Source organism: Erythrobacter sp. (assembly GCA_019739335.1).
Taxonomy (GTDB): domain Bacteria; phylum Pseudomonadota; class Alphaproteobacteria; order Sphingomonadales; family Sphingomonadaceae; genus Alteraurantiacibacter.
This window is the reverse complement of record CP073261.1, coordinates 340,139-455,481: the sequence shown is the minus strand read 5'-3', so window position 1 is coordinate 455,481 and position 115,343 is coordinate 340,139. Positions and strand designations below refer to the sequence as shown.

105 protein-coding genes and 1 tRNA gene (1 of these 106 cut by a window edge) are annotated in these 115,343 nt (G+C 64.1%); 61 read left to right on the top strand and 45 right to left on the bottom strand.

Features of this window, described 5'->3' with window-relative positions:
- From JY451_02250 to JY451_02110, 29 genes are all read left to right on the top strand, one after another.
- Positions 1-108, top strand: the 3' end of a protein-coding gene (locus JY451_02250; protein ID QZH75461.1) for an ABC transporter. The gene continues 636 nt to the left of window position 1, outside the view; the window shows 108 of its 744 coding nt (coding positions 637-744); the start codon falls outside the window, past its left edge; the stop codon is at positions 106-108.
- A gap of 201 nt (positions 109-309) precedes the next feature.
- Positions 310-813: a division/cell wall cluster transcriptional repressor MraZ gene (locus tag JY451_02245; GenBank protein ID QZH75460.1), complete on the top strand. Its 504-nt coding sequence runs from the start codon at positions 310-312 to the stop codon at positions 811-813.
- Entirely contained in the window at positions 810-1,760 is a 951-nt protein-coding gene (gene rsmH, locus JY451_02240; protein QZH75459.1) for a 16S rRNA (cytosine(1402)-N(4))-methyltransferase RsmH, read from the top strand. The genes JY451_02245 and rsmH overlap by 4 nt, the downstream gene beginning before the upstream one ends.
- Positions 1,757-2,311 (top strand): hypothetical protein, encoded by a 555-nt coding sequence (locus JY451_02235; GenBank protein ID QZH75458.1) that lies wholly within the window; start codon positions 1,757-1,759, stop codon positions 2,309-2,311. Before rsmH ends, JY451_02235 begins: the two co-directional genes overlap by 4 nt.
- Positions 2,308-4,071 carry a penicillin-binding protein 2 gene (locus JY451_02230; protein ID QZH75457.1) on the top strand — a complete coding sequence of 588 codons (1,764 nt, stop codon included), beginning with the start codon at positions 2,308-2,310 and terminating at the stop codon, positions 4,069-4,071. Before JY451_02235 ends, JY451_02230 begins: the two co-directional genes overlap by 4 nt.
- Positions 4,071-5,543: a UDP-N-acetylmuramoyl-L-alanyl-D-glutamate--2,6-diaminopimelate ligase gene (locus JY451_02225; GenBank protein QZH75456.1), complete on the top strand. Its 1,473-nt coding sequence runs from the start codon at positions 4,071-4,073 to the stop codon at positions 5,541-5,543. The genes JY451_02230 and JY451_02225 overlap by 1 nt, the downstream gene beginning before the upstream one ends.
- Positions 5,540-6,997, top strand: coding sequence for a UDP-N-acetylmuramoyl-tripeptide--D-alanyl-D-alanine ligase (locus JY451_02220; protein QZH75455.1), 1,458 nt, complete (start codon positions 5,540-5,542; stop codon positions 6,995-6,997). Before JY451_02225 ends, JY451_02220 begins: the two co-directional genes overlap by 4 nt.
- A gap of 24 nt (positions 6,998-7,021) precedes the next feature.
- A complete protein-coding gene (locus JY451_02215; GenBank protein QZH75454.1) occupies positions 7,022-8,092 on the top strand; it encodes a phospho-N-acetylmuramoyl-pentapeptide-transferase in 1,071 nt (356 codons plus the stop codon).
- A 100-nt stretch (positions 8,093-8,192) separates the two neighbouring features.
- The gene (locus tag JY451_02210; GenBank protein ID QZH75453.1) at positions 8,193-9,497 is read left to right on the top strand and encodes a UDP-N-acetylmuramoyl-L-alanine--D-glutamate ligase; all 1,305 of its coding nucleotides are present in this window, start codon (positions 8,193-8,195) and stop codon (positions 9,495-9,497) included.
- A complete protein-coding gene (locus JY451_02205) occupies positions 9,494-10,726 on the top strand; it encodes an FtsW/RodA/SpoVE family cell cycle protein (GenBank protein QZH75452.1) in 1,233 nt (410 codons plus the stop codon). The genes JY451_02210 and JY451_02205 overlap by 4 nt, the downstream gene beginning before the upstream one ends.
- Positions 10,723-11,916 carry an undecaprenyldiphospho-muramoylpentapeptide beta-N-acetylglucosaminyltransferase gene (gene murG / locus JY451_02200; GenBank protein QZH75451.1) on the top strand — a complete coding sequence of 398 codons (1,194 nt, stop codon included), beginning with the start codon at positions 10,723-10,725 and terminating at the stop codon, positions 11,914-11,916. The genes JY451_02205 and murG overlap by 4 nt, the downstream gene beginning before the upstream one ends.
- Positions 11,913-13,346 carry a UDP-N-acetylmuramate--L-alanine ligase gene (locus JY451_02195; GenBank protein QZH75450.1) on the top strand — a complete coding sequence of 478 codons (1,434 nt, stop codon included), beginning with the start codon at positions 11,913-11,915 and terminating at the stop codon, positions 13,344-13,346. The genes murG and JY451_02195 overlap by 4 nt, the downstream gene beginning before the upstream one ends.
- A 17-nt stretch (positions 13,347-13,363) precedes the next feature.
- The gene (gene murB / locus JY451_02190; protein ID QZH76510.1) at positions 13,364-14,299 is read left to right on the top strand and encodes a UDP-N-acetylmuramate dehydrogenase; all 936 of its coding nucleotides are present in this window, start codon (positions 13,364-13,366) and stop codon (positions 14,297-14,299) included.
- The gene (locus tag JY451_02185; protein ID QZH75449.1) at positions 14,299-15,261 is read left to right on the top strand and encodes a D-alanine--D-alanine ligase; all 963 of its coding nucleotides are present in this window, start codon (positions 14,299-14,301) and stop codon (positions 15,259-15,261) included. The genes murB and JY451_02185 overlap by 1 nt, the downstream gene beginning before the upstream one ends.
- Entirely contained in the window at positions 15,261-16,172 is a 912-nt protein-coding gene (locus JY451_02180; protein QZH75448.1) for an FtsQ-type POTRA domain-containing protein, read from the top strand. The genes JY451_02185 and JY451_02180 overlap by 1 nt, the downstream gene beginning before the upstream one ends.
- Positions 16,172-17,473: a cell division protein FtsA gene (gene ftsA, locus JY451_02175; protein ID QZH75447.1), complete on the top strand. Its 1,302-nt coding sequence runs from the start codon at positions 16,172-16,174 to the stop codon at positions 17,471-17,473. The genes JY451_02180 and ftsA overlap by 1 nt, the downstream gene beginning before the upstream one ends.
- Positions 17,474-17,570: 97 nt before the next feature.
- Positions 17,571-19,229, top strand: coding sequence for a cell division protein FtsZ (gene ftsZ, locus JY451_02170; GenBank protein QZH75446.1), 1,659 nt, complete (start codon positions 17,571-17,573; stop codon positions 19,227-19,229).
- A 127-nt stretch (positions 19,230-19,356) separates the two neighbouring features.
- Entirely contained in the window at positions 19,357-20,895 is a 1,539-nt protein-coding gene (locus JY451_02165; protein QZH75445.1) for a tetratricopeptide repeat protein, read from the top strand.
- A gap of 169 nt (positions 20,896-21,064) precedes the next feature.
- Positions 21,065-21,571 carry a YbjN domain-containing protein gene (locus tag JY451_02160; protein ID QZH75444.1) on the top strand — a complete coding sequence of 169 codons (507 nt, stop codon included), beginning with the start codon at positions 21,065-21,067 and terminating at the stop codon, positions 21,569-21,571.
- A 10-nt stretch (positions 21,572-21,581) separates the two neighbouring features.
- Positions 21,582-22,382, top strand: coding sequence for a pyrroline-5-carboxylate reductase (locus JY451_02155; GenBank protein QZH75443.1), 801 nt, complete (start codon positions 21,582-21,584; stop codon positions 22,380-22,382).
- A 128-nt stretch (positions 22,383-22,510) separates the two neighbouring features.
- A complete protein-coding gene (locus tag JY451_02150) occupies positions 22,511-23,287 on the top strand; it encodes a Bax inhibitor-1/YccA family protein (protein ID QZH75442.1) in 777 nt (258 codons plus the stop codon).
- Positions 23,288-23,449: 162 nt separating this feature from the next.
- Positions 23,450-24,349, top strand: coding sequence for a hypothetical protein (locus tag JY451_02145; protein QZH75441.1), 900 nt, complete (start codon positions 23,450-23,452; stop codon positions 24,347-24,349).
- 116 nt (positions 24,350-24,465) lie between these two features.
- A tRNA-Ala gene (locus tag JY451_02140) sits at positions 24,466-24,541 on the top strand.
- Between the two features lie 348 nt (positions 24,542-24,889).
- Positions 24,890-25,960 carry a GTPase ObgE gene (gene obgE, locus JY451_02135; GenBank protein QZH75440.1) on the top strand — a complete coding sequence of 357 codons (1,071 nt, stop codon included), beginning with the start codon at positions 24,890-24,892 and terminating at the stop codon, positions 25,958-25,960.
- A 56-nt stretch (positions 25,961-26,016) separates the two neighbouring features.
- Positions 26,017-27,150 carry a glutamate 5-kinase gene (locus tag JY451_02130; GenBank protein ID QZH75439.1) on the top strand — a complete coding sequence of 378 codons (1,134 nt, stop codon included), beginning with the start codon at positions 26,017-26,019 and terminating at the stop codon, positions 27,148-27,150.
- A complete protein-coding gene (locus JY451_02125) occupies positions 27,147-28,052 on the top strand; it encodes an NAD(P)H-binding protein (GenBank protein ID QZH75438.1) in 906 nt (301 codons plus the stop codon). Before JY451_02130 ends, JY451_02125 begins: the two co-directional genes overlap by 4 nt.
- A gap of 104 nt (positions 28,053-28,156) precedes the next feature.
- Positions 28,157-28,549 (top strand): hypothetical protein, encoded by a 393-nt coding sequence (locus JY451_02120; protein ID QZH75437.1) that lies wholly within the window; start codon positions 28,157-28,159, stop codon positions 28,547-28,549.
- A gap of 213 nt (positions 28,550-28,762) precedes the next feature.
- The gene (locus tag JY451_02115) at positions 28,763-29,359 is read left to right on the top strand and encodes a hypothetical protein (GenBank protein QZH75436.1); all 597 of its coding nucleotides are present in this window, start codon (positions 28,763-28,765) and stop codon (positions 29,357-29,359) included.
- A gap of 100 nt (positions 29,360-29,459) precedes the next feature.
- Positions 29,460-30,644, top strand: a complete 1,185-nt coding sequence (locus JY451_02110; GenBank protein QZH75435.1) for a hypothetical protein — start codon at positions 29,460-29,462, stop codon at positions 30,642-30,644.
- A 539-nt stretch (positions 30,645-31,183) separates the two neighbouring features.
- Here the strand turns inward: JY451_02110 and JY451_02105 are convergent.
- From JY451_02105 to JY451_02065, 9 genes are all read right to left on the bottom strand, one after another.
- The gene (locus JY451_02105; protein QZH75434.1) at positions 31,184-31,969 is read right to left on the bottom strand and encodes a phosphoadenylyl-sulfate reductase; all 786 of its coding nucleotides are present in this window, start codon (positions 31,967-31,969) and stop codon (positions 31,184-31,186) included.
- Entirely contained in the window at positions 31,962-32,414 is a 453-nt protein-coding gene (locus tag JY451_02100; GenBank protein QZH75433.1) for a DUF934 domain-containing protein, read from the bottom strand. The genes JY451_02105 and JY451_02100 overlap by 8 nt, the downstream gene beginning before the upstream one ends.
- Positions 32,407-34,041 carry a nitrite/sulfite reductase gene (locus JY451_02095; protein QZH75432.1) on the bottom strand — a complete coding sequence of 545 codons (1,635 nt, stop codon included), beginning with the start codon at positions 34,039-34,041 and terminating at the stop codon, positions 32,407-32,409. Before JY451_02095 ends, JY451_02100 begins: the two co-directional genes overlap by 8 nt.
- Positions 34,041-34,337: a DUF2849 domain-containing protein gene (locus JY451_02090; protein QZH75431.1), complete on the bottom strand. Its 297-nt coding sequence runs from the start codon at positions 34,335-34,337 to the stop codon at positions 34,041-34,043. The genes JY451_02095 and JY451_02090 overlap by 1 nt, the downstream gene beginning before the upstream one ends.
- Entirely contained in the window at positions 34,334-35,089 is a 756-nt protein-coding gene (gene cobA / locus JY451_02085) for a uroporphyrinogen-III C-methyltransferase (GenBank protein QZH75430.1), read from the bottom strand. Before cobA ends, JY451_02090 begins: the two co-directional genes overlap by 4 nt.
- Positions 35,090-35,170: 81 nt before the next feature.
- Complete coding sequence (locus JY451_02080; protein QZH75429.1) at positions 35,171-36,268, bottom strand: mechanosensitive ion channel; 1,098 nt, start codon at positions 36,266-36,268, stop codon at positions 35,171-35,173.
- Complete coding sequence (gene metC / locus JY451_02075; GenBank protein QZH75428.1) at positions 36,265-37,479, bottom strand: cystathionine beta-lyase; 1,215 nt, start codon at positions 37,477-37,479, stop codon at positions 36,265-36,267. Before metC ends, JY451_02080 begins: the two co-directional genes overlap by 4 nt.
- Complete coding sequence (locus JY451_02070; protein ID QZH76509.1) at positions 37,476-38,318, bottom strand: sulfurtransferase; 843 nt, start codon at positions 38,316-38,318, stop codon at positions 37,476-37,478. The genes metC and JY451_02070 overlap by 4 nt, the downstream gene beginning before the upstream one ends.
- A gap of 74 nt (positions 38,319-38,392) precedes the next feature.
- The gene (locus JY451_02065; GenBank protein QZH75427.1) at positions 38,393-38,914 is read right to left on the bottom strand and encodes a hypothetical protein; all 522 of its coding nucleotides are present in this window, start codon (positions 38,912-38,914) and stop codon (positions 38,393-38,395) included.
- A 78-nt stretch (positions 38,915-38,992) separates the two neighbouring features.
- Here JY451_02065 and queF point away from each other — a divergent pair, with 78 nt between their 5' ends.
- The 3 genes from queF (at position 38,993) to JY451_02050 (ending at position 42,346) form a co-directional block, all read left to right on the top strand.
- The gene (queF, locus tag JY451_02060) at positions 38,993-39,460 is read left to right on the top strand and encodes an NADPH-dependent 7-cyano-7-deazaguanine reductase QueF (GenBank protein QZH75426.1); all 468 of its coding nucleotides are present in this window, start codon (positions 38,993-38,995) and stop codon (positions 39,458-39,460) included.
- Between the two features lie 114 nt (positions 39,461-39,574).
- The gene (locus JY451_02055) at positions 39,575-40,879 is read left to right on the top strand and encodes a UDP-glucose/GDP-mannose dehydrogenase family protein (GenBank protein ID QZH75425.1); all 1,305 of its coding nucleotides are present in this window, start codon (positions 39,575-39,577) and stop codon (positions 40,877-40,879) included.
- 63 nt (positions 40,880-40,942) lie between these two features.
- Positions 40,943-42,346, top strand: a complete 1,404-nt coding sequence (locus JY451_02050; protein QZH75424.1) for a class I SAM-dependent methyltransferase — start codon at positions 40,943-40,945, stop codon at positions 42,344-42,346.
- Between the two features lie 4 nt (positions 42,347-42,350).
- Here JY451_02050 and JY451_02045 read toward each other — a convergent pair whose 3' ends face one another.
- The gene (locus tag JY451_02045) at positions 42,351-44,192 is read right to left on the bottom strand and encodes an ABC-F family ATP-binding cassette domain-containing protein (protein QZH75423.1); all 1,842 of its coding nucleotides are present in this window, start codon (positions 44,190-44,192) and stop codon (positions 42,351-42,353) included.
- A 75-nt stretch (positions 44,193-44,267) separates the two neighbouring features.
- Between JY451_02045 and JY451_02040 the strand changes: the two genes are divergently transcribed.
- The 3 genes from JY451_02040 to JY451_02030 all read left to right on the top strand — a co-directional run bounded on the left by JY451_02040 (position 44,268) and on the right by JY451_02030 (position 47,456).
- The gene (locus JY451_02040; GenBank protein ID QZH75422.1) at positions 44,268-44,528 is read left to right on the top strand and encodes a hypothetical protein; all 261 of its coding nucleotides are present in this window, start codon (positions 44,268-44,270) and stop codon (positions 44,526-44,528) included.
- Between the two features lie 171 nt (positions 44,529-44,699).
- Entirely contained in the window at positions 44,700-46,544 is a 1,845-nt protein-coding gene (locus tag JY451_02035) for a DEAD/DEAH box helicase (protein QZH75421.1), read from the top strand.
- A 309-nt stretch (positions 46,545-46,853) separates the two neighbouring features.
- Positions 46,854-47,456 carry an SGNH/GDSL hydrolase family protein gene (locus tag JY451_02030; protein QZH75420.1) on the top strand — a complete coding sequence of 201 codons (603 nt, stop codon included), beginning with the start codon at positions 46,854-46,856 and terminating at the stop codon, positions 47,454-47,456.
- Positions 47,457-47,641: 185 nt separating this feature from the next.
- Here the strand turns inward: JY451_02030 and JY451_02025 are convergent, their stop codons facing one another.
- On the bottom strand, positions 47,642-49,633 hold the full coding sequence (locus JY451_02025) for a response regulator (protein QZH75419.1): 1,992 nt from the start codon (positions 49,631-49,633) through the stop codon (positions 47,642-47,644).
- Positions 49,630-54,435 (bottom strand): HAMP domain-containing protein, encoded by a 4,806-nt coding sequence (locus JY451_02020; protein ID QZH75418.1) that lies wholly within the window; start codon positions 54,433-54,435, stop codon positions 49,630-49,632. The genes JY451_02025 and JY451_02020 overlap by 4 nt, the downstream gene beginning before the upstream one ends.
- Before the next feature lie 199 nt (positions 54,436-54,634).
- Between JY451_02020 and JY451_02015 the strand changes: the two genes are divergently transcribed.
- The 4 genes from JY451_02015 (at position 54,635) to JY451_02000 (ending at position 58,336) form a co-directional block, all read left to right on the top strand.
- On the top strand, positions 54,635-55,009 hold the full coding sequence (locus JY451_02015) for a hypothetical protein (protein QZH75417.1): 375 nt from the start codon (positions 54,635-54,637) through the stop codon (positions 55,007-55,009).
- Between the two features lie 2 nt (positions 55,010-55,011).
- Entirely contained in the window at positions 55,012-55,287 is a 276-nt protein-coding gene (locus JY451_02010; protein ID QZH76508.1) for a hypothetical protein, read from the top strand.
- An 822-nt stretch (positions 55,288-56,109) separates the two neighbouring features.
- Positions 56,110-57,651 carry a PAS domain S-box protein gene (locus JY451_02005; GenBank protein QZH75416.1) on the top strand — a complete coding sequence of 514 codons (1,542 nt, stop codon included), beginning with the start codon at positions 56,110-56,112 and terminating at the stop codon, positions 57,649-57,651.
- Complete coding sequence (locus JY451_02000; GenBank protein ID QZH75415.1) at positions 57,644-58,336, top strand: response regulator transcription factor; 693 nt, start codon at positions 57,644-57,646, stop codon at positions 58,334-58,336. The genes JY451_02005 and JY451_02000 overlap by 8 nt, the downstream gene beginning before the upstream one ends.
- Before the next feature lie 83 nt (positions 58,337-58,419).
- Here the strand turns inward: JY451_02000 and JY451_01995 are convergent, their stop codons facing one another.
- The 3 genes from JY451_01995 to JY451_01985 all read right to left on the bottom strand — a co-directional run bounded on the left by JY451_01995 (position 58,420) and on the right by JY451_01985 (position 60,596).
- Positions 58,420-58,947, bottom strand: coding sequence for a hypothetical protein (locus tag JY451_01995; protein ID QZH76507.1), 528 nt, complete (start codon positions 58,945-58,947; stop codon positions 58,420-58,422).
- A gap of 106 nt (positions 58,948-59,053) precedes the next feature.
- The gene (locus JY451_01990) at positions 59,054-59,845 is read right to left on the bottom strand and encodes a universal stress protein (protein QZH75414.1); all 792 of its coding nucleotides are present in this window, start codon (positions 59,843-59,845) and stop codon (positions 59,054-59,056) included.
- Positions 59,846-60,113: 268 nt separating this feature from the next.
- Positions 60,114-60,596 (bottom strand): Hsp20/alpha crystallin family protein, encoded by a 483-nt coding sequence (locus tag JY451_01985; GenBank protein QZH75413.1) that lies wholly within the window; start codon positions 60,594-60,596, stop codon positions 60,114-60,116.
- A 3,958-nt stretch (positions 60,597-64,554) separates the two neighbouring features.
- On the opposite strand from JY451_01985, the gene JY451_01980 reads away from it, so the two are divergent.
- From JY451_01980 to JY451_01965, 4 genes are all read left to right on the top strand, one after another.
- Positions 64,555-65,268, top strand: coding sequence for an OmpA family protein (locus tag JY451_01980; GenBank protein ID QZH76506.1), 714 nt, complete (start codon positions 64,555-64,557; stop codon positions 65,266-65,268).
- 504 nt (positions 65,269-65,772) lie between these two features.
- Positions 65,773-65,997, top strand: a complete 225-nt coding sequence (locus JY451_01975; protein ID QZH76505.1) for a hypothetical protein — start codon at positions 65,773-65,775, stop codon at positions 65,995-65,997.
- 149 nt (positions 65,998-66,146) lie between these two features.
- The gene (trxB, locus tag JY451_01970; protein ID QZH75412.1) at positions 66,147-67,118 is read left to right on the top strand and encodes a thioredoxin-disulfide reductase; all 972 of its coding nucleotides are present in this window, start codon (positions 66,147-66,149) and stop codon (positions 67,116-67,118) included.
- A gap of 2 nt (positions 67,119-67,120) precedes the next feature.
- A complete protein-coding gene (locus JY451_01965) occupies positions 67,121-67,573 on the top strand; it encodes a MaoC family dehydratase (protein QZH75411.1) in 453 nt (150 codons plus the stop codon).
- Positions 67,574-67,576: 3 nt separating this feature from the next.
- Here the strand turns inward: JY451_01965 and JY451_01960 are convergent, their stop codons facing one another.
- From JY451_01960 to JY451_01950, 3 genes are read right to left on the bottom strand one after another with little or no spacing between them, the layout of a single operon-like run.
- Positions 67,577-68,341 carry an enoyl-CoA hydratase/isomerase family protein gene (locus JY451_01960; protein ID QZH75410.1) on the bottom strand — a complete coding sequence of 255 codons (765 nt, stop codon included), beginning with the start codon at positions 68,339-68,341 and terminating at the stop codon, positions 67,577-67,579.
- An 11-nt stretch (positions 68,342-68,352) separates the two neighbouring features.
- Complete coding sequence (locus JY451_01955; GenBank protein QZH75409.1) at positions 68,353-69,264, bottom strand: prephenate/arogenate dehydrogenase family protein; 912 nt, start codon at positions 69,262-69,264, stop codon at positions 68,353-68,355.
- Positions 69,261-70,364: a histidinol-phosphate transaminase gene (locus JY451_01950; GenBank protein QZH75408.1), complete on the bottom strand. Its 1,104-nt coding sequence runs from the start codon at positions 70,362-70,364 to the stop codon at positions 69,261-69,263. Before JY451_01950 ends, JY451_01955 begins: the two co-directional genes overlap by 4 nt.
- Before the next feature lie 102 nt (positions 70,365-70,466).
- On the opposite strand from JY451_01950, the gene JY451_01945 reads away from it, so the two are divergent.
- Entirely contained in the window at positions 70,467-71,570 is a 1,104-nt protein-coding gene (locus JY451_01945) for a homoserine O-acetyltransferase (protein QZH75407.1), read from the top strand.
- The gene (metW, locus tag JY451_01940; GenBank protein ID QZH75406.1) at positions 71,567-72,157 is read left to right on the top strand and encodes a methionine biosynthesis protein MetW; all 591 of its coding nucleotides are present in this window, start codon (positions 71,567-71,569) and stop codon (positions 72,155-72,157) included. Before JY451_01945 ends, metW begins: the two co-directional genes overlap by 4 nt.
- On the opposite strand, the gene JY451_01935 is transcribed toward metW, so the two are convergent.
- The 14 genes from JY451_01935 to JY451_01870 form a co-directional block, all read right to left on the bottom strand.
- On the bottom strand, positions 72,154-72,597 hold the full coding sequence (locus JY451_01935) for a VTT domain-containing protein (protein ID QZH75405.1): 444 nt from the start codon (positions 72,595-72,597) through the stop codon (positions 72,154-72,156). The genes metW and JY451_01935 overlap by 4 nt on opposite strands.
- 142 nt (positions 72,598-72,739) lie before the next feature.
- Positions 72,740-73,510 (bottom strand): formate dehydrogenase accessory sulfurtransferase FdhD, encoded by a 771-nt coding sequence (fdhD, locus tag JY451_01930; GenBank protein QZH75404.1) that lies wholly within the window; start codon positions 73,508-73,510, stop codon positions 72,740-72,742.
- A 156-nt stretch (positions 73,511-73,666) separates the two neighbouring features.
- A complete protein-coding gene (locus JY451_01925) occupies positions 73,667-73,966 on the bottom strand; it encodes a formate dehydrogenase subunit delta (protein QZH75403.1) in 300 nt (99 codons plus the stop codon).
- Positions 73,963-76,851, bottom strand: coding sequence for a formate dehydrogenase subunit alpha (fdhF, locus tag JY451_01920; protein ID QZH75402.1), 2,889 nt, complete (start codon positions 76,849-76,851; stop codon positions 73,963-73,965). Before fdhF ends, JY451_01925 begins: the two co-directional genes overlap by 4 nt.
- Before the next feature lie 2 nt (positions 76,852-76,853).
- Positions 76,854-77,372, bottom strand: a complete 519-nt coding sequence (locus JY451_01915) for a molybdenum cofactor guanylyltransferase (protein ID QZH75401.1) — start codon at positions 77,370-77,372, stop codon at positions 76,854-76,856.
- Positions 77,372-78,916, bottom strand: a complete 1,545-nt coding sequence (locus JY451_01910) for a formate dehydrogenase (protein QZH75400.1) — start codon at positions 78,914-78,916, stop codon at positions 77,372-77,374. Before JY451_01910 ends, JY451_01915 begins: the two co-directional genes overlap by 1 nt.
- Entirely contained in the window at positions 78,913-79,341 is a 429-nt protein-coding gene (locus tag JY451_01905) for an NAD(P)H-dependent oxidoreductase subunit E (protein QZH75399.1), read from the bottom strand. Before JY451_01905 ends, JY451_01910 begins: the two co-directional genes overlap by 4 nt.
- On the bottom strand, positions 79,338-80,177 hold the full coding sequence (gene fghA, locus JY451_01900; GenBank protein QZH75398.1) for an S-formylglutathione hydrolase: 840 nt from the start codon (positions 80,175-80,177) through the stop codon (positions 79,338-79,340). Before fghA ends, JY451_01905 begins: the two co-directional genes overlap by 4 nt.
- A 7-nt stretch (positions 80,178-80,184) precedes the next feature.
- Positions 80,185-80,565: a VOC family protein gene (locus tag JY451_01895; protein ID QZH75397.1), complete on the bottom strand. Its 381-nt coding sequence runs from the start codon at positions 80,563-80,565 to the stop codon at positions 80,185-80,187.
- Between the two features lie 13 nt (positions 80,566-80,578).
- Positions 80,579-80,962, bottom strand: a complete 384-nt coding sequence (locus tag JY451_01890; protein ID QZH76504.1) for a VOC family protein — start codon at positions 80,960-80,962, stop codon at positions 80,579-80,581.
- A 5-nt stretch (positions 80,963-80,967) separates the two neighbouring features.
- On the bottom strand, positions 80,968-81,354 hold the full coding sequence (locus JY451_01885; GenBank protein QZH75396.1) for a VOC family protein: 387 nt from the start codon (positions 81,352-81,354) through the stop codon (positions 80,968-80,970).
- A gap of 206 nt (positions 81,355-81,560) precedes the next feature.
- Positions 81,561-82,673 carry an S-(hydroxymethyl)glutathione dehydrogenase/class III alcohol dehydrogenase gene (locus tag JY451_01880; protein ID QZH75395.1) on the bottom strand — a complete coding sequence of 371 codons (1,113 nt, stop codon included), beginning with the start codon at positions 82,671-82,673 and terminating at the stop codon, positions 81,561-81,563.
- Between the two features lie 23 nt (positions 82,674-82,696).
- A complete protein-coding gene (locus tag JY451_01875; protein QZH75394.1) occupies positions 82,697-84,049 on the bottom strand; it encodes an MFS transporter in 1,353 nt (450 codons plus the stop codon).
- Between the two features lie 29 nt (positions 84,050-84,078).
- Entirely contained in the window at positions 84,079-84,570 is a 492-nt protein-coding gene (locus JY451_01870) for a MarR family transcriptional regulator (GenBank protein QZH75393.1), read from the bottom strand.
- A 67-nt stretch (positions 84,571-84,637) separates the two neighbouring features.
- Here JY451_01870 and JY451_01865 point away from each other — a divergent pair, with 67 nt between their 5' ends.
- Genes JY451_01865 through JY451_01855 form a run of 3 tightly spaced genes read left to right on the top strand, consistent with a single transcriptional unit; the run spans position 84,638 to position 87,872 of the window.
- On the top strand, positions 84,638-86,128 hold the full coding sequence (locus JY451_01865; GenBank protein ID QZH75392.1) for a carotenoid oxygenase family protein: 1,491 nt from the start codon (positions 84,638-84,640) through the stop codon (positions 86,126-86,128).
- The gene (locus tag JY451_01860; protein ID QZH75391.1) at positions 86,128-87,402 is read left to right on the top strand and encodes a serine hydrolase; all 1,275 of its coding nucleotides are present in this window, start codon (positions 86,128-86,130) and stop codon (positions 87,400-87,402) included. The genes JY451_01865 and JY451_01860 overlap by 1 nt, the downstream gene beginning before the upstream one ends.
- On the top strand, positions 87,399-87,872 hold the full coding sequence (locus JY451_01855) for a DUF3237 domain-containing protein (protein QZH75390.1): 474 nt from the start codon (positions 87,399-87,401) through the stop codon (positions 87,870-87,872). Before JY451_01860 ends, JY451_01855 begins: the two co-directional genes overlap by 4 nt.
- On the opposite strand, the gene mdlC is transcribed toward JY451_01855, so the two are convergent.
- The 7 genes from mdlC to JY451_01820 form a co-directional block, all read right to left on the bottom strand.
- Positions 87,865-89,427, bottom strand: coding sequence for a benzoylformate decarboxylase (gene mdlC, locus JY451_01850; protein ID QZH75389.1), 1,563 nt, complete (start codon positions 89,425-89,427; stop codon positions 87,865-87,867). The two genes, JY451_01855 and mdlC, sit on opposite strands and share 8 nt — an antisense overlap.
- The gene (locus JY451_01845) at positions 89,424-91,067 is read right to left on the bottom strand and encodes an MFS transporter (GenBank protein ID QZH76503.1); all 1,644 of its coding nucleotides are present in this window, start codon (positions 91,065-91,067) and stop codon (positions 89,424-89,426) included. The genes mdlC and JY451_01845 overlap by 4 nt, the downstream gene beginning before the upstream one ends.
- Position 91,068: 1 nt before the next feature.
- Positions 91,069-91,929: an SDR family oxidoreductase gene (locus tag JY451_01840; protein QZH75388.1), complete on the bottom strand. Its 861-nt coding sequence runs from the start codon at positions 91,927-91,929 to the stop codon at positions 91,069-91,071.
- Positions 91,930-92,062: 133 nt separating this feature from the next.
- Positions 92,063-93,118 (bottom strand): amidohydrolase, encoded by a 1,056-nt coding sequence (locus tag JY451_01835; protein ID QZH75387.1) that lies wholly within the window; start codon positions 93,116-93,118, stop codon positions 92,063-92,065.
- The gene (locus JY451_01830) at positions 93,115-94,680 is read right to left on the bottom strand and encodes an FAD-binding oxidoreductase (protein ID QZH75386.1); all 1,566 of its coding nucleotides are present in this window, start codon (positions 94,678-94,680) and stop codon (positions 93,115-93,117) included. The genes JY451_01835 and JY451_01830 overlap by 4 nt, the downstream gene beginning before the upstream one ends.
- 37 nt (positions 94,681-94,717) lie before the next feature.
- Positions 94,718-96,148 carry an NAD-dependent succinate-semialdehyde dehydrogenase gene (locus JY451_01825; protein ID QZH75385.1) on the bottom strand — a complete coding sequence of 477 codons (1,431 nt, stop codon included), beginning with the start codon at positions 96,146-96,148 and terminating at the stop codon, positions 94,718-94,720.
- A gap of 52 nt (positions 96,149-96,200) precedes the next feature.
- On the bottom strand, positions 96,201-96,941 hold the full coding sequence (locus tag JY451_01820; protein ID QZH75384.1) for a nuclear transport factor 2 family protein: 741 nt from the start codon (positions 96,939-96,941) through the stop codon (positions 96,201-96,203).
- Positions 96,942-97,121: 180 nt separating this feature from the next.
- On the opposite strand from JY451_01820, the gene JY451_01815 reads away from it, so the two are divergent.
- The 5 genes from JY451_01815 to JY451_01795 all read left to right on the top strand — a co-directional run bounded on the left by JY451_01815 (position 97,122) and on the right by JY451_01795 (position 101,503).
- Positions 97,122-97,454, top strand: coding sequence for a hypothetical protein (locus JY451_01815; GenBank protein QZH76502.1), 333 nt, complete (start codon positions 97,122-97,124; stop codon positions 97,452-97,454).
- A gap of 73 nt (positions 97,455-97,527) precedes the next feature.
- On the top strand, positions 97,528-97,962 hold the full coding sequence (locus JY451_01810) for a hypothetical protein (GenBank protein ID QZH75383.1): 435 nt from the start codon (positions 97,528-97,530) through the stop codon (positions 97,960-97,962).
- Between the two features lie 59 nt (positions 97,963-98,021).
- Positions 98,022-98,693 carry a glutathione S-transferase family protein gene (locus tag JY451_01805; GenBank protein ID QZH75382.1) on the top strand — a complete coding sequence of 224 codons (672 nt, stop codon included), beginning with the start codon at positions 98,022-98,024 and terminating at the stop codon, positions 98,691-98,693.
- Between the two features lie 124 nt (positions 98,694-98,817).
- On the top strand, positions 98,818-99,228 hold the full coding sequence (msrB, locus tag JY451_01800; protein ID QZH75381.1) for a peptide-methionine (R)-S-oxide reductase MsrB: 411 nt from the start codon (positions 98,818-98,820) through the stop codon (positions 99,226-99,228).
- Positions 99,229-99,331: 103 nt separating this feature from the next.
- A complete protein-coding gene (locus tag JY451_01795) occupies positions 99,332-101,503 on the top strand; it encodes a PBP1A family penicillin-binding protein (GenBank protein QZH75380.1) in 2,172 nt (723 codons plus the stop codon).
- 72 nt (positions 101,504-101,575) lie between these two features.
- On the opposite strand, the gene JY451_01790 is transcribed toward JY451_01795, so the two are convergent.
- From JY451_01790 to JY451_01780, 3 genes are all read right to left on the bottom strand, one after another.
- Positions 101,576-103,123 (bottom strand): Do family serine endopeptidase, encoded by a 1,548-nt coding sequence (locus tag JY451_01790; GenBank protein ID QZH76501.1) that lies wholly within the window; start codon positions 103,121-103,123, stop codon positions 101,576-101,578.
- Positions 103,124-103,253: 130 nt separating this feature from the next.
- Positions 103,254-104,114 carry a protease modulator HflC gene (locus tag JY451_01785; protein QZH75379.1) on the bottom strand — a complete coding sequence of 287 codons (861 nt, stop codon included), beginning with the start codon at positions 104,112-104,114 and terminating at the stop codon, positions 103,254-103,256.
- Position 104,115: 1 nt separating this feature from the next.
- Complete coding sequence (locus JY451_01780) at positions 104,116-105,261, bottom strand: protease modulator HflK (protein ID QZH76500.1); 1,146 nt, start codon at positions 105,259-105,261, stop codon at positions 104,116-104,118.
- A gap of 136 nt (positions 105,262-105,397) precedes the next feature.
- Between JY451_01780 and JY451_01775 the strand changes: the two genes are divergently transcribed.
- Genes JY451_01775 through JY451_01760 form a run of 4 tightly spaced genes read left to right on the top strand, consistent with a single transcriptional unit; the run spans position 105,398 to position 110,266 of the window.
- The gene (locus JY451_01775) at positions 105,398-106,363 is read left to right on the top strand and encodes an Mrp/NBP35 family ATP-binding protein (GenBank protein QZH75378.1); all 966 of its coding nucleotides are present in this window, start codon (positions 105,398-105,400) and stop codon (positions 106,361-106,363) included.
- Positions 106,360-108,636, top strand: a complete 2,277-nt coding sequence (locus JY451_01770; GenBank protein QZH75377.1) for a xanthine dehydrogenase family protein molybdopterin-binding subunit — start codon at positions 106,360-106,362, stop codon at positions 108,634-108,636. Before JY451_01775 ends, JY451_01770 begins: the two co-directional genes overlap by 4 nt.
- Positions 108,633-109,667 (top strand): ferrochelatase, encoded by a 1,035-nt coding sequence (locus tag JY451_01765; GenBank protein QZH75376.1) that lies wholly within the window; start codon positions 108,633-108,635, stop codon positions 109,665-109,667. Before JY451_01770 ends, JY451_01765 begins: the two co-directional genes overlap by 4 nt.
- 11 nt (positions 109,668-109,678) lie before the next feature.
- Positions 109,679-110,266, top strand: coding sequence for a hypothetical protein (locus JY451_01760; GenBank protein ID QZH76499.1), 588 nt, complete (start codon positions 109,679-109,681; stop codon positions 110,264-110,266).
- On the opposite strand, the gene JY451_01755 is transcribed toward JY451_01760, so the two are convergent.
- Complete coding sequence (locus tag JY451_01755; protein ID QZH75375.1) at positions 110,263-110,418, bottom strand: DUF1674 domain-containing protein; 156 nt, start codon at positions 110,416-110,418, stop codon at positions 110,263-110,265. The genes JY451_01760 and JY451_01755 overlap by 4 nt on opposite strands.
- A 57-nt stretch (positions 110,419-110,475) precedes the next feature.
- Here JY451_01755 and JY451_01750 point away from each other — a divergent pair, with 57 nt between their 5' ends.
- Complete coding sequence (locus JY451_01750) at positions 110,476-111,705, top strand: methyltransferase domain-containing protein (protein ID QZH75374.1); 1,230 nt, start codon at positions 110,476-110,478, stop codon at positions 111,703-111,705.
- Between the two features lie 98 nt (positions 111,706-111,803).
- Here JY451_01750 and msrA read toward each other — a convergent pair whose 3' ends face one another.
- On the bottom strand, positions 111,804-112,337 hold the full coding sequence (gene msrA / locus JY451_01745; protein QZH75373.1) for a peptide-methionine (S)-S-oxide reductase MsrA: 534 nt from the start codon (positions 112,335-112,337) through the stop codon (positions 111,804-111,806).
- 100 nt (positions 112,338-112,437) lie between these two features.
- Between msrA and JY451_01740 the strand changes: the two genes are divergently transcribed.
- The 3 genes from JY451_01740 to folK are packed head-to-tail and all read left to right on the top strand — an operon-like array spanning position 112,438 to position 114,684.
- The gene (locus tag JY451_01740; GenBank protein QZH75372.1) at positions 112,438-113,277 is read left to right on the top strand and encodes a class I SAM-dependent methyltransferase; all 840 of its coding nucleotides are present in this window, start codon (positions 112,438-112,440) and stop codon (positions 113,275-113,277) included.
- A 13-nt stretch (positions 113,278-113,290) separates the two neighbouring features.
- The gene (gene aguB / locus JY451_01735) at positions 113,291-114,154 is read left to right on the top strand and encodes an N-carbamoylputrescine amidase (GenBank protein QZH75371.1); all 864 of its coding nucleotides are present in this window, start codon (positions 113,291-113,293) and stop codon (positions 114,152-114,154) included.
- Between the two features lie 2 nt (positions 114,155-114,156).
- Positions 114,157-114,684: a 2-amino-4-hydroxy-6-hydroxymethyldihydropteridine diphosphokinase gene (gene folK / locus JY451_01730; GenBank protein ID QZH76498.1), complete on the top strand. Its 528-nt coding sequence runs from the start codon at positions 114,157-114,159 to the stop codon at positions 114,682-114,684.
- Here the strand turns inward: folK and JY451_01725 are convergent.
- On the bottom strand, positions 114,674-115,297 hold the full coding sequence (locus JY451_01725) for a hypothetical protein (GenBank protein QZH75370.1): 624 nt from the start codon (positions 115,295-115,297) through the stop codon (positions 114,674-114,676). The genes folK and JY451_01725 overlap by 11 nt on opposite strands.
- Positions 115,298-115,343: the final 46 nt, after the last annotated feature.

The following is a 115,343-nucleotide window of genomic DNA, read 5'->3' as shown; positions in this document are numbered from 1 at the left end:
ATTGCTGTTGAGGCATCCGCACAACCCACGGAAAACCGCCGTTTTCCTGCTTCAGAGGGGAACGACGGACGCCATCATGGAACTGCCGGAGAAGAGACTTCGTCCTAGCGAAAACAGTTATTTATCGCGTTGTCCCACAATTTCCCGCAATTTCCCCTTCCATCCCGCGTCTGCACGGGTTATTCCCCGATTCCATCGACAAGCTGATCGAGTCCCCGCCTCGTGTTCGAGGTTGTCCGGCTGCGCCTGTGCGCTTCCGGAGGAGAGAAAGGCTTGTCGATCGGGAAACCGTTTTGAGGGGTTTGGCAGGTGTCGCAGCGACCGGCAGGATACAGGGGGCAGGGCTTTTCGCTTCGCGGCGAGAAGAACCGCTTCGTCCTGCCGCCTTCGTTCCGCAAGGTGTTTGCCGACAACAATGACGAGAACGTGCTGTGCCTGATCCCGCACGATCGCTACCCCTGCCTGAGCGCATTCGGATTATCACGCACCGACAGCTTTGCCGACCTGCTCGACAAGGAAGAGGAAAACGCGGTCCGTCGCGGCGAGGCGTTTGACCGGGATCTCCGCTCGATGCAGCTGTGGGGCTTTGCCGAAGCCAGCTTCGACCAGAGCGGGCGCTTCATCCTGCCCGATCACTTGCCCGGCTTGGTGAACATCAGCGACAACATCTGCTTCCTCGGCGGCGGCGAATTCATCACCCTGTGGGATCTCGACAAGCTGGGATCGATGGGCGCGCCGTTTGCCGGTCCCTATGCCGCTTGCAAGGCAATGGCCGCTGATGCGCGCGCGAAGGCAAAGGGGAAAGGCAAGTGACCGCTCCCGCTCCCCACATTCCCGTTCTGCTCGCCGAAGTGCTTGAAGCGCTGGCCCCGCAGCCGGGCGATGTCATTATCGACGCGACTTTCGGCGCGGGCGGCTACACCCGCGCGCTGCTTGATGCGGGCGCAACCGTCCATGCTTTCGACCGCGATCCCGATGCGATTGCAGCGGGCAGCGCCTGGCCCGAGACGCAGGGGGGTAGTCCGCGCCTCGTGCTCCACCCGCGCCGCTTCTCCGAAATGGTCGCCGGGATGGCCGAGGTGGGTATTGCGCAGGTGGACGGGATCGCGATGGATATCGGGGTCTCCTCGATGCAGCTCGACCAGGCCGATCGCGGCTTTGCCTTTTCCAGCAATGGCCCGCTCGACATGACGATGAGCCGCGCCGGGCCGACCGCCGCCGATTTCGTCAATACGGCCGAAGCCGACGAAATTGCTGACGTGCTCTACCGCTACGGCGAGGAGCGCCAGTCGCGCCGGGTTGCCCGCGCCATCGTCGCCGCGCGCCCGCTGACGACCACTGGCGAACTGGCCCAGGTGGTGCGCAAGGCGCTGGGATACCGCGCGGGTGCGGGCAAGGATCCGGCCACCCGCAGCTTCCAGGCCATCCGCATCCATGTGAATGGTGAGCTGGACGAACTGGAGCAGGGCCTTTCCGCTGCCGAAGCCCTGCTGCGCGAAGGCGGGCGGCTGGCCGTGGTCAGCTTCCACAGCCTCGAAGACCGGATGGTCAAAACCTTTCTCCGCGATGCCGCGAACATGACCCCTCGCAGCTCGCGCCACCTGCCCGAAGCGCGCGTCGTTCCCCTTCCGCGCTTCGGGCCTTTACCCAAGGCAGTGCGCCCGTCTGCTGCCGAGATCGAGCGCAATCCGCGCGCCCGGTCCGCCACCCTGCGCTCCGCCATTCGCACCAATGCCCCCGCACGGGAGAACGCCGCATGACCCATTCCGGACTCCAGGGCCCATCGCGCCTGCGTCGTATCGGCTGGCTCGCCGCGCTCGGCCTCTGCGCGGCTCTCTATGTGCTGCTGCATATCAAGGTGACCGCTGTCCACGCCGACGTGGTGCAGGCGGAGCGGCGCATTGTCGCGCTGGAAGAACAGAAGCTGCTGCTCGAGACGGAATTCCTCACCCGCGCCAACCAGGTGCAGCTGGCCGCGTGGAACCGGGTCGACTTCGGTTTCACTTCTCCTACTGCAGACCAGTTCATCGCCGGCCCGCGCGAGCTTGCGCAATTCGGTGGGCCGCCCGCAGTCGGTGCGCCGCCGCCGATCCGTCTGGCCGGACTGCGTTCGGGCGAAGATGTGCCCGAGTTTCCGCGGCTGGTATCCCCGCTGACCGGCGAACCTGTCGATGCCGACCTTCTGGGCGGAGCCGAATCGGATAGCGATGGCATTGGCACGATAGCTGTGGCCGGAGGGCCGCTTCGGATGCCGATCGCTGGACTTCCGCAGGCCGTCACCGCCAGCGCGGCCGGATTCACGCAAAGGTGAGTTCGCTCGCAGCCCCGCGCGCGATCATTGCCGGGCAGACCGGGCTGGTAGACCACCGCCGCCGGGCACTGCTGGTCGCCCGCCTGCGCCTGCTGCTGGTGATCTTGGTGTTCACGCTCGTGGCTCTGGCGGCGCTGGTCAAGCTGGCCTTCATTGGCGTGGTGCAGCCAGGGCCAGCGCAGCAGAGCATGGCGGATGCACTGCTGCCCCCGCGCGGCGAGATCACCGATCGCAACGGTGTGCCGCTGGCGCGCGCCTTCCCGGCTTATGCGCTGTGGTACAATCCCGATGCGATGGCCGAAGGCGGCGACGGCGGCCCGCCGCTGGTCGCCTCGCCCGCCGAAGTGGCGGCCGGGCTGAAGGCGATCTTCCCCGATCTCGATGCCTACGAGGTCGAGCAGCAGCTCGCTTCGGGCCGTCCCGGTTATATCCGTCGCCGCGTTTTGCCTGAAGATGCCAACCGGGTTATGGCTTTGGGCGAACTGGCGCTGGAACTGCCGCAGGAGGAAGACCGCCACTATCCGCAGGGGTCGATGGCGGCGCACGTGCTCGGCTATGTCGCGGCGGACGGGCATGGCCGCGTGGGCATGGAGCAGGTGCTCGACGAACAACTGATGAACCCCGCCACCCGCGGCACTCCGGTGGCGCTGTCGATCGACATGCGGGTGCAGGGCGCGCTGGAAGACGAATTGCGCAGCGGGATGCTGGCGGTCAACGCGGTGGGCGCGGCAGGGATCGTGCTCGATGTCGATACCGGCGAAGTGCTCGCGCTTGCCTCGATGCCGGAATTCGATCCCAACCAGGTCGTGACCGAGGACGTGGTGCTGCCCGAATCCCGCACGGCGGCGGGAGAAATGCCCGCTTCGTTCAACCGCATGACCAACCAGGTTTACGAACTCGGTTCCACCTTCAAGCCGCTGACCGTGGCTATGGCGATCGATGCCGGGGAAATCACCGATCTGGGGCGCACCTGGCCCGCCGATAGGCCGTTGATCGTGGGGGGCAATCCGATCCGCGACAGCCACACCATCGGCGCGCGGCTCAACGTGCCGCAGACGCTGATGCACTCCTCCAACATCACTTCGGCGCAGATTGCGCAGGAAGTGGGCGGGGCGCGGATGCTCGAATATCTCACCCAGCTCGGCATGGCGGAGCCCGCCTATATCGAGCTGCCGGCGCGCGGCGCGCCGCTGGGGATGCGCGGCGACTGGAACGCTTCCAAGGCCGCCTATGCCGGGTTTGGCCACGGTATCGCGGTGACGCCGCTGCATCTCGCCTCCGCTTATGCGGCAATGGTCAATGGCGGCATCTGGCGCCCGGCGACGCTGCACCGGATCGAGCCGGGGCAGGCCCCCCGCGGCCGCCGGGTGTTCCGCGCCAGCACCAGCGCGCGGATGAACCAGCTGATGCGGATGATCGCGGTCTATGGCACCGGGCGCAATGCCAATGCGCCGGGCTTCCGCGTGGGTGGCAAGACGGGCAGTGCGGAAAAGCCGGGCGCGGGTGGCTATCGCCGCAGCACGCTGGTTTCCACTTTCGCCGCCGCCTTCCCGATGGATCGCCCGCGTTTCGTCATCATCGCCATGCTCGATGAGCCGCAGGGTACTATTGCCAGCTCGTTCCAGCGCACGGCTGCATGGAACGCCGCCCCGATCGTCGGGCGGCTGGTTCCGCGCATCGGGCCTCAATTGGGCGTGATGCCCGACGCGACCCGTGACATCGACCTGTCCGACTTGTTGCCGCTGGTAGGGGAACACTGATGCGGCTGGGCGAACTTGCCCTCGCCGCCGGGATCGATGCGGGAACTGCGGGCGAAGCCACGATCACCGGTTTTGCCATCGATCACCGCAAGATTGCGCCCGGCAATGTCTTCGGCGCGTTCGAAGGCACGGTAGTGAACGGGGAGGACTTCATTCCTGCCGCCATTGCATCGGGAGCTGTAGCCATAGTCGCCCGACCCGGAGCCAAGGTCGAGGGCGCGCTGCATATCCCCGATACCATCCCGCGCCGCCTGTTCGCGCAACTGGCCGCGCGCTATTTCCGCCCGACACCCGAAGTGGTGGTGGCGGTGACGGGCACCAATGGCAAGACCTCCACGGTCGAGATGACCCGGCAGATATGGCGCATGTGCGGCCACCGCGCCGCCAGCATAGGCACGCTGGGCGTGACCACGCCGGACGAAAGCGTTTCCACCGGACTCACCACGCCTGATATTGTCACTTTCCTCGGCAACATGACCGGGCTGGCGCGCGAAGGCGTCACCCATGTCGCCTACGAAGCGAGCAGCCACGGGCTGAGCCAGTATCGCAACGAGGGACTGCCGGTAAAAGCCGGGGCATTCACTAACCTGTCTCGCGACCACCTCGATTACCATGCCGACATGGACGACTATTTCGCTGCGAAGATGCGCCTGTTCACCGAAGTGGTGGACAAGGACGGCTCGGCAGTGATCTGGGCCGATGATGCTTGGTCCGCGCGTGCAATAAGCACTGCGCGGGAAGCGGGCCTACGGGTCTTCACCGTTGGCTCGGAAGGCGAGCAGCTGCGGCTGGTCTCGCGCACGCCGACGCAACTCGGGCAAGACCTGCTCGTCAGCTACGGCCCTACAACGCAGAAGCTGCGGCTGCCGCTGATCGGCGCCTATCAGGTCGCCAACGCGCTCACCGCCGCAGGGCTCGTACTGGCAACAGGCGGCGATCCGGCGCAGGTGCTCGACGCGCTCTCGCGCTTGCAACCCGTGCGCGGGCGGCTCGAACGCGCGGTCATCGCGCAGAGCGGCGCGCCGGTCTATGTCGACTACGCGCACACGCCCGACGCGCTGACCGCCGCGATTGCCGCGCTGCGTCCGCATGTGGCGGGCCGCCTCATAACCGTGTTCGGCGCGGGCGGGGACCGGGACCGGGGCAAGCGCGTGCCGATGGGCGAAGCGGCAATGGCCGGTAGTGACCTTGTCATTATCACCGACGATAATCCGCGCGGAGAAGATGCCGCAACGATCCGCGCCGAAGTATTGGCCGGAGCGCAAGGCGCGCGCGAAGTCGGCGGGCGGCGCGATGCCATTGCCGCCGCTATCGCCGAAGCGGGCAAGGACGATATCGTGCTGATCGCGGGCAAGGGCCACGAACAGGGACAGATTGTGGGATCGGGAGAGAATATGCGCGTGCTGCCCTTCGATGACGTGACCGTGGCGCGCGAATGCGCTGCTGCACTGGCCGGGGGCGACGGACGATGAGCGCGCTCGCCCAGACCCTGCGCTGGCCGCGCCTGAAGACCGACGCGCTGCGGCTCGCGCTGTGGACCGCGCAGGAGATCGCCGAAGCGACCGGCGGGACTGCAAGTGAGGACTTCCAGGTCAGCGGTGTCGAAATGGACAGCCGCGATGTGGTGGCTGGCGATCTGTTCGTTCCGCTCAAGGGCGAAGCGATGGATGGCCACCGCTTCCTCGACGCCGCCTTCCGCAACGGTGCGGCAGCCACGATTGTCGATCGCCCGGTCGATTATCCGCACGTGCTGGTGGCCGATACCACCGCCGCGCTGCACGCGCTGGCTAAGGCGGCGCGCGCCCGCACTTCGGCGCGCATCGTCGGCGTCACCGGATCGGTCGGCAAGACCGGGGTGAAGGAAGCGATCTTCTCCGCGCTCGAACGCGCCAGCCGGGGCGCCTCGCACCGCTCGATCCGCAGCTACAACAACCACGTCGGAGTGCCGCTCAGCCTGTCACGGATGGCGGCGCGCAGCCGCTTCGGCGTGTTCGAAATGGGGATGAATCACGCGGGCGAAATCGCCGGACTGACCGCGCAGGTGCGCCCGCATGTCGCCGTCGTGACCACGATTGCCCCCGCGCATATCGAGAACCTCGGCAACATGGAGGCCATCGCGGCGGCCAAGGCGGAAATTTTCGCCGGGCTGGAAAAGGGCGGCACGGCTGTCATCCCCGCCGACAGCGAGCATTTCGAACAATTGCGCGATGCCGCAGTGGCCCAAGGGGCCAAGGTGCTTTCCTTCGGCCGCAGCCGCCATGCCGACATGCGCCTGCTCGATGCCATCCCGCAGGGCGATGGCGGCTCGCTCGTCACTGCCTGCATGGGCGCCATCGGGCTGGTCTATACCGTTGCCGAACCGGGCGAGCACTGGATCGACAATTCGCTCTGCGTGATGGCTGCGGTCCATGCCGCCGGGGGCGACCTTGGCGCGGCGGGCTTGGCGCTGGCGGAAATGGGCGGGCTCAAGGGCCGGGGCGCGCGGCTGCGGGTGAAAGTGCCCGGCGGCCATGCGCTGCTGATCGACGAGAGCTACAATGCCAATCCGGCCTCGATGCGCGCCACGCTTGCGCAACTGGGGCAGACGCCTGCCAGCCGCCGGGTGGCCGTGCTCGGCAGCATGAAGGAACTGGGCGACTTTGCCGCCGGCTTCCATGCGCAACTTGCCGCTCCCATTGTCGAGGCCGGGGTCGATTTCGCCGTGCTGGTCGGCCCGGAAATGCTTGCCCTCGCGCGGGAGATGGGGAAACTTCCGCGCGATACGCTTGGCAACGCCTTGCGCTTTGCCCATTGCGACAATGCGGGCGAGGCGATCGCGGCGTTGCAGGAATTCGGACTGGCGGGCGGAGACGCGGTGCTGGTCAAGGGTTCCAATTCTGTGGGGCTTGCGCGCGTGGTCGAACATTTCGCCGCCAAAGAGACCTGACACGGAAGGCTGACGCGCACCCCCATGCTGTATTTCTTCGCCCAGATGTTTGAGTTCGAAGGCCTGCTGAACCTGATCCGGTATCAGACCTTCCGCGCCGGTGCTGCGATGATGACCGCGCTGCTGATCGGGCTGGTGATCGGGCCGCGCTTCATCAATATGCTGCGCGTGCGGCAGGGCAAGGGCCAACCGATCCGCAGCGACGGCCCGCAGAGCCACCAGGCCAAGGTCGGCACGCCGACGATGGGCGGGCTGATGATCCTGACTTCGCTCACCATTTCGATGCTGTTGTGGATGGATCTTGCCAGCCCGTTCGTCTGGGCCTGCCTCGCCGTCACCGTCGGTTTCGGGCTGATCGGCTTCCTCGACGATTACGACAAGGTGACCAAGCGCAGCCACAAGGGCGTCTCGGCGAAGGTGCGGCTGCTGGCCGAATTCGTTGTGGCAGGGGTGGCGAGCTGGCTGATCGTCAGCGAAATCAATACCAATCTGTACGTGCCGTTCGTGTTCAATGAATATGTGCCGCTGGGCTGGTTCTATTACGTGTTTGCCGCCTTCGTGATCGTTGGCGCGGGCAATGCGGTGAACCTGACCGACGGGCTGGACGGGCTGGCGACCATGCCGGTGGTGATCGCCGCAGGGGCGTTCCTGCTGATCTGCTACCTGGTGGGGCGCGCCGACTTTTCCGAATATCTGGGCATTCCGCACGTGCCGGGCGCGGGCGAACTGGCGATCATGTGCGCGGCCATCATGGGCGCCGGGCTCGCCTTCCTGTGGTTCAACGCGCCGCCAGCAGCGGTGTTCATGGGCGATACCGGTTCGCTGGCGCTCGGCGGCGGACTGGGCGCGATCGCAGTGGCCAGCCATCACGAGATCGTGCTCGGCATCGTTGGCGGGCTGTTCGTGCTCGAAGCCGTCAGCGTCATCATCCAGGTGTTCTGGTTCAAGCGGACCGGGCGGCGGGTGTTCCGCATGGCCCCGATCCACCACCATTTCGAACAGCTCGGCTGGAAGGAAAGCACCGTGGTGATCCGCTTCTGGATCATCGCCATCGTCCTTGCCGTGATCGGCCTTTCGACGCTGAAGCTGCGGTGATGCAGGTTCGCCGGTCCTCACTGATTCCCCGCGCAGGCGGGGATCTCGTGCCTCCAGGCGCGGAGACCCCCGCCTTCGCGGGGGCTCGGATGGGGCGGAAATGATCACTTCGCGCGCCTTTGCCGGGAGACGCTACTGCGTGATGGGGCTGGCGCGCTCGGGCATGGCGGCGGTCGAGAGCCTGCTGGCGAGCGGGGCGCAGGTGACCGCGTGGGACCGGCGCGAGGAACCGCGCGAGGAGCTGGCGGGCAGGGTGACGCTGGGCGATCCGATGGAAATCGACCTGTCGGGGTTCGAGGCGATCGTGGTTTCCCCCGGCGTGCCGCTCAACACCCACCCGCTGGTGCCCCGCGCGCGGGCGGCAGGGGTGCCGATCATCGGCGATATCGAACTGTTCGCGCAGGCCCGTGCGGACCTGCCAAGGCACAAGGTCGTCGGCATCACCGGCACCAACGGCAAGAGCACCACCACCGCGCTGGTGACGCATATCCTGATGCAGGCGGGCGTGCCTGCACTGATGGGCGGCAACATCGGCCTGCCGATCCTGGCGCAGGAGCCTCTTCCCGAAGGCGGGGTCTATGTGCTGGAGCTGTCGAGCTACCAGATCGACCTGACGTTCACGCTCGATTGCGATGTGGCGGTGTTGTTGAATGTGACGCCGGATCATCTGGATCGGTATGACTATAGTTTTGAGGCCTATTCCGCGTCAAAGCGGCGACTCCACGCGATGCAGTCGCCAACGAATGCGTGGGCGGAATGTTTGGGAGCCGAGGGCAACTGGCCGACCTCGCTAGCAGATGCACCGGCGCTCCAAGGGCCTCACAATGCGCAAAACGCAGCAGCCGCGCTGTTTATCGCACACGCCTTGAAGGTCGAACGCTCAGAGGCCGTATCTGCACTTGCAACCTACCCCGGCCTCCCGCACCGGATGGAGCGGGTCGCCACCAGCAAGGGCGTGCTGTTCATCAACGATTCCAAGGCCACCAACCCCGCTTCCACCGCTCCCGCGCTCGCTGCCTGGCCGCCGCAGACGGACGGGCGCAAGCGGCTGCACTGGATTTGCGGCGGCTTGCCCAAGGAAGACAATCTCGACGATTGCGCCCCGCACTACGGCAATGTCGCCTGTGCCTACACCATCGGTGAAGCTGGCCCGCTGTTTGCCGACCTGCTCGAACCGCACATGCCGGTCGAACGCTGCGAGCTGCTGCCCGAAGCGGTGCGCCGCGCGGTGGAGAACGCGCGCGAAGGCGACGTGGTGATGCTCAGCCCCGCCTGCGCCAGCTTCGACCAGTTCCGCGACTACGAAGTGCGCGGCGATACCTTCCGCGAACTGGTGGCCGAACTGGGCTGCGGCGGCGATCGCGCCTGCTGCGGACTTGCCGAGCGGGAAGGCGACGAAGCATGAGCAACGGCGGCGGCATCTACATCCCGCGCCCGGGCGAGCGTGACTCCGCACCGCGTGGCCCGCGCGCCAACCGCGACTGGAAGCGCGACCTGCGCGTCTGGTGGCGCGAGGTCGATCGCTGGCTGCTGCTGTTCGTCGTCCTGCTGATGCTGGTCGGCACGCTGGCCGTCGCCGCCGCCTCGCCCGCCAGCGCGCGCCGCCTGTCCACCACTACCGAGACCCTGCCGGACCTGTACTTCTTCTGGTCGCACATCCGCCTGCAATTGCTCGGCCTCGCCGTGATGGTCGGCACCTCGATGCTGCCCGTCAACCTGCTGCGGCGCGGCTCGATCCTGCTGGCTGGCGCGATGCTGTTTGCGATGGTGCTGGTGCCGTTTGTGGGCAGCGAGATCAACGGCGCGCGCCGCTGGCTCAATCTCGGCATGTCCTTGCAGCCCAGCGAATTCATGAAGCCCGCCTTCGCGATGAGCATGGCGTGGATCCTGAGCTGGAAGCTGCGCGATCCGCGCTTGCCGGTAATCGGCGCGACCGGAGCCATCGTCGGGCTGATCGTGCTGCTGATGATGGCCCAGCCTGACCTTGGCGGGGCGATCCTGTTCATCGGCGCGTGGTTCGTGATGGTGCTGCTGGCGGGCCTGCCCCTGCAACGCATCGGGATGCTGACCGGGATCGGCTTTGCCGGGATGCTCGCCGCCTACCTGTTCTACGACAATGCCCGCAACCGCATCGACGATTTCCTCGGCGGGCCGACCGCCTACGATCATGTCGATCTCGCCAGCCGCACCTTGCAGGGCGGCGGGTGGACCGGGAGCGGCTTCTGGCTCGGCCAGCACAAGCTGCGCCTGCCCGAAGCGCATACCGATTACATCTTCTCGGTGATCGGCGAGGAACTCGGCCTGCTGGTCTGCGGCGTAGTGGTGCTGCTCTATCTCGCCATCGTGCTGCGGGTGCTGATCCGTATGGTGGAGGAGGACCGGCTGTACATCATCCTCGCCGCCAGCGGCCTTACCGCGCTGTTCGGCGGGCAGGCCTTCATCAACATCCTCGTCAATCTCCAGCTCTTCCCCAGCAAGGGGATGACGCTGCCGCTGGTGAGCTACGGCGGATCGTCCACGCTGGCGATCTGCCTCACCGTCGGGCTGCTGCTGGCGGTGACGCGGCGCAACCCCTATCTCGATCGCGAGCCGTTCGATATTCGCGCCTCGTTCGAGAAGGAAGAATCGCTATGACCGCATCCTCGCGCCATTTCGTGCTGGCCGCCGGGGGCACCGGAGGGCACCTCACGCCCGCGTTTGCGCTGGCGCAGGAACTGGAACGGCGCGGGCATCACGTGGCGCTGATCACCGATGAGCGTGGCGCCGCGATCCCCGGCAAGCCCGATTTCCTCACCGCCCACGTGCTGCCCGCCGGACGCTTCGGCAAGAACCCGCTGCGCTGGTTCGCCGCCATTTCCGCCGTGCTCAAGGGCCGCTCCATGGCCAAGCGGCTGTACGAGACGTTCCAGCCGAGTGCTGTGATCGGCTTCGGCGGCTATCCCGCTTTGCCTGCGCTGCTGGGCGCGAAGTCGGCGGGGATTGCCACCGTGATCCACGAACAGAACGCGGTGCTGGGCCGGGTAAACCGCCTGCTGGCGGGCGGCGTGAACGCGATTGCCACTGCCTATCCCGATGTCGAACGGCTGAAGCCCGCCCATCTCGAAAAGACCCACCTCGTCGGCAATCCGGTGCGTCACGCGGTGCTGGCCCTGCGCGATGAACCCTTTCCCGCCTTCACCGAGGACGGGCTGTTCCGCGTGCTGGTGACCGGCGGCAGTCAGGGCGCGCGGGTGCTTTCCGAAGTGGTGCCCGATGGCCTGTCGATGCTCTCGCCCGCGCTGCGCAGCCGCTTGCAGGTGACGCAGCAGTGCCGCCCGGAGGATATGGAAGCGGTGCGTTCTCGCTATGCCAACCACGATATTCCCGCCGAGCTGGCGACCTATTTCGAGGATATGGCGGCCACGCTCGCCGACGCGCACCTGTTCATTGGCCGCGCAGGCGCTTCGACGATTGCCGAACTGACCGCCGTGGGCCGACCGGCGATCCTCGTGCCACTGCCCATCGCCACCGACGATCACCAGGCCGCGAATACCCGCGAAATGGTCAAGGCGGGCGGGGCGCGCTCGATCCGCCAGTCGCGCTTCGAGGCCAAGGAACTGGCCAAGCAGATCAACGCCATGGCGCAACGCCCGGAATCGCTGGCGACTGCTGCGCATGCGGCGTGGAACTGCGGACGACCCAAGGCGGCGAGCGATCTGGCCGACCTAGTTGAAAGCTTCGGCGGGGCGGACATGATGGATGTGATCCGCGTCGGCGAAAACAATGCGCGTGGGGCGTCGCAGGAAGCCGCCGCCGAGGGCGCGGCGCGGGATGCAGCGCAATGAAGGGCGTCGGCACCGATATCGGCACGATCCATTTCGTCGGGATCGGCGGGATCGGCATGTCGGGCATTGCCGAAGTGATGCACAATCTGGGATATCGCGTTCAGGGCAGCGATATTGCCGAAAGCGCGCGGATCGAGGCTCTGCGGGCGAGCGGGATCAAGGTGAGCATCGGTCACGATGCGGCGAACCTTGGTGATGCCGCCGTGGTGGTCACCTCCACCGCCGTGCGCCGCACCAATCCCGAAGTCGCCGCCGCGCTCGACAATCGCATTCCGGTGGTGCGCCGCGCGGAAATGCTCGCCGAACTGATGCGTCTGAAGCGGACCGTGGCGGTGGCGGGCACGCACGGGAAGACGACCACTACCAGCATGATCGCCGCGCTTCTCGATGCAGGCGGGGTGGACCCTACCGTGATCAACGGCGGGATCATCGAAAGCTACGGTTCCAACGCACGGCTTGGCGCGAGCGACTGGATGGTGGTGGAAGCCGACGAGAGCGACGGCAGCTTCCTGCGATTGGACGGCACCATTGCCGTGGTCACCAATATCGATCCCGAACATCTCGATCACTACGGCAGCTTCGACAAGGTGAAGGACGCCTTCCTCGAATTCATCGAGAACGTGCCCTTCTATGGCGCGGCGGTGCTGTGCCTCGATCATGACGAAGTGCGCAATGTCATCGCCAAGGTGCGCGACCGGCGGGTGATTACCTACGGCTTTTCTCCCCATGCCGATGTGCGCGCCGAGAACGTCGTCGCTTCCGGCGGCGTCTCCCGCTTCGACGCGGTGCAGACCGACCGTGACGGCACCGAGACGCGGATCGACGGGATCGAATTGCCGATGCCGGGTCGGCACAATGTCCAGAACGCCTGCGCGGCGATTGCCGTGGCGCTGGAAATGGGCTGCGGCGCGGAAACGATCCGCTCCGGCTTTGCCCGCTTCGGCGGGGTGCGGCGGCGGTTCACCCATGTGGGCACGATCACGACTTTTGGTGCCCCCGATGTGCGGGTGATCGACGATTACGCGCACCATCCGGTGGAAATCCGCGCGGTGCTTTCCGCCGCACGCGAGGCGGCGAGCGGGCGGGTGATCGCGGTGGCGCAGCCGCATCGTTTCACGCGCCTGCGCGACCTGCTGGCCGATTTCCAGGGCGCATTCTCGGACGCCGACCTCGTCTATGCCGCGTCGGTCTATACCGCGGGGGAAGAGCCCATCGCCGGGGTGGACGAGCACGCGCTGGTCGCCGGGCTGAAGGCGCGCGGCCATCGTCACGCAGAGACCGTTACCGGCGCTGCCGATCTGGCCGAGAAGCTGAGCAGCGTGCTGGTCCCCGGCGACATGGTGGTGTGCCTCGGCGCGGGCGACATTACCAAGTGGGCAGCGGGGCTTGCTGGCGAAGTCGAACGCCTGCGCGCAGGGACTGCGGCATGATCCAGCCCGACGAACAGATGCGCGCCCAGCCGGCTCCCGGATCGGACCACGAGGCGACCGCCGGCGGCCATGTGCCGAGGGGCGTCCGCGGCGACCTGACGGGCAATGCTCCGCTGGCGAAGCTGGTGTGGTTCAAGAGCGGCGGGTCTGCGGACTGGCTGTTCGAACCTGCCGATCTCGAAGACCTGACCTCTTTCCTCTCCCGCCTAGAACCCGAAACCCCGGTGATGGCGCTGGGGCTCGGCTCCAATCTCATCATCCGCGATGGCGGGGTGCCCGGCGTGGTGGTGCGGCTGGGCAAGGCGTTTTCGAGTGTCGAAGTGAAGCGCGATCAAGTGATCGAATGCGGCGGCGGTGCTCCGGGCATTCTCGTGGCCTCGGCGGCACGCGATGCCGGGATTGCCGGGCTGGAATTCCTCCGCGGCATTCCCGGCACAGTGGGCGGCTTCGTGCGCATGAACGGCGGTGCCTACGGGCGCGAGGTGGCCGACATTCTGGTCGATTGCGACGTGGTCATGGCCGATGGGAACTGCGTGAACATTCCGGTGTCCGATCTCAACTATTCGTACCGCCATTCGCGCCTGCCCGATGGCGCGATCGTCGTCGCCGCACGGTTCAAGGGCGTTCCGGGCGATCCCAAGGTAATCGGCGCGGAAATGGACCGGATCGCCGCCGAACGCGAGAATTCGCAGCCTTTGCGGACCAAGACCGGCGGATCGACTTTCAAAAACCCTGAAGGGAAGAAGGCGTGGCAGCTGGTCGAAGAAGCAGGCTGTCGAGGACTGTCACTGGGCGGAGCGCAGGTGAGCGAGAAGCATTGCAATTTCCTGATCAACACCGGCGAGGCGAGCAGCGCCGATATCGAACTGCTGGGCGAAGAAGTGCGCCGCCGCGTGTCGGATGCGACCGGCGTGGCACTCGAATGGGAAATCAAGCGGGTGGGTAGGCCGTGATGGATCGCTTGCACATCCTCGTCCTGATGGGCGGCTGGGCGAATGAACGCCCGGTCTCGCTAATGAGCGGCAAAGGCGTCGCCGATGCGCTCGAAAGCCTTGGCCACCGCGTCACCCGGCTCGACATGGAGCGGGACGTTGCCGCGCGGATTGCCGAGGCGGCGCCTGACGTGGTGTTCAACGCGCTGCACGGGGTGCCGGGGGAAGACGGCACGGTGCAGGGGATGCTCGACCTGATGGGGATTCCCTATACCCATTCGGGCCTCGCCACCTCGGTGGTCGCGATCGACAAGGAACTGACCAAGCAGGCGCTCGTCCCTCACGGCGTGCCGATGCCCGGCGGGCGGGTGGTGCGTTCGGAAGAGCTGTACACCGGCGATCCCATCGCGCGGCCCTATGTGCTGAAGCCGGTCAACGAAGGCAGCAGCGTCGGCGTTGCCATCGTCACGGACGGAAGCAATTGCGGCAACCCGATTGCCCGCGATGCCAGGGGGCCTTGGCAGCAGTTCGAAAGCCTGCTTGCCGAGCCATACATCCGCGGGCGCGAACTGACCGCGGCGGTGATCGACACGGCGGAGGGCACGCGGGCACTGGGGGTCACCGAACTGATCGTCGCCAGCGGCTTCTACGATTTCGAGAACAAGTATACCGACGGCAAGACCCAGCACATCTTCCCCGCGCAGATCCCCGAGAACATCGCCGCCCTCTGCCGCGAATATGCCGTCCGCGCCCACCGGGTGCTCGGTTGCCACGGCACCAGCCGCACCGATTTCCGCTGGGATGACGAACGCGGGGAGGAGGGGCTGTTCGTGCTTGAAACCAACACTCAGCCAGGAATGACCCCGCTCAGCCTTGTTCCCGAACAAGCGCGCCATTGCGGGATCGAATATCCGCAGCTGTGCGAAATGATCGTCGAAGAGGCGCTCCGGCGTTTTGGGCGCCGCTTCGGGAAACTCGGCTGATGGCGCGCACCGTCACCCGCAAGACCCCCGGCGTCCGGCGGCAAGCCCGCGCGCAGGGCACCAGTCGCCGCGTGCGGCAGGCGCGCAGCACCGGCAGTTCGTGGCTGTGGCGCGCGTTGGCCCTGCTGCCGTTCACCGAAAGCCAGCTGCACAAGGCGTTCATGGTGCTGATCCTGGGCAGCGGCGTGGCGCTGGCGCTGTTCATCGCCAATGTCTCCGGCGCGAGTGCAGTTATTTCCGACCGCGTCGCGCACATCGCCTCCAACGCCGGATACCGTGTGGCCAATGTGCAGGTAACCGGCACCGAGCGGATGAACGAAATGGCTGTCTATGAACGCGCGCTCGGCCAGCAGGATCTGGCGATGACGCGGGTGGATATGCAGGCCCTGCGGGCAGAACTGATGGAACTGCCGTGGGTGCAGGACGCGCGTGTGTCGCGCCAGCTGCCCGCCACGCTGATCGTCGACATCATCGAGCGCCAGCCGCATGCCGTGCTCGCCCGGCCCGACCGGCTGATGCTGATCGATCCCACCGGGGTCGAACTCGAACCCATCGCCCGCAATGCGGCGGAGGACTACCTGCTGATCGAAGGCCCCGGCGCGCAGGACCGGGTGGAAGACCTGACCGCGCTGCTCGACGCTGCGCCCGCGCTGCAATCGCAGGTGACGGGTGCCGAATGGGTGGGGAACCGGCGCTGGAATCTCACCTTCGCCACCGGCCAGCGGCTTGCCTTGCCCGAAGGCGAGGAAAAATCGGCCGCCGCACTGATCAGCTTTGCGCAGGCCGATGGCGTGCACCGGCTGATCGGCGGGCAGGCCGCCAGCTTCGATATGCGCAATGCGCCGCGCATGTACATGAGCGTGCCGGGCCGGGCCGAGGCAGAAGAACTGGCAATGGGGGAGGACAGCTGATGGCTATGCCGCAGCATCAACGCATCGCGCGTGTATTTGGCGCGGTGAATATCGGCTCGTTCCGGGTCTCTGCGATCATTGCCGCGATTACCGAGAACGGCGAAATGCAGGTGCTCGGCAGCGGCCACCGCGCCAGTCAGGGCATTTCGCGCGGCTACGTGGTGGACATGGCCGCCGCTACCCATGCTGCGCGCGACGCGCTTGACCGGGCCGAGAAGCTGGCCGGGACCAATGTCGAAAGCGTATGGATCGGCTGTTCGGGTGCGGGGCTGGCGAGCGAGATACGCCCGGTTGAAATCGGCATCGGCGGCCGCCGGATCGAGGAAGAGGATATCGAGACGCTGCTGGTGGCAGCGCGCGATACCATCCAACCCGACGGACGCTCTGTGCTCCACGCGCAACCCGCCTGCTATTTCCTCGATGGCGCGCACGGCGTGGCCAATCCCAAGGGGCTGCACGCCGAACGGCTGGGCGTGGATATCCACGTGATGCTGGCGGACGGCGCGCCGATCCGCAATGTCACCGAAGCGGTGCAGAACGCGCATTTCGATGTCGAGGGCGTGGTCGCCTCGCCGCTCGCCACCGGCTACGCCTGCCTGACCGCCGAAGAGCGCGATCTGGGCGTGGCGATGGTGGAATTCGGCGGCGAAGTGACCAATGTCGCGGTCTATGCGGCCGGGCGGCTGGTGGGGCTGACGGCGATCCCGCGCGGATCGGGCGATATTACAGACGCCATCGCATCGGCCTTCTCGATTCGCCGTTTCCAGGCCGAACGGCTGAAATGCGTCAACGGTTCGGCAATGGCGAGCAAGTCCGATCACCGCGAGATGATTTCGGTCACCGCGCCGGGCGAGGAAGGGCGCGGCCCGGTCGCGCGCGGGGCGGACGATCGTAATCAGGTGCCGCGCGCCGAACTGATCACCGTCATCACCGGCGAACTCGATCTGATGATGCGCGATATCGGGCGGGCGCTGGAGAACATGGGCTTTGCCGGTGGCCAGCCCGGATCGCGCGCGCGGCAGGTGGTCATTACCGGCGGCGGGGCGGAGCTGGCCGGGCTCGCGGACTATGCCCAGAGTACGCTGGGTGTGCCAGTCCGGATCGGCAAGCCACTGGCGCTGAAGGGCCTGCCCGAAGCGCATACCACCCCCGGTTTCGCCACGCTCGCGGGGTTGGTGCTCTACGCGGCAGCGGATCCGATCGACATCCGCTCGGTCGGATCGCGCTTCACCCGCACCACATCCTACGGGCCGGTCGATACGCTGTTGCGCGTATGGGGTGCGATGAAGGAATATTTCTAGCTGTGGATACTATACGGCCAACCATTAACCCTGTGATTCGCTTTGTGGCATGGTCTTGTCCAATTGCATTCCAGCCTCTCCTTGGGGAAACGACACAATGAGCATCAATATCGGCCCGCCTTCGGTGGAGGAACTTCGTCCGCGCATCACCGTGATCGGTGTGGGCGGGGCGGGCGGCAACGCCATTTCCAACATGATCGATGCGGAAATCGAAGGTGTCGACTTCATCGTCGCCAATACCGACGCGCAGGCGCTCAACACGTCATCGGCGGAACACCGCATTCAGCTCGGCCCGGATATTACCCAGGGACTGGGCGCCGGATCGCGGCCCGAAGTCGGGCGCGCGGCGGCGGAAGAGACTACCGAGGAAATCGAGCGTGCGCTGGAAGGCGTGAACATGGTCTTCATCGCGGCGGGCATGGGCGGCGGCACCGGAACCGGTGCGGCTCCGGTGATCGCCAAGGTGGCGCGGGACAAAGGCATCCTCACGGTCGGCGTGGTCACCAAGCCGTTCCTGTTCGAAGGCACCCGGCGGATGCGCGCTGCCGAAAACGGCATCGACGAACTGCAGAAGAACGTCGACACGCTCATCGTCATCCCGAACCAGAACCTGTTCCTGGTGGCCAAGGCCGATACCACGTTCAAGGAAGCCTTCATGCTCGCCGACGAGGTGCTGCAACAGGGCGTCCGCTCGATCACCGATCTGATGGTGATGCCGGGCCTCATCAATCTCGACTTTGCCGACGTGCGTTCGGTGATGGGAGAAATGGGCAAGGCGATGATGGGCACCGGCGAGGGCGAGGGCGACAATCGCGCGCTCGAAGCCGCCGAACGCGCCATCGCCAACCCGTTGCTCGACGGGGTGTCGATGCAGGGCGCGCGCGGCGTGATCATCTCGATCATCGGCGGCGAGGACATGAAGCTGCTCGAAGTGGACGAAGCGGCGAACCACATCCGCGAGCTGGTGGACCCGGAAGCCAACATTATCTGGGGCAGCGCCTTCAATCCCGATCTCGATGGCAAGATCCGCGTTTCGGTAGTCGCTACCGGCATCGACCAGAGCGCCGAATATCCCGAATCCGCCTCGCGTACGCTCGATCTGTCGGCCTCGCGCGGGCCGTCGCGCCCGGTGATGCCGATCCCGGCGGCCATTCCTGCGGCGGATCCCGTCGAAGAGGAGGACACTCTCGATCTCGGCGCGATGGAAGAGAGCGCGGACGATTCCACTTCCGTTACGGAAGCCAGCGAGAGCGGGACGCATTCGAAGCCAATGCCCGATGCGGCGGACGACTCCGCTTTCGGCACGGATGCCGATGATGGCTACGGCGCGGATGAAGGCGAGGAAGACGACGATCTTGCCTTCACCCTGACTGCGCCGATGGAAGACAGTGCCGATCAGCCAACCACGACCGAAGAGGGTGACGCTGACGACGAACTGCTTCTCGATGCGAACCGATTGGTGGAAGCCGACGAAGCGGTTCAGCCGGGAATGGGCGGGAGGCGCGCGCGGATGCTGGGCGCGGCGGCGGCTTCACAGGGCGAAAGTGGCGGTGAAGCTTCGGCCAGCGCTGAACCCGCGCCGCCTGCTCCGGCACCAGCAGCTCCGCCTTCGGGCGGAGGCAGTACACTGTTCGAACGCATGGCCAACCTCTCGCGACAGGGTAAGGGCGACGAAGGCGACGACGATGATGACGGGGACGACGATGGCGGCTCCATGCGGATTCCGCGCTTCCTTGGTCGGCAGAACAACCAGTAGTCGCCACGTCCTGTCGATTTCGGGTGGAATCCGTTCTCGCCCGGTTCAGTGAATTCGCTATAGGGCGCGGCATATGAATTGTTCGCGCCCTATTGCTTGTCTCCTTGTTTCCTCCGCGCTTGTGGCTTTGGCCAGTGCTCCTCTGCCCGCAGTCGCGCAGGAAGTGGTGCAGTCTGTGCCCGGTCCCGAGAACGAAGCACTCAGCGATGCCTTGCGGCGGCTGTCGCGCAATCCGGACAGTGTCAGCGCACTGATCGATGCGGGGTATGCCTCGCTTGCACTCAACGATATTCAGGCTGCTCTCGGCTTCTTTAGCCGCGCCCAGGCACAGCGCCCGGAAGACGAGGCAGTCCTCACCGGCTTGGCGCTGGTGGCGGTTCGCCGGGGTGAAGGCGCGATTGCGGTCCAACTGTTCGACAACGCCAGTGCTGCCGGTGCTTCACTCTCGCGCTACGCCGGCGAACGAGGACTGGCCTATGATCTGGTGGGCAACAATGCCCGTGCCCAGCGCCTCTACCGTCAGGCCCTCTCGCGCGAGGAGAGCGACGAGGTTATCCGGCGATTGGCGCTTTCCTATGCCATGTCGGGCGACGGGCCGGCGTCCGAAGCAACACTGCTGCCCTTGCTGCAACGGCAGGATCGCAGTGCCTATCGCAGCCGCGCTTTTGCGCTCGCCATCCTGGGCCAGGATGACGAGGCCGTGACGATTGCCGAAACCATGCTGCCGCCGCGCCTCTCCGGGCGGCTGGCGCCCTACCTGCGCTACATGCCGCGCCTGACGCGCGCGCAGCAGGCGGCCGCAGCCAATCTCGGGCGTTTCCCGCCTGCCGCAGATATCGGGCGTGATTCGGCTCAGGTGATGGCGATGGGCGACGATGTGCAGGAGCCCGCCTCACCGTCCGGGAATGCCGGCACCGATCGTTTGACTCCGAGCGGCGAGCCATTGGGTCCGCCGGTTTCCACCGAGGTCGTGCAGGCTACGCCGCCTGCGGTCCCCGCAAGCGGTGGGGAACTGCCCGCGCTGGTAGCAGCCACGCAGGTTCCTCCGCCGCCTGCCCGTCCGCCCGAACCGGTGCTTGCCGCCGCGCTCGCCGGAGAAGCGGTAGCGCCGCCCGCAGTACAGTCCGAAGCGACGGCCGAACCTGTCGTCGTTGCCGCTCTGGATGAGGTGGTCCCCGGACCCGCGGCGACAGCAGAGGCCAGGCCCTCCTTCTCGATCTCGAATTCGCCCGAACCCGTCGAAGAGCCTCTCGATCTCGCCGAAGCCTTCGCCGAGTTCACTTTGCCCGGCGATGGCCTGCCGGTGGCTCCGGCAGCAGGCGCGGTGGATATCACTGCCATCACCCCCGCCCGCGAAGCTCCGCCTCCTCCGCCAGCACCGCCGCCGCCGCCCGCGCATCCCAGTCGCCATTGGGTGCAGGTAGCAACCGGACAGGATGTTGCCGCCTTCCGATTCGACTGGCGGCGGATAGGTCGCAGCGCCGACGGTTTGCTGGATGGCCGCGAGGCCTACACCGCGCGCTGGAACCAGGCGAATCGACTGCTGACCGGTCCGTTCGAGTCGGCGCGCGCGGCGGATCAGTTTGTCACCCAGTTGGGCGCAGTCGGCGTCGATGCCTTCCGCTTCACCAGCACTGCTGGCGAGGAAGTGCGCGCGATCGATTGAACCGATTGTGCGTCCGCTTGAGGCAGTTTCACGCGGTCTCGGTGCAGTTTTGCACACCTTGTAAACAGCCCAGATGAGTTTTGCCCGATCGTTTGAGCCGTGCCGATTGCACCTATTATGCTTGCCGACGCATTAAGCCCGGCATGACCAGCACAGCCCTCTCCGCCCGATGATTGCCGACCGCGCAACGATGGAATCGTCAGAAGATGCCGCTCCGGTGGAAATGCTCACTGCGCTGTTCGAAGCGCATGGGTGGGAATGCGAGCAAGTTTCGGAAGACGAGGTTTCAGTCGAGATTCCGGGGAGTTGGACCACTTACCAGCTCCGGGCGATCTGGCGGCGTGAGGACCACGTGCTGCAATTGCTCTGCCTGCCGGAGATTCGGGTGGGAGAGGAAAAACGCAGAGTCGCCTACGAGTTGCTGGCGCTGATCAACGAACAGCTCTGGCTCGGCCATTTCGACATCTGGTCGCAGGGAGGCATGCTGCTTTATCGACACGGCCTTATGCTCGGCGACGAAGGGCTGCTAAGCCTCGACATGGCGCAACTCGCCATAGACACTGCCGTAGCCGAATGCGATCGCTTCTATCCTGCCTTCCAGTTCGTGCTGTGGGGCGACAAGGGCCCCCGAGAGGCACTTGACGCGGCACTGGTGGATGCCGCCGGAGAGGCGTAAGCACAGCGCGATGGGGTACGAATCGATACTGATTGTTGGTTGCGGCAACATGGCCGGGGCGATGTTGGAAGGCTGGCTTGCGGGAGGTCTTCCCAAGTCCGTCTTCACCGTGGTCACTCCAACGCGGGAGAGCGTACCCGGCGATGTCGAACTGTTGCGCGAACTGCCCGAAGGCCGGCATTTCGATGCTGTGGTATTAGGCTTCAAGCCACATATGCTGGTCGCAATTGCGCCTACCCTGCAAGGGGTTGCGGGCGACGGGACCGATGTTTTCTCGGTGCTCGCCGGAGTGCAACTGGAAACCCTTCGTGAATGCTTTCCGACAGCCGGAGGACTCGTGCGGGTGATGCCCAATCTGGCCTGCGCGCTCGGCAAATCGCCGGTGGCGCTGGTGGCGGAGGAGCGCGACGATGCGCGTCGTGAGGCACTGCTGGAATTGATGACCCCTCTCGGCACGCCTGCCTGGGTGAGCGAAGACAAGTTTGATCTGGTTACCGCGCTGGCGGGCAGCGGTCCGGCCTTTGTCTACCGCTTCATCGAAGCGCTGGGCGCAGCGGCGGTAAGGCTCGGCCTGCCGGAGGAACAGGCGCGCGAACTGGCGATTGCCATGACCGAGGGCGCGACAGCACTGGCAGCACGTTCGGAGCACTCTCCCGGGAGGCTTGCGGACATGGTCGCCAGCCCAGGCGGGGTGACGCGAAAGGGTCTGGATGTGCTGGATGAAGGCGAGGCGCTGACCCAGCTCATCACCAAGACCTTGCGCGCAGCGCGTGATCGCAGTGTGGAAATGGCCCGCGAGGCTCGCGATTGAGCCCTTTTCACGGTTAACGCGGAACCGCCTTGTTCGCCCCCGGTTTCTCTTGAAAATTGCGCAAATATGCCGATATTGCAGCTATTCCGATCCATATTGGTGTGATCGGCAAAAGGAGTTTTGAAAACATGGCAAATTGGAACGACGACCGTGTGACCCGCGCGGGTCTCGGGGTGTCGCCGAGCCAGACGGGTGATGTCGCTGGCCGTACGACCTTCGACGCCGGCCTGCGCAAGCACATGCTTTCGATTTACAACTACATGGCCTCGGCCGTTCTGCTTACTGGTGTTGTGGCAATGCTCACTGCCCGTTCGGGACTGGCGATCCAGTTCGCGCAGGGGCCGATGATGTGGCTGGTGGCGCTTTCGCCGCTGGCGATCGTCTTCGCGATGAGCTTTGGGCGGGACAAGTTCTCGACCGGCACCTTGCAGGCTCTGTTCTGGGGCTTTGCGGTGCTGATGGGGCTTTCGCTCTCGACCATCTTCCTGGTCTATACCGGCGGTTCGATCGCCGCGACCTTCTTCGCCACGGCTGGTGCCTTCGCGGGTCTAAGCCTGTTCGGTTACACCACGCAGAAAGATCTGTCGGGTTGGGGTAGCTTCCTGATCATGGGCGTAATCGGCCTGATCATCGCCAGCGTCATCAACATGTTCCTCCAGTCCGAGGCGTTGATGTGGGCCGTTAGCTTCATCGGTGTGCTGGTGTTTGCGGGCCTTACGGCCTACGATACCCAGCGGCTGAAGCAGGAATACCTGGCGATTTCGCAAATGAAGATGACCAATCCCGCGGTGGCTGCGGCCTATCCGATGGGCAAGATGGTGATCATGGGGGCTCTCAGCCTGTACCTTGATTTCATCAATATGTTCCTGTTCCTGCTGCGCTTTATGGGCGCCGCCCGCGAATAGGGCAGCTTCCCGCGACTCGATTGGTCGCGCATGGGATTCGCCTGAACGTGCCCGGGGTGCAAATCTGCACTCCGGGCATTTTCTTTGCGCAGCCAGCAGGCTAGTCAGGCCGTATACACGCACAGCGGGGAATACTCCCCGGCGAGAGGATTTGCGCGCTTTATGACCAACCCGCCGATTACCATCCGCAAAATTGCCGCCAGGGCCGTTGTGGCTGGCACCGCGCTGGCGCTGCTTGCCGCCTGTGTTACACCGCCACCGCCGCCCCCACCGCCGCCACCGCCTCCCCCGCCGCCAGCCCCGGTGGTAGAAGCGATCCCCTATCGCCCGCTGCCGCCTCCGCAGGCCGCCTATGCGATGGATATTCCGGCCAAGGATGCCTTTGGCGTGCGGCAAACGATCAATACCCTGCTGGGCGAAGACGAAGCTGTATGGCACTTCCGTGCCGGCTGGAACGTTGCCGCGCTGAACTGCACGCGCGACATCGATCAGCCGATCCTCGATGGCTACGCGCTCATGTTACGTCAGAACGCGAGCCTTCTGACGCGGATCAACAATGCGATCGACGCGAGCTACCGCTCGCAACATTCCGGCAATCGCCGCAATGCTCTGCTTGCACGCGAGACCTATACGACGGAACTTTACAACTACTTCGCCTCGCCACCCGCGCGCAGCAGTTTCTGCGCTACAGCGCTCGCGATCGCCAACGAGTATGTCAACAATCCGCCGGAGGATTTCCGGCTGTTCGCCACCACCGGGTTGCAACGCTACGAGGCCGCTTTCGAGCAGTTTTACACCGCCTATGAAGCCTATCAGGTCGCCTCGGCGGACTGGGATGCGCGGTATGGTTCGCGCTATGGCGCGTCGCAGCCCGGCTGGGTGGCGATCTATGGCAACCGGGCGCAGCAGATGGCGGCGGGAGTGGACACGACCGGACTGATGCCGAGCGATCCTGTCGTGGTGCCGGATCAGGATACCGGAGCAACCATCCCGATCATTCCTGTGGATCAGGAGACGTCAGGCACCCCGGTGGTGCAGCCGCTGCCGACCGGGTCCGATTAGGTCTGGCACTTCCCGGGGCAAGATTCCCCCTTCCATGCTGCCGCGTCTCTCGCTAAGAGCCGCGCCTTCATGGGATCGCGCCGGGCGCTGATGACTGTGAGTTAGGACACTGGAACGGGGCCGTAGCTCAGTTGGGAGAGCGCGTCGTTCGCAATGACGAGGTCAGCGGTTCGATCCCGCTCGGCTCCACCAGTGTTCCCCGTTCCGTCGAACACTGGTTGGTTTGCTTTTCGCTGGCGCCTCCGCGCCAGCGTCCTCCCGGCTGTTCCCTTCGCTGCGCTACGGGGCCGGTCCGGGCGGGCGGTCGCCCTTGCGATCGCGGTGCGACCGTTTGGAACTCAGCGGGTAGGGTTGTCACGGGCTGAAAGCCCGCAAGGCCGAACGTCCGCCCGCAGGTGCCCCGCAGCCGGAGCGAAGCCCCGGCGGAGGGAATAGCACCGAGGACGCTCGCCCGGACGGGCGAGCATGAAGCAAACGAACTTCGAGGACGCAACCGCGGAGGCGGGTGCATGAAACGAAAAAATACTCTAAGGCGCACCCATGCATTTCCTAGATCAAGCAAAAGTCTTCCTGAAGAGCGGCCCCGGCGGCCCCGGAGCGGTCAGCTTCCGGCGGGAAAAGTATGTCGAATACGGTGGGCCGGACGGCGGAAACGGGGGCAAGGGCGGAGACATCGTGATGGTCGCGGTGCCCGGCCTCAATACCCTGATCGACTTTCGCTACACCCAGCATTTCAAGGCCAAGCGCGGCGGCCACGGCATGGGTCGCGATCGCTATGGCGCCGGGTCCGAAGACCTGGTGATCGAAGTGCCAGTGGGCACGCAGGTCATTTCCGAAGACAAGGAAGAGGTGCTGTTCGACTTCACCCATGTCGGCCAGCGCGAGGTTATTCTCGAAGGCGGGATCGGCGGGCGCGGCAATGCCTCATACAAGACGTCCACCAACCGCGCGCCGCGCCAGCACCAGATCGGGATGCCGGGCGAGGAAATGTGGGTCTGGCTGCGGCTGAAGCTGCTCGCCGATGTCGGCCTCGTCGGCCTGCCCAATGCTGGCAAGTCCACTTTTATCAATGCTGTTTCCAACGCCGGGGCCAAGGTGGGGGACTATGCCTTCACCACGCTGGTCCCCAAGCTTGGGGTAGTGAACCACAAGGGCCGCGAATTCGTGCTGGCGGATATTCCCGGGCTGATCGAAGGCGCGGCGGACGGGGCGGGTATTGGCGACCGGTTCCTTGGCCATATCGAACGCTGTCGGGTGCTGCTGCATCTGGTCGATATCCAGGGCGAGGACCCCGTCGAAGCCATGCGGGTGGTCGAAGCCGAACTTGCAGCTTACGGCGAGGGGCTGGAAGACAAGCCGCGACTGGTGGCGCTGAACAAGATCGACTTGGCCGATGCCGAACTGGCTGCGGCTTTCAGCGAGGAGTTGAAGCAGGCTGGGGCAGAGGCCGTATACCCCGTCTCCGGTGCAACCGGGGCCGGCATTCCCGCACTGATGGACGCGGTGCTCGCCTTTCTGCCCGATCGCACGGTGACCGAACAACCCGGTACAATTCCGCAGGACGGCGATGTCGAAGCACCGGCCGAGGAAAAGCCGTGGTCGCCGCTGTGACCACGCGCCCGGCAGGACTGGCCGCGCGCAGGGCAATCCGCTAACCGGACCCGATCATGCCCATCCAGACCCTCCTCGACTTCCGCGATCCTGCTATCTGCAAGCGACTGGTGATAAAGATCGGCAGTGCGCTGCTGGTGGATAGCACCGGCAGGGTGCACGGCGAATGGCTGCGCAGCGTGGTCAACGATATCTGGACTGCGCGCGAACTGGGCATGGAAGTAGTCGTGGTCAGCTCCGGTTCGATAGCCATCGGCGCGAAAAAGCTGAACCTGACGCACGGCGGGCGGCGCACACTCTCCGAAGCACAGGCTGCGGCCTCGGTAGGACAGATCGATCTGGCATCGGCCTGGTCCAATTTGCTTGGCCAGCGTGGCCTGATCGCGGCGCAGATGCTGCTCACGCTGGACGACTTCGAAACCCGTCGGCGTTATCTCAATATTTCCGCCACCCTGCGTCGGCTGCTCAAGAGCGGCGTGGTGCCGGTGGTGAACGAGAATGACACCATTGCCACCGGCGAAATCCGCTTCGGTGATAATGACCGGCTGGCCGCGCGGGTGGCGCAGGCCTGCTCCGCCGATGGTGTTTTGCTGCTGACCGATGTCGATGGTCTGTATGATCGGCACCCCGATCACCCCGATGCGGAGCGGCTGGCGCAGGTGGACGGAGTGACACCGGAAATTCACGCAATGGCCGATTCGGGTTCCGGCTCCGGTCTGGGTTCAGGCGGGATGACTGCCAAATTGCTGGCAGCGGAAATCGCCGAGAGGGCCGGGATCGCTCTGGCAATCATCGATGGCCGACCGGAAATGCCGCTTGCCCGCGCAATGGCATCGCAGGCGGGCACCTTGTTCCTGCCCCAGCGCGATGAAAGCGGGCGGCGCGCATGGATCGGCGGACGGATGCGCTTCAACGGCGCTATAACAGTGGATGACGGCTGCGTGGCGGCGCTGCACGACGGCAAGAGCGTGCTGGCAGCGGGAATCACGCGGGCGGAAGGCGATTTTTCGCGCGCCGATATCATCGAGGTCAAGGATGTCACCGGACGGGTGATTGCCAAGGGACTGGTCGAATACGATGTCGATGATGTCGAGGCGATCATGGGCAAGCAGAGCGCCGAGCAGGAAGCAATTCTCGGCCATGCTCCCCGATCGGCGGTGATCCACCGCGATCATCTGGTCCTGATGTGAAGCTGGCGATTACCGGCGCCACCGGCTTCGTGGGGCAGGCAGTGCTCGACGAAGCAGCGCGGCGGGGCTTGCCGGTGCGGGCGCTGGCACGGCGCGCGCAGGAGGAGCGCGACGGTGTGGAATGGGTGGCTGGCGATCTTTCCGCCAACATTGCCTTACGTGAACTGTTGGACGGATGCGATGCCGTTTTGCACATCGCCGGGGTAGTCAGTGCGCCCGATTCAGCCGGATTCACGGCAGGCAATGTCACCGGAACCCAAAACGTGGTGGAGGCGGCGCGGCAAGCGGGGGTGTCGCGCTTCGTCCATGTCTCCAGTCTGGCCGCGCGCGAGCCGGGATTGTCCGTCTATGGCCATTCGAAGCGGCTGGCGGAAGAAGTGGTCCAAGTCAGCGGACTCGACTGGACAGTGATCCGTCCTCCTGCCGTTTACGGCCCGCGCGACACCGAGATTCTCGAACTGTTCAAGGCCGCGCGCTGGCATGTCGTGCCGATGCCACCGCCAGGACGCAGTTCGATCATTCATGTGAGCGATCTGGCGCGGCTGTTGCTCGATCTTGTGCAAGTCGACAGCGTATCGCAGCGAATTTTCGAGCCGGACGATGGACGCGCAGGCGGCTGGTCCCATCGCGAACTGGCGCAGTCCATCGGCAAGGCAATGGGCAAGCGCGTCTGGTCGCCCAACGTGCCGCGCAGCGTACTCGCAGGCGCAGCGCGCCTTGACAGGCTGCTTCGTGGCGGTCGCGCCAAGCTGACCCCCGACCGCGCACGGTATATGGCACATCCGGACTGGGTGAGCGATCCGGCCAAAGCAGTGCCCGGCGAAGCCTGGCAGGCGCAAATCGGCGGCGAACAAGGGCTTGCATCCACCGCAGAATGGTATCGCCGACACGGATGGTTGTAAGACCCAGAGGTAGTTGCATCAGGCTACTTGTTTTCACCAAAATTCGGCGTAAACCCATCGCCGGGATTTCCGGGCCTTTCCCGGAAGGCAGTGGGGAATTTTTTATGGCACGCAGAGCACTTCCGGTATCGCGCCGGTCGTTCGTCGCACTTGTAACGGGTGCAGCGGCAGCATCCATCGTCAGCGCACCGGCTCTGGCCCAGCGCACCGATAGCGATCCGAACGATCCAGCTGGTGGTGGGCGCGGCACCGGCCTGACCGACAACGACCCTACCGATGAAGCGGGCAACGGTCGCGGCAGTTCGGGACTCACTGACAGTGATTCGGGTTCCAATGCGGATTGCGCCGGTCGCGGTCGTGGCAGCGTGACGGGCGATACCGACAGCGATTCGGGCAACGGTGCCGACCAGGCTGGCAACGGCCGGACCGGGATTTCCGACTCCGATGTGAATGACGCAGCAGGCTACGGTCGCGGCCGGGGTTCGTGCCCCGCCTAATCGCGACAATACTGCGAGCACGACAAACGGGGGTCCGCGGCGGCCCCCGTTTCCGTTCCTGCCGTACATGAAGAGTTAAACTCTTCGAGCGCAACTTGGATTGTGCAGGGACGGTGTGCAAATGTAACGCACGTACTTGCACTTGTGTTTATAGAGGCTAGTCTGACGATATTGAGTCCGGGGGAGGGCCCCGTGCTTTGACAGGGGGTATTGATGGCAAAAAGGGCAAGACCCGTTTCGCGGCGTTCGTTCGTAGGGATCGTTACCGGCGCTGCGGCGGCTGTAATCGCTTCGCCGGCAGCGGCACAGCGAACGGATTCCGATCCGTATGATCCCGTCGGCGGCGGGCGCACTACCGGCATTACCGACAGCGACACCGGAGCTTATGCCGATGCGGCAGGTAATGGCCGCGGCGGAACCGGTATTACTGACGGCGATCCAAGCGACCCAGCGGGCAATGGCCGTGGCGGGCGCACCGGCCTGACCGATAGCGATTCCGGCGCTTACGCCGATCAGGCAGGCAATGGCCGGGGCAGCCGCACCGGCATTACCGACAGCGACACGGGTTCCTATGCCGACCAGGCCGGCAACGGTCGCGGAAGCCGCCGCACGGGCATTACTGACAGTGATAGCGGCGCCTATGCCGACCAGGCGGGCAACGGGCGAGGAACTTCGGGCATCACTGATAGCGACACTGGCAGCTATGCCGATCCTGCCGGGAATGGCCGCGGGCGCAGCACCACCGGGCTCACGGACAGCGACACGGGTGCCTATGCCGATCCGGCTGGAAACGGCCGCCGGGGTAACTGACCTCCGGCCTGACCGGGGTGTCCTGATTTTTACGAGCACAGCGGGGTCGGCATTGGCGGCCCCGTTTGCTTTCCAGCCTGTGCGAGGATGAATGCCTTCCATGACCACTGAAACGCCAGCCGTCACAGCGCTGGAAATGCTCGTCGCCCCGCTTTCGCCGGAGGAATTCTTCGCCGACTATTACGAGCGCAAGGTCTTTCGCAGTGAGTTGAAGCATCCCCAGACCGCGCAGCTGCTGAGCCTTGACCGGGTCGACGAGATCATTTCCGATAGCGAATTGCCCCGCGCCGCGCTCGGCATGGCGAAATCGGGCAGTCCGGTTCCGCCGGACGAATACACCTTCGCCAACGGTACGATCGATCGCGGGGCGGTGCTCGACAATTTCCGCGATGGCGCGACGATCATCCTGCCGCAGCTGCATTTTGCCGACGGCAAGCTGTTCAGTTTCTGCCTCGCGCTGGAGAAGGAATTCGGCGCCCGGGTGCAGACCAATGTCTATCTCACCCCGCCCGATGCCCACGGCTTCGGCGTCCATTATGACAATCACGACGTGTTCGTGATCCAGATTTCCGGCGCCAAACAATGGGAAATCTACGGCGATCGTGACGGCCTCCCTTTCCGCGGCGAGGGCTTCCGCAAGGGCGTGGACGAAACCGGAGAGCTCAAGGAGAGCTTCGTGCTCGAAGCCGGGCAGTGCCTCTACGTGCCGCGCGGCACTTCGCACCGCGCGCCCAATCACGGAGATGAGCCGAGCCTGCATATCACCGTGGGCATCCTGGTGCAGACCTGGGCCGAATTCATGCTGGAAGCCGTGGCCGAAGCGTCTTTGCGCATCCCCGAAATGCGGCACTCGCTGCCGCGTGGCATGTATTTCGACAGCGCGGAAGCTCAGACCGTACACGCCGCAACATTTCGGCGGCTGGTGGGCGAACTGGCCGACAAGGCGAGTTTCGAAGCGACCAACGCGGTGTTCTCCGGCAATTTCATTCGCACGCAGGGCTCCCGCGTTCGCGGCGCGCTGCTGGCGCTGGCGCAGGGCATCGGCATGGATGACCGACTCCGCGTGCGCGAGCACATCCTTTTCAGCTTCGAAGGCGACGAGGGAAAGCGCCAGATCGTGGTGGCGGGATCGAGCATTCCCTTGTCTGAAGAGCTGTTCAGGCAGTTGCGGGCCAAAGTCGCCAGCGGCAGCTTGGCCAAGAGCGAGTTCGCGGTCGAGGACACCGAGGAGTTGGGTGACGTGGTCGACTCGCTTGTTGCCTACGGTTTGCTGCTGGCCGCCTAGGGACAGCCGAGTTCGGCGCTGGACTATGGGGGCGCGGCAACGCAGATTGTCCGCAATCGACCTGAACCGACAGCGGGCGCAGACATGGCGACGATCAACCCGGAAATACCCTGAAAGTGCGGCAGCGCTGCGCGAGATTCCGGGCGGCAGTACCAATCCGAACCCGAAGAAGCAAACCAGCGAAATGACCGGCGGGATCAAGAACCCGCACAAGGGGGTGATCGCTGCAGGCACCACGATCCTGCGTTTTGGCATCGCTCCCACGGCCAGCGCCGCTTCGAGTGGCAGCTGGTTGCTGGACTGGAACAATTACGCCAAGGTTGAGGCGATGGCGGCGCGCAAGGGCAGCGGCATAGCCACCATGGCGCGGCTGATGTGCGAGGTGCCGAGCGACTGGGGCGGCGAACTCGGCATGACCATGCTGGTACAGGCACGCACATTGCGTGACCTGTCAGCCTTCGCTGGCGAGGGAGAAGTGGCCGAGAGCGAGAGCCGGGACGGTTATCCGCCCGAACATTCCTTGTCGCAGCAGTTTCCGCTTACAGGAAGGGTTCGTACCCCGGCGGCAGCTCACCTTCCGCAGGGACATCGGTGCCCGGCGTGTGGATGCCGCATTCGGTCTTGTCCCAGCCACGCCAGCGCCCCGCGCGCGGGTCTTCGCCCGGAGCGACCGGCGAAGTGCAGGGCGCGCAGCCGACCGATAGGAAGCCCTTGGCCTCCAGCGGGTGGCGCGGCAGGTCGCGCTCGGTGAAATAGGCTTCGAGATCGGCCTTCACCCAGTCGCCCAGCGGATTGAGCTTCAATCGCCCGTCTTCCACTTCAAAGCGCGGAATATCCTGCCGGGTGACAGACTGGAACGCCTTGCGCCCTGAAATCCAGCTATCGAGCCCCGCCTTCGCGCGTGCCAGCGGCTCCACCTTGCGGATGTCGCAGCAGCCGTCCGGATCATAGGACCAGCGGAGGCCACTTTCGTCCTTCGCTGCCAGCACCGCCGGATCGGGCTGCACCACGGCGGAATTGCGGATGCCGAGCCGTTCGATCAGCGTCTCGCGATAGGCAAGCGTCTCGGCGAACATCTTGAGGGTATCGACGAAGATCACCGGAATGCTCGCATCGGCTCGCGCGACCAGATCGAGCAGCACCGCGCTTTCGGTGCCGAAGCTGGAGACGACCGCCACCTTGCCCAGCGTGCCTTCGGCAAACAGGGTGCGCAGCATGGTCAATGTGTCGACCCCGACGAAGCGCGCGTTGAGCGCATCGGCATCGGCTTGCGTAAAGGCGGGCGCGGTGTCGATCCGGTCGATCTTGCGAGCGGCTTCACCCATGACGCAGTTTCCAGATCGGCACGGCGGCATCGGCGGCAGCCTGATAGTCGTGCGGCCAACGGCTAAAGGCGGCCTCGACATCGGCCTCGTCAAGCGGGCGATCAGGGGCAAAGCTGTCGAATCCGCAGCGCCGCATGTAGGCGATCTGGTCCACCAGCACATCTCCCACCGCGCGCAACTCGCCGGTGTAGCCGTGTTCGCGCAGGACACGCGCTGCGGAATACCCGCGCCCGTCACCAAAGGTCGGGAAGTTCACTTCCACCAGCCGGATGCGGCCCAGATGCGGCAGCAGCGCACGCGCATCGTCGCCCGGCTCGATCCGCACGGCAACAGCATTGGTCTGGCCGAGGAAAGCGTCGACGGTGACCTGCGACCCATCGGGCAGTTCGTCGCTGCGGAAGCGGAACTGCACTTCGTCGCGCCCGGTGCCAAGATCATCAGCCATAAAGCGCCTCCTTGAACGTATCCATGCCGACACGGCGGTAGGTATCGAGGAAGCGTTCGCCCTCCTGCCGCTGCGCGAGGTAGGTCTCGGTGACCTTTTCCACGGCATCGACAATGCCCGCCTCGTCAAAGCCGGGGCCGGTGATCTTCGCCAGCGAGGCATCTTCCGCCTCGCTGCCACCGAGCAAGAGCTGGTAATTTTCGGTGCCCTTTTTGTCGACGCCGAGGATGCCGATGTGGCCCGCATGGTGGTGCCCGCAGGCATTGATGCAGCCGGAAATCTTCAGTTTCAGTTCGCCCAGCACCTCGCTCTTTCCGTTGGCGGCAAAGCGTTCGGAAATCTTCTGCGCCACCGGGATCGAGCGGGCATTGGCGAGCGAACAGTAATCGAGGCCGGGGCAGGCGATAATATCGCCGATCTGATCCAGATTGGCCGCGCCGAGGCCAGCTTCGTCCAGCTTAGCCCACAGTTCGGGCAGGCGGGCGATCTCGACATGCGGCAGCACGATGTTCTGGGTGTGCATCACCCGGCATTCGTCGAAGCTGTATTCGCGCGCGAGGTCTGCCATCAGGTGCATCTGCGCTGCCGTGGCATCGCCAGGGATGCCGCCAACGGGCTTGAGGCTGATGACCGCCGAGACATAGCCGGGCGCCTTGTGCGGGTGGGTGTTACGGTCCATCCACAGCGCGAAATCGGGGTCCGAACGATCGGCTTCCAAAGGAAGGCCGGTCTTGAAGGCCTTGTCGGCGAAATAGGTCTTGATCCGCTCCAGCTCGGCCAGCGGCGGTTCCACGCCCTGATCCAGCAGATGGGCGAACTCCTCCTCCACCTGGCGGGCGTACTCAGCCGCTCCCAGTTCATGGACGAGGATCTTGATCCGCGCCTTGTACTTGTTGTCGCGCCGCCCGTAGCGATTGTAGACCCGCAGGCAGGCCTCGGAATAGGTCACCAGCTGGTCGAGCGGGACGAAGTCGCGGATCAGCGGGGCGACCATCGGGGTGCGGCCCATGCCGCCGCCGACATAAAAGGCCGCGCCCAGCTCGCCAGCAGCGTTTCGGACGATGTTGATGCCGATATCGTGCAGCCGCATCGCCGCCCGGTCCCGCTCGCTGGCGATCACCGCAATCTTGAACTTGCGCGGCAGGTAGCTGAATTCCGGGTGGAAGCTGGACCACTGCCGCAGCAATTCCGCATAGGGGCGGGGGTCCACCACCTCATCCGCCGCAGCGCCAGCGAAATGATCCGAACTGATGTTGCGGATGCAGTTGCCGCTGGTCTGGATGGCGTGCATTTCCACCTTGGCGAGGTCCGCCAGAAGGTCCGCCGCCTCGTCCAGCTTGATCCAGTTGTACTGGATGTTCTGGCGGGTGGTGAAATGGCCGTAGCCCTTGTCGTACCTGTCGGCGATGTCCGCCAGCGCGTGCATCTGCCGGCTGTCGAGCGTGCCATAGGGAATGGCGACGCGCAGCATGTAGGCGTGCAATTGCAGGTAGAGGCCGTTCATCAGCCGCAGCGGGCGGAACTGTTCCTCGGTGATCTTGCCTTCGAAACGGCGGCGCGCCTGATCGCGGAATTCCTCCACGCGCGCATCCACCATTGCCTGGTCATATTGGTCGTACTTGTACATCAGATCACCCAGTCCCAGCCTTTTTCAGCGGCTGCCCTCACCGCGAGATCGGGGCGCACGGTTGGCCCCAGTGCGCGCACGCGGTCCTTGATATGTGCCGGACGCGGGCCGTCCGCGGTCATCACGGCGTCGATCGCATAGGGCACGTTGACCCGCCGCGCGGCTTCCTCGCGCGCCATGATCGCTTCGCCTTCCTCGCTGGCATCGGCAGCATCGGAGATGTGCGTGGACCAGCCGCGGCCATCCCACCAGACCACGGCGCCGGAGCCGAGATCGTTCCCGGTCAAGATTTTCATGCAGCAAACTCCGCAGCAAGGGTGGCGAGCGCGAGGTTGTCCCGCGCGGTAACTTCGCCGATGATGATGAGGGCGGGGCTCTTCACTCGCTCCGCCAGAACCAGATCGGGCAGGGCGGCGAGCGGCCCGCGCAGCACGCGCATGTCCGCGCGGCAGGCGTTCTCGATCACGGCCAGCGGCATGTCGGGGGCAAGGCCGTCCGCCATCAGCTTCTCGGCGATCTGGGGCGCGGTCTTCACGCCCATGTAGATCACCAGCGTGCGGCCCTTGCCGGCGAGGCCGGACCAGTCCTGCTCGGACAGCCCCTTGCACTGGCCCGCCACGAAGCTGACCACGCTGGCCGCGTCACGATGCGTGAGCGGAATGCCCGCAGCGGCGGCGGCTCCGTTGGCGGCGGAAATGCCGGGGACGACCTTGACCCGCACGCCCGCAGCCTGCGCAGATTCCATCTCTTCACCGCCGCGCCCGAAGACGAACGGATCGCCGCCTTTGAGCCGCACCACATCGCGCCCGGCCAGCGCTTCGCGCACCAGCAGCGCGTTGATATCGTCTTGAGCCAGCGTATGCCGCGCGCGCTGCTTGGCGACGGAGACAAGCCGCGCATCGCAGTGTGCCAGCGCCAGGATGGCCGGATCGACCAGCCCATCATGCACGATAAGGCTGGCGCTGCCGATCAGTCGCGCCGCGCGTAGTGTCAACAGTTCCGGATCGCCCGGGCCCGCGCCGACAAGATAGATGGTGCCACTTTGCATGAGGTGCAGATGGCTGCTGGCGGGCCATGCCACCAGCGAGAATGGGTTGCCACCTGTTTAGGTAAGCTTTAGCCGCACCGCCTACTTGTCGCGATTGCTTTCGACGCGCTGCGAAATCGCCGCAACAAGCTGCTGGAATTGCTCGTTATCGCGCAAGTTTAGATCGCGCTGCGGGAACGGGATTTCGATCCGGTTGGCCTGGAACAGGTCCCACAGATTGTTGAGCACTTCCGAGCGGACATTGCCGACGCCCATTTCCGGGTCTTCGATCCAGCAGTGGATCGCAAAATCCACACTGCTTTCGCCGTAGGCCTGCATCCACACGGTCGGAGAGGGACTGTCCAGCACGCGCTTGCACGCACGCGCTGCTTCGAGCATCAGCTCCTGCGCCAGCTTCATGTCGGCGCCATAGGCCACTCCTACATGAACCTGCATGCGCACCTTCTTTGACGAGTAGGACCAGTTCTCGACCTGGTTGATCATCAGGTTTTCGTTCGGAATCAGATATTCACGCTCGTCCCGCGTGGTGATCGATACGGCGCGAATGCCGATCTTCCGGATCTGGCCGAAAGTTTCGTTGCCTGCCTGGTCGGCAATCGCGATCACGTCCCCCGGCTTGATCGACTTGTCCATCAGCAGGATGATCCCGGCAATCAGGTTGCCGAAGGTCTTTTGCAGGCCAAAGCCGATGGCGAGGCCGAACGCGCCTGAGAACACCGCCAAGGCGGTTAGATCGATCCCGAGGATGTCGATCCCGATCAGAATTGCGAAAGCCCACAGCGCCACCGTCAGCAGCTTTTCCGCCAGCAGCCGTTGCGAAGAATCCAGCCGGGTTGCGCGTCGCAGGCCGGATTTCGCCAGCTTGGTGCTGAGGCGGGCGAAGACGAACACGCCGACGACCACCAGCACCAGCACCAAGACGGTCCACAGCGAGAAACGGGTATCGGCGACCGAGAAGCCGAAGGCATCAAGCCGGTCGATCAGGCCCGCCACGGTCGGAGTGCTTTCGGACATGGCATCGCGAAGGGCTTCGGCTCCGGCCACAGCTTCCTCGGCGGCGCTATCGGTATCGACTGGCGCGGGTGTGCTTTCCGGCAGTGGCGCGGGTGAAGGACTGGCGGTCTCGGCAGGCGCCGTGGGGGGCGGCGTCTCGAGCGGATTCTCAACTGTAGCTGTCATGCTGTTCCCATCGCGGCAAATGCCTGTTCGAGATCGCGGATGAGATCGCCTGTATCCTCCAGCCCGATGGCGAGCCGCACCCCCAATCCGCTGCCCTTGTCGACACTGACGGGCCAGACGCTGAAATCGCGGATGCGACCCGGATCTACCGGGATGGCGAGGCTTTCGTAGCCTCCCCAGCTGAAGCCGATTCCGAACAATTGCAGCGCGTCGATAAACCGCGCACGCGCAGCGACATCGGCGCTGCGCAAGATGAAGCTGAACAGACCGCAGCCGCCGGAAAAGTCCCGCTGCCATAAATCGTTGCCCGGCGCGCCGGACAGCATTGGGCAGAGCACAGCGGAAACTTCTGCTCTATTTTCAAGCCATTGCGCGACCTCAAGCGCACTTGAGCTTGTGCGTTCGAGCCTTAGACCCATCGTCCGCAACCCGCGTAGCGCCAGCGCGGCATCGTCGGGCGAAACGACCTGCCCCATATATTGCGAATGCACTCTTATCCGCCTGATAAGCGGCTTTGATGCCGAGGCGCTACCCATCATCAGGTCAGAATGGCCGCCGACATGCTTGGTCAGGCTCATCACCGATACGTCGCAGCCGTGCCGCAGGGCCGCAAAGCCGAGCGGGGAGGCCCAAGTGTTGTCGATCACTGAAATGACTTCGCGTTCGCGTGCAATGGCGGCGAGTGCGGGAATATCGCAGACTTCCATCGTCAGGCTGCCGGGGCTTTCCAGCATTACGACCTTGGTCCGCTCACCGATCATCGCCGCGAACCCGGTCGGATCAAGCGGGTTGAAGGCACGGGCGGTGATGCCGAAACGCTTCAGCACTCCAAGCGCTATGCTGCGCGTGGGTTCGTAGCAATTGTCGCTGAACAGCAGTTCGTCGCCGGGAGACAGCAGTGCCATCAGGGTGCCCGCAATCGCGGCAACCCCGCTGGGGAACAGTTCGGTGCCCTCCGCGCCGGGTTCCAGCGTGGTCAGGGCATCGGCCAGCGCCCACTGCGTCGGCCCCCCCCGTCGCCCGTAGTAGAAGTGGCCGTCTTCGTTGGGCCGGCCGCGCGCCAGATCGGCGCAATCGTCGTACAGGTGCGTACTGCTGCGCCAGACCGGCGGATTGACCACACCGCCCGGCTGGCCGCTCACGCTGGTCCATTCCTTGCGCCGTCCGGCTTCGACCAGACGGGTGGCGGGCTGGTGATCCTTCCCGCTCATCGCGCCGGTCCGGTGGCAACGGGGAGGGCGGGGTCCGCGCCCCATTCGCTCCAGCTACCATCGTAGAGCGCGCCCTGCTTGCCGATCAGGTGCAGCGCCAGCAGCAGCACCGACGCGGTCACACCGCTGCCGCAGGAAGCGGTGATAGGGCGATCGAGATCGACTCCCGCCTGCTCGAGAGCCGCGCGGATACCCGCAGGGTCGCGGAAAGTGCCGTCTTCGGCCAGTACGGCATCATAGGGGACATTGCGCGATCCGGGGATATGGCCAGACGCAATTCCGGGGCGGAAATCGGGTTCGTCTCCGCGAAAGCGGGGAGCGTCGCGGGCATCGACGACTTGTTCGGTGCCGCTAGCAAGATTGGCGAGGATGTCTGCCTTGCTGCGCACTTCGCCCGCGCCTCCCGAAGACGTGAAATCACCTTCGCCGATCAATGTTACGCCGATTTCAATCGGGCGGCCTTCCGCCATCCATTTGTGCAACCCGCCATCGAGCACCGCAAACTGTTGCACTCCGAACAGCCGGAAAATGAACCAAGCCCGCGCCGACGTGCGCATGGCGCTGTTGTCATACAGCACAATTCGCTGGCCATTGGCGACACCCAAACTCGCCAGCCGTGCCTCGAATTGTGCTCGGGTTGGCAGGGCCGCTGGCACCTCGCTCTCCGGATCAATAAGCGTTTTCAGACTGAGAAACCGCGCGCCGGGAATATGCGCCGCCGCAAACTCCTCCCGTGCATCGCGGTCGGCGGTCGGGAGGTGGGCAGTGGCATCGAGCACGACCACATCGGGCGCGTCCAGCGCGCTTGCGAGCCAATCTGTTGTAACGAGGGTTCCCATCGCGGTCTTCATCGCACAGGACCTAGCCCGTGGCGCGGCGAAGGTAAATTGCCGTTACCCTTTCAGGGCCCGCTTCACGTCACCGCGCGCGCGGCCAGCCGGATATGTACCTGCAAACTGCCGTCGAGATGGAGCGGGCGCAGCTTCTCCTCCCCTGGCGCTGGTGGATTGCCGATCACGAAGGCACGCCGCAGCGGCGCAATCCCGGCACCGATCAGCCTGAAGCGGGCGAGTGGCAGGATCAGGCTTTCGGGCGCATTGTCCACCGGTCGAACGGCATCGCGTGGCATTTGCCATTCACCGGCAATACTTTCGGTAGCAAAGGGGGCGAGCATGGCGATGCGATGGAGGCGCGCCTCGTCGAGGTTCGGCCCGCCAAGTTGCTCCTCGGTCGGGATCGAGCCGTGAGCGCTGACCATGTCGCTCCAGATTCTTAACGAGACGATGTGGTCCTGCGCGTTGTTGGACAGCTCGAGCCGCCAGTTGAGCAGCACGCGCGTCGGCCCGATCGAAAGACGCGTGGGAAACAGCGTCAGCGAAAGCGCATCCGTGCGGGCTCCGCTTTTATCCGCCTTCGGTTCGCTTTCCTCTTCCATGCTGCAAAAATACTCCCAAGTGTGCGTTCTGCATAGCGCACTTGTGCAAGGCTCCCGATCACGCCATCTGTTCGCGCCATGAACGATACTCCAGCACGCGACCAGCCGCAGTTCCTTGGCCAGCACACCGCCCTGCCAGCATCGCCCGAAGAGGCAGTGCTCGATTATGTTCCCAATCCGCGCCAGGGTGCGCTGTATCTGGTGCGCTTTGCCGTGCCCGAATTCACCTCGTTGTGCCCTGTCACCGGCGCGCCCGATTTCGCGCATCTGGTGATCGATTATTCGCCCGAGAAAACCATCGTCGAATCCAAGAGCCTGAAGCTTTTCCTCGGCGCGTTCCGCAATCATGGCGGCTTTCACGAGGACGTGACCGTGGGCATCGGCCAGCGGCTGTTTGCGGAAATGGCTCCGCGCTGGCTGCGCATCGGCGGCTACTGGTATCCCCGCGGCGGCATTCCGATCGACGTGTTCTGGCAGAGCGGCGTGGCACCAGAAGGCTTGTGGCTGCCTGAGCAGGGCGTAGCCCCCTATCGCGGCAGAGGCTAACAAAAGGCGGGGGAACGGTTCTTGCCTGCAACATCCGGGTTCGACTAAGAGCGCGCCAGCACATCTGGCGGGAGCGGAGTTCTTCTGCTGCCCATCTTCAAAGGGGACTATTCGATGCGCATCGTAATGATCGGCACCGGCTATGTCGGACTTGTATCGGGTGCCTGCTTTGCCGATTTCGGCCATGAAGTGATCTGTGTTGACAAGGATCAGGCTAAAATCGACGCGTTATTGAACGGCACGATGCCAATATTCGAGCCGGGCCTGGACGAATTGGTGGCGAGGAACGTCGAAGCTGGGCGTCTCTCCTTCACGCTTGACATTGCCGAAGCGCTTCCTGGTGCCAATGCCGTATTTATCGCCGTGGGCACGCCCTCTCGCCGGGGCGATGGTCACGCGGATCTGACGTTTGTCTATGCTGCTGCACGGGAAATGGCCCCGCTTCTGCCGACGGGGGTAGTGGTAGTTGACAAGTCAACCGTTCCCGTTGGAACTGGTGATGAGGTTGAGCGGATTATCCGCGAAGTCGCGCCGGGCCTTGAATTCTCGGTCGCGTCCAATCCCGAATTCCTGCGCGAAGGCGCGGCGATTGATGACTTCAAGCGGCCCGACCGGGTGGTGATCGGAGTGAACGACAAGCACGCCGAAGAGGTGTTGGAAGAAATCTACCGACCGCTCACCCGGAACGAATCACCGCTGATCACCATGAGTCGCCGCGCGGCGGAATTGACCAAATATGCCGCCAACGCTTTCCTCGCCACCAAGATCAGCTTCATCAACGAAATCGCTGATTTGTGCGAGAAAGTGGGCGCAGATGTGGGCGATGTAGCCAAAGGAATCGGCCTGGACAGCCGGATCGGCAACCGCTTCCTCATGCCGGGTCCGGGCTATGGCGGATCGTGCTTCCCTAAGGATACGGTGGCATTGCTCAAGACCGGGCAGGATTATGAAAGCCCGCTGCGCATTGTTGAAAGTGTGGTCGCCAGCAATGACCAGCGCAAGCGCTCGATGGGCCGCAAGGTAGTGAATGCGATGGGTGGCGGGGACCAGCACGGCAAGACCGTTGCCGTGCTCGGACTGACTTTCAAGGCCAATACCGACGACATGCGCGACAGCCCGGCAATCAGCATTGTGCAGGCGCTGCTGGATGCCGGAATTGCCGTGAAGGCCTACGATCCCGAAGGCATGGAGCAAGCCAAAAAGCTTCTCGGACCGATTACTTATTGCGATGGCCCCTATGAGGCGCTGGACGGTGCTGATGCCGCCGTGATCGTAACCGAATGGGATGCCTTCCGCGCACTCGATCTGGGCCGGGTAAAGGGTTTGCTCAAAGCCCCGCTGTTGGTCGATCTTCGCAATCTTTACAGCCGCAGCGATGTGGAACGGCACGGGTTTACATACGTGGCCGTAGGGCGCTGATCGAGGGGCAAGACAGCCGCAGGTGAATCGGTTAGTCCTTGCCTCTGGACGAGGGGGGCTTCGATGAGCGAGCAGACGAGTTACGACGCGGTGGAGTATCCTGCCGCCACCTATCCCTCCACCCATCCGGCGCATCTCGCTGCGCTGGCGCGACTGCATGGCCTTTCCGCGCCCGATCCGCGTACCTGCCGGGTGCTGGAGATCGCGGGTGGGGACGGGCTCAATCTGGCGGGGATGGCGGCGGGTCTGCCGGAGGCGCATTTCACCAGTTTCGACCTTTCGCGCGAGGCGGTTGCGCGGGGGCAGGCGCTGGTGGCGCAGGCTGGGTTGGGCAATGTCGAGGTGGTGGTGGGCGACCTGCTCGACTGGGCGGACAATGCGACCGGCACTTACGATTACGTGATCGCGCATGGGCTTTACGCCTGGGTTCCCGAAGCGGTGCAGGCGGCGATGTGGCGGCTGATCGACCGGGTCCTGTCGCCCGAAGGCATCGCTTTCGTAAGCTATAACGCGCTGCCCGGCGGCTATCTCCGGATGGCGGTGCGGGACATGATTCGCCATGCCTCTCAAGGGCTTGAGGGCGAGGCGCGGATCGCCAAGGCGCGCGAGGTCCTGCGGAATTTCTCCGCCCCGCGCGAGAATGAACGCGTGGTTCTGCAAGCCCTGCGCAAGGTGGCCGAACCGATGCTGGCGAAAAACGACGGCTCGCTGTTCCACGATGAACTGGGCGAAAGCTATGCGCCGCAGTCGCTCACCGCAGTGGTGGAGGCGGCGGGGCGACACAATCTCGCCTTCCTCAACGATGCCGTGCCCAAGATGGTAGGCGACGGAATGCCGGGTCAGGCGATGGACGATGCGGCTGTCGTGGCCGCCGCACAGGCGAGCGATTACGAGGTTGCCGCCTTCTTCCACCAGTCGCTTTTCGTGCGCAAAGGGCGCGCTGTGGCCCGCACACTTGATGCAACCGCGTTTGCCGAGCTGGTCGCCAGCGCCCGCCTCGACCGGACCGGCCCGACCGAATTCCAGCACGAAGAAGGCCCGTTCGAGATCTCCGATCCGGCGCTCGCCGATTTCCTCGAAGCGCTAGGCAAGGCCTGGCCGGTGCGGTTGCCCCTGGCGCAGTTTGCCGCTTCAGCCGAACACTGCGAGGCGCTGCTCGATCTCTATCGCAACGGCATCATCAATTTCCACGCGCTGCCTTTTCCCGGCACCGTCGAACCCGGGGAGCGGCCGGAAGCCAGTCCGCTGGTACGGGCGCAGGTTGTGCTGGGAATGCCGATCCTGTTTTCGCTCGATCTCAAGGTCGTGACGATGCAGCCGGGGCCGCGCCATTTCCTTTCGCTGCTCGATGGCACCCGCGATCGCGCTACGCTGGAACGTGACTGGGGTGCGAGCGACTATGGTGGCGAAGTTTCTGCCAGTGCGGCTGTGGAGCAATTGGCTAAGGCGGCGCTGATGCTGCGGTAGCTGGCTACTCGCCCAAAGCCTCAAGCTGCTCTGCCGCTGCCATCCAGTCGGCCTCGGCCTTTGCCAGCTTCTCGCCAGCCTGGGTGCGGGTGCGGTGCAGTTCATCCGCCCGCTTGCCGCCAACCGACACAAGTTCCGCGTCGATCTCTGCAATTTGCGCCGTCAGCCTGGCAATCGCCTTTTCGCTCTTCTGCTGTTCGGACCGGATGAACTTCGCGCGCGAGGCATTCTTCGCCGCATTCCCGCCGCCGGGCTTCACCGCAGGCTTGGCGGGCTTCGGCTGGTTGCGCCCCAGTACGAAGTCGATGTAATCCTCCATGCTCCCCGCATATTCGCGCGCGGTGCCGTTATCGACCAGCACCAGCCGGTCGGCGGTCAATTCCACCATGTGCCGATCGTGGCTGATGAGTATCACCGCCCCCGAATAGCCGTTCAGCGCCTGGATCAGCGCTTCACGGGCATCGACATCCAAGTGGTTGGTCGGTTCGTCGAGGATCAGCAGGTGGGGTGCGTCGCGGGTGATGATCGCCAGCGCCAGCCGCGCGCGTTCCCCGCCGGACAGTTTCTCCACCCGTTGCTCGGCCCGCGCGCCGGAAAAGCCGAACCGCCCCAGTTGCGCCCGCACCGCGCCGGGGCTCTTGCCGTCCATCGCGCGCGTCATCAGTGCCAGCGGAGTCTCGTCGCTCGCCAGTTCCTCCACCTGGTACTGGGTGAAATAGCCGACCTTCATCTTGCCGGGAGCCATCATGCCGCCCTCGGCGGGGGAAAGCTGCGCCGCCAGCAGTCGGGCGAGGGTGGTTTTGCCGTTACCGTTGCGCCCCAGCAGCGCGATCCGGTCATCCGCGTCGATCCGCAGGTTGAGCTTCGCCAGCACCGGCGGCGCTGCGCCATAGCCGACCGCCGCGTGCTCCAGCTGGATCATCGGCGAACGCAGTTCCTCTGGATCGGGGAAATCGAATGTCAGCGAAGGATCGTCGATCAGCGCGGCGATCGGCTGCATCTTGGCCAGCATCTTGGCGCGCGATTGCGCCTGCTTGGCGGTGGAGGCGCGGGCCGAATTGCGTGCGACATAGTCCTGTAGCCGCGCCCGCTGCGCATCCTGCGATGCCTTGGCCGCGGCCAGCTGCGCCGCGCGCTCAGCCCGCTGCTTCTCGAAAGCATCGTAGCCGCCGGTGTACAACGTCAACTTTCCGCCCTGCAGGTGGAGGATGTGATCGACCACCTTGTTGAGCAGGTCGCGCTCGTGGCTGATGACCAGCAAGGTGGCGGGGTAGGACTTGAGGAAGTTCTCCAGCCACAGCGTTGCTTCGAGATCGAGGTGGTTCGAAGGTTCGTCCAGCAGCAGGATGTCGGGCTCCGAGAACAGCAGCGCGCCCAGCGCAATGCGCATTTTCCAGCCACCCGAAAAACTGTCCACCGGGCGCTGCTGCATTTCCTCATCGAAACCCAGCCCGTTGAGGATCTTCGCCGCCCGCGCCGGGGCACTGTAGGCATCGATGGCGAGTAGGCGCTCGTGAACTTCGCAGAGGCGCTCAGCATCGGTGCAGGTCTCGGCCTCGGCGAGCAGGCTCTCGCGCTCGGTATCGGCGGCCAGCACCAGTTGTTCGGGGGTGGCGGAGCCGCTCGGCGCTTCCTGCGCGATGTAGCCGATCCGCGCGCGCGAGGGGCGCGAGATCTCGCCCTCGTCGGGTTCGATTTCGCCGATCATTGCCTTCATCAGCGTGGACTTGCCCGCTCCATTGCGGCCAATCAGCCCGACGCGCGCGCCCTGCGGCACAGTGGCGCTGGCGCGTTCGAGGATGGGCCGGCCGCCAAGCCGGACGGTAAGGCCGTCAATCGTAAGCATGGGCGGCCCCCTAGCAGTATGGCGGGTTTAGCCAAATGGTTTCCATGCCAAGGCACATTCGACTAAGGCCCGCGCATGGACATGGGCGATCTGCTGCAACGCTATTTCGGCACCCCGGACCTCGCCAAGGTCGGACCCGCCGCCCTGCCCGCCGGGGTCGAGCGGATGCTGGTCGATCTGGGGCTGGAAAAGGACCGGGGGCGGCGGTTCGCGCTGTGGAGCGTGCTCTATATGCTCGATTCCGCGCCCGATCTGGATGTCGCTTTCGCCCAGGCAGAGGACCGCGAGGCCGCCCGAAATCTGATGGACATGCTGGCCGCTGCCGAGCCGGATTAGCTCCCCAGTTAGCACCTGCACAAATTATCCAAGCCAAAACGCATTTTTGCGTGTAAGGGGCGCGTGTCGGCAGACGAAGAACCGAGCCCGTCCGTGCCGTTCCGCCAAATTCCGCCACGCCCGCGCCACTCCCGTGGTGCCGCGTCGCTATTGCCCGAAAAGTGCCTAATCATGACCGAACTGACCTTCCCCGAACTTTCCCCCGGCCTCGCCGATGCGCTTGCGCAGCGCGGCTATGCAGCGCCCACGCCGGTGCAGGCCGCTGTGCTCGAACCTCAGGCGCAGGGCCGTGACCTGGTGGTGTCCGCTCAGACCGGATCGGGCAAGACGGTCGCCTTCGGGCTGGCCATGGCCGAGCAGGTGCTGGGCGAGGACGGGCGCGTGCGGCAGGCCGGATCGCCGCTGGCGCTGGTGATCGCCCCTACGCGCGAACTGGCCTTGCAGGTCAGCCGCGAACTTGCATGGCTCTACCAGAAGGCCGGGGCGCGGATTGCCACCTGCGTCGGCGGAATGAACCCCTCGCAGGAACGCCGCGCGCTGCAATCGGGCGCGACCATCGTGGTCGGCACGCCGGGCCGCCTGCGCGATCATCTCGAACGCGGGGCGCTCGATCTTTCGGCACTTGCCGCCGTGGTGCTCGATGAAGCCGACGAAATGCTCGACATGGGTTTCCGCGAGGAGCTCGAGGAAATTCTCGACGCGACCCCCGAGGGCCGCCGCACCCTGCTGTTCTCCGCCACCATGCCGCGCCCGATCGAGGCGCTCGCCCGCCGCTACCAGCGCGATTCGCTGCGGATCGCCACCATTGGCGCAGAACGCGGGCACGGCGACATCACCTATCAGGCGATGACCGTTTCGCCGTCCGAAATCGAGAATGCGGTGGTAAACCTGCTGCGCTTTCACGAAGCCGATACGGCGATGCTGTTCTGCGCCACGCGCGACAATGTCCGCCATCTCCACGCCACATTGCAGGAACGCGGGTTCGGCGTGGTGGCGCTGTCGGGCGAGCACTCGCAGAGCGAGCGCAATCAGGCGCTGCAGGCACTGCGCGACCGGCGCGCGCGGGTCTGCGTCGCCACCGATGTCGCTTCGCGCGGGATCGATCTGCCGAGCCTCAGCCTCGTCGTCCATGTCGAAGTGCCGCGCGATGCCGAAACGCTCCAGCACCGTTCGGGCCGCACCGGGCGCGCGGGCAAAAAGGGCACGGCGGTGATCGTGGTGCCGTTCACCCGGCGCAAGCGGGTGGAAGGAATGCTGCGGCAGGCCAAGATCAATGCCGAATGGATTTCCGCGCCGGATCGCGATGCGATTGTGGCCAAGGATCACGAACGCTTGCTCGAAACGCTTTTGCGACCGGTCGAGGTGGAAGATGCGGACCGCGAACTGGCCGAGCGCCTGCTCGCCGAACGCAGCCCGCAGGATATTGCCGCCATGCTCGTCCACGCGCACCGCGCCAAGCTGCCCGAACCGGAAGAGCTGATCGCCAACACGCCCGATGCGCAGCGCGCCGCGCAGGCCGATCGCCATCGCCCCGGCTTCGAAGACGTGGTGTGGTTCCGCATGGATATCGGCCGGCGGCAGAACGCCGATCCGCGCTGGATCTTGCCGCTGCTGTGTCGCCGTGGGCACATTACCCGCAACGAAATCGGCGCGATCCGGATTGGCCCGCAGGAAACCTATTTCCAGGTGCCCCGCGCGATTGCCGAGAAGTTCGGCGACGCGCTGCTGCGCACTGCCGGATCGCCCGAGGAAGGCGAGGGCGATGGCCGCGAGGTCAACATCCAGCCGTCGGGCGAACCCCCGCGCGAATCCTCAGGCCGCGATGGCCGCAGCGGCTCCCCCGGAGCGGGTGCCCGCGTCAACCCGCGCCCCAAGAAGCCGCACCGCAAGGGCAACGACGGCGGCTTCCCGCCCCGCGACGGCAAGCCCCCCCGCCGCACTGAACCGCGCACGCCTCCCGGCCCGCCGCAAGCGGGCAAGGGCAAGCCGCGCAAGGGGTTTGTGAAGCCGAGGTGAGGGGAAAGGCGCGGTAGTTCGCCCGCTGTCTACTGATTTTGCGCTCAGGCTGCCTGCGTCTCTCTGGGACCGGCATGGTGACCGGTTCCCCCTTGCTGGAGTGCGTGGCGAACGCAGCATTGCTCGTCCATCAAGGCGAAATCGACGCGTTGCCGAATATTCCCCTTGGCTCTCTCGTTACCCTAGTTGCCGACTGCGCTCGCGTGGAGGTGGCGCGACTGGCCCAACTTGACGCGGCCCAGCCTCCACCGACTGCGCGGATCGGATCCGTCTGTTGCAGGCGTGCGGGTTGGGGGGTAGGTGTGTCTCGTGAACAAGCTATTCCTCGCAGGGGGCATCGGCGTAGCACTTATCGGGGCATTGACCGGAGGTTTTGCGGCGGGCCGCTGGTCCGCTCCCGACGAACGCGAGCAGTATATCCTGCGCCGTGCCTGGGTGCTGACCGAGCAAGCGCAGCGCACACCGCAGGGCGGGGCCTTGCTGATCGGGGACAGCTTGACCGAGCGCTCCGGGTTTCAGACCTTGTGCGGCCTGCCAGTCTTCAATGCGGGTGTTTCGATGGCGCGCCTTTCCGATATGGTGGAGGCGGGGCCGGAGCTGGCGCGTTCCCTCCAACCGGAACTGACTATGGTGGCGCTTGGCACAAACGACGCGCGCCGGGGCATGTCGCTGGCGGCCTGGCGCGAGGAAATGGACAGATTGCTGGGCAATCTGCCACGCCCGCTGATTGTCGTTTCACTTCCGGCCATGCAAGCGGAAGCCGCGCCGTTCAACGCCGCGCTGGTGGAACTGGCCGACAAGCACGGCGCGGTGCTGGTTCCACCGATTGCCTACGAAACGTCGGACGGACTGCACCAGTCGCCAGCAGGCGCTGTGACATGGCGCGAGGCTGTGGCGGAGTCGTGTCGGTAAGCCCAGTACGCAGCGAGACGACACGGCAGCACCCAAAGGTCGTAAACATCAGTGCCTCCCCTACATGTCCTGAGATGCGAAGATACCAGCCTCAACGAATAGGAAGCTTATGCGCGCTGCAATCCAAATGTATCATCAAGCAGTTACATTATAGAGTTTCTAACGATAGAATTCTGAAATCCATCTCAGGGGGATTCTGCTTTTTCGCCTAATTTAAAGCAAATATTGACAAGCGTTTGTAGATTAACCGGCTTGTGCACCAAAGGGATCTCGCTTAAATCCGACAGCTTACTGTGATTGGTGTTGCCGGTCATCAGGACGCGGGCGGCCTTTGGGGCGATCCCCTTTATTTTTTGCAGCGTTTCGAGCCCATCGAGATCCGGCATGGCAAAATCGGAGATCACAAGGTCGAAATTCCCGTCGCCGCTTTTGATGACCTCGATTGCCTCTTGACCCGATGCAAACGCCACCACGTGCGCTCCCACATCGCGGAGTTGTTCCGAAAGCACCACACGCACTCCCTCGTCATCATCGATCAATGCCAGGTTCTTGCCATTGAAAAATGACAACGCCTCGCATTTTCCCTCTGCATCGACATTCGAGGAACGCGGAGTTGCCGGAAGCGCCATTTCGATTACTGTTCCCGCCCCGAGGGTGCTCGTGATCTCGAGTTCGCCGCCCGACTGGTCGACAAAGCCAGCAACCATCGACAGCCCAAGACCAGTACCTTTTCCGGTTTCCTTGGTGGTGAAGAACGGTTCAGTGACTTTTTGCAGGGTCTTTTCGCTCATTCCCGTCCCGGTATCGCTTACCCGGATGATCAACGCAGGATACAACCTCGCCCCGGCCGGTGATTCAGAAATGGTTATGTCGACCTCGCCCCCGTCTGGCATGGCATCGCGGGCGTTGACGACCAGGTTCATCAGCGCCAGCTCAAGCTGAGCGCAATCTGCGTAGATGTTGAGTTCGGTGTCCTCGCAATTCCAGTTTGCGGTGACGCGGTCTCCCAAAGCGTGTTCGACAAGCCCAGCCACAGTGGTGCAGAGATCGCGGGGATCTACGCTCGCAGGCTTCAGTTCCTGGCGCCGAGCAAAGCTCATCAGGCGCTTCACCAGTTGCGTCCCACGCTCGGCAGCCAGGTTCATCTGGTCGACTATGCGTCTTTCAGGATCTTCCAGCTGCAGCCGCCGTTGCAGGATGTTCAGGCCCCCCAATATCGCGGCAAGCAAGTTGTTGAAGTCATGTGCGACCCCGCCGGTCAGCTGACCCAGTGCATCGAGCTTTCCGGCATGGACCAGCTTTTCTTCAAGCTCCTTACGGTCGGTAATATCGAGTATCGTTCCGGCCCATTGTGGACCGCGGGAGCCGCCCGATACCTTGGTGCGTTGATCGATCAGATGCCTCTTGCGGCCATCCGGCCCGGTGAAGCGATATTCGATGGTCACTGCGTCGCCTGTGTCCTCATCGTTCGCTGCATAGGAAGCGAGGTCATCCGGGTGGACCCATTCATCGAACCGCCGAGCACCCGCCATGACTTCGCTCGCCGCTTCGCCGACAAAATACTCCAGGTCACCGCCGACGAAGCCGCGCTCGAGTTGCGGCGCACCACTGGGACATTCGTATATTGCCATCGGGAGTGATTTAAGCACCGTCGCCTGCCGCCGCTCGCTATCTTCCAGCTTGCGTTCAGCCGCGATGCGATCGAGCTGCTCGCGCAGATGCGCCTCGCGCAAGTTGCTTTCGAGCTGCGCCTGATGCTCTACCTGGCGGCGGGCATTGTACAGATCGACGAAAACGCCGACCTTCGTCTTGAGGATTACGGGATCGACTGGTTTGAAGACGTAATCGACCGCGCCCATTTCATACCCGCGGATCAGGTGGGATGTTTCCTTGTTGACCGCCGAAAGGAAGATGATCGGTACCTGTGCGGTCTGGGCACGTTCACGGATGACAGCGGCGGTTTCGTAGCCGTCCATCTCCGGCATATAGACGTCGAGCAGGATCACCGAGAATTCATGGCGAAGTAGCTCGCGCAGGGCATCTTTCCCGGAGGATACGCAGGTAACCGACGCAAGCGACTTCAAGGTCTCGGACAAGGCGAGCAGGTTTCGCTCGTCGTCGTCGACAATGAGTATACGCGCATCATCGGGTTCATGCGGAGCTTCGGGCTCCTTCATTTGACCGACTCCATCGCCTTGATATTGTGAGACGCATTCGATGACCGGCTAAACGCGATCCGAAGCACCGACATCAACAGGTCGATGTCGACGGGTTTGGAAATGTAATCGTCTGCGCCTGCATCGAGACATTTTGCCCGGTCTCCGCGCATCGCCTTGGCCGTTACCGCAATCAGAGGTACCGATGCGAGTTGCTCGTCCGAGCGGATCCGGCGCATCGTTTCGTAGCCATCCATTTCGGGCATCATGATGTCGATCAGGGCTGCGTCGATCTCCCTGTTTGCCCGCAGCATCTCGATTCCGTCTGCCCCGCGTTCGGAATAGGTCACCGAAGCACCCTGCGCCTCCAGAACGCTTGCCAGTGAGAAGATATTGCGGATGTCGTCGTCGACGATCAGGATCTGTCGCCCATCAAGCCCTTGGTGGTCTGCACCAGGTTCAGGTTCGTCGTTTTTCCCGCTTTCACTCTTGTGGCGTTCCATCTGACTTTTCAGAGCGCGGAACAGCTCTTCAAGATCATTCCTTTCGCGACCAACGACTATCGATCCCGGCACAGCGAGGCCTTCGACAAGGGGCGTGGCCTGTTTTTTGATCAACACATGGATCGGACATCCTGCGGTTTCAGGATGGTGTCGCAACATGTCGAGCAGGACGAGTCCGTCGATGTCTTCCAGTTCGAGATCAAGGACAATGGCGGCAGGAGGCGAACGGCGTACGTGCGCGACTGCCGCGGACCCAGTAGAGGCGATGGTCGCTACCACGTTCGCCTTGCGGGCGTGTTCCGTCAGGTCTTTCGCCAATGTGGGCTCGCCTGCAACAAGCAGGACGAATGGCTCGCTGGCGTAAGGCGCGCGTCCAAAACTGTCCTCCCGACTATTTAGCGGTTGTTCGGGACGGCGAACCGAGCCGTGCGCCCCGTCGCCTGGCGTTTCGACCTTCGGCGGCGTGAGCGGCAAATACAGGGTAAAGGTCGAGCCTTCGCCGGGACTTGAGGTAACCTGCAGCTCGCCCCCCAGCAGCCCCGCGATCTCGCGACTGATTGAAAGTCCCAGCCCGGTGCCGCCATATTTCCGGCTGGTGGTCCCATCGGCCTGCTGGAAGGCTTCGAAGATCAACATCTGCTTGTCTTGCGGTATACCGATGCCGGTATCGCTGACCGAAATCGCCAGCGCCTGGTCGACATCGCGGAGGACCGCGCTGGCGGGGCTCCAGCCTGAAACCGCCATTCTCACGCCGAGTTCGACCTTCCCGCGTGCCGTGAATTTGAAGGCGTTGGAAAGCAGATTGAGCAGGATCTGCTGCAACCTTTGTTCGTCAGTACGGATGATCTCCGGAAGGTCTTCAGCGAAGTTTACTTCGAAACCGAGTCCCTTCTGCGCCGCGACCTGCGAAAATGTCCGTTCAACATGCTGGCGCAACGAGGAAAGCGGCATGTCGTCAAGTTGGATCGAGACGGTTCCGGATTCGATCTTCGACAAATCGAGGATATCGTTGATCAGGTTAAGCAGGTCTGACCCTGCCGAATGGATTGTCTTGGCGAATTCCGTCTGCTTCTGGTTGAGGTTGCCTTCCTCGTTGTTGGTCAGCACTTTCGAGAGGATCAGCAGCGAATTGAGCGGTGTACGCAATTCATGGCTCATATTTGCCAGGAATTCGCTCTTGTACTTCGATGTCAGGGCGAGCTGTTCGGCCTTTTCTTCGATTGCGCGGCGGGCCATGTCGATTTCAAAGTTCTTGGCTTCAACCTGCCGCTTTTCGTATTCGAGCAGTTGCGCCTTCTCCTGCAGTTCTTCGTTCGTTTTGGCGAGCTCATCCTGTTTGGTGGTCAGTTCGGTCTGGCGGGCCTGCAGCTCCTGTGTCAGCGACTGCGATTCTTTGAGCAATTCCTCGGTTCGCATCGTCGCTGCGATCGTGTTGAGCACGATGCCGATCGTTTCCATGAGCTGGATCAGGAAGCCGTGGTGTGTTTCGTTGAACCCGTCGAAGCTTCCTAGCTCGATCACCGCCTTCACTTCGTCCTCGAACAGTGCCGGGAGAATGAACAGGTGCGCAGGCTTTGCATCGCCCAGGCCCGAACTGATGCGAAGATAGTCTTCGGGCACGTTTTTGAGCCGTATCGGCAGCTTGTCCGCCGCCGCCTGTCCGATCAATCCTTCTCGTAGGACAAAGCGCGGCTTCATCTGTTGCGGATTTCCGGCGCCATAGCTGGCAACAAGATCGAGCGTGGCGTCCTGATCCTCACCCTCCATCGCGACATAGAACACCCCGTACTGGGCATTCACCAAAGGAGCGAGTTCGCTCATGATCAGGTTGGAGATCGTGGCGAGATCGCGCTCGCCCTGCAGCATCCGGCTAAACCTTGCGAGGTTGGTTTTCAGCCAGTCCTGTTCGGCGTTCTTCAGCGTTTGATCCTTCAGGTTGCGGATCATCTCGTTGATGTTGTCTTTGAGCGATGCCATTTCACCCGACGCTTCCACGGAGATCGAACGGGTAAGGTCGCCCTTGGTCACCGCAGTCGCCACATCAGCGATCGAGCGCACCTGGTTGGTGAGGTTGGCCGCCAGCTGGTTGACGTTATCGGTCAGGTCGCGCCAGAGGCCTGCGGCGCCGGGCACACGTGCCTGCCCGCCCAGTTTGCCTTCCACGCCCACTTCGCGAGCCATATTGGTCACTTGGTCGCCGAAGGTCGAAAGCGTTTCGATCATCCCGTTAATGGTTTCGGCAAGCGCTGCGATCTCGCCCTTAGCGTCCAGCGTCAGCTTGCGGTTCAGGTCGCCCTGCGCCACCGCAGTCACAACGTCGGCGATGCCGCGCACCTGGTTGGTCAGATTGGTCGCCATCAGGTTCACGTTGTCGGTCAGGTCGGTCCAGATGCCGCCCACTCCGGGGACGACCGCTTGGCCGCCAAGCTTGCCCTCGGTGCCTACTTCGCGCGCCACCCGCGTCACTTCCGAAGCGAACGAATTGAGCTGGTCCACCATCACGTTGACCGTGTTCTTCAACTCGGCGATTTCGCCCTTCACATCGACGGTGATCTTCTTGGAGAGGTCGCCGCGTGCAACGGCTGTCGTGACTTCGGCAATATTCCGGACTTGCCCGGTCAGATTGTCCGCCATCATGTTCACGTTTTCGGTAAGGTCCTTCCACGTTCCTGCAACCCCCGGCACGCGAGCCTGGCCACCCAGCTTGCCTTCGGTGCCGACCTCGCGCGCCACACGTGTCACCTCCGAAGCGAAGCCGTTGAGCTGATCGACCATGATGTTGATGGTGTTTTTCAGCTCCGCGATTTCGCCCTTGACGTCCACCGTGATCTTTTTCGACAGATCGCCCAGTGCCACGGCGGTCGTGACTTCGGCGATGTTGCGGACCTGGCCGGTGAGGTTGGCCGCCAGTTCGTTCACATTGTCGGTCAGGTCGGCCCAGGTGCCGGCGACGCCTTCCACCTTGGCCTGGCCGCCAAGCTTGCCCTCCGTTCCCACTTCTCGCGCAACACGCGTCACTTCCGAAGCGAATGAGCCAAGCTGGTCGACCATCGTATTGATGGTGTTCTTGAGCTCGGCGATTTCGCCCTTCACGTCGACGGTGATCTTCTTGGACAAGTCGCCCGAGGCCACTGCGGTGGTCACTTCGGCAATGTTGCGGACCTGCCCGGTCAGGTTGGCTGCCAGTTCGTTGACGTTGTCGGTGAGATCCTTCCAGATGCCCGCCACCCCGTCGACCTTCGCCTGGCCGCCGAGACGCCCTTCGGTGCCTACTTCGCGGGCCACGCGCGACACTTCCGAAGCAAAGCTGCTGAGCTGGTCGACCATGACGTTGATGGTGTTCTTCAGCTCGAGAATTTCGCCGCGCACTTCCACAGTGATCTTTTTCGACAGGTCACCACGGGCAACTGCGGTCGTGACTTCCGCGATGTTGCGGACCTGGCCGGTCAGATTGTCCGCCATCAGGTTGACGTTGTCGGTGAGATCGGCCCAGGTGCCGGCCACTCCCGGCACTTCGGCCTGACCGCCGAGCTTGCCCTCCGTGCCGACTTCACGCGCGACGCGGGTCACTTCGGATGCGAAGCCGTTAAGCTGGTCGACCATCGTGTTGATGGTGTCTTTCAGCTCGAGAATTTCTCCCTTCACGTCCACGGTAATCTTCTTGGACAGGTCTCCGCGCGCCACGGCAGTGGTAACTTCGGCGATGTTGCGGACCTGCCCGGTCAGATTGTCCGCCATAAGGTTGACGTTGTCGGTGAGATCCTTCCAAGTACCGGCCACGCCTTTCACCCGCGCCTGCCCGCCAAGCTTGCCCTCGGTGCCCACTTCGCGGGCGACGCGCGTTACTTCGGAGGCAAACGAGCCTAGCTGGTCGACCATGGTATTCACTACCTTGCCGATGCGAAGGAATTCACCCTTGAGGACGCGGCCTTCGATCTCGGTAGCCATCTGTTGCGAAAGATCGCCCTTCGCCACAGCACCGATCACGCGCGCGACCTCAGTTGTCGGCTGAACCATGTCATCGACAAGGGAGTTCACCGCATCAAGCTTTGCCTGCCAGTCGCCTCTCGCGCCCTTTGCTTCGGCGCGGTGGGAAATCTTACCTTCTTTGCCGACAATCCGCGACATCCGCGCGAATTCTCCGGTAATGTTCTCATTCAGCCCCACGACCTCGTTGAAGAGCGAGGCGATCTCACGATCTTGCGAGTTGTCCGATTTAAGACGTATCCGAACTGAGAAATCCCCGTCACGAAGACGGTGCAAGGCGGTAATGAGAGCTTCGCGCAATTCAGCGCACTCGTTTTGCCGATTAGCAACCAACGGATCCTCCACGGAATTTTATGCGACTCTGGCTGTCGTTGAGGAATCTCGGACTGCCCCCGACATGCAAATTCACAAGGGCTAACATGGTTCCTGACAGCCTCCGGCCACCGCGAAAATCTGTGTTGCGAGAGGGTTTGCGCGACGGGCGCTCCCCGCCTATGAACCCGCAACTGCAAGCTGGAGAACACGGTCTGCCATGCCGACAGACGAAGAAATCGAACAGTTTATCTGTGACAGCTTCTCTTCGATTTGGGATCTCGAACTGCTATCCACGATAATCGACCTGCCAGAAGGCCAGGGGCTGACGAACCCGCAGCTTGTGGAGCGAATGAGAGCGAGCCAACTCGTAGTTGAGCAAGGCGTACTCGCACTTGTCGCCGCAGGAATCGGATCAGTGGATCACGACGGCCGCTTACGGTTCCAGCCGGTTAACGGAACCATCGAAGAGTGCGCGCGACGCGCAAAAGAGTTCTACCAAAAGTTTCCGGGTCGGGCGCGGAGACTGATGATTGCTCGCCAGGCGCCCGGACTCAATGCGTTTGCGGACGCCTTCCGGTTGAGAAAGGAATGATGATGATTGGTTCTGTGCCCGATCTTGTCTACCTGCTTTGCTTCCTCACCAGTGCCCTTTGCGCCGGCCTGCTATTGCGCCAGTATCGTTTCGTGGCATCTCGAGTGCTTCTGTGGAGCGCTGCCTGTTTCTTCTTTCTCGCGTTGTCCAACCTGCTGGTCCTTATCGATAAGGTCATCTTGCCGGACATTGACTTGAAGATCGCGCGTCTCTGGCTGACGCTGCTGGCCGTCTCGGTTTTGCTGTTCGGGTTTATCTGGGAAGCGGAGCAGGAATGATGCTCGAGCAATTCCTATCTGGCGCAATTGTTATGGGGTTTGCCGTAGCCTGCCTGCTTTTTCTGAAGTATTTTCGAAAGACGAGGCAACATCTTTTCCTAATTTTTGCAGGAAGCTTCGGGCTACTCGCGATCAATTATGCTTTGCTCGCTATTTCCCAGATTCCATATGAGGAGAGGAGTTTTCTTTATATAATACGTTTATTTGCGTTTTCGCTTATAATCATTGCGATTATTCATTCAAGTAGAAGAGAGGGTGGTTAGTTCTTCTGCTGGAAATCTGTATGGTGCGCAATAGGTTCGACGCGCATGATTGAAGGGGAGAATTGCGGTCGTTCAGCGGAACGGATAGACACTGTTGAGAGCGAATGGCTCCTGTCGGGATCCCGGCGGACGTTCACAGGCCCGGCAGTGCCGATCAAGCGCTCGAAGAAAACCTCGACGTTCCAATGGCTCAACGAGAAACGCACGTGATCAGCACTGTCCTGCGGATCGCCTAGAGCAAAGAGGTAAATTAGCGAAGTGGGCTGGCTTTCTCAAACAGGCACCGCGGACCCCGTACTATGGTGCGCCCGGTTCAGCAGAAAAGTGCGGTTCGTTTGCCACTACCCTAGCGGTTGCAATTGCTCTCATAGGGGGCATGGTCTATCTTGGATGTCCACTGTCTAAGTTATCCTTAATGTCCCTATTCGACTCGAACGGTGACAATAGCCTTGGTTTCCGGCTTGGTTGCCGTGATCGAGATTTAGACCACAGCAGTGGAGGGAAGCCGGAAGTTCTTTAGCTCGGCGAGCTTCCATGGTGGTAAAAGGTAGATAGGCATGTGACGGGGTCCGATATTACCATTCCAACCTCGTCCCAGCCGTCACAGCCGTCACGGTCGCTCCGCGCGATCGATACTGAGCTGCAACTGTTGATTGACAATGCGCTCAACCACGCGGTCTGCCTGCTGGATACGGACTGGCGCATCACATCCTGGAACACAGGTGCCGAGCGGCTGTACGGTTGGACTGCGGAGGAAATTGTCGGGAAGCCGTACGACATCCTGTTTTCAGACGACGAACGAAGTGACGGCACACCCGCCGCAATGTTGACGCTCGCAGGTCAAGGTGCTGTCGACCGCCGACAGGCCTGGCATGCGCGCAAGGATGGCAGCACGTTCAGGGCGAACTGTAGTGTATGCCCCCTGGTCAACGAAAGCGGCACAATAGTCGGCTATGGATCGATCGTACACGATGACACCGCCGACAATTTTCTTCACAGCCAGATGGCTGCTCGTGAGGCGCACCTGCGCTCTATCCTTGAAACAGCTCCCGATGGCATGATCACAATCGATGAGCATGGAATTATCCAATGGTTCAGCACTGCCGCTGAGCGGCTATTCGGATACACCGCTGACGAGGTTGTTGGCCGAAACGTGGCAATACTTATGCCGGAGCCCGATGCCCACCTGCACGATGGTTTTCTCGAGAGGTATTTGGCGACTGGCGAACGACGGGTCATCGGTGCCGCACGGCAGGTGGTGGGGCGTCGAAAGGATGGATCGCTTTTCCCGCACGAAATGTTCGTCGGCGAGGCGGTGGTCGGCAAGAGGCGGATTTTCACAGGGTTCGTTCGCGATCTTACCGCGCGCGAAGAGGCTGACCAGCACCTACGCGAAATGCAGTCTGAATTGCTGCACATCTCGCGGATTGCTACCGCTGGAACGATGGCGACGGCAATGGCCCATGAAATCAATCAGCCGCTCACTGCGATCGCCAACTACGTCCAATCGGCAGCCGCCATGATCCACGGCAGGCCTGGTGATGAACTCTTGCGCAGTGCGCTGGAAGAGGCGGGGCGGGAAGCTATTCGGGCGGGGGCGATCATCCAGCGATTGCGCGATTTTGTCTCTCGTGGGGAGCTTGCGCGGACAGCCGAGCCGATTCGTCATCTCTTAACCGAGGCCTGTACCTTTGCTTCGATTGGAGGAGTGTCCACCAGTCTTGGCTGCCGCATCGATGCGCCTGCAAGCCTTCCCGCAGTGTTCGTCGATCGGGTGCAGATCCAGCAAGTCCTGATCAACCTGATTCGCAATGCCAAGGAAGCCATGGATGACAAGGGCACCATCCATATCACCGCCCGCCAGGATGGCGATTTCGTTTGCGTAAACGTTAGGGACACCGGTCCGGGATTGCCCGCAACCTTGATTAACAGCGTGTTTGATCCGTTCGTGAGTACCAAAGCAACCGGGATGGGCCTTGGCCTGGCGATTTGCCGTACAATAATCGAAGCGCACGGCGGCAAGTTGTGGTGCAGCAATGCTTCCGAAGGGGGTGCAGAATTTCGCTTCACGATACCGAAGGCGGAGGCGATCGATGGCTGAAAAGCAGGTTGTTCATATTGTCGACGATGAAGATGGCGTGCGACGTTCATTAGATTTCCTGCTGCGCACCGCTGGGTATGACACTCGTCGGTGGGAGAACGGCGAACAGTTCCTGAAACGGGTTGATAAAGCGACCCCTGCTTGCGTCCTGCTGGATATCCGCATGCCGGGCTTGGACGGGCTGGAGGTCCAGCGCCGGATGCCCGAGGCCGGGCTCGATTTCCCGGTTATTGTCCTGACCGGGCACGGAGAAGTTTCTTCTGCGGTGCAGGCAATGCAGGCTGGTGCAACGGATTTCATCACCAAACCGTTCGAACGTGAGCAGTTACTCGCCTCGGTAGCACTGGCCTTCAGACAGAACGCCAACCTGGCCGCCTTGTGCGCACACAGGGAGTGGGCCGTCGCGCAGTTGGGCAAACTCACTGCCCGCGAGCGGGAAGTTCTTGATGGACTCGCCTGTGGCTATCCCAACAAGACCATAGCTTTCGACCTGCAAATCAGTGCACGAACGGTCGAGGCCTACCGCGCAAACATAATGGCCAAGCTCCACGTGAGCTATTTCGCGGAGGCACTGCGAATTGCATTTGCAGCAGGCTTGGGGTCGGACCGGGTGTGGAGTGAAAACCATTCGAAAGTGGGAAAGGGCCAACCAGCCCTGTCCCCTCCGCTGCCCACAGCGACATGACGGTGCCCTCCCTGGGGTTTGATCAAGGTGGCTGTCGTTAATGTGACACTCGCCCTTTGGGTGCAACCGCTCTGAAGCCGGGGCTAAGGATTACTGGCCCTGACGCGTGGGCCGATGGCTTCGATAACGGCACGTGCATCATAGGCTCGCTCTGCACCAGTCGGCGGAGCGCCCTGTCCGGTCCTGATTTCGGCGGTAGCCTCGAATTCTTCGATTTGCCGCTCGTCGAACCGGTCAGCCCAGAATGGATCTGCATGATAGGGATCCCACGCCCGCCAACCCGAACCGCGAACCGAATAGCGCCAATATGGCAACCACCCTCCATAGGCAGGTCCGAACCATGGGTCATAAAGCGGATCCCGGCGGATTTCGCGTGTGATGGTGTGATCGGTCTCGCGGTCGATAACGGCAAACCAGTCGGCTCCGCTCGCCACCGTCAGTTCAGCCGCGCGATACAGCAAGAATGCTTCGACTGTTTCGCGGGACGTCAGCGAGTTACCATGAAAGGTCACGCGGTAGCGATCTGGAGCCAGTTGCTGATCGGAATAGCCTCCTCTGACCTGGGAATGCGCAATTTCGGGCTGATAAGGCGTTGGGGTTGCGCATCCCACCAAAAGGCAAAGTAGCACTGTTGCCGAAACGTTTCTGCTTAACGAGATCATGTCCGTCTCCTTTGGTTCGAGTTCAGATCAGTTCAGTCTTTGCCCGCCCGGGGCCTCAGTGCGCCAACAGGAGCGGGACTTCCGCTTCCATCAAGATGGTGCGGGTGGTGCCACCGAATATGGCCTGTTCCGCGCGAGGAACGCCGTAGGCGCCCATCACGATCATGTCCGCGTGGCACTGCCTTGCATGTTCGAGGATCGCGCTTGCCACTGGTCCTCCAGTTGATCTCCCGCACAATTCCGCCGGAATTCCGTGGCGTGAAAGATACCGGGCAGCTTCCGTCATCGCGAACACGCCGCCCGGCTGATTGATTTCCAGGAGCACGACCTTGCGCGCGGATTTCAATAAGGGAACACCGGCGCGCATTGCTTCGTTGCACGGCCGCGATCCATCCCATGCAACCGTCACGCAGCCCCGCGTGTCCAGACCCTGGCAACCTGGCGGAACCGCTAGCATCGGACGACGCGCCTCAATGGGCAGTGCTTCCGGATGACGGCGATGGCCGGGCACAGGTTCATGGTGCGTCGATAAGACAATGAGATCGGCCAATTCCGACACGTCGTCCAAAGCGCTGGCGTTCGAGCCAAACGTCTCCGTAAAGGACCATGAGACATTCTCCTGCACCAGGAGAGTCTCTAGCCGGGTACGCATCGCCGAAGGCTCGCGCAGCTGCTGGGTGATCAGAGCATCCGGAAGCCCCGTGTATCCATCACTTGTCAAAACAGGGATAGACTTTACCTCCACGCATAGCAGATGCCCGCGCAGGGTGCGCACTATTGCGAGGGCAACCTGCAATCGGGAGAACTGGCCTGGGTCCTCATGGACCAACAGCAAAATGTTCTTCATCGCAGCTTCCTTTGCTGACATCTGACCGAGCGCGCTTTTCGGCCCATCCCCCGTCGTTCACCCGAAGCTGCGAGAGGATGCGGTCAGCAATATTCCTCCTACCCTGGATCCGGTTCATCGAAGTCGGGCGCCGGCGGATCGAATTCGGGAGAGTGCTCGGGCTCGGGTTCGGGCGGCAGCGGCTCAATCACCGGGGATATCGGCTGATCGATCCGATCCGGCTCGCAAGGTGGAATACTCGCCACTTCACTGACACGCCGCATGTGGTTCAACCGACAGCAATCTTGCGGACCCGGTTGACTGCGTCCTGATCCTTCTTGATGTCTAGCTGAAGGATGCCCTGGCGGTATTTGGCCTGGATATTTTCAGGATCGACATCGGCTGGCAGGGTTAACTGACGCCGGAACGCCCCATAGCTGCGCTCGCTGACCAGGTAATTCCCTTCTCGCTTCTCATCTTCCGAGCGCTTTTCTCCTGAAATCGAAAGCGTCCCGTCGGTCAATTCGATATCGATGTCCTTCTCATCCAGACCTGGCAGCTCGACGACGAGTTCGTAATGGTCCTTGCAGTCCTGAAATTCCACCGCGGGATTGAACTCTGACATCATCGGCATCTGCAAAATGTCGCGAATGGGTCGCGAGCGGCTGAAGGCGTCGAACAACTGATCGATTTCCTCCCGCAGGCGTCCGAACACGACCGGCAGGCTCAACTCGCGAACGCCTGAAACAGGCAATGTAGAATGCTCGTTCATCGCTTTTTCCTGTTCGGAATGATTACCGGCCAACACCTAGAGAACCTGCTCAAGCGGCGGGATTAGTAATGTTACGGTAGCGGCCTGCGCAGGGTCGTACCGTATATTTACGGGTATCATCGAACCGTTTGCTCCCTGATTGCGCGAGAGTGTGCAATCGGACGGAGAGCCAACCATGAGGAAGAATTCACGCAAGATGCTGGCCGCAAGTGTGTCCCTGCTTAGTTTGGGGATCGCTACTGCGGCCTTTGCCCAAGAAGCGGTGCAACAGACGGTGCAAGAAGGTGCGCTGTTGCCCGACCAGTTCGTATTCGAAAGCGATGAGACATTTACCTCGGGCGTCACCACCACCGGGACAACTGCCGCGACTTCGGCAGTTGTCAGCGTCCCCACCGGCACCATCCAGCAGGGCGAAGAAGGGGAAGATCACGAAGAGGAAGTGAGTGCCGACGCGCTGACCGTTGCCGCGTTGGAGGACAATGGCCTCCTGCTGGATAACGCCGGCGATGTCTCGGTGCTCGCTGCTGCTACCGCGACAAATCCTGATGGGCACGCGATTGCGAATGCCTTGATCGAAGACGCCGTTTCACAGATCCTCGCCGCCCCTCTGCCCGAGGTAACTGCTACGGCCTTTAACAGCGGCAGCCTGACTGTCGGTTCCACCGCGCTTGCCAGCGGCACAACCGCGCCGGCCGAGGGCGACAGTTTCGGTGCCCGTGCCCATGCGATCGTGACGGGCGGATTTCACCAGGAAGCGTCGCTTGAAGAGAACACCGATGGCACGGCCACGGCCACGAGCAACAACAGCGGCGATTTCGTGGTATTCTCCAGCGCAACGGCAAGCGCAGTCGATGATGCCATTGCTGAAGCCACGACCCTTGAAGCACTCTATATGCGCGCTTCAGGCAATGGTGCGAGCGATGCATCCACGTTGGCGCAACTGACCAACAACGGACTGCTCGATTTCAGCGCGACCGCCACCGGCACCTCGACCGAAGGCAGCGCTACGGCACTTGCCGAAGCAGGGGGCGGCGAACATGGCTTGGTGCACATCCGCGCCCGCACCAACGGCGTAGGCGTTGACACTTCAGATGTGGTGGTGACCAATCTTGCTGGCGGTGAGATTGACGTCAGCGCAACCGCGACGGCCACCGCTGCTCAATATGCCACCGCCAGCGCAACCGGCGGCGATGCCTTTTCGGAGGATCATGATGCAAAGGGCGCGGGCATCGTGCTGCAGGCGCAAGCCAGCGGCGCGGACGACGGCGATGTCACCGTGGACATGACCAATGCCGGCAGCATTGACTTCACCTACACCGCCAATGCCACTTCGACCGGCGTGGTACCGGTGGACGAGGACGCGATGACCGCGATGGTTCTTGCCGAAGGGGCGTCAGCCACGGCGGGCGCCAACGGCGTGATCCACCAGATCGTCGAAGCTGGCGGCCCGGAAAGCTTCATTGGGCGCACCGGCGTTGCCAACTTCACTAACGCGACAGGGGCTACGCTCACGTTCGGCGCCACGGCCACAGCCACGTCCGAAGCTTTCAGCAGCGCCAACGCCTATCTGGGCGCAGCGGTGTTCCAGGAAGGCGAAGTGACCGGAAGTGCATCTGCTGCGTTCAGCAACTCCGGAGCATTCTCTGCCACCTCGACAGCCAGGGCCACTGGTGAATACGCCGAGGCCAATGGTCTTGCTGTAGGCGTGCTGCAATCGCTGCTGGCTCCGCTGAGCGGGGCGACCGCCAGCTTTGCCAACAGCGGCAGCCTTACCGTAACGGCCAGCGCAACCAGCGAGGCAACCGATGGCGCCTGGGCCGGAAGCGAGGCTGGCGGCTATGTTGCCCAAGGCGAGCCCCTCGCGCTCGCAGTGGTCAACGGCGGCACGCTGACTGTCAATGCGGTCACCAATTCCGATGGCGCAGCCTATGCGCTGGCCGGCGGCATGGCCTTCCTTGCGGAGGTGGATCCCACCACCTTCCCGCCAGAAGAAGGAGGCGGCGGTAGCGGTGGCGGCGGTGGCGGCGGTGGTGAGGGTGACATCGTCGTGGCTGCCGAAGAAGAGGAGGATCCCTGGGAAGGCTGGACCAATCTGGTTTCGGGATCGGTCCTCAACAGTGGTACGCTGGCAGTCACCGCGACGGCCAACGGCGGCGATCTTGGCGATATGGTGGGGGTCCTCGACATTGGTTCTGCAAGTGCCGAAGCTGTCGGGATTTACTTCAGCTCGGCAGTCAACACCGCCACGCTCACCAACAGCGGCACGATCCGTGTCACGGCAATCAGCAATGGTGCGCCAGTGGATGCGACCGGAATTCTGGTCGAAACCTTCGCCATCTCGCCGGTCCTTCCGGGCGAGGACGACGGGATGATAATTGCCAACAACGGCGGCACTATCATCGCACGTGAAAGCGTGGATGGCGGAGCCACCTTCCAGCACGGCACCGCGATCGACCTGTCGGACGCGCCCAACCCGGTGAGAGTCGATTTCTCCGGTGCAAGCTCGGTCTATGGCGACATCGTGCTGACCGATGATGACGCGATCCGGATCCTCAGCGGCGAGACTACTCTCGACGGCATCGTCAATCCGCTGGTCGACTCCATGGAGTCGGTAGAAACGCTGGTTTCGGCACTCAGCATCGATGGGATCATCGCGGCCGCAGGCCCGGTGGGTCCATTGGTCGGCAGTCTGACGATCCAGAACGGAGCCACGCTCTATCTGGTGAACCAGCAGGCGGGTAATCCCAACTATGACGGACCTGCCGCGGTCAACGTGGACAGCTTTACCGTGGCACCGGGTGGCACGCTGAAACTGCAACTGCCCACTTTCACTGCGGCCGCCGCGGCACAGGCAGCCTATCCCTATGTCAACGCCAACACTGCCACGCTGACCGGAGGCAACCTGCTGGCGCAGCTTTCCACTCCCAACGGGCTTTACGACAATGTCTATTTTTTCAACGACATTATCGATGCCGGCACGCGCGTAGGCGAGTTCGCCTCGGTCAGGACCAACACCGGTTCGATCTTCCTGAACCCGGTGGCGGAATATGATACGAACAACAATGTCGATCTGCGGATCTCGCGTCTGTCATTCGGAAATGCCGACTTCAACCTGACCCCGAACCAGCAATCGGCCGCTAATGCGATCGAAACGCTGTATTCGCCCACCCTCACCGGGGATTGGGGCGGGCTGATGGCCGAGATGTTCCTGATCGACGATGCGGCCGATTACCGCTCGGCGCTCAGCACCATGCACGGTGCCCAATATGCAACTTACATCCAGTCGCTTGGCTGGATGGGCTCGCGCTTCAATGGCGTATTGTCCGACATGGGAGAATGCGCCGCATTGCAGTTGAGCGATGGTTCGCTGTCGTGCCGTCGGGAAAGCCCGGTAGGGATCTGGGTCAGCGCCAGCTTTGCCTCGGAAGCCATCGACAGCGATGCGGGGCAGGATACGACCGGCCTCTCCGGAGACCAGCTGTTCCTGGCCAGCGGATTTGACTTCCGCGTGGGCGAATACGGCGTAATCGGTATCGGCGGCGGCTACGTAAAGAGCGATGTGGACTTCGACCAATTCGGCGGGACGCTGGAATCCGATGGTTATCAGATCGGCGCCTATGCCGCGTATGATCCAGGAACTTTCTATATCAAGGGGTCGGGCAGCTACTCCGATCTTGATGGTGAATCCTCGCGCCAGATAGCAATCCGTTCGATCTCGGGGCTGGCGACGGCCGATACCGAAGCCACCGTCTGGGCGCTGGGTGGCGAAGCGGGTTATCGCATCCCGCTCGGGGGGGCCACGGCAACCCCTTACGTCGGCCTTGATTATGTCTCGGCAGAACTGAACGGGTTCACTGAAGCCGGACCCACCGCAGCCAATCTTGCTGTGGCCGGCGGCAAGGACAGCTACGCTTCTTCCGAACTGGGCTTGCGGCTTGCGCTGCCGCTCGGCGGGGTGATGCCCGAAGCGAGAGTTGGTTGGCGGCATCAGTTCGACGATGCACCGACCAGCTTTCGCACCTCCTTCGTTTCGCAACCGGGAGCAAGCTTCACAGTGCTCGGGCCTCAGCGGGATGAGGACGCAATCGTAGCAGGCCTGAGCCTTGCTGCCTCGCTAAGCGACCGTGTTTCGCTGCGGTTGGGTTACGAAGGCTGGTTTGGCGATGCACACGAGGTCCATGGGGGAACGGCCACCCTGCGGATCGCATTTGGTGGACGCGCCCCGGCTGTCTCCCCGCCCTCACCGCCGCCGCCTCCCCCGGCTCCCCCGCCCCCTCCTCCGCCTCCTCCGCCTCCTCCGCCCCCTCCGCCAGCCGTGCGTTGCGACCAGGGGCCCTACATCGTGTTCTTCGACTGGGACCAGTCAGCGATCACGCCGGAAGCGGCAACCGTGCTGGATTCGGCGGCTACCGCTTATGGCAACTGCGGCAGGGCGTCAGTCATGTTGGCCGGTCATGCCGACCGCTCTGGCTCGGCGATCTACAACGTCGGACTGTCGGAGCGCCGCAATGCTTCTGTCCAGCAGTACTTGACTGGTCGCGGTGTCCCGGCCGCTCGCATTACCAGCGAAGCTTTCGGTGAAAGCCGCAACCGGGTTCCGACTGCCGACGGTGTACGCGAACTGCAGAACCGCCGCGTGGAAGTGACTTACGGGCCAGGTTCGGGCAACTAAGCTTCGAACCGGGACTCGCGAAAATCCCAGGGGTCGGAGGAGTAACCCTCCGACCCCTTCTTCTTTGTATTGTTGTGATGCAGGCGATGCTTTGCGTTGCTGTCGCGGCTAGGACGGCGTCCTGCGATTAAGGGTGAGGAGTAGGGCTCGGAAGGTATCGGACGTGGCCATCTCCGGTCTCCGCGTTTCGGGTCTCCGTGTCTTTCGATCCCTCCTCCGGGTTCTGCGCAAACTGCTGCTTCTTAGTACACCAAGAGTGCTGGCTCACGCCGAGCCGCTCGGAGACCTCTCAATACGATACCCGCGCCCAGGGATCTGACCTGCCGCATTGGACTTGAGCTCGTCGCTGAAATCAGCCTTCCCCAATCGACACCTCATGTCCTCGGAATCGGAAAGAAAGCGTCCACAAATCTAGGAGCCATCATTGCGTTGCCCACCATCACTCTCGGTCCCATTGGAACCCATGCTCCTTGACATGCGTTACTCTGCAAAAGGAGATTCATGATGATTGGCAAGATTATTGGTGCTGCGGCTGGTGCTGCTGCTGGCAATGCGACGCGCGGAGTGAGCGGCACCGGCGGGGCGATCCTCGGTGCGCTGGCTATCCCGGTTGCGCGGCGGATGGGTGTGTTCGGATTGCTTGGCGCTCTCGGCGCAGGTTATCTGGTGAAGCGGATGGCCGAAAAGGGCGACTTGCAGCGGCAGGACAACGCGAACCAGAACTACTGAGGTTACTTCAGTGCGCAGCGGGCTGCGAACTGAATGTCTCTTGGGGACGCGGGGCGTGGGCCGGGGTCGTTGACAAGCGCCCCGCCTTGCCTTGCACCGAATCGGGCGGCTTCCTACTGCGTTGCGACGACGGAAGGAATTGCGAAGCCATGGCCACCCACACCACCCGCATGCTCATCATCGGCTCCGGCCCGGCGGGCTATTCCGCAGCCATCTATGGCGCGCGCGCGGGGATGGCGCCGATCGTGGTGCAGGGGCTGCAACCCGGCGGTCAGCTGACCATCACCACCGATGTCGAGAACTATCCCGGCTTTGCCGACGTGATCCAGGGCCCGTGGCTGATGGAGCAGATGCAGAAGCAGGCCGAGCATGTCGGCACGCGGATGATGTGGGACACGATCGTCTCGGTCGATCTCGAGAACGGCTCCCCCTTTCGCGCGGTGGGCGATTCCGGCGATGTGTATATCGGCGACGTGCTGGTGATCGCAACCGGAGCGCAGGCGAAGTGGCTTGGCGTCCCGGGCGAGGCGGAATTGGGCGGCAAGGGCGTTTCCGCCTGCGCCACCTGTGACGGGTTCTTCTATCGCGGCAAGAAGGTGGCAGTGATCGGCGGCGGCAATACCGCAGTGGAAGAAGCGCTCTACCTCACCAATCATTCGGACGACGTGACGCTGATCCACCGGCGCGATTCGTTGCGGAGCGAGAAGATCCTGCAAGACCGGCTGTTCGCCAGCGAGAAGATCTCGGTGCTGTGGAACAAGGCGGTCGAACGGTTCGTGGCAGGCGAAAACGGAGCTTTGGGCCATCTCGAACTGCGCGATACGCAGACCGGCGAGTTGTCGACACTGGCGGTGGACGGGGCCTTCGTCGCCATCGGCCACGCGCCTTCGACAGAGCTGTTCAAAGGCAAGCTGCCGGTGGACGATGGCGGCTACCTGATCGTCGAACCCGGTACGCCCAAGACCAGCATCCCCGGCGTCTTCGCTTGTGGCGACGTGATGGACCACACCTATCGACAGGCAGTGACCGCAGCGGGCACCGGCTGCATGGCCGCGCTCGATGCCGAGCGCTTCCTCGCGACGCAGGAGCACGCGAAGCGCGAAGCGGTGGCGGCGGAGTAGGCGTGGACGAACTGTACCTTGATGACCTGACAGTCGGACAGACATTCGAAAGCGAAGGTCATGCGTTGGATGCCGCACAGATCATTGCCTTCGCCCGCGATTTCGATCCGCAGGTGTTCCATACCGATTCGGCTGGTGCGGAGGGCACTTTCTTCGGCGGTCTTGCCGCAAGCGGCTGGCACACGGCCGCAATCACCATGCGGCAACTGGTTGCATCGATCCCCCTGGCGAACGGCGTGATCGGCGGGGGGGGCGAAATCCGCTGGCCTACCCCGACGCGCGCTGACGACGTGTTGCAGGTGCGCACGAGGATCGAGGAGATCATCTTCTCGCGATCAAAACCGGGGCGGGGGGCCGTCGTCGCGCATTGCGTAACGCTCAACCAACACGATGAGATCAGGCAGGAGTTCCGCCCCAAGCTGGTCGCCTGGAAGCGCGGCGTATTGCCCGGCTGAAAGCTAGAACTGCGAAAAGTCCGGTGCGCGTTTCTGGAGAAATGCGGTGAAGGCCTCGCGTGCTTCGGGACTTTGCAAACGCCGGGCGAACACTTCGATTTCCGCTTCCATCTTCGCCGCGACTGCAGCGCGGTCGCGCATCAGCGCCTTGGTCGCTTGCACTGCACCGGGAGGCAGCGCAGCGATGAGTGCCGTTGCGGCGTGCATGGCTGCGTCGAGTTGGTCGTTGGGCACCACGGCATTGGCGAGGCCAGCCGCCAAGGCCTCTCCAGCACCCATCGGCTCGCCAAGGGCGAGCATCGAAAACGCGCGCTGGTGGCCGATGACCGCTGGCAGGATCAGGCTGGAAGCCGCCTCAGGAACAAGTCCCAGCCCAACGAACGGCGTCGAAAGCTGCGCGTCCTCTGCCAGCACCACATGATCGCAATGCAGCAGCATGGTGGTGCCGATGCCCACCGCGCGCCCCTGCACACCTGCCACCAGCGGCTTGCCCGCGCTGCCGAGCAGGCGGATAAAGCGGAACACGTTAGCCGCGCCGATGTCCGCCGATGCAGCGGCGAGGAAATCGCCGATATCGTTGCCCGCGCAGAACAGGTCGCCAGCACCGCGAAAGGCGATCACGCGCACCGCCGGGTCGCTTTCGGCTGCCTCCATCGCATCGGCGAGCGCGGCGTACATGGCGTCGGTCAGCGCGTTCTTCTTCTCAGGCCGATTGAGCGTCAGCGTCAGCACGCCGCCCGCCTGCTCGGTAATTACCAGCTCGCTCATCGCCGTCTCCCCTAAGCCTCGTGATCGCTGCGCCCGAAATCGGGTCGCGCATCGTCCTGCCCCAGTTCGACGATCCCCCGACGGATCGCCCGGGTGCGACTGAACAGATCGAACATCGTCTCCCCGTCGCCCGCGCGGATCGCTTCGCGCATGAAAGCGAGATCGGTGAGAAAGCGGTCCATCATTTCCAGAACCGCCTCGCGGTTGTGCAGGAATACGTCGCGCCACATGGTCGGATCGCTGGCGGCGATGCGGGTGAAATCGCGGAAGCCCCCGGCGGAAAACTTGATCACTTCGCTGCGGGTGACTTCTTCCAGATCGCTGGCGGTGCCGACGATGGTGTAGGCGATCAGGTGCGGGATATGGCTGGTGACGGCAAGCACCCGGTCATGGTGCGCGGCTTCCATCACTTCGACAGTCGAGCCGAGCGCCTGCCAGAACGCCACCAGCGCGGCGACCTTATCAGGGTCGGCGCCTTCTGGCGGAGTGAGGATGCACCAGCGCTGGTGGAAGAGGCTGGCGAACCCGGCATCGGGGCCGGACTGCTCGGTGCCTGCGACCGGATGCGCGGGGATGATGTGACGGCCGGGGAGTGCCTCTGCCAGCGCCTGCGACACCCCTTCCTTGGAAGAGCCGACATCGCTCACCACCGCGCTGGGCGAGAGTCCGGGCGCGATCGCAGCCGCAGCCGCGGCCATCGCCCCCACCGGCACGCAGAGCACCACCAGGTCCGCCCCGCGTACGGCCTCGGCGGCATCATCGGCAAAGTTTACACAAAGTTTACGCCAACGCGCACGTTCGAGAACCGACGGATCGCTGTCATATCCGACCGTAACGACACCCGGCAGGTGTTCGCGCACCGCCAGCCCGATCGACCCGCCGAGCAGCCCGAGGCCGATGATGGCGACCCGCTCGAAACTCATCCGGTGGCCTCGCACAGGCGGCGCAGGGTGGAGGCGATGGCGTCCATCTGTTCAGCGGTGCCCACAGTGATGCGCAGGCCTTGCCCCAGTCCCTGCCCCGGCAGGTGTCGCACGGCATAGCCCGCTTCGGCGATCCCTTCGAGCGCAGCCTCGGCGGCGAGCGCGCCTTCGAACAGCACCAGCACGAAATTCGCCTCGCTCGGCACGGCGCGCAGGCCGTGATTGCCCAGCGCCTCGATTGCGGCGACGAACTGCGCGCGGATGGCCGCGTTGTGATCGCGGCTGGCGCGCACGAAGTCCTGGTCGCGCACCGCTGCCTCCGCCGCCGCCTGCCCGGCCAAAGTCACGTTGAACGGCCCGCGAATGCGATTGAGCGCGTCGATGATGTGCGGGGCTCCGGTGCCCCAGCCGATCCGTTCCCCCGCAAGGCCGTAGATCTTGGAGAAGGTGCGGGTAACAAGCACGTTCTCTGCCTGCGAGGCCAAGGCCATGCCGCCATCGTCCATCCCGTCGGGCAGGTATTCGGCATAGGCATGGTCGAGAACCAGCAGCACATCAGCGGGCAGCTCCGCGTGCAGCCGCGCAAGCTCGGCGGCGGGGAGGTAAGTGCCGGTCGGGTTGTTCGGATTGGCGAGGAAGACCACACGGGTGTTCGCATCGACGCAGCCCAGCAGGGCGTCGACATCGGTGCCGAAGTCCTTGTCCGGCGCGATCCGCACTTCCGCACCGCAACGACGGGTGGCGATGTCATAGACCGCGAAGCCGTAGCGGACATGGACAATATTGTCGCCTGCCCCGGCATAGGCCTGCGCCGCCAGATTGAGCAGTTCGTCCGAACCGGTCCCGCAGACGATGCGCGCGGGATCGATGCCATGCAATTCGCCCAGTACCCTGCGCAGCGCGGTGGAATCGGGATCGGGATAGCGATCCGGCCCCGGCGCTTCCCTCCGCGCTTTCAGGGCCGCTGGCGAAGTACCGAGCGGGTTCTCATTGGCCGACAGCTTGATCAACGGCTTGCCGTCAGCGCCCGCGCTCTTGCCGGGCACATAGGCATGGATCGCCGCTACATAGGGCTTCATTTCAGGGCGTGTCGCAGTCATGGCCGCGCGCATAGCGCGGCGGGCGCGCGTAGGACAGTGTTTTGGCGTCGCTATCGCAGCCGATTGACACCCGCCCATACCTCGCCCAAGTCCCACGCCGCCATGGCAACCGCGCAGTCCGTCTCCTTCCGCAAGGCAGTGTTACCCCACCCGCTCCCGCTCGACAGCGGGCGCGAATTGGCGGGGGTGGAGATCGCCTACGAAACCTACGGCGAGTTGGCGGCGGACCGGGGCAACGCCATCCTCGTTTTCCACGCGCTGACGGGGGACCAGTTCCTCGCCAGCACCCATCCCGTCACCGGCAAGCCCGGCTGGTGGGAGCGGATGGTCGGCCCCGGCAAGCCGATCGATACCGACCGCTTCCAGGTGATCTGCGCCAATGTGCTCGGCTCCTGCATGGGCTCGACCGGACCGGCCAGCGCGGGTGAGGATGGCACCGCATATGCCATGCGCTTCCCCGTCATCACCATTCGCGACATGGTTCGCGCGCAGATGGCGCTGCTTGATGTGCTGGGGATCGACGTGCTGCACGCCTTGGTGGGCGGATCAATGGGCGGGATGCAGGCGCTGAGCTGCGCCGCCAATTTCCCCGCACGCACCCGGCGCGTGCTCGCCATCGCCACCACCGCGCGGCATTCGGCGCAGAACATTGCCTTTCACGAAGTCGGGCGGCAGGCGATCATGGCCGATCCGGCGTGGCAGGGCGGGGACTATTACGGCGGCAAGACTCCGGACAAGGGGCTCTCCGTCGCGCGGATGGCGGCGCACATCACCTACCTGTCCGAAGCCGGGCTGACCGAGAAATTCGGGCGGCGGCTGCAGGATCGCGATGCCAAGAGCTTCGGTTTCGATGCCGATTTCCAGGTGGAAAGCTACCTGCGCCATCAAGGAATCAGCTTCACCGATCGCTTCGATGCCAACAGCTATCTCTATATTACCCGCGCCATGGATTACTTTGATCTCGCGGAGGAAGCGGGGGGGCGGCTCGCCGATGCCTTCCGTGCCGCCAGTGACACCCGCTTCTGCCTCGTCAGCTTCGATACCGACTGGCTCTATACCACCGCCGACATGCGCGAAGTGGTCCACGCGCTGAACGCGATTGCCGCCCCGGTCAGCTTTGTCGAACTGTCCGCGCCCTACGGGCACGACAGCTTCCTGCTCGATGTCCCTGCATTGGACCGGGTGGTGAAAGGCTTCATCGGATGAGCGTAATGCGGCCCGACCTTGCCAAGATCGCCGCGCAGGTGCCCCACGGCGCGCGCGTGCTCGATGTCGGCTGCGGTGATGGCACGCTGATGGCCGAACTGCGCGACAGCAAGCGGGTGGATGCGCGCGGAATCGAGATCGATCCCGAGGAAGTCGAGCGCGCGGTGGCACGCGGGCTTTCGGTGGTGCAGGGCGATGCGAACCGCGATCTGGCCGATTACCCCGACGGCGCCTTCGACGTGGCGATCCTCAGCCAGACCTTGCAAACCGCCGAGCGGCCCGACTGGCTGCTCGACCAGCTATTGCGCGTGGGCCAGCAGGCCTTCGTCAGCTTCCCCAATTTCGCCTACTGGCGGATGCGCTTTGCGCTGCTGCTGGGCGGGAAGATGCCGGTGGTGCGGCACCTGCCGGTGAGCTGGTACGCGACGCAGAACATCCACCACCTGACCGTGGCCGATTTCCGCGACCTGCTTCGCGAAAAAGGCGTGCGGGTGGAAGACGCGTGGTTTTTCGCCGGGGGGCGGGAGATCGGCGGGGCGAATGCGAACTGGCGGGCGGAACATGCGGTGTTCCGGTTGAGTCGCTAAAGCAGCGCCAACCCCGAACCCGCGCTTGCCGCAAGTGTGATCGCGGGGAGCATTCCCAGTAGGCTGGCAGCGGCGAAGTTGCGGGCGCTGATCGGGGCGGCGGCGCAGCCGGCGGTGATAAGCACGTGCGGCACACCGGCCAGCCGCGCGGTGGCGACATAGATCGGGCCGCGCTTTTCCAGATGCCCGCGCACCCCGTCCAGCCTTGCGCCGAAACGACGCCGCATCGTTTGCGACAGCCAGCGGCGTGAAGCCAGGAACAGAAGGTGACTGCCAAGTGCCGCGCCCAAGGCTACCACCAGAATGCCGCCAAAACCGAGTACCAGCCCGCTGAAGAACGCGGTGGGAGTGAGCGCTCCGGGGATCGAGAACGAAACCACGAAAGCCGCCAGCAGTCCGATCAGGGCGGGCACGATCACTTCGCCAAATGGCATGGCCATGAAGGCTTCAATGAAGCCAAGCGGCAGCCAGGAGGCGAGAGCGGGGTCCATGCTTGTCCAGCGCGTGTTGCGGCGTTGCGTTCCACTATGCCTGACAGATACTGACAATGTGTTGCAGGCGTGCGACGCTCTGGGGAACTCCTTATCCGCGCCCGGAACCGTCGTTTACGCAGAGCACCGAATCCGGGCGCGCTAGGCACCACAGACTGAGGCCCGCCGCTGTCGCCCGCTCCACCGCCATGCTTGTGGGCAGCGAGATCGTGACCAGCCGCGTGGCCCCGGCGCGCACCGCCTTCTCGACAATTTCGTACGAGCAGCGGGCGGAGGAGAGGATGAAACCTTCGCTGGCGTCCTGACCGGCCATGGCGAGCGCGCCGACGAGCTTGTCCATCGCATTGTGCCGCCCGACATCCTCGCGGGCGTGGAGGATTGTGCCTTCGGGACTGCAATAGGCGGCGACATGAGCCGCTCCGGTGGCGCGGGTGAGCGGCTGGTGATCGCGCAGGGCGCCGAGCGCGGCGAAGATCGCTTGCGGTTCGAGCGCGGCGTGCGCGGCGACAGGGGGGAGGGGGCGCGAGACGGCCTCGAGGTTCTCAATCCCGCAGAGCCCGCACGATGATTCCGCCACCCGCGTGCGCACCCGGTCTGTGAGTTTGTCGATGCCGAGGCCGGTGAGCGTTGCGCGGGCGATCCAGCCGTGTTCGACTTGCGCAATGGCGATGTCGGTCACGTCGGCGGGGGTCTGCGCCAGCCCTTCGGTGAGCGCGAAGCCGCGAGCGAAATCTTCGAGATCGGTGGGGGTGGCCATCATCACCGCATAGCTGAGGCCGTTGTATTCGAGCGCTACGGGGACTTCAGGGACGAAGCTGCGCGTGGCAGGGCTGGTGGTGCCGTCGGGGTGATGTTCGATCATAAAGCCCCCTCCTCTTCAGAGGAGGGGGTTGGGGGTGGTGGCGAGCAAAGCGAGCGCGACGTGCAGAGCAGGATGGGGCCTGCGGCCCCAGCGAGACGCTCTGCGCCTCGCCCCCACCCCCGGCCCCTCCCCTGAAGGGGAGGGGGGATTGGCGCATCACCCAGCATCCGAATTGTGCAGATCGCCGTGCTTGGAAAAATCGGTCGCGCGGGTTTGCGAGCCGGGGTGGCCCTTTTCCTCGAGATGCGCGATCGCTTCGGCCGCAATCGGACCGAGCCCCGAGCGGTCGCTGGCAAACACCGCGGCTTTCATGCGGGGGTCCCAGAAGCTTTCGATATGGTCCGCCGTCGCCAGCACCGCCTTGTCGTGGCCGATGGCGACGAAATTGCGCGCGATCTCGTTGGCAAAGCGGTTGAGCGTTTCGAGCTGGGATTTGTGAGGTTTTTCTTGGCTCATTCCGCCGGTTCCATTTCCTCGCCAGCAATGCGCCGCGAACGCTCGCTGAGTTCCTGGTAATCCTCCTGCCAGTCGGTCGGGCCGTTGCTCGGCATCACCTGCACCGCCGTCACCTTGTATTCGGGGCAGTTGGTCGCCCAGTCCGAATAGTCGGTGGTGACGACATTGGCCTGCGTCGCCGGGTGGTGGAAGGTGGTATAGACAACACCGGGAGCCACGCGATCGGTGACCTTGAGCCGCAGCGTCGTCTCCCCGGTGCGGCTGGCGAGCTTGGTCCAGTCGCCATCCTTGAGGCCGCGGTTCTCGGCATCGGTGGGGTGCATTTCCAGCAGGTCTTCCTGGTGCCAAACGGTGTTCGCGGTGCGCCGGGTCTGCGCGCCCACGTTGTACTGGCTGAGGATGCGCCCGGTGGTCAGCAGCAGCGGGAAGCGCGGGCCGGTCTTCTCGTCGGTGGGCACGTAGTCGGTCACCACGAACAGCCCCTTGCCGCGCACGAAGCCTTCGATGTGCATCACCGGCGAGCCGTCGGGGTGCGTCTCGTTGACCGGCCACTGCACCGAACCACGTTCCTGCAACATGTCCCAGCTCACTCCGGCAAAGCTGCCGGTGAGTCGGGCGATCTCGTCGAGGATTTCGCTCGGATGGCTGTAATTCCAGTTCGCTCCCAGCGCATTGGCGAGCAACTGCGTCACCTGCCAGTCCTCGTAGCCATTGGCAGGCTCCATCACCTTGCGTACCGGCTGGATGCGCCGTTCGGCATTGGTGAACGTGCCATTCTTTTCGAGGAAGGTGCTGCCCGGCAGGAAGACGTGGGCGTAATTGGCGGTTTCGTTCAGGAACAGGTCGTGGACAATCACGCATTCCATTGCCGAAAGGCCATCAGCCACGTGCTGGGTGTTGGGATCCGACTGGAGGATATCCTCTCCCTGAATGTAGATCGCCTTGAAGCTGCCATCGACAGCCGCATCGAGCATGTTGTTGATCCGCAGGCCGGGATTGGGATCGAGCGACACGCTCCAGTCCTTCTCGAACAGTTCGCGGGTCGCGCTGTCCGACAGGTGGCGATAGCCGGGCAACTCGTGCGGGAAGCTGCCCATGTCGCAGGCGCCCTGGACATTGTTCTGCCCGCGCAGGGGATTCACCCCCACGCCCTTGCGGCCGATATTGCCGGTCACCATCGCCAGGTTGGCGATTGCCATCACGGTGGAGGAGCCCTGCGAATGCTCGGTAACTCCGAGTCCGTAATAGATCGCGGAATTCCCTCTGTGGCCCCGCGAAACATCGCTAAGGCCAGCGCCGCCGGTGGCATAGAGCCGTGCGGCTGCGCGCAGGTCCCCGGCGGGAACGCGGGTGACGGGTTCAAGCGTTTCGGGCGAATGGCGCTCGTCCGAAACGAAGCGCGCCCAGTCCTCATAGGCCTCGACATCGCAGCGGGCCTGGATAAACTCCTCGTTCGCCAGTCCCTCGGTGACGATCACATGCGCCATCGCGGTGAGCACGGCCACGTTCGTGCCCGGCTGCAGGGGCAGGTGATAAGACGCCTCGACATGCGGAGTGCGTACCAGATCAATGCGGCGCGGATCGATTACGATCAGCTTCGCCCCTTCGCGCAGGCGCTTCTTAAGGCGGCTGGCGAAGACCGGGTGCCCGTCGGTCGGGTTGGCACCGATCACCAGCGCGACATCGGTATGCTCGACCGAATCGAAATCCTGCGTCCCCGCGCTGGTGCCGAAAGTCGTTTTCAGTCCGTAGCCGGTGGGCGAATGGCACACCCGCGCGCAGGTATCGACGTTGTTCGCGCCGAACACAGAGCGGATCATCTTCTGCACCACATAGACTTCTTCGTTGGTGCAGCGGCTGGAGGTGATGCCGCCCAGCGCCATCGGTCCGTGTTCCGCCTTGATCGCGCTGATCTTGCCCGCAGTGAAGGCCATCGCTTCTTCCCAGCTGACTTCCTGCCACGGCTGGTCGATGGACTCGCGGATCATCGGCGAGGTGATGCGATCCTTGTGGTTGGCATAGCCATAGGCGAACCGGCCCTTGACGCAGCTATGCCCGCGATTGGCCTTGCCGTCCTTGTAGGGCACCATACGCACAAGCTGTTCCCCCCGCATTTCGGCGCGGAAGGTGCAGCCGACGCCGCAATAGGCGCAGGTGGTGACGACAGCGCGTTCGGGCAGGCCGATCGCCTTGACGCTCTTCTCCTGCAAGGTCGCAGTCGGGCAGGCCTGCACGCAGGCGCCGCAGCTGACACATTCGCTTGACAGGAAATTGTCCCCGTCCTGCCCGGCGGAAACCATGCTCGCGAACCCGCGTCCGTCGATGGTCAACGCAAAAGTCCCCTGCACTTCGTTGCAGGCGCGCACGCAGCGCGAGCAGACGATGCACTTGCTGGCATCGAACGAGAAATAGGGATTGGAGTTGTCGGTCTGGAGACCGAGGTGGTTCTCCCCCGAATAGCCATAGCGCACATCGCGCAGACCCACCGCCGCCGCCTGGTCCTGCAATTCGCAATCGCCGTTCGCCGAACAGGTCAGGCAGTCGAGCGGGTGATCGGAAATGTACAGCTCCATCACCCCCTTGCGCAGCTTTTCGAGACGCGGGGTCTGGGTCTTGACCTGCATCCCCTCGGCCACCGGGGTGGTGCAGCTGGCGGGCGTGCCGCGTGCGCCTTCGATTTCGACCAGGCACAGGCGGCAGGAGCCGAAAGCCTGGACGTTATCGGTGGCGCAGAGCTTGGGAATGTCTCCGCCGATCTCCGCCGCCGCACGCATCACGCTGGTGCCCACGGGCACGGTGACCTTGCGGCCATCGATGCTGAGGGTGACGGTCTCGGTCGCGGTCGAGGCGGGGGTGCCGAAATCCTTGGCGGGCTGGTATCCCATAGCTATTGCTCCAGGCCTGCAAGATCGGCAGGCGTATTGATATTGGCTGGCGCATCCGTGCTCGATACCGGGCGGGCGTTCACGGCCCCGGCAAATGCGAGCATCGAGTGGCGTCCTTCACTCTGGAGGATGGCCGAAACGATGGCTGCGTTGTCACTGCTCCAATGCCCGATAACGGGCTGGGTTTCAAGATAGGCAGGGGGCGGTGAAAGATCCGCCAAGAGCGAAGCGGGCAAGGCGACAGAATCGACCCCGCATGTGAGGACGCTGGCGTAATCGCTATCCTGGGCGAACCGCAGCGCGGCGGCGATCCCGCCCAGCGGCCCCATCCCGGCGCGTGGCCAGTCGGGAATGGTCGGAGCAGGGGCTTCGGCGCGGCCGACGACGATGACATATTCGCAGAAGCCAGATAGCGCATCGACCGCGCGGGCAATCAGCGTGCGACCGCCGAGTTCGGCGAGCGCCTTGTCGCTGCCGAAGCGGGTGGACTGGCCGCCTGCGAGGACCGCGCCGAGAATCACTACTCCGTAACCTCGGGCAGGCTGGACCGGCCGGTAAAATCCTCCGGCCAGTTCTTCAGCGCGCTCATCACCGGATAGGGGGTGAAGCCGCCCAGCGCGCAGAGCGAGCCGAATTTCATTGTCTCGCAAAGGTCGGTCAGCAGGCCGATTTCCTGCGCCGCCTCGCGTCCGGCATCCTTGGGCGCGTTGTGGATCTGCGGCAAGACTTCGACTCCGTCGCGCTGTCTGCCACCGGCACGGATGCGGTCGATGATTTCCACCCCGCGCACCGCGCCGATCCGGCAGGGGGTGCACTTGCCGCAGCTTTCCGCCGCGCAGAATTCCATCGCGAAGCGCGCCATCGCACCCATGTCGGCGGTGTCGTCGAAAACCGTGATCCCGCCGTGGCCGATAAGCGCATCGGCAGCGGTGTAGGTTTCGTAATCGAAAACGATGTCGAACTGGTCGGGGTGGAGATAGGCGCCGAGCGGCCCGCCGACCTGCACCGCCTTAACCGGGCGACCCGATGCGGTGCCGCCGCCGATGTCATTGACCAGTTGCCCCAACGTCACGCCGAAGCCGATCTCGTACAGCCCGCCGTGCCTGATATTGCCCGCCAGCTGGATCGGCATTGTCCCACGCGAACGGCCGAAGCCGATGTTCTGGTACGCGCTCGACCCGCCTTCGGTGAGGATGTGCGGCACGGCGGCGAGGCTGAGGACGTTGTTGACCACTGTCGGACTGCCAAGAAAGCCCTCGAGCGCGGGCAACGGCGGCTTGGCTCTGACCTCACCGCGCTTGCCTTCCAAGCTGTTGAGCAAGGACGTTTCCTCACCGCAGACGTAGGCACCTGCACCGACGCGCACTTCGCATTTGAAGGGAGCGATAATGTCGGCGCACAGGTCCAGCGCCGCATTCAGCTTGCGGATCGCGTCGGGATATTCGCTGCGCAAATAGATGTAACCCTGCTGCGCGCCGACGGCATTGGCGGCAATCGCCATGCCCTCGATCAAAGCGAAGGGATCGCCTTCCATCAATGCGCGGTCGGCAAAGGTGCCAGAATCGCCCTCGTCGGCGTTGCAGACGATGTATTTACGGTCGCCCGGCGCCTTGCGCACCGTGTCCCACTTGATCCCGGTCGGGAACCCGGCCCCGCCGCGTCCTCGCAGGCCGGATGCCGTGACTTCCGCCACGATGGCTTCGGAACCGATCTGCCGCGCGCGGGTGAGGCCGGCCCAGCCGCCCGTGGCTGCGTAGTCCTCCATCGAGAGCGGGCGCGTCTTGCCGGCGCGGGCGAAGGTATAGCGCACCTGTCCGGCGATGAAGGGATGTTCGGTGATCGTGCCGATGGCCTTGTCGCTCGTCCCGGCGAGGATCGCCTCGACATCGGCGAGCGTGGCAGGGCCGAAACCCTGACCGTCGATCTCGACCAGCGGTTCGAGCCAGTGCATCCCCCAGCTTGACACGCGGTGGACTTCGCAGCCCTTGGCTTCGAAGGCGGCGGCGAGCCGGTCGGCCCCGCCTGCGCGGGCCAGCGCGTCGTCGGAGATTTTCACCAAAGTCATGCGTTTTCCACCAGTTCGGCGATGCTCTGCGCATCGAGCCGGATATGCAGGTCGTCCCCCGTGCGCGCGGCAGGGCCGGCGCTGCACAGGCCGAGGCAATAGACCGTTTCGATCTTCACCCGCGCCCCCGCCGCCGCTTCTGCTGCGGCCACAATTGCTTCAACCCCGCGCGCCTTGCACGCTTCGGCGCGGCACACCTGCACCACCGGGCGCGCATCGGCCTGCGGCTTGTAATCGTGATAGAAGCTGACCACGCCGTGCACGTCGGCGCGACTGAGGTTGAGCCCCTTGGCAATCAGCGCTTCGGCTTCGGCATCGACGCAGCCGAACGCGGCCTGCACATCGTTGAGGATCGGCAGCAGCGGCCCTTCGCGATGGTGGTGCAGGGCGACGATCTCGCCGATGCGGGTGGACTTGTCGCTCATGCTTTCAGCTTTCCGGCGTGCCAGGCTACGTGATCGGCGATGAAGGTGGAGACGAAGAAATAGGAATGGTCGTATCCCGGCTGAATCCGGACCGTCGCGGCCATCCCGGCATTGTCGATTGCCGCTTCGAGCAGGTGGGTCTTGAGCTGGGGTTGTAGCCACTCGTCGGCGCTGCCCTGATCGATCAACAGATCGTCGATCCGCGCGCCGTCCTCGATCAGCGCGACGCTGTCGTAGGCGCGCCATTCCGTGCGATCGTCACCCAGGTAGCCGGTCAGCGCCTTGTCTCCCCAGGGGCAGTTGAGCGGGCTGACGATCGGTGCGAAGGCGCTGGTCGAGCGGAAGCGGCCGGGATTGCGCAGCGAGACGGTCAGCGCGCCGTGGCCGCCCATCGAATGGCCGGAAATCCCCTGCCGCTCCATGTCGACCGGGAAATTTGCCGCCACCAGCGCGGGCAGTTCGTCCTCGATATAGCTGCGCATCCGGAAATGCTCCGCCCACGGCTCCTGCGTGGCATCGACGTAGAACCCTGCGCCCTGCCCGAAATCGTAGGCCTCGTCATTCGGCACGCCTTCCCCGCGTGGGGAGGTGTCCGGGCAGACGAAAATCACGCCGTGCTCGTTGCAGGCCGCCTTGTACTCGCATTTCACCATCACATTCTCATGCGTGCAGGTGAGCCCTGACAGCCACCAGAGCACCGGCAATTTTGCTCCAGCTTCATGCTCGGGCACATAGACCGCAAAAGTCATCGGCGTGCCGGTGGCGCTCGACTGGTGGCGATAGACGCCCTGCATGCCGCCGTGGCAGCGTGCGGTGCTGACGGTTTCGAGAGTCATCGCTAGCTCACTGCATCATGTGCAGGGCGCACAGCTTGTGCCCGTCGGGATCGCGCAAGTAGGCGAGGTAGAGCTTCATCGTGCCCAGCTCGCGCACGCCCGGCGGATCCTCGATCGCCTTGCCGCCAGCGGCCACGCCCGCCGCGTGCCAGGCATCGGCCTGTGCGGGATCGTCCATGGCGAAGCCGATAGTGCTGCCGTTGGCGATGCAGGCGGGCTCCCCGTCGATCGGCTTGGTCACCAGGAACATCGCGCCCTTGTGCATGTAGAGCAGGCGACCCTTGGGATCGAGGACGCCGGGATTGGCACCGACCGCGCCGAACACTGCATCGTAGAAGGTCTTGGAACGGTCCAGATCGTTGGAACCGATCATCATGTGGCTGTACATAATTTCCTCCGTTTCAGGCGCTTGTGTCGATGAAAAAGGCGCAGAGTTTGTTGCCGACAGGATCGCGCATATAGGCACCATACATCGGCTTCTGGCCATAGGGGCGCGGACCGGGCGGGCCTTCGCAGGTGCCACCATTGGCCAGACCGGCCTTGTGCCACGCGTCGACCGAAGCCGGGTCGGCGGCAGTAAAGCCGATGGTCCCGCCATTGGCAGGGCAGGCCGGCTCGCCATCGGCCGCCGGGCCGACCATGAACAGGCCGGTTTCCGGCGTGCCGTACATGCCGTGAATACCCTCGTGGTGCTGGCCGGGCACGCCCAATGCCGCGAAAGTCGCGTCATAGAAGGCGAGCGAGGCCACAGGATCAGTGCTGCCGACCCGCACGTGGGTGAACAGAGGCATCAGGCTGCGTCACCCGCGTTGGGAGCGAAAGCGCAGACCTTGTTGCCATCCGGATCGCGCAGGTAAGCGCCGTACATCTGGCCGGGGCTGTTGGGACGAATGCCGGGAGGGCCATCGCAGGTGCCGCCATTCGCTACGCCTGCCGCGTGCCAGGCATCGACTTCGGCGTAATTGGCAGCCTTCAGGCCGAGCGTCGCGCCGTTGGAGGGATTGGCCGCTTCGCCGTTGGCAGGCTTGCCCACTGCCACTGCGCCGTCCTGGTTGGCGTAGATGGTGAGATGCGGATATTCGCCGACCGGAGCAACTCCGATCGCGCCCATCGTGGCGTTGTAGAAGGCCCGCGATTTATCGACATCGTTGGTGCCGAGGAAAACGTGATTGAGCATGTTCGTGGCCTCTCCTTGCTGGGCGAGCGGCAGCGCTTCGCCCTCTGCGATTCTCTCGTTTCATCACATAGCCGAAATTTTCGGACTTGTGAAACCTATTCCCGCATTCGTCACCCCGGACTTGATCCGGGGTCCCGCTTGCAGAGGCGCGGTCAAAGCGGGGCCCCGGCTCGGGGGCCGGGGTGACGAAGTAGGTAGGACTTACCCTAGAACACCACCACCGAACGGATGCTCTCGCCCGCGTGCATCAGGTCGAACGCGGTGTTGATCTCTTCCAGCCCCATTACGTGGGTGATCATCGGATCGATCTGGATCTTGCCGGTCATGTACATGTCGACGATTTTGGGCACGTCCGTCCGCCCCTTGGCGCCGCCGAATGCGGTGCCGCGCCAGTTGCGCCCGGTGACGAGCTGGAACGGGCGGGTGGAAATTTCCTTGCCCGCTTCGGCCACGCCGATGATGATCGAGGTGCCCCAGCCGCGGTGGCAGGCTTCGAGTGCGGTGCGCATCACTTCGGTGTTGCCGGTGGCATCGAAGGTATAGTCCGCGCCGCCATCAGTCATTTCGACCACCTTGGCGACGACTTCCTCGCGGCTCATGCCCTTGGAATTGAGGAACTCGGTCATCCCGAAGCGCTGGCCCCATTCCTCGCGCGCAGGATTGATATCGACTCCGATAATCTTGCCCGCGCCCGCCAGCCGCGCGCCCTGGATCACGTTGAGCCCGATCCCGCCGAGGCCGAACACCACCACATTGTCGCCCACCTGCACTTTGGCGGTGTTGGTGACAGCGCCGACGCCGGTCGTCACGCCGCAGCCGATATAGCAGGCCGACTGGAACGGCGCGTCCTCACGGATCTTGGCGACCGCGATCTCAGGCAGCACGGTGAAGTTCGAGAAGGTCGAACAGCCCATGTAGTGGAAGATCGTCTCCCCCTTGTAGCTGAACCGGCTGGTGCCATCGGGCATCAGCCCCTTGCCCTGCGTGGCGCGGATCGCGGTGCAGAGGTTGGTCTTGCCGCTGAGGCACGATTTACACTGACGGCATTCGGGGGTGTAGAGCGGGATCACGTGATCGCCCGGCTTCACGCTGGTAACGCCCGCGCCCACTTCGCGCACAATGCCTGCGCCTTCATGGCCGAGCACCGAGGGGAAAATACCCTCGCTGTCGAACCCGTCGAGCGTATAGGCATCGGTGTGGCAAATGCCGGTGGCCATGATCTCGACCAGCACTTCGCCTGCCTTGGGGCCTTCGAGGTCAAGTTCGACAATCTCCAAGGGCTGCTTCGGGGCAAAGGCTACGGCGGCACGGGTCTTCATTGTTGGTCTCTCCCACAGGAATCTCAGGCTGTCGGCTTTTCCGCCATCACTTCATCACCATCGCGTTCGGGCAGCATCAGGAACAGCAGCAGCGAAATGACCGAGCCCATCGCCATGATGATCGACACCGTCAGCAACTGGTCGTTCCCCAGCCAGCCGAACAGCGCACCCGCGATCAGCGGACTGCCGGCAGCGCCAAACCGCCCGATCCCCAGCACGAATCCGGTGCCGGTGGCGCGGGCATAGGCGGGGAATCCGCGCGCGAAGGCGGCATAGTATCCGCTGATCGCGGCATTGGTGAAGAAGCCGGTCAGGATCGTCGCCCACTGCCAGCCATCCAGCGTATCGCGGCCCATGCCGAAGCTGGCTACCATCACCGAACCGATCAGCAGCATCAGTGCGGTCGGCCACTTGATCCCGAGCTTCGCCATCACGAAGCCGAAGAGCGCAGAGCCGAAGAACCCGCCGACATTGGCATAGGTCAGCACCGTTGCCGCCTCGGCGGGCGGATAGCCGGGGGGATAGTCGGAGACGATCTGCACCGCGAACTTGAGGATGTAGTAGAAAGTGATGGTGTGGAACATGTAGCCGAAAGCCAGCAACAGCGTGACCGGGCGCAGCTGGCGGTTCGAAAGGATGTCCGTCACCTTGGGCTTGGTCGTCCCTGCAACGATGGTCGGCAATTCGCCAATGGCAGGCTTGCCGAAAGCCGCGAGCGTGCGATTGACTCCTGCGACATTGCCCTTGGTGGCCTGGTAAGCCGCCGTCTCAGGCACCAGCAGCAGGATAACCGGGATCAGCGCCGCCGTCACCACTGCGCCGAACAGGAAGATCGCGCGCCAGCCGTGATCGGGCAGCAACCATTCCGAAGCGGCAATCCCGCCGATGATCGCGCCCAGCGGATAGCCCGCGACATAGACGGCAATGCAGGTTGAGCGCCAGCGGCTGTTGGTGCTTTCGGCCACTACCGCGTTGGTGGTGGTCAGCATCCCGCCGATGCCGATGCCGGTGAGGAAACGGAAGGCCACCATCGGTGTCACCCCCGTGGCAATGCTGGCGAGGTACATGCCCAGCGCCATCAGCAGCAGGCAGGCAATCATGGTGTATTTGCGGCCAAACTTGTCCGCCGCGCCGCCGAGCAACACCGAGCCGAAGCCCATGCCGACCAGTTCGGCAGAAAGAACTACGCCCAGCGCAGGACGGGAAATCCCCCAGTCCGCGGTGATCCCCGGCGCGGCAAAGGCGCTCGAAAGCACGTCGAACCCGTCGAGCGCGTTCAGGAGCACCATCAGGATGACGACAATCCATTGCCGCGCCCCCATAGCGGTATCGTTGATGACAGTGATGGGGTTCGAACCCCCGGCTGGTGCGGCCATGTTGACTTTGTCCTCTCCTGGATCGGCCCCTATTCGTGGATTCGCGCCAGCATTTCCACCAGTTTTTCCACCTCCGCAGGGGTGAAGCGGCTTTTGAGCCAGTTTTCATGCGCTTCGATGCAGGCCTTGGCCTCTTCCAGCGCGCGGTGGCCGTTCTTGGTCAGGTGCAGCGCCTGCTTGCGCCCGTCGTCCTCGGCGCGCTCGCGGCGCAGGTAGTCACGTTCCTGCAATCGGTTGACGATGGTCATGGTGGTGGCCCGGTCCATCCGCAGCCGCGCGCCGAGATCGACCTGCGAAATCCCCGGATGATCGCCGACCAGCCACAGCACGCTGACCTGTTTCTGGGTCATGCCGAGATCGGTGAAGCTTTCAGTGAAGTGGCGATAGACCGCGCCGTGCGCCAGCCGGATGTGGAAACCGACGATCCCGTCGAGCGCGCCGACATCGCCTTGCGGAAGATCCTCCGCTTCTGCCTTGTCCTGCGTCAATGCCGCTCCCGCCAAAATCCTGTCCCCGGACATACCGCCCCAAAGGCGGCTTGATGAGATTGTTAGTGGAGCATACAATCTTGTGCAAGGAGAGGCACCGATGGCACAATTTCCCGATACCCCGAGCTTTACCGGATTCAACACCCCCAGCCGGATCGAGGCGGATATCGCCGATCTTCAGCACACCGGCACGATCCCGCCGGAGCTCGATGGGGCATTCTTTCGCGTGCAGCCCGATCCGCAGTTCCCGCCGCGGATGCACGACGATATCTCCTTCAACGGCGACGGGATGATCACCCGCTTTCATTTCCACGACGGGCAGTGCGATTTCCGCCAGCGCTGGGCGAAGACCGACAAGTGGAGGCTGGAGAATGCCGCCGGCGGGGCGCTGTTCGGCGCCTATCGCAATCCGCTGACTGACGACGAAAGCGTGAAAGGACAGATTCGCGGCACAGCCAACACCAATGCCTGGCTGTTCGGCGGCAAGCTCTGGGCGCTCAAGGAGGACAGCCCGGCGCTGGTGATGGACCCGGCAAGCATGGAAACGGTCGGCTACGAGAAATTCGGCGGCAAGATGACCGGCGAGACCTTTACCGCCCATCCCAAGCGCGATCCCGATAGCGGCAACATGGTCGCCATCGGTTACGCCGCGAGCGGGATGCACACCGACGACGTGACCTATTACGAGATCAGCCCCGAAGGCGAGCTGGTGCGCGAGGAATGGTTCAAGGTTCCCTACTACTGCATGATGCACGATTTCGCGATCACGCCCGATTATCTGGTGCTGCATATCGTGCCCAGCGTGGGCAGCTGGGAGCAGTTGGAGCAGGGCAAGCCGGCCTTCATGTTCGATACCACCAGGCCGGTCTATCTCGGCATTATCCCCCGCCGCGCGGGGCTTCAGCAGGACGATATCCGCTGGTTCAAGCGCGATAACTGCTTTGCCAGCCATACGATGAACGCCTGGCAGGACGGCACGAAGGTGCACATGGTGACGCCGGAATCGGCGAATAATTTCTTCCCGTTCTTCCCCGACATCCACGGCGCGCCGTTCAATCCGCAGGAAAGCGTGACCCACCTGACCGAATGGGTCGTGGACATGGCATCGAACGGCGAGGAATTCGCGGCGATCAACCGCCTGACCGAAACGTTCAGCGAATTCCCCCGCATCGACGATCGCTTCACCGGGCGCAAGAATCGCTACACCTGGGGGCTGGAAGTCGATTTCCGCCGCCCGATGGAAGCTGTCGGCGGCAGTGCGGGCGGGGCACCGATGAACTGCCTGTTCCTCAAGGATCTGGAGAGCGGCGCGGAAAGCCACTGGTGGGCGGGGCCGACCAGCACTTTGCAGGAACCCTGCTTCATCCCGCGCAGCCCAGATGCGCCCGAAGGCGACGGCTGGATCGTGCAGGTGTGCAATCGGCTGGCCGAGCATCGCAGCGACCTGCTGGTGTTCGACGCGCTCGATATCGAAAAAGGCCCGGTGGCGACAATCCAGGTGCCGATCCGCCTGCGTTTCGGCCTGCATGGCAATTTTGCGCGGAGCGAGGACATCGGGCTGAGCCGGGTGCAGCGGGCGGAAGCGGCCTGATGCGGCGCGCTCTGACTGGCGCGGCGCTGCTCGCCCTCGCGGTCCCCGCGCAGGCGCAGGAACAGGCACAGGATGGGGCATGGCGGCAGTGGGACGTGGCCGAGGGCTGCCGTGGTCTCGCCGTGCTTGACGATGCGCCTTCGGGGCCGGAACTGGCCTATCGCGACCCCTCGCCCGCCACCATCGCGATGCGGCGGCAATTGCTCAATCCGGAAGTCAATTCGTTCACTTTCCGCGAGGCGCACGAAGTCTTCGCCAACCGCAGCGTAAGCGCCGCAGACCTGCCGCGCGCATGGGAAGAGGCGCAGGGCTTCACAATGCCGGGCGACTATCCCGCCTTTGCCCATGCCACCCACACCGATGCCCTGCTGGTGCTGCGCGACGGGCAGATCGTGTTCGAGGACTATCGCAACCGCTTCGGCCCGGCGGAGCGGCACATCGGCTTCTCGATGTCGAAGACGATCGTTGCCATGCTGGTCGGGCAGGCGCTGGAACGCGGCGAGATCGCCTCACTCGACGATCCGGCGGAACGCTACTGGCCTGAACTGGCGGGTGGCGGCTACGAAGGCGTCACCATCCGCAACCTGCTGGAAATGCGTTCGGGCGCAGATATCGAGGAGCGCTACGACTTCGGCGAGAATCCAAGCCTTGCCGCCTGCATTCACGAAGCCGCCGTCGTCCTCAACCGTGCCCGCTTCGGCGATTTCGCGCTGGCCGTGGGGCGACGCGATGAGCCCGGCAGCAGCTTCAACTACGCCACGCTCGATATGGCCGTGCTGGGTCGGATACTGGAGAATGCCAGCGGCGAGCGGCTTGACCAGCTGACAACCCGGCGGCTGTGGCAGCCGCTTGGTGCTGAACATAACGGCTTCTGGCTGGCTGACGGACCCGTCGGCACCGGGCGCTCGCTGGCAGGCATGGGCTTCAACGCCACCCTGCGCGATTTCGCGCTGCTCGGGCAATTGCTGCTCGATGACGGCATGGCGGGCGAAACGCGCGTGCTGCCCGAAGGCTGGGTGGCGCAGATGACCGCGATGCGCCCGCTCGATCCGGCCAGCCCGCTCTCCGGCTACGGCTTCCAGACCTGGCAACTGGGCGACGCGCCGGGCGCCTATTCTGCCGTTGGCCTCGCCGGGCAGTATATCTACGTCCATCCCGCCAGCCGCACGGTGATCGTCAAGCTGAGCCACTATCCGCCGGGAGCGGAGCTGGACGGGGTGGTGGCCGACTACTTCGAGGCGGTGGCGAACACACCGATGGGAGCGAATCCATGACCGTGCGACCCACTCCTCCCGGCCTTGAATTTGTCTACGAAGCGGGCGGCGAACTCGAAGCGCCGCGCCAGATCGGGCAGACCTACGATGGCACGCGGCGGATCATTCCGATCCTGTCGGGCGGCTATGTGAAGGGGCCGCAGATCAAGGGTCAGCTGATGGGAAATTCGGCCGACTGGCAGCTCACCCGCGCCGACGGAGTGACCGTGGCCGATGCGATCTACGCCATCGAAACCGATGACGGCACGCTGATCCAGATCCGCAACCGCGGCCTGCGCCACGGCCCGCCGGAAGTGATGGCGCGACTGGTGGCGGGGGAGACCGTCGACCCGTCCGAATACTACTTCCGCACCGTGCCTGAATTCATCGCGCCGGTGGGCAAGTACGACTGGATGAACCGCTCGATCTTCATCTGCACCGGCGCGCGCTATGCCAGTTCGATCAAGCTGTGGGTGTGGCGGGTTACCTGATCCGGATATCGAGCAGCGTCGGTTCGTTTGCCGCGAAGCTCCATTCGAGTGCGGCGTCGATCTCTTCGACGTTTTCCACCCGGCGCGCTTCGAGGCCTTGGCCCTCGGCCAGCTTGACGAAGTCCAGCCCGGCCAGATCGCACCCGGGAACGTGGTTCATGCCGAATTCGCCGGAGAAGCCGGTCAACGCGGCATAGGCGGCGTTGTTCAGGATCAGGAAGCTGACCGGAAGCCCTTCCTGGTGCGCGGTAAACAGGCCCTGGATTGCATACATCGCGGCTCCATCGCCCAGCACGGCAATGACCTTGTCCTCCTGTGCCATTGCCACGCCCAGTGAGCCGGGGAGCGAATAGCCGAGGCCGCCGCTGGCGCAGGAGTAGAAGCCGCCCTCGCGGGTGATCGGCAGCACTTCGTGCTCCGGCCCGCGCGCTGTTGGAGCTTCCTCGACGATAATCGCCCGGTCCGGGCGCAGCGCGGCGACGCGCTTGAGGACATAGGCAGCAGTCATCCCCGGTTCGGGATTGGCGAGTACGCGCGGGCTGCCCGCGAAGGGCCGGGGGTTCACGCGCTTGGCGAGCTGCGCCAGCCCGTCCTCGACATCGCCGAGCACGCCCCCCGAACCTTTGGCACCTCCGGGCAGATTGGCGAGGTGTTGCGGGTCGTCACTCAGCACCATCAGCTTTGCATGCGGCGGCCAGTGCGGGCCTTCACCCTCGACATGCCAGGTGAACACCGGCGCGCCCGCAACGAGGATCGCATCGTGATCCTGCAGCATTGCGCGCAATTTGTCGCGCCAGGCAGGCAGGAACCCGGCGAATTGCGGGTGATCTTCGGGGAAAGTCTCGCGCGCGGCATAGGGCGCGGCATAGACGCTGGCGCCGCACTTCTCGGCCAGCCGGATTGCGCAGTTCCACCCGCCGCTGTTGGCGACGCCGGTGCCGAGCACCAGCGCGGGGTTCTCGCAAGGGTCGATGATCGCGGCCAAGGCTTCGATCCCGGTGGCGGAGGGCACGGCTTTGAGCACCAGATCGGGAAGATCGGGCATCGCGCATTCGCGTTCCCAGTCGTCGACCGGGATGGAGACGAACACCGGCCCCATCGGCGGAGTGACGGCGATGGCAAAGGCACGAGCGAGCGCGAGGGGCACATCCTCTGCCCGTGCGGGCTCGATGGAGTATTTGACGTAAGGGCGCGGGAATTCGCTCGGCCGTTCGGCATAGAGAAACGGGTCGAAGGGCAGGATCGAGCGTGCCTGTTGACCCGCCGTCACCACCACCGGTGCGTTGTTCTTCCACGCGGTGAACAGGTTGCCCAGCGAATGGCCGGTGCCCGCCGCCGAGTGCAGGTTGACCAGCGCGGGCCTGCCGCTGGCGCGGGCATAGCCATCGGCCATTCCCACCACCACCGCCTCGTTCAGCCCCATTACATAGGGGAAGGGCAGGCCCTTGAGCATCGGCAGTTCGGTGCTGCCGGGATTGCCGAACAATCGGTCCACGCCGTAATGCGCAAAGACGGCGAAAGCGGCATCGCGCACAGTCGCTTTGGCCGTGGTCATAGCTCTTCCCCGCCGCGCCGCGCGCGGTCGATCACGCTCGCCTCGTCTTTCTTGTAGCGCAGCATCACCACCACCAGCAGCAGCGCGATAACCGGCGCGACCCAGTTGATCGCCATGATCGCCCGCGCCAGATCGCCGCCGTTCCGGTCTGATACGATGCCTACGACGTACGGACCAAGCCCCTGGCCGAGCAGCGTCATGATGATGAGATAGGTCGAGAACATGATCCCGCGCATCCGTGGCAGCACCAGCCCTAGGATCAGCGTGTAGGTCGGCGGCAGCCACAGTGTCAGGATCAGGCTGTAGACGACGTAGCGCGTGTAAAACTCGCCGGTCGTTTCGGCGCTGAAGGTCCACAGCCCGGCGAACGGCGAGAGGCCGAGCGAGAGCAGCACCAGCCAGATCATTCCGCGCCCGCCCAGCTTCTTGCCGAGCAGGTCGGTCAGCGGCCCTGCAACCAGCGCACCGATCGTGGCGAGCAGAGCGGAGAGCAGGCCGAACTGCACGCCCGCTTCCGCTGTGGTCAGTTCGAACTTGCGGATCAGCAGCGAGGGGGTGAAGCCCATGATGCCGTAATTGATCGCGGTTTGCAGCCCGCCCACCACCATCAGCAGGATCAGCGAGGGATTGAGCGCGACGTGATAGGTCGGCTTGTCGGTCAGCTTGAAGCTCTGGAACAGGTTCAGCACCACGAAGGCGCCGAAGGCCATCACGCTCCATTGCAGCACGTGCGGATTGAGCGTGAAGCTGCCGAAATCGAGCGGCGGGCGGGGGGAGAAGGCACCCGTCACCTGCACCATTGTCGCACAGACGGCGAGGATGAGGGCAAGGCCGCCAAGGTTGATCGCCCACTGCCGCGCCCCGGCATCGTGCCGCCAGAGGAAATACCAGTTGGCTGCGGGGGTCACTGCGGCGAGCACGCCCGCGCTGGCTTTGAAAGGCGCGGGATCAGGCTTGGTGACGATCCCGTCCATCGCTCCGCGCGTCGGTTCGCGCAGGCGGTAGATCAGCCAGGCGAGCGGGAAACCCGGCAGTGCGGCAACAAGGAAGGCGAATTGCCAGCCCCGGAACCCCAGCGGAGCGCCGCCTTCTGAATAGCGCAGGTCCCACCATTCGGCGGCAATCCCGCCCAGCGCCATCGACAAGCCGAGTCCCAGCGCGAGTCCCACGCCGAGGCCGCCCATCGCCAGACCGCGGCGGCTCTTGGGCAGGCTGTCGAACAGGATCGAGTTGGCAGCAGGCTGCGTCGCCCCTTCGCCGATGCCCACGCCCAGCCGCGAAATCGCCAGCAGGGTAAAGCCGGATGCAAAGGCGGCAAGCCCGGCAAAGAAGCTCCAGCCCGCAAGGCAGATCGCAAGCAGCTTCGTGCGCACCCAGCCGTCTACCAGCCGCCCCAGCGGTAACGAGAACAGCGCATAGAACAGCGCGAAGACCGTGCCGTAGAGCAGCCCCATTTCCGCATCGCCGATGTCGAGGTCGGTGCGGATATCCTGCGCGAGGATGGCGAGGATCTGCCGGTCGAGCAGGCTCATCATCTGCGCCGCGCTCATAAGAATGATAGCGTGCCAGCCGTAGCGGGAAATGCGGTCGTCATTACCCGCCGCCGGAGTACTAGAAACCGGCGGCGGATCCAGCGGCATGTCAGCCATTCGCGAGGGCTTGGTTTATGGTGATCGAGACCGGAATGGTATGATCGCCGATGATTTCGCTCAGTGTCTTGGAGTAATCCTCCAGCGCGCCCTTGCTGGTGGCAAAGGCACTGTCCGCCAGCATCGCGGCGATTGGGGCGGGCAGGCCCTGCGTTTCGAGCAGCGCGGCGTAGTCTTCCGGCGGCAAGTCTTCATAGACCACCGGCTTGCCGCTCTGCTTGCTCAGTTCGGCGGCGAAATCGTCCATCGTCCAGCTGGCATCGCCCGCCAGTTCGAGCACTTCGCCGCCATCGGCATTGACCAGCACCTGCGCGGCGGCAATCGCGTAATCGTCGCGCGCGGCGGAGGAAATCCGCCCGTCGCCCTGCGATCCGTAGATCACCCCGGCTTCGATCTGCGCGGCGAGTGCGCCGGTGAAATTCTCGTTGTACCAGCCATTGCGCAGCAGGCTGTGCGGCACCTCGCTGGCGGCGAGCGCAGCCTCTGTGGCACGGTGCCCCTTGGCGAGGCCGATTGGCGATTCGGGCGCATGGAGGATCGAGGTGTACGCGATGAACTGCACACCCGCGCGGCCCGCCGCGTCGATCACCGCCTGATGCTGCTCTACCCGCTTGTCCACCTCATTACCTGAAATCAGCAGCAGCCGGTCCACGCCAGCCAGCGCCGCATCGAGCGAGGCGACATCGCCGTAATCCGCGCGCCGCACTTCCACCCCCTTCGCCGCCACGTCCGCCAGCTTGGAAGTATCGCGCGCCAGTGCCACGATTTCGTCCGGCTCGACCATGTCCAGCAATTCGGCCAGCACCAGCCGACCCAATTTGCCCGAAGCTCCGGTTACCGCATATGTCGTCATGTCTTGTCTCCCCATTCCCTGTTTCGTCATTGCGAGCATAGCGAAGCAATCCAGTCCTGCCCTAGCGCGAAGTCACTACCAGCGGGACTGGATTGCCGCGTCGCCTGCGGCTCCTCGCAATGACGAAGATGGATCATATTCCAAACAGCTTCTCCGCATTGCTCTGGAAAAACTTCATCTTCCGCTCCTGCGGCATGTCCATCGCGTCGAGCAGGCGTACCTCATCGGTCACGAATTGATAGGGGTAGTCCATCGCGTAGAGCACGCGGTCTTCGCCCATCACGTCCATCATCAGCCGGATCGAGGCGGGGGAGGGGAGGCCCGAATTGGTGCCCCAGACATTGGTGCGCAGGTAATGGTGCAGGCTGTGCTGGAGCGGCTTGAGCCGCTCGTACCGCCCCGAACGTAATCCGGCGTTGAACATGTAATTGAAGCGGTCGATCCAGAACGGCAGCCCCTCGCAGCCGTGGCCGAGCACCAGCTTGAGCGAAGGATAGCGGTCGAACACGCCCGTCGTCAGCATCCGCAGCGCGTGGTAGCTGGTCTCCACCGCAAAGCCGAAAATCGCGCCCTCCAGCCCGGCTTCCACCATGCCGCCGATCATCGCGTCCGGCGGGCCCTGCGGGTGGATGTAGAGCGGTATGTCGAGATCGGCGCAGGTGCGCAGGATCGGATCGAACTGCGGCTCGTCGAGATAATGCCCCTGCGTGTGGCTGTTCACCTGCACGCCGACAAATCCCAGCTCCTCCTTCCCGCGCCGCAATTCCGCTGCCGACCATTCGGGGTCCTGCGGGCACACCGCGGTCATGCCGTGGAAGCGGGTGGGATAACGCTCGCAGGCGTCCTTGAGCCGATCGTTGGCGCGAGTGACGATGCCCTTCGCCTCGTCCAGATCGAACAGCGACTGCACGCCCGGGCTGGTGAGCGCCAGCACCGCCTTGTCGATCCCGCTTTCGTCCATCGCCTGGATGCGCAGTTCGCCAATATCGAGCAGCCGCTCGCGGATGAATGTGGTGCGTTCACTGGGGCTGGTGCCGTAAAAGCCCCACAGGCTGACGGTGCCCTTGTCCGCGCGGCCTTCCTTCACCAGCCGCAGGATGGCATCGAGCTGCTCCTGCGTGGCAAAGGCTTCTTCGGTGGCGATCCGCAGATAGCCGTACTGGCCACCGGTTTTGAGTTCGGTCGTCATGTGTCACTCCGCATATGTGCAGGCCAAATGCCCTGTTTGCCCGGCGACAATATGCCGTTCGGGTCCACGCAGTCCTTGATCTTCTCGGCGAAGCGGCGCTGGATGCTGTCGTTGAAATCATAGAGCGAGGCGACTTCGTCCATGAAGTCGAGGTGGCTGCGGTATTCGCCGTAGCCCAATTCCGCCGCCGGGCCGAGCATCGCCTTGGTCGCGGCATAGGCCTCGCGGGTCTGCGCCTCGTTCTTGGTGTCGAACACGATCAGCGCAACGTGGATCATGGAGCGTTTGCCGACGATGATCGCCGCGCCATAATCCAGCCCGCGCTCGTTGAGCACGCAGCGAGCGAGATCGCGGATCGCCACGCCATGCTGGCCGGCAATCGGCATGGCGCAGGAAAAGCCGATGTGTCCGCCTTCCTCGCCGCCGTACCATTTTGTCATCTGATCGAGCGCCATCGACGGGATCCCCGCCTGCACCACGTGGTGCGGGTTGTGCATTTCGGGCAGGTTGTGGCCGTCATATTCCTCGAACATTACCGAGCCGCCGGGGATCGACGTCAGCGCACGTTCGATCTTGGCGCGGTTGTGCGCCACCACCGGGGCATCGCCCTGCACCGCAAAGCGCATCACCCAGCGCCCGAAACCCGGCTGGGCGGCGATCTTGTCGATCACTTCTTCGGGGATGGAATCCGCGCCCTGGTACCACTCCTTGCGCTCGGCAAAGGCGCTGGCGGCGCAGACCGCATTGATGATCATCGGCTGGTTGGAGATCGTCCCGTCGATCATCAGCGGGCGCAGCACTTCGAGGAAAGTGCCGTAATGCTCTTCGTTGTCGAGCATGAACCAGCCGGGGCAATAGACTTCGGGCGCGTGCATCAGCGCCACGCCCATCTTGGTGACCACGCCGAAATTGGACTGGGTGAAAATCCCGTCCCAGCTCGGCCCCGCCGAATGCGGATAGACCAGCCAGTTGGTCGGGTTGCGCATCCCGCCCATGCCGGTGCGCAGGATCTCGCCATCGGGCAGCACCACTTCCAGGCCGCAATGCTGGCCCCAGTGATCGCCCAGCGGGGTATAGCCGACGCCGTGTTCGAGCGCGTTGCCGATGATCGATCCGCCGCCAAGGTCGGGGCAAGACATCCACAGCTTCGATCCGGTCGCCTTGAGGTGATCGTAAAGATCGAAAAAGCGTACGCCGGGCTCGACCAGCGCCATGCAATTGTCCTCGTCCACTTCGAGCACGCGGTTCATCCGCCGCAGCGACATGGTGAAGCTTTCAGACACCCGCGGCGCGCCGCCTCCGTAGCCCTTGTTGCGGCCCTGGCTGCTGGTCCAGATCGGAGTGCCGTGCTCGTTGGCGATGCGGAGGACGGCCTGCACTTCCTCGACGCTGCCGGGCATCAGCACCGCGCCGGGGCGGTACCAGTCGGTTTGCGGACCCATTGGATCGCCGTGATCGGCCATCGCTTCGCGCGTAGTCAGCACGTGTTCGCTGCCCAGTGCCGCTTCCATCGCCGCCAGCGCGGCACTGGTGATCGTGGTTCTCGAAGTGATCGCGTCCATATGTCCTCTCCCCAGAGTTTGGCGCTGTCTTGTCTGGCTAGGCCTCGTGCACGGTCTTCACCACCATGCAGGCGCGCACGCCTTCCGGTCCGTCCTCGCTGCCGTGGCCGGACCATTGCACCCCGCCAAACGGCGCATCGGCACCGCCGACCACGTGGCTGTTGATGCCGATCATGCCCGCCTCAAGCTCGGCTGCCAGGCGACGCTGGCGCTGGGCATTGTCGGTCCAGGCATAGGCGGCGAGGCCATAGGGCAGGCGGTTGGCTTCGGCGATCATGTCCGCCTCGGTGCGGTAGGGATTGACGAGCGCCATCGGGCCGAACGGTTCCTCGTTCATCACCTGCGCGTCCAGAGGCACTTCGCTCAGCACGGTGGGCTGGAAGTAATAGCCCTGATTGCCGATCCGCTCGCCGCCGGTGTTGACCGTCGCGCCCTTGGCGCGCGCATCGGCGACGAATTTCTCCATCGCATCGGGGCGGCGCGGATTGGCCATCGGGCCCATCTGCGTGCCGTCCGCCAGCCCGTCACCGATCTTCGTCGCCGCGAGCCGCTCGGCCATCCCGTCGCGGAAGCGTTCGAACACGTCTTCCTGTACGATGAAGCGGGTGGGTGAAACGCAGACCTGCCCGGCGTTGCGGGTCTTGCCCGGTGCAGCGGTGGCGAGCACGCGGTCCACGTCGATATCGTCGAACACCAGCACCGGCCCGTGGCCGCCCAGTTCCATCGTGGTGCGGATCATGTTGTCCGCCGCCAGCTTGGCGAGGTGCTTGCCGACCACGGTGGAGCCGGTGAAGGAGAGCTTGCGGATCACCGGCGAGCCGAGCAGGTGGCGGCTCACTTCGTCGGGCACGCCGAACACCGCCTGCGCCACGCCTTGCGGCAGGCCCGCATCGAGCAATGCCTGCAACACGCCGAGCGCGCTGGCAGGAGTTTCCTCCGCGCTCTTGAGGATGATCGAACAGCCCGCCGCAATTGCCGCGCCGAGCTTGCGCCCCGGATTGCCGAGCGGGAAGTTCCACGGCGCGAAGGCGGCGACCGGACCGACCGGCTCCCACCGCACGGTCGCCCGCTGGCCCACCGGGCGCACCAGTTCGCGGCCATAGAGGCGCGAAGTTTCCCCGGCGGCGAAGTTGAACCAGCCGACCACCATCCCGACTTCCATCTTCGCTTCGGCGAAGGGCTTGCCTTGCTCCATCGTCGCAATGCGCGCCAGATCGTCGCTGCGTTCGAGGATCAGCCGCGCGGCCCCCTGCAACACGGCGGAGCGTTCCTGCGGGGTGGAATGGCGCCACCTCGCGAATCCCTTCTGCGCCACGTCCAGCGCCCGGTCGAGATCGTCGGCATCGGCCAGCGGCAATTCGCCCAGCGTCGCGCCGGTGGCGGGATTGACCACCGCATGGGTGCGCCGACCGCCGCCGGTGACCTGCTCGCCGTCGATGCTCATGTGGAGGGTGGGGTACTGGGTCATCACAATCTCCGTTGGGCCAGCGACTGTTCGGCGGGCCTTGCTGGCGCGAGCGTTAGCCTTTCGCCGCCGCGCGCGCCACATCGCCTTCCCAGCGATCCGCCAGCATTTCCTCACCCGTGATCGGGTGCTTCATGTGGAAGGGCAGCAGCTTGTGCGTCGGCCACAGCCAGTGATCGTCGATCAAGGCGTCCGGCCCGCTCGGATCTTCGGGGTAGAGCACCTTCGGGAAGGGCACATATTCCGCCTCGGTATAGGCCCAGCCCTTCTCGAAATCGGCGTGCCAGTGGGGGAAGTAATTGAGCACGTGGATGCGCCACTTGCCGTCCGCGCCCTTCTTGTAGGTATTCTCGTAGAGGCCGCCTTCCCACCATTGGCGCACCTTTTCCCACGGCTGCTCGCCCTGGTAATCGACATGGCGACCAGCTTGCATCGTCGAACGCCCGCGCAGCCGCGCGGTGACGCCGTCAGGATCGATATCGATGATCGTCTGGATCTGCGGGTGATCGAGCAGGAAACCGTCAATCGGGCCGTTGGTGTTGTGGGTGAAGCGCTTGCGGAAGCGATCGATGTAGAGCCGCGCGACACCGGCCTTGCCCTTCCAGACCCCGCCGAAGAAGCGCACTTCGCCGTCATCGGTGAACAGGTCCACCACCTGGTCGTACATGCATTTGTCGATCAGGTAGCCGTAGAGATATTGCAGCTTCTTCACGTCCAGCTCGTCCTCGCGGACGATCAGGCGGGTTTCCAGCGCGGCGAGCTTCGCCTCCAGCGCGGCGATACGGTCTTCCGACATCACGACTCTCCCAATTCGTATGTTCCACTTACAATTGTGGGAGCGGGCGGATAGAGTCAATCTTGTTGGGAGGAGAGGGAACTTAACGGGGATGCCGAAGCATTCATCTCCGGTTTCGCGGCACCCGTTTAGTTGCGCCATTTCGTGTCAATTCTACCGATACAGAAGGAAGATGCATTGATCCTCCCCACCCTCGCCCTGCTCGCTGCGCTCAATCAGAGTGCCCCGACTCCGCTCAGCCTCGAACACCGGATGTTGCTGCGCTGTTCGGCGGCTTTTGCTACCGTGGCGCAAGGCCAGGCCAACGGCAGCGCCGAGGCGCTGGTCTATCCGGACCTGCGGGAAAACGGGCGCGAATTCTTCGTCAGCGCCAGCGCGCAAGTGATGGACGAAGCCGGACTGGACCGCGAGCAGATTGCTGCGGCGCTGGCCACCGAAGCGCAGGACTTGCGCGGCAGCGAGACCCTTGAGCAGATCATGCCGGCCTGCCTCGCACTGCTACCCGCTGCGTAACCTCCGCCGTTCAGACATACGCAAGCGAAACTGAATTAGGCACTCCCGCCGAATCGCTTACCGGAGATATTTAATGCGTATTGCCGCTGCCGCTGTCGCCTTGATGGCCGTCACCCTGCCGGGGCACGCCTTCGCGCAAGACGCTGGCGAAAGCGACCTCACTTCCGCCGTCGAAACCATGTCCGATCCCGCCACCCAGGAGCAGGCGGCGCTGATGGCGGCCATGCTGGTGGGCGCGCTGATGGAAATGCCCGTCGCCCCACTCGCGGAAGCGGTTTCGACGATGGCGGGCGAGGATTCTCCAGCCATCGATCCCGACGCGCGGGTGCGCGATTACGTCGGCCCGGAGGCCGCGCGCGCGCCCGAGGTCGTTGCCGAACGGCTTCCCGAAATGATGGAAGCGATGGCCGGAATGGCAGGAGCTTTCGAGCAGATGCTGCCGCAATTGCGCGAACTGGCCGAGCGCCTGCCCCAGAATCCACAGGGCGAAGAGCCGCAAACTCGTTGATATCGGGGGAAACGGCGCTGGACCGCTCTCTGCGCTTGGGGCAATAGCCTAGGCCACCTATGTGGCACCTGTATCATTTCCCGCTCTGTCCGTTCAGCCGCAAGGTCCAGCTCGCGCTGGGCGAAAAGGCGGTGCCCTATGAGCTTGTTACGCTCTTCCCGTGGTCTGCGGGCGAGGAATTCCGCCAGGTGAATCCGGCCGGTACGGTCCCTGTGCTGGACGATCCAGTCAAGAAAATTACCCTGTGCGACAGCCAGGTGATTTGTGAATACCTGGAAGAGACCGTGGACGACCGCCCGCTGATGCTGGGCACGGCGAAGGCGCGGGCGGAAATCCGGCGGCTGGTGGCGCTGTTCGATCAGAGCTTTTACGCCAGCATCACCGGGCCGCTGTTGCACGAAAAGATGAAGAAGCGGCTGGTGCTGCGACAATCGCCCGACAGCCGGGTGCTGCGCGAAACGATGCGGCTGCTGCACGAACACCTCGATTATATCGACTGGCTGGTGGATAATCGCCGCTGGATTGCGGGCGGGCAGCTGAGCCTCGCCGATTTTGCCGCAGCAGCACAGCTTTCGGTGGTCGACTACCTCGACGGGATCGACTGGTCCGACCACGAAAGTGCGCACGAATGGTACCGCGTGATGAAAAGCCGCCCCAGCTTCGCGCCGCTGCTGCGCCAGAAGATGGACGGCCTTCCGGCGCCCAAGCACTACGCGGATGTAAACGCTTAGCTTGTTTCACGCGGAGACGCGGGGGACGCGGAGAGGTCGGCAATTTCTCCCCGCGTCTCCGCGTGCAAAACCTTTGCAGCTTCGAAGCGAACCACCATATTGCGGACAAAGGAGCCTCACCCCGATGACCGAAAAGATCACCCTCACCGAAGCCGAATGGCGCGAGAAGCTGACGCCGGAGCAATATCATGTGCTGCGCGAAGCCGGGACCGAGCGGGCCTTCACCGGCAAGTACGAGAAGAACAAGGCCGCAGGCGAATACCTGTGCGCCGGATGCGGGCAGCCGCTGTTCGAGAGTCAGGCCAAGTATGACAGCGGTTCCGGCTGGCCCAGCTTCACCAATCCTGCCGATGAAGACGCAGTCGCCATCCACCGTGATATGTCGCACGGCATGGTCCGCACCGAAGTGGTTTGCGCGAAGTGCGAGGGCCATCTGGGCCACGTATTCCCCGATGGCCCCGGGCCGGAGGGCCTACGCTACTGCATCAATTCGGCCTCGCTCCACTTCGAACCGGAGGATAAAGCGGGCGATTAGGGAAGAGGGCCGTTCACGCCCGATTACACTTGCATTATGCAGGGCGCGTGTCCGATGGGATTGGCATGAGCCTGAGTGCTCGCTGGCGGGAATGTAAAGGCTGATGGCCACTCCACGGGGCACGCGCTCCAGAAAAGCAAAAGCAAGAAAGCTCCAGCCAGCCGGCTGGAAGGCCGGGCTGTGGCGCTGGACCAAGCGGCTGATGATCGTTGGCGTGGTGGCGGGCGTGCTCGGCATGATCGCTCTGTTCACCTCGGTCTATTTCGCCGCGCAATCGATGCCGAGTTTCGCCGAACTGAAGCGAAGCCCGAACGGCCAGACCATTCTGGTGCGCGCGCGCGATGGATCGGAAATTGTCGAACTGGGGCCCAGCTTCGGGGAGTGGCTCGATGCAGACGAAATCCCGCAGGTGATGAAGGATGCGATGATTTCGGTGGAAGATCACCGGTTCTACTCGCATCCCGGCGTGGATCCTGCGGGATTGGCGCGCGCTGTCTATAACGCCATCGACGAAGACCGGCAGGTCAGCGCCACGTCCACGATCAGCCAGCAACTGGCGCGCAACATTTTCCTCAATTCCAATCGCTCGATGGGTCGGAAACTGCGAGAAGCAGTGCTGGCGATGGCGCTTGAATGGAATTTCACCAAGGACGAGATTCTCGAACTCTATCTCAACAAGGTCTATTTCGGCGGCGGCGCCTATGGCATCGATTCCGCCAGCCGCCGGTTCTTCAGCCATTCGGCGCGTGAACTAAGCCTGGAAGAAGCCGCGATCATCGCCGGGCTGGTGAAGGCCCCCAGCCGCTATTCTCCCACCGCAGATGTGCAGGCAGCGGTGGACCGTGCGAACGTGGTGATCGGGCAAATGGTTCTGTATGGCGATCTCGATCCGGCGGTGGCGCGCGAGGTGGATGTCGAAGCAGTCAACCTGCGCGAGACCGAGGGCCAGAATTCGATCCGCTATTTCACCGACTGGGCGTTGCCGCAGCTCGACCTGCTGCTACCCGATGGCAATTTCGAGCCGATTGAGGTCTGGACCACGCTCGATGTCGGGATGCAGCGCGCGGCGACCGCCTCCATCCAGGCCAATGCGCCAAGCGGCGCACAGGGGGCGCTTGTCAGCCTCGACCGGGACGGTGCAGTGCTGGCGCTGGTGGGCGGCACCGACTACGTTACCAGCAATTACAATCGCGCGACCGACGCGATGCGGCAGCCGGGTTCGTCGTGGAAGCTGTTCGTCTATCTTGCCGCGCTCGAAGCAGGCTTCACGCCGGACGACCGGGTCAACGATGTCCCGGTGACGATCAACGGCTGGAGCCCGCGCAATTCGGGCGGCAGCTACGCGGGTGAGATCGACGTACGCACTGCCTTTGCCTATTCGAAGAATTCGGTGGCGGCGCAGCTCGGCAACGATGTCGGCTTTTCCAATGTCGCCAGCATGGCGCGGCGGTTCGGCATCACTACGCCGATTTCCACCGTTCCATCGATGGTTCTGGGTTCCAATGAAGTTCGCCTGATCGACATGACCCGCGCGTTTGCGGCGGTATCGGCGGGGGGCAACTCGGTCGAACCCTATGGCATCGTCCGAGTGACGACGGCCGACGGGGATGAGCTGTTCCGCCACGAGCAGGCGCGCTCTTATCGGCTGGTGCCTGATTATGTCGCAGCGGGAATCACCGACCTGTTGCAGACGGCGGTCGCCACCGGCACCGGGCGCGCGGCGCAGATCGGCCGCCCCGTGGCGGGCAAGACCGGGACCACCAATACCAATCGCGATGGCTATTTCGTCGGTTTTTCCAGCGGCATCACCACCGGCGTATGGATGGGGCGCGATGACAATGCTGCGGTTTCCGGCCTGCAGGGCGGGACAGCGCCGGCGCGCGCATTCGCTGCCTATATGCGCCATGCGGTGCGTGATCGCCCGGTGGAGGAATTCGAGACCGACCTTCAACTACCCGACTGGCAACTCGAAGCCGATGATGAATTCCTGCTCGAGGGCGAGGAGGATTATTACTATTACATCGATGAGCAGGGGAACCTGGTCGAACCCGGTCGCACCAGCCGCCCGCGCGAGGATGGCTTCGATGTCGAGGGCGAACGGCCCGGGGTGCGGCGCGATCCGCTCGATCCGGCGGGAAGCGGCTCGTCGCCGCCGAAGCCGCCCCCGGCCGCCAGCGACGATTTCCTTGAGCGGGCGACCGGCCAGGAACTACCCCGCGATCGCCCGCAGCAGCGGGTTCCGGCGGACGATCTGTATAACGAGCGGCGGTTCTAACAGCCGACAGCAAAACGCCCGGCGACCGAATGACGGTGCCGGGCGTTTTCGTTGCCGGAAGAATGTTGGAACTTACTCGGCGTTCAACCGCACCGGGATCGATTGCGGCTGGCCACGACGCGCCTGGACCCGCAACAGTACCGCGCCACGGTTCTCGGCGCGGGCACTGGCGATTACCTGTTCCAGTGCTTCGAGCGTCGGCACCGGGCGGCTGTTGGCGGCGAGGATCATCACGCCGCGCGTCAGTCCGCGCCGGGCAGCATCCGATGAAGGATCGACCCCGGTGATTGCCAGCCCGGTAGTATCGGCGGACACGCCAAGTTGGCGGGCAATGGCGGGATCGATCGGCACCGCCTGAATGCCCAGCGCCCGTTCCACCAGACTGCTCGAATTGCCCGGAGTCATGCCGGGATCTTCTTCATCCTCGTTCTGGAACATCTGCTGCTGCGCCAGTTCCTCCGCACTCGGACGACGGCCCACGGTTATGTTCACCCGGCGGCGTTCGCCATCGCGCAGGTAGGTCAGCGGCACGGTGGTGCCGGGACGGATGTTGGCGACGATGAAGGACAGGGTGTTGTCGGGCGTGATTTCTTCGTTGTTGACCGAAAGCACCACGTCGCCCGCACGCAGGCCCGCATCTTCGGCAGGCTCGCCCGGCTGCACGCCCTGCACCAGTTCGCCGCGATTGGTGGCGATGCCGAGCGCTTCGGCAATATCCTCATTTACCGGCTGGATCTGTACGCCCAGGTAACCCCGCTGGATTTCCTCGCCTGCAATCAGCTGCTGCACGATTGGCGAAGCGACTTCGGCGGGGATGGCGAGTCCGATGCCAACGCTGCCGCCCGAAGGCGAGAGGATGGCATTGTTGATGCCGATGACGTTGCCCTGCATGTCGAACAGCGGGCCGCCCGAATTGCCGCGATTGATCGCCGCATCGGTCTGGATATAGCGATCGTAGGCACCCGAACCGACATTGCGCAGCACCGAGGAAACGATGCCGCTGGTGACCGTGCCGCCAAGGCCGAAGGGATTGCCGATGGCAATTACCCAGTCACCGACGCGCGCTTCGGCGGAATTTCCGAAGCGGACGAAGGGGAAGGGCTCGGGGCGGCTGATCTTGAGTACCGCGAGGTCGCTATCGGGATCGGTGCCGACCAGTTCGGCGGGATATTCGGTGCCGTCCGGCAGGGTAACGGTCACTTCTTCCAGCCGCGCGCGGGCATCGGGGGAAACGACATGGTTGTTGGTGACGACATAGCCGTCTGCCGAAACGATAAAGCCCGAACCGAGCGAAGTCGCCTCGCGCGTTTGCGGTTGCGCTTGTGGCGCGCCGGGGGCCTGCTGGCGACGCTGGAAGAACTGGCCGAACGGCGTGCCTTCGAACGGGTTGGCCTGCTGCTCGATCGTGATCGACTGGCGGGTGGAAATGTTCACCACCGCCGGCTGCAACTGCTCGGTCAGGTCGGCAAAGCTGGCGGGGGCACCGGCAACGGGCACGACATTGTCCATCTGGATCCGGTCGTTCTGCGCCACCTGCGCGCCCGCCGGATAGCCGGTGATCAATGTGATGGCGGCACCGCCTGCCAGCAGGGCCGAAGTGATGCCGTAGGAATAGCGCACTGGCTTCACGTCCTTGTGTTCCTCTTGTTCAATTCATTGGCCTCGCGCAGGAATGCGCAAGGCTTCGTGTCCCGCCAGCTATCCACCCCACCAAGGCTGAACGACTGTTTAACGACACGTGTAATCGTAATTACCTTCTACCCTGGAACTGGCGCAGGTAATCGTTGTCCGGGGTAAGGATTACGGAGCTTTCGCCGACGTTTTCCTCACCCGGTTGTGCCGGGCCGAAGGTGGCGCGATAGCTTTCCATCGCCCGGTAGAAATCGTAGAAATCCGGGTCCTGATTATAGGCCTCTGCATAGATTTCCGCCGCGTTTGCCGAAGCCTCCGCGCGCAGGATCTGCGCATCGCGGCGTCCGCCCGCACGGATCGTTTCCGCCTCTTCCTGCCGTTCGGACCGCATTCGGTTGAACGCGGCCTGCAAGGGTGTGCCTTCGGGAAGATCGGCGCGCTTGATCCGCACATCGATAATCTGCGCGCCATATTGCCGCGCCTGCTCATCGAGTTCGTCCCGGATGTTGGTCATGGCATTGCCGCGTTCGGGGGTAAGCAGGCTGGCGAATGTCCGTCGACCCAGTTCCTGCCGCAGCACCGAAGTGAGAATGCGGGCAAGGTCGGTCTGCAATCGTTCCTCGCTGCCCGCGCTTTGCACGAACCTGACCGGATCGTAGATGCGGTAACGGGCGTAGGCGTTGACCTCCAGCCGTTGCTGGTCGCGCGAAAGCACGGTCTCGTTTTCCATATCGAGATCGAGAATGCGCCGGTCGACCATCTGGATCCGTTCGACGATCGGGATACGCCACCACACGCCAGCAGTGGTGCCATAGGGCTGTCCGGGATCGAAACGGTTGATAACCGCGATCGGATTACCCGTGCGGATTTTCACCGCTTGGTGGGTTTCGGGAATGATGACGGTGAAGCTGAGCGCAGCGACGACCAGCGCGATGATCGCGATGATCGATGCCTTGTGGTTCTGCCAGATCGCTTCCATGTTACTGGCCTTCCTGCGGGGTGACGGTCAGCGAGGGCGAATTCTGCGCACGGCGACGCACTTCGGGCAGCGGCAGGTAAGGCGTCACATTGTCGCCTTCGACAATCGTCTTGTCGGTACCGCGCAGCACGCTTTCCATGGTCTCATAATAGAGCCTGCGCCGGGTAACTTCGGGCGCGAGTTGGTACTGCTCGAAAATCTCGTTGAATTCCGCCGCGCTACCCTGGGCGGTTGCCAGCAATTGCTGTTCGTATCGGCGCGCGTCGTTCATCAGCCGCTCGGCATCCTGCCGCGCCGCCAGCACGTCGTTGAAAGCCTCGATCACTTCTTCGGGCGCTTCGGTCCGGGCGATTTCCACGCCCTGCACCGCAATCCCCGCCCCGTAGGCATCGAGGATTGTCTGCATCCGCTCGCGCACCCGCGCTTCGACCTGCGCCCGGCCTTCGCCGGACAGCACCGCATCGAGATCGGTTTCGGCAATAGACTCACGCATCGCCGATTCGGCCACTTCGCGCACGGTTTCTTCGGGGTCCGCCAGCTCGAACTGGTACTGGACGATGTCGTTGATATTCCAGCGGATGATATAGCTCAGGTCAACAAGGTTCTGATCGCCCGTCAGGATGAGGTTGCCGCCTTCGTTGTCGATCGGCTCCAGCCGGATTTCGCTCACATCCATCACCGTCACCGTCTGGATCGGCCAGGGCGCGGTAATTTCGGTACCGGGATTGAGCGTGCGGGAATACTGCCCGCCGAGCCACATGGCCACACCCTGTTCGCGCGGCTGGATGAAATGGAACGAAGTGGCGAAAATCCACACGCCCACGATTGCCGCGATGGCGATGGGAAACCAGCTCTTGCCACCGGGGCGTTGGGGGATCCTGAAATTGGGACCGCGAGGACCACCGCCTCCGCCGCGGCGCGGGCCTTCGGGGCCGCGGCTGCGGAAAATATCCTCGATATTGGCCGAACGTCGCGGGCGTTCTCCTGAACCGCCGCCGGGCAGCCAGGGGTTTCGCGGACCGTCGCCGCCGGGAGAAGGGGGAGTGCCGTCGCCGGGTGTTTCCCCGCCGTCATCGCCTCCGTCTCCCCCACTGCCTGATCCGCCGTCGCCGGAGGGCTTGCCCCAGGGATTGCGCTTGCCGGCCATAGCCAGCCCGATACTCTCGATAAATCCGCCCAAACGTTCCATGCCATCCTGTATAGGTTGCCCGCAGGCAAAAAACAGGGGCTTGCATCTGCAAAATTGCTGACCGCGCCTATCCGAACCGCTAGCAGGGCCAGCGATGAGCAATGACGAAACAATCCGCCGCGCCATTCCTGCCGAGCTTTCGGGCCTCGTTCGTTCGGTTTCGCTGAGAGGCGGGGTGGCGACGCTGGTGGCCGATGCCGGCACGCTGGGCCGCTCGGCCTCCGCACAATTGCAGCGCGAGCTGGAAGCGGCAGTGGCTGCCGTCGAAGGCGTTACCGAAGTGCGCGTGGCGCTGATGGGGGAGCGGCCGAAGCGTCGGATCATCGCGGTAGGATCGGGGAAGGGAGGAGTGGGCAAGTCCACGCTCACCGCCAATCTCGCAGTGGCGCTGGCGCGGATAGGAATGAAAGTCGGCGTGGTCGATGCCGACATCTATGGCCCTTCGCAGGGGATGTTGCTCGACGCCGGAGGCAGCAAGCTGCGCTCGGACGGCAAATTGCTGATCCCGCACGAAAGCGAATTCGGCGTGCGTTTCGTCTCGATGGGACAGCTCATTGAACCCGGCAAGGCGATCGCCTGGCGTGGGCCGATGGTGGGGCAGGCACTTTCCCAATTGATGGATGCGGATTGGGGCGATGCGGAGCTGCTGCTGGTCGATCTGCCGCCGGGTACCGGCGACGTGCAGCTGACCATGCTGCAGAAATTCAAGCCCGCTGGCGCAGTGATCGTTTCCACGCCGCAGGATCTGGCGCTGATCGACGCGACCCGGGCGATGGACCTGTTTGCCCAGGCCGGTGTGCCGGTGGTGGGTATGGTGGAGAACATGGCGGGCTACACTTGCCCGCATTGCGGTGAGGCGAGCGATCCGTTCGGCAACGGCGGAGTGGAAGCTGCGGCGCGGGCCATCGGCGTACCCTTCCTCGGGCGCATCCCGCTTGCGCTGGAAATCCGCGTGGCCAGCGATACCGGCCAGCCGCCAGCCGCAAATGACGGCGGGCTCGGCCAGCCGTTCGCTGACATTGCCGCCCGGCTGAAGGACTGGCTGGAGACCGCCGGGTGAAAATCTCGCGGCGCGGCGTATTGGCAGGGGCGGCGCTTGGCGGCGGCCTGCTGGTCGCGTGGAACCTGATGCCGCGCAACTTTGACAACCCGCTCGAACCCGGCCCCGGCGAAATCGCCTTCGACGCCTGGCTCAAGATCGCCAGCGACGGGGTGGTGACGGTGGCGGTGCCGCAGCTCGAGATGGGGCAGGGGATCACTACCCTGCTGCCGCAGATCGTCGCGATGGAACTGGGCGCGGACTGGCGGCAGGTGGCGGTGGAGCCTGCACCAGTGAGCGGGGCCTATGCCAATCTCCCGCTCGCCGCGCACTGGTCCGCCCTGCGCCAACCGTTGGCACCTTCGCTGAATGACGAGACGGACGACCTGCTGCTGGCGCGCTGGGCGCAGGACAACCGGTTTACCGTCACCGCGCTGGGCACTTCGCTTGCGGCTTATGAAGGGGCCTGCCGCCACGCCGGGGCGAGCGCGCGGGCGATGCTGGCGATGGCGGCGGCGGAGCGTTGGGGCGTCGATTGGGAGCAGTGCCGGGCGGAGAACGGATTCATCTACCATGATGCCAACCGCGCCAGCTTTGCCGAACTGGTTCTGGATGCAGCGCGCTTCTCTGCGCCCGATCCGCCCCCCCTTCGCCCCGATGCGCCGGCGGATCGTGTGCCGCCTGTCGAAGCGGCGGAAGACGGCGAACGGGTGCTCGACTGGCCCCGGCTCGACTTGCCTTCCAAGGTGGATGGCGGACACGTCTTCGCCGCCGACGTGCGGCTGCCCGACATGGTCTTCGCCGCGATCCGCCACGGCGCGCTGGACAGGGCCGAACTGGGATCCTTCGACGAAAGCCTCGCCAGCGGGCAGCAGGGCCTGATCAAGCTGGTGCGCGGCAAACGCTGGCTGGCGGCGATTGCCGACAACTGGTGGGCGGCGGAGCAGGCCCTCCAGAAAATCGCCCCGCTCTTTACCACCGCCGCGCCGGTGGGCAGTGCCGACATGGTCGCCGCGCTTGACGACGCGGTGCGGCGCGGGGCAGCGCATTCCATTGAAACCCGCGGCACTGGCGATGCCGAATACGTGCCTACGTTTGCGCTCCGCTACGATGTCGCCCCGGCGCTGCACGCCCCGCTGGAGACGACCAGTGCCACCGCGCGGCTGGCTGATGGGGTGCTCGAACTGTGGCTGCCGACGCAAACGCCCGAAGCCGCGCGCGAAGCGGCGGCGGATGCGCTGGGAATGTCAGCGGCGGACGTGGTGCTCTATCCGGTCGCGGCGGGCGGCAGTTTCGATCGGCGGTTGGACAATCAGGCGGCCATAGAAGTGGCGCTGCTGGCGCGCGAGGCGGGCAGGCCGGTGCAGCTCACCTGGTCGCGCTGGCAGGAACACGCCGCCAGCTATCCCCGCGCGCCCGTGGCGGCGCTGGTGGGTGCGGAGCTTATGCAGGAAGGCTCGATCGCCGCGATGCGCGCGCGGATCGCCTGCCCGCCGACGATGCCCGAATTCGGCCGTCGGCTGTTTGCCAACCAGGTGAGCTGGGCGGCTATCGAGCAGGTCGAGGGGCAGGCCGATCCCATGGCGGTGGAAGGCTTTGCCCTCGGTTACAATATCCCGGACATGGTGGTGCAGCACGTCCCCGTCAGACTGCCCCTGCCCACCGCGCGGATGCGCGGCGGGGCGCACGGCTACACCTGCTTTTTCCGCGAGAGCTTCATCGACGAGGTGGCGCTGCGCCACAATCGTGAGCCGCTCTCCTACCGCGTGGCCATGCTGGGGCAGGACCCGCAGATGGTCGACCTGCTGCAGCGTGCGGCGCGGGCAGCGGCATGGGACGGCGGCATTCGCGGCAGCGGGCAGGGCCTTGCCTGCCACCGGATGGACTTTGGCACGGCCAGCGGGCGGATTGCCCTGATAGCGCAGGCGGCGGCGGGCGAGGGCGGGGTGCGGGTGCGGCGGCTGTTCGCGGCGGTCGATATCGGGCGGGTGGTCAACCGCGACATTGCCTTGCAACAGATCGAAGGCGGGCTGGTGTTCGGGCTCGGCCTGGCGCTCGGCAGCGCGACCGAATATGCCGACGGACTGCCCACCCATCAGCGGCTCTCTGCGCTCGGCCTGCCCACGCTGGCGGACTGCCCGGAGATCGTGGTGGAGCTGGTCGAAAGCGCCGCCGAACCCTTCGATCCGGGTGAAATCGGGGTGCCGCCGGTGGCTCCGGCGGTGGCCAATGCATTTTTCAGTGCAACAGGGCTTCGCCTTCGCCGCCTGCCGCTGCTATCGGGCGGCGCATGACCTGGAATGAACAGCGGCTTCCGGCCGACCATCCCCCTGTAAAGAGCGGGCGAATCGGCGTGCTGCTGGTCAATCTCGGCACCCCCGATGCGGCGGAAACGGGCGCGGTGCGGCGGTATCTGGCCGAATTCCTGTCCGACAAACGCGTGATCGAAATCCCGCAATTGATCTGGCAGCCGATCCTGCGCGGTATCATTCTCAACACCCGCCCGAAGAAAAGCGCCGCCGCCTATCGCGAGGTCTGGACCGACAAGGGCTCCCCGCTCGCCGCGATCACGGCGGAGCAGGCGGAGAAGTTGCAACCCCGCTTCGGCGATAGCGTGCTGGTCGATTGGGCGATGCGCTACGGCAAGCCCTCGATCCCGGACCGGATGGATACGATGATGGCCGCAGGTTGCGACCGCATCCTGATCGCGCCGATGTATCCGCAATATTGTGCGGCGACGATGGCGACGGTGGTGGACAAGCTGGGGGACTGGCTGCGCGAACAGCGTTGGCAGCCGGCCACCCGCACGATGCCGCCCTACCACGACGATCCGCTTTATATCGCCGCACTGGCGCGGGATATCGGCGGGCAACTGGATGCGCTCGACTTCGTGCCCGAAGTGCTCTTGCTGAGCTTCCACGGGATGCCGCTGCGCACATTAGGTCTGGGCGATCCCTACCACTGCCACTGCCGCAAGACCGCGCGGCTGCTCGAAGAAGCGATGGGCCAGACCGGAAAGTACCCCGACCTGCGCTTCGTCATCACTTTCCAGAGCCGGTTCGGCCCCGCCAAATGGCTCGAACCGGCCACCGATACGACGCTGGAGGAGGAAGGTGCCAATGGCACCAAGCGCCTCGCGATTGCGGCGCCGGGCTTCTCCGCCGATTGCCTCGAAACGCTCGAGGAACTGGCGATGCAGGGGCGCGAAAGCTTTATCCACGCGGGCGGAGAGCAGTTCGCGGTGATCGAATGCCTCAACGCGCGTGAGCCGGGGATGGACATGCTCGAAGCCATCGTCCGGCGCGAACTGGGCGGGTGGATCTGATTCCCGACCTGCTGACCACTTACCTCACCCTGTTCGCGGTGGTATTCGCGATCAACCTGCTGCCTGCATTCGGCCCGCCCACCTGGTCGATCATCGTGCTGTTCGGGATCAATACGGACCTGCCGCTGGTGGGGGTGGTAATGACCGGAGCACTGGCGGCGGCGCTGGGGCGGTTCGCGCTGGCGCACGGCTTCCGGCTGCTGGCGAATTACGTATCTGTGAAAACGAAGCGCAATCTCGCCGCCGTGCGCGCGGCCTTCCTGCGTCGCAAGCGCCACGGGATCGCGGGGCTGGCACTGTTCGCGCTGTCGCCGCTGCCTTCGGCGCAAGTGTTCGCGGCAGTCGGGCTGGCGGGTGTGCCGCTGACCGGGTTCACGCTGGCCTTCTTCAGCGGGCGGCTGGTGTCCTATTCGATCTACGCCGCCTCGGCGCAGGCAATCGCCCATTCGTCGGTGGGCGATGCCTTCCGCGACAGCCTGACCAGCTTCTGGGGAATCGCCTTCCAGATCGTGATGATCGGTGCCTTGGTGGCGCTGGCGCGGGTGGACTGGGAACGCATTTTCGGTCCCGCGCCGGGTGCGAATGATCCGCCGCGCTAGAAATCTATCGCAATGCCCTTGTGCACCCAGTCGCCGTAGCGGGTGGGGCTGAGGTCCTCGTCCACCTCGCCCGGCGCGGGGGCGGGTGGGGGATCGGTGGTCCAGTGGGCGGGCTTGGTGAAGCCGTCAGGTCGTTTCGTGGCGCGTCTCATGACCTGCATCACATGGACGCTCTGGCGCTGCGACGCAACTGGCCCTAGGGCCGCCCCATGTCAGAAATTCCCGGAAGTGGTGCGCGCAAGGCGGCGCTGAAGATGCTCGACGCGGTGCTGCGCCGGGGCGAGACGCTGGAACAGGCGGGCGGCGCGGCGAATGGCTTGCCCGGTTTTGCCGATCGTGCACTCGCCCGTGCCGTGGCCAGCGAAGTCTTGCGCTGGCTCCCCGATCTCGACGCGCTGATCGACAGCGCCACTGCCAAGCCGTTGCCGCCAGATGCCAAGCCGCGCATGGTGCTGCGGATGATGCTGGCGCAATGGCTGCGGCTGGAAACCCCGCCGCACGCGGTGGTGGCGACCGCGCTGCCGCTGCTCGATGGCGGACCAAAGCGACTGGCGCACGGCGTGTTCGCAACGCTGATCCGCGCCGAAGCCACGCTTCCCCCGGTGCCGAGCCTGCCCGAAGCCGTCGCCGCGCGCTGGGGCGAGCGGGCGGAAGCGATCGCTGCCGGGCTTGCAGAACCACCGCCGCTCGACCTTTCGCTCCGCAGCGATAGTGAGGTTGAGGGGCTCGAAGGCGAGAGCCTAGCCCCGCGCCACCGCCGCCTGCCGCGTGGCACCTCGGTGGAGAAGCTGGCCGGGTTCGACGAGGGCGCCTGGTGGGTGCAGGATCTCGCCGCCTCGCTACCGGCGCGCTTGCTGGGGGCGGGCGAGGGGCCAAAGGGAAAAGGGCGGGTGCTCGATCTCTGCGCTGCGCCGGGCGGCAAGACGCTGCAACTGGCGAGTATGGGCTGGCAGGTCACCGCGCTCGACAATTCCTCCCGCCGTCTGGAACGCTTACGGCAGAACCTCGCCCGCACCGGGCTGGCGGCCGAGATTATCGAAGCCGATGCAATGGGGTGGCACCCGGAAGCGCAGTTTGACGCGGTGCTGCTCGATGCTCCGTGCACCGCCACCGGCACCTGCCGCCGCAACCCGGACGTGCTCCACCGCATCGGCGACCGGCAGATCGCCGCGATGGCCGAATTGCAGCGACAATTACTGGATCGTGCCGTCAACTGGCTCAGCCCCGGTGGGCGGCTGGTCTACGCCACCTGCTCGCTCGAACGCGCGGAGGGCGAGGACGTAGCCGCGCTGTGTGAGCTATCTCCCGATCCGATCCGCGCCGACGAACTCCCCGCCGGATTGCTGCCGACGGCCGAAGGCTGGCTCCGCACCGATCCGGGGATGCTTAATGAGGCGGGCGGGCTGGACGGGTTCTTCGTCGCGCGTTGGGTGGCTTGAACCTTTCGAGTCCCCGCGAAGGCGGGGACCTCATGCCAGATCGGACAGGTCCCCGCCTGCGCGGGGACTCAGGATTTAGGCGATAGGAGGAAACCCAATCAGCCGCTCTTCACTTTCCCTGCAAAGCTTTTCCGCAGCTTCATCAGCTTGGGCGGAATGACCGCCAGGCAGTAGGGATTGCGCTGGCCTTCGCCTTCCCAGTACTCCTGATGGTAGTCCTCCGCCGGATACCACTCTCCGCATTCGATCGTGGTGACGGCCGCAGTGCCGGGATGGCTCTGGTTCCAGCGCGTAATCGCCGCCTCCGCCTCGGCGCGCTGGTCGTCGGACAGCGGGAAGATCGCGCTGCGGTATTGTGTGCCCACGTCGTTGCCCTGCCGGTTCAGCTGGCTGGGATCGTGTGTACCCATGAACATGTCGAACACTTCGGGCAGGCTCACCTGCGCCGGATCGAACGTCACCTTCACACCCTCTGCATGGCCGGTGGTGCCGCTGCACACCTGCTTGTAGGTCGGGGAAGCCACGCTGCCGCCGATATAGCCGCTTTCGACGCTCTCGACCCCGACCACATCCTTGAACACCGCCTCGGTGCACCAGAAGCAGCCGCCGGCCACGATTACAGTCTCGCTCATCGTCTAATCTCCTTTGCGGCGAAGATGGGGGCCTAAAGCCCGCTTGTCATCCAACCGCCATGCATTAGTTACACAGCAGACGAAATTCAGGGAGATACCGATGCGCCTTACCCCCCTTCTTGCCGTGGCCGCCCTTTCGCTGGCGAGTCCGGCTCTGGCCCACAATCACGGATCGCACGCTGCCGGGCAGGATGGTGCCGCCGAGCGCGCCAACAATCTCAACGATATCCTGCTGCATCCGCGCCGTGCGGAAGAGCGGGCGCGCGACCGGTATCGCAATCCGATCGAGACGCTGGAGTTCTTCCGCGTCGAGCCCACCATGCGCGTGGCCGAATACAGCCCCGGCGGCGGCTGGTACACCCGCGTGCTGGTGCCCTACCTCGCGCCCGAAGGCTCCTACGTTGCCTTCCAGCGCGGTCGCCTGGCGGCGGAGGACGGCACGACCTGGCCGCAGCGTTGGCTCGCGGCTCTCGCGGAAGGCGACATGGCCGGATACGGTTCGCCACTGGCGATCGAAAGCACTGCGATCCCCGAAGACGTGGCGGGCACGGTCGACCGGGTACTGGTGTTCCGCTCTCTCCACGGCCTGCTCAACAACAATGTCGCGGACGAGGAACTGCGCGCCATCCGCACGCTGCTTGCGGACGATGGCATGGTCGGTGTGGTGCAGCACCGTGCGCCGGAGGACGAGGCTTACGCCCGCGCCAATGGCTCGCGCGGTTACCTGCGCCAGTCTGACGTGATCCGGCTGTTCGAACTGAACGGCTTCGAACTGGTCGACAGCTCCGAAGTGAACGCCAATCCTGCCGATACGGCGGATTGGGAAGGCGGCGTCTGGACATTGCCGCCGACGCTGTCGCAGGGGGAGGCCGACCGTGATCGCTACCTTGCGATCGGCGAGAGCGACCGGATGACGCTGCTGTTCCGCAAACGCCAGTAAGGCACCACGAAGAATGACCACGCTTGCCGTCGCCGCGCTCCAGCTTGCCCTCGGGTCCGAGGACGAGGCGGAGAACATCGCCGCCGTTTCCGCTCTGGTGGAAGAGGCGGCGGGCAAAGGTGCGCAGGTGATCCTGCCGCCCGAGCTGTTCTCCGGCCCCTACTTCTGCCGCGAGGAGAAGGACGAGTTCTTCGCGCTGGCGCGGCCGACGGCGGAGCATCCCTCGGTGATCGCGATGCAGGCGCTGGCAAAGGGGTTGGGCGTGGCGATCCCAACCAGTTTCTTCGAGCGCGACGGGCATCACTACTACAACACGATGGCAATGATCGGTCTCGATGGCGAGATCATGGGCACCTACCGCAAGAGCCATATTCCCGACGGGCCGGGTTACGAGGAGAAGTTCTACTTCCGCCCCGGCAACGACGGGTTCAAGGTTTGGGATTTCTTCGGCGCGCGGATCGGGGTCGGCATCTGCTGGGACCAGTGGTACCCGGAAACCGCGCGCTGCATGGCGCTGAAGGGCGCACAGGTGCTGTTCTATCCCACCGCAATCGGTTCCGAACCCAAGGACGCGGAAATGGATACCAGCCGGATGTGGCGCCGCGCGATGATCGGCCACGCGGTGAGCAATTGCATGCCGGTGGTCGCCGCCAACCGGATTGGCCACGAGGGATCGCAGGAAGCAGGCAACCGCTTCTACGGCCACAGCTTCATCGCCGACGAATGGGGGGACCTGATCGCCGAATACGGAGCAGAGGAGAGCGGCGTGCTGGTGGCGAGCCTCGACCTTGAAGCCGGGCGCAAGCACCGGGCGAGCTGGGGCTTCTTCCGCGACCGCCGTCCGCAGCTTTACGGGCGCATCGCGGAAGACATTTGAGCGTGACGGCTAGCGAGCGCGGACGCGGCGTAGCAGCGGCGGACAGCACCTACCTCATCGCGCTCGGCAGCAACCAGCGTCACCCCCTGTTCGGCCATCCGCGCGCGGTGGTGGAAACGGCAATCGAACTGCTCGATGGTACGCTGGGCACTGTTGTGGCGCGTTCCCCGGTGATCGACAGCGCCCCGGTCGGCCCCTCGCAGCGGCGTTATGCCAATGCCGCGCTGGTTTTGGCCAGTCGGCTCGAACCGCTGAGCCTGCTCGACGGCCTGCACGAGGCCGAGGCAGCTATGGGCCGGGAGCGGCGCGGGCAAAGGTGGCGTTCGCGGGTACTCGATCTGGATATCGTGCTGTGGAGCGGCGGTATTTTCGCCGCGCCCGATCTGGCGATCCCGCATCCGCTGTTCCGCCAGCGCGACTTCGTGCTCCGTCCCGCCGTCGCCATTGCCGCAGATTGGCGCGATCCGGTGAGCAATCTGTCGCTGCGCCAGTTGCGTGCCCGCCTGCGCAAGACGCAGGTCAGTCGCTAATCGTACTGGTCCCGCTCACCACGATGGCCTGGCCCACTTCCACCGTCTGCGCCGCCAGCCCGAACTGGATCGCGACAATCGCATCGCTGGCAAAGCTTTGATCGGCCACTGCAGTCACTTCAAAAAAGCCCCATTCCGGCCCGACCGCCAGAACCGTATCGCCAAAGCCCGGATAGGGCGCGCGGTTCTGCTGGAAACGCACGCCAATCCGGCCCCTGCCATCGGCGGCATCGCTGGCAATGGTGCGCGCGAGGAATCCGATCGTTACCCGCTCTCCACTCGGTATCGGAACCAGCAGCGGAATGTTGAGCCCGCCATCGTAGACCTGCCCCGCCTGCCGCATGGTAATCCGCAGCGCCGCGCCGCCACCGGGGTAGGTTTCATCCGTTATCAGCTCGCTGGCCAGGTTCGCGCCATAGGTCTCCCAGGCGATGCTGGTGGGATCGTTGAGCAGACCACCTGTCAGCACCTCGTCGATCCCCACAAGTTCGTCCGGCAGGCCCGGCGTATTGCGCGGCGCTTCGGCGGCGGCAGGCTGGGCTTCCTGCGCCACGGTCGGAACGCTCAGCGCCAGCATGACCGGCGCCAATGCCATGAAACGATTGCCCCGCATCTTCGATTCTCCCCTGCTTTGCGCCTTATGGTAGCGCTATCGAAGC

Bases quoted from the DNA above. Each gene is read 5' to 3' on its own strand.
- JY451_02235 (QZH75458.1), top strand. From the start codon at position 1,757: ATGACCCATTCCGGACTCCAGGGCCCATCGCGCCTGCGTCGTATCGGC.
- JY451_02225 (QZH75456.1), top strand. From the start codon at position 4,071: ATGCGGCTGGGCGAACTTGCCCTCGCCGCCGGGATCGATGCGGGAACT.
- JY451_02220 (QZH75455.1), top strand. From the start codon at position 5,540: ATGAGCGCGCTCGCCCAGACCCTGCGCTGGCCGCGCCTGAAGACCGAC.
- JY451_02215 (QZH75454.1), top strand. From the start codon at position 7,022: ATGCTGTATTTCTTCGCCCAGATGTTTGAGTTCGAAGGCCTGCTGAAC.
- JY451_02210 (QZH75453.1), top strand. From the start codon at position 8,193: ATGATCACTTCGCGCGCCTTTGCCGGGAGACGCTACTGCGTGATGGGG.
- JY451_02205 (QZH75452.1), top strand. From the start codon at position 9,494: ATGAGCAACGGCGGCGGCATCTACATCCCGCGCCCGGGCGAGCGTGAC.
- murG (QZH75451.1), top strand. From the start codon at position 10,723: ATGACCGCATCCTCGCGCCATTTCGTGCTGGCCGCCGGGGGCACCGGA.
- JY451_02195 (QZH75450.1), top strand. From the start codon at position 11,913: ATGAAGGGCGTCGGCACCGATATCGGCACGATCCATTTCGTCGGGATC.
- murB (QZH76510.1), top strand. From the start codon at position 13,364: ATGCGCGCCCAGCCGGCTCCCGGATCGGACCACGAGGCGACCGCCGGC.
- JY451_02185 (QZH75449.1), top strand. From the start codon at position 14,299: ATGGATCGCTTGCACATCCTCGTCCTGATGGGCGGCTGGGCGAATGAA.
- JY451_02180 (QZH75448.1), top strand. From the start codon at position 15,261: ATGGCGCGCACCGTCACCCGCAAGACCCCCGGCGTCCGGCGGCAAGCC.
- ftsA (QZH75447.1), top strand. From the start codon at position 16,172: ATGGCTATGCCGCAGCATCAACGCATCGCGCGTGTATTTGGCGCGGTG.
- ftsZ (QZH75446.1), top strand. From the start codon at position 17,571: ATGAGCATCAATATCGGCCCGCCTTCGGTGGAGGAACTTCGTCCGCGC.
- JY451_02160 (QZH75444.1), top strand. From the start codon at position 21,065: ATGATTGCCGACCGCGCAACGATGGAATCGTCAGAAGATGCCGCTCCG.
- JY451_02155 (QZH75443.1), top strand. From the start codon at position 21,582: ATGGGGTACGAATCGATACTGATTGTTGGTTGCGGCAACATGGCCGGG.
- JY451_02150 (QZH75442.1), top strand. From the start codon at position 22,511: ATGGCAAATTGGAACGACGACCGTGTGACCCGCGCGGGTCTCGGGGTG.
- JY451_02145 (QZH75441.1), top strand. From the start codon at position 23,450: ATGACCAACCCGCCGATTACCATCCGCAAAATTGCCGCCAGGGCCGTT.
- obgE (QZH75440.1), top strand. From the start codon at position 24,890: ATGCATTTCCTAGATCAAGCAAAAGTCTTCCTGAAGAGCGGCCCCGGC.
- JY451_02130 (QZH75439.1), top strand. From the start codon at position 26,017: ATGCCCATCCAGACCCTCCTCGACTTCCGCGATCCTGCTATCTGCAAG.
- JY451_02120 (QZH75437.1), top strand. From the start codon at position 28,157: ATGGCACGCAGAGCACTTCCGGTATCGCGCCGGTCGTTCGTCGCACTT.
- JY451_02115 (QZH75436.1), top strand. From the start codon at position 28,763: ATGGCAAAAAGGGCAAGACCCGTTTCGCGGCGTTCGTTCGTAGGGATC.
- JY451_02110 (QZH75435.1), top strand. From the start codon at position 29,460: ATGACCACTGAAACGCCAGCCGTCACAGCGCTGGAAATGCTCGTCGCC.
- JY451_02105 (QZH75434.1), bottom strand. From the start codon at position 31,969: ATGGGTGAAGCCGCTCGCAAGATCGACCGGATCGACACCGCGCCCGCC.
- JY451_02100 (QZH75433.1), bottom strand. From the start codon at position 32,414: ATGGCTGATGATCTTGGCACCGGGCGCGACGAAGTGCAGTTCCGCTTC.
- JY451_02095 (QZH75432.1), bottom strand. From the start codon at position 34,041: ATGTACAAGTACGACCAATATGACCAGGCAATGGTGGATGCGCGCGTG.
- JY451_02090 (QZH75431.1), bottom strand. From the start codon at position 34,337: ATGAAAATCTTGACCGGGAACGATCTCGGCTCCGGCGCCGTGGTCTGG.
- cobA (QZH75430.1), bottom strand. From the start codon at position 35,089: ATGCAAAGTGGCACCATCTATCTTGTCGGCGCGGGCCCGGGCGATCCG.
- JY451_02080 (QZH75429.1), bottom strand. From the start codon at position 36,268: ATGACAGCTACAGTTGAGAATCCGCTCGAGACGCCGCCCCCCACGGCG.
- metC (QZH75428.1), bottom strand. From the start codon at position 37,479: ATGAGCGGGAAGGATCACCAGCCCGCCACCCGTCTGGTCGAAGCCGGA.
- JY451_02070 (QZH76509.1), bottom strand. From the start codon at position 38,318: ATGGGAACCCTCGTTACAACAGATTGGCTCGCAAGCGCGCTGGACGCG.
- JY451_02065 (QZH75427.1), bottom strand. From the start codon at position 38,914: ATGGAAGAGGAAAGCGAACCGAAGGCGGATAAAAGCGGAGCCCGCACG.
- queF (QZH75426.1), top strand. From the start codon at position 38,993: ATGAACGATACTCCAGCACGCGACCAGCCGCAGTTCCTTGGCCAGCAC.
- JY451_02055 (QZH75425.1), top strand. From the start codon at position 39,575: ATGCGCATCGTAATGATCGGCACCGGCTATGTCGGACTTGTATCGGGT.
- JY451_02050 (QZH75424.1), top strand. From the start codon at position 40,943: ATGAGCGAGCAGACGAGTTACGACGCGGTGGAGTATCCTGCCGCCACC.
- JY451_02045 (QZH75423.1), bottom strand. From the start codon at position 44,192: ATGCTTACGATTGACGGCCTTACCGTCCGGCTTGGCGGCCGGCCCATC.
- JY451_02040 (QZH75422.1), top strand. From the start codon at position 44,268: ATGGACATGGGCGATCTGCTGCAACGCTATTTCGGCACCCCGGACCTC.
- JY451_02035 (QZH75421.1), top strand. From the start codon at position 44,700: ATGACCGAACTGACCTTCCCCGAACTTTCCCCCGGCCTCGCCGATGCG.
- JY451_02025 (QZH75419.1), bottom strand. From the start codon at position 49,633: ATGAAGGAGCCCGAAGCTCCGCATGAACCCGATGATGCGCGTATACTC.
- JY451_02015 (QZH75417.1), top strand. From the start codon at position 54,635: ATGCCGACAGACGAAGAAATCGAACAGTTTATCTGTGACAGCTTCTCT.
- JY451_02010 (QZH76508.1), top strand. From the start codon at position 55,012: ATGATTGGTTCTGTGCCCGATCTTGTCTACCTGCTTTGCTTCCTCACC.
- JY451_02000 (QZH75415.1), top strand. From the start codon at position 57,644: ATGGCTGAAAAGCAGGTTGTTCATATTGTCGACGATGAAGATGGCGTG.
- JY451_01990 (QZH75414.1), bottom strand. From the start codon at position 59,845: ATGAAGAACATTTTGCTGTTGGTCCATGAGGACCCAGGCCAGTTCTCC.
- JY451_01985 (QZH75413.1), bottom strand. From the start codon at position 60,596: ATGAACGAGCATTCTACATTGCCTGTTTCAGGCGTTCGCGAGTTGAGC.
- JY451_01980 (QZH76506.1), top strand. From the start codon at position 64,555: ATGCCCGAAGCGAGAGTTGGTTGGCGGCATCAGTTCGACGATGCACCG.
- JY451_01975 (QZH76505.1), top strand. From the start codon at position 65,773: ATGATTGGCAAGATTATTGGTGCTGCGGCTGGTGCTGCTGCTGGCAAT.
- trxB (QZH75412.1), top strand. From the start codon at position 66,147: ATGGCCACCCACACCACCCGCATGCTCATCATCGGCTCCGGCCCGGCG.
- JY451_01960 (QZH75410.1), bottom strand. From the start codon at position 68,341: ATGAGCGAGCTGGTAATTACCGAGCAGGCGGGCGGCGTGCTGACGCTG.
- JY451_01955 (QZH75409.1), bottom strand. From the start codon at position 69,264: ATGAGTTTCGAGCGGGTCGCCATCATCGGCCTCGGGCTGCTCGGCGGG.
- JY451_01950 (QZH75408.1), bottom strand. From the start codon at position 70,364: ATGACTGCGACACGCCCTGAAATGAAGCCCTATGTAGCGGCGATCCAT.
- JY451_01945 (QZH75407.1), top strand. From the start codon at position 70,467: ATGGCAACCGCGCAGTCCGTCTCCTTCCGCAAGGCAGTGTTACCCCAC.
- metW (QZH75406.1), top strand. From the start codon at position 71,567: ATGAGCGTAATGCGGCCCGACCTTGCCAAGATCGCCGCGCAGGTGCCC.
- JY451_01935 (QZH75405.1), bottom strand. From the start codon at position 72,597: ATGGCCATGCCATTTGGCGAAGTGATCGTGCCCGCCCTGATCGGACTG.
- fdhD (QZH75404.1), bottom strand. From the start codon at position 73,510: ATGATCGAACATCACCCCGACGGCACCACCAGCCCTGCCACGCGCAGC.
- JY451_01925 (QZH75403.1), bottom strand. From the start codon at position 73,966: ATGAGCCAAGAAAAACCTCACAAATCCCAGCTCGAAACGCTCAACCGC.
- fdhF (QZH75402.1), bottom strand. From the start codon at position 76,851: ATGGGATACCAGCCCGCCAAGGATTTCGGCACCCCCGCCTCGACCGCG.
- JY451_01910 (QZH75400.1), bottom strand. From the start codon at position 78,916: ATGACTTTGGTGAAAATCTCCGACGACGCGCTGGCCCGCGCAGGCGGG.
- JY451_01905 (QZH75399.1), bottom strand. From the start codon at position 79,341: ATGAGCGACAAGTCCACCCGCATCGGCGAGATCGTCGCCCTGCACCAC.
- fghA (QZH75398.1), bottom strand. From the start codon at position 80,177: ATGACTCTCGAAACCGTCAGCACCGCACGCTGCCACGGCGGCATGCAG.
- JY451_01895 (QZH75397.1), bottom strand. From the start codon at position 80,565: ATGTACAGCCACATGATGATCGGTTCCAACGATCTGGACCGTTCCAAG.
- JY451_01885 (QZH75396.1), bottom strand. From the start codon at position 81,354: ATGCTCAATCACGTTTTCCTCGGCACCAACGATGTCGATAAATCGCGG.
- JY451_01880 (QZH75395.1), bottom strand. From the start codon at position 82,673: ATGAAGACCCGTGCCGCCGTAGCCTTTGCCCCGAAGCAGCCCTTGGAG.
- JY451_01875 (QZH75394.1), bottom strand. From the start codon at position 84,049: ATGGCCGCACCAGCCGGGGGTTCGAACCCCATCACTGTCATCAACGAT.
- JY451_01870 (QZH75393.1), bottom strand. From the start codon at position 84,570: ATGTCCGGGGACAGGATTTTGGCGGGAGCGGCATTGACGCAGGACAAG.
- JY451_01865 (QZH75392.1), top strand. From the start codon at position 84,638: ATGGCACAATTTCCCGATACCCCGAGCTTTACCGGATTCAACACCCCC.
- JY451_01860 (QZH75391.1), top strand. From the start codon at position 86,128: ATGCGGCGCGCTCTGACTGGCGCGGCGCTGCTCGCCCTCGCGGTCCCC.
- JY451_01855 (QZH75390.1), top strand. From the start codon at position 87,399: ATGACCGTGCGACCCACTCCTCCCGGCCTTGAATTTGTCTACGAAGCG.
- mdlC (QZH75389.1), bottom strand. From the start codon at position 89,427: ATGACCACGGCCAAAGCGACTGTGCGCGATGCCGCTTTCGCCGTCTTT.
- JY451_01845 (QZH76503.1), bottom strand. From the start codon at position 91,067: ATGCCGCTGGATCCGCCGCCGGTTTCTAGTACTCCGGCGGCGGGTAAT.
- JY451_01840 (QZH75388.1), bottom strand. From the start codon at position 91,929: ATGACGACATATGCGGTAACCGGAGCTTCGGGCAAATTGGGTCGGCTG.
- JY451_01835 (QZH75387.1), bottom strand. From the start codon at position 93,118: ATGACGACCGAACTCAAAACCGGTGGCCAGTACGGCTATCTGCGGATC.
- JY451_01830 (QZH75386.1), bottom strand. From the start codon at position 94,680: ATGGACGCGATCACTTCGAGAACCACGATCACCAGTGCCGCGCTGGCG.
- JY451_01825 (QZH75385.1), bottom strand. From the start codon at position 96,148: ATGACCCAGTACCCCACCCTCCACATGAGCATCGACGGCGAGCAGGTC.
- JY451_01820 (QZH75384.1), bottom strand. From the start codon at position 96,941: ATGTCGGAAGACCGTATCGCCGCGCTGGAGGCGAAGCTCGCCGCGCTG.
- JY451_01810 (QZH75383.1), top strand. From the start codon at position 97,528: ATGCGTATTGCCGCTGCCGCTGTCGCCTTGATGGCCGTCACCCTGCCG.
- JY451_01805 (QZH75382.1), top strand. From the start codon at position 98,022: ATGTGGCACCTGTATCATTTCCCGCTCTGTCCGTTCAGCCGCAAGGTC.
- msrB (QZH75381.1), top strand. From the start codon at position 98,818: ATGACCGAAAAGATCACCCTCACCGAAGCCGAATGGCGCGAGAAGCTG.
- JY451_01795 (QZH75380.1), top strand. From the start codon at position 99,332: ATGGCCACTCCACGGGGCACGCGCTCCAGAAAAGCAAAAGCAAGAAAG.
- JY451_01785 (QZH75379.1), bottom strand. From the start codon at position 104,114: ATGGAAGCGATCTGGCAGAACCACAAGGCATCGATCATCGCGATCATC.
- JY451_01780 (QZH76500.1), bottom strand. From the start codon at position 105,261: ATGGCCGGCAAGCGCAATCCCTGGGGCAAGCCCTCCGGCGACGGCGGA.
- JY451_01775 (QZH75378.1), top strand. From the start codon at position 105,398: ATGAGCAATGACGAAACAATCCGCCGCGCCATTCCTGCCGAGCTTTCG.
- JY451_01765 (QZH75376.1), top strand. From the start codon at position 108,633: ATGACCTGGAATGAACAGCGGCTTCCGGCCGACCATCCCCCTGTAAAG.
- JY451_01755 (QZH75375.1), bottom strand. From the start codon at position 110,418: ATGAGACGCGCCACGAAACGACCTGACGGCTTCACCAAGCCCGCCCAC.
- JY451_01750 (QZH75374.1), top strand. From the start codon at position 110,476: ATGTCAGAAATTCCCGGAAGTGGTGCGCGCAAGGCGGCGCTGAAGATG.
- msrA (QZH75373.1), bottom strand. From the start codon at position 112,337: ATGAGCGAGACTGTAATCGTGGCCGGCGGCTGCTTCTGGTGCACCGAG.
- JY451_01740 (QZH75372.1), top strand. From the start codon at position 112,438: ATGCGCCTTACCCCCCTTCTTGCCGTGGCCGCCCTTTCGCTGGCGAGT.
- aguB (QZH75371.1), top strand. From the start codon at position 113,291: ATGACCACGCTTGCCGTCGCCGCGCTCCAGCTTGCCCTCGGGTCCGAG.
- JY451_01725 (QZH75370.1), bottom strand. From the start codon at position 115,297: ATGCGGGGCAATCGTTTCATGGCATTGGCGCCGGTCATGCTGGCGCTG.